Origin of the sequence: Nostoc sp. JL31 (genome assembly GCF_017114965.1) — a bacterium.
In the GTDB taxonomy this organism is placed as follows: Bacteria; Cyanobacteriota; Cyanobacteriia; order Cyanobacteriales; family Nostocaceae; genus Nostoc; species Nostoc punctiforme_A.
This window is the reverse complement of record NZ_JABXKO010000047.1, coordinates 115,096-230,438: the sequence shown is the minus strand read 5'-3', so window position 1 is coordinate 230,438 and position 115,343 is coordinate 115,096. Positions and strand designations below refer to the sequence as shown.

General features: G+C 40.5%; 91 protein-coding genes and 3 pseudogenes (2 of these 94 only partly in view). 45 read left to right on the top strand and 49 right to left on the bottom strand.

Annotation, left to right across the window (positions count from 1 at the left end):
* The 5 genes from HWQ43_RS12220 to HWQ43_RS12200 form a co-directional block, all read right to left on the bottom strand.
* Positions 1-52, bottom strand: partial view of a filamentous hemagglutinin N-terminal domain-containing protein gene (locus tag HWQ43_RS12220; protein WP_292733498.1) — the beginning only. It extends 2,324 nt beyond the left edge of the window; the window shows 52 of its 2,376 coding nt (coding positions 1-52); its start codon is at positions 50-52; its stop codon lies beyond the left edge, outside the window.
* Positions 53-540: 488 nt separating this feature from the next.
* Positions 541-813 (bottom strand): hypothetical protein, encoded by a 273-nt coding sequence (locus HWQ43_RS12215; RefSeq protein WP_292733495.1) that lies wholly within the window; start codon positions 811-813, stop codon positions 541-543.
* A 528-nt stretch (positions 814-1,341) separates the two neighbouring features.
* A complete protein-coding gene (locus HWQ43_RS12210) occupies positions 1,342-3,804 on the bottom strand; it encodes a filamentous hemagglutinin N-terminal domain-containing protein (RefSeq protein WP_292733492.1) in 2,463 nt (820 codons plus the stop codon).
* 168 nt (positions 3,805-3,972) lie between these two features.
* On the bottom strand, positions 3,973-4,299 hold the full coding sequence (locus HWQ43_RS12205; RefSeq protein WP_292733489.1) for a hypothetical protein: 327 nt from the start codon (positions 4,297-4,299) through the stop codon (positions 3,973-3,975).
* Positions 4,300-4,503: 204 nt separating this feature from the next.
* The gene (locus tag HWQ43_RS12200; RefSeq protein ID WP_292733486.1) at positions 4,504-5,331 is read right to left on the bottom strand and encodes a carbohydrate ABC transporter permease; all 828 of its coding nucleotides are present in this window, start codon (positions 5,329-5,331) and stop codon (positions 4,504-4,506) included.
* Between the two features lie 180 nt (positions 5,332-5,511).
* On the opposite strand from HWQ43_RS12200, the gene HWQ43_RS12195 reads away from it, so the two are divergent.
* From HWQ43_RS12195 to folE, 5 genes are all read left to right on the top strand, one after another.
* The gene (locus HWQ43_RS12195; protein WP_292733483.1) at positions 5,512-6,210 is read left to right on the top strand and encodes an aldehyde oxygenase (deformylating); all 699 of its coding nucleotides are present in this window, start codon (positions 5,512-5,514) and stop codon (positions 6,208-6,210) included.
* Positions 6,211-6,365: 155 nt separating this feature from the next.
* Positions 6,366-7,385, top strand: a complete 1,020-nt coding sequence (locus HWQ43_RS12190; protein ID WP_292733480.1) for a long-chain acyl-[acyl-carrier-protein] reductase — start codon at positions 6,366-6,368, stop codon at positions 7,383-7,385.
* A gap of 112 nt (positions 7,386-7,497) precedes the next feature.
* Positions 7,498-8,478, top strand: a complete 981-nt coding sequence (locus HWQ43_RS12185) for an acetyl-CoA carboxylase carboxyltransferase subunit alpha (RefSeq protein WP_104907940.1) — start codon at positions 7,498-7,500, stop codon at positions 8,476-8,478.
* A 355-nt stretch (positions 8,479-8,833) separates the two neighbouring features.
* Positions 8,834-9,559, top strand: a complete 726-nt coding sequence (locus HWQ43_RS12180) for an SDR family oxidoreductase (RefSeq protein WP_292733645.1) — start codon at positions 8,834-8,836, stop codon at positions 9,557-9,559.
* Positions 9,560-9,652: 93 nt separating this feature from the next.
* Positions 9,653-10,360 carry a GTP cyclohydrolase I FolE gene (gene folE, locus HWQ43_RS12175; RefSeq protein WP_292733475.1) on the top strand — a complete coding sequence of 236 codons (708 nt, stop codon included), beginning with the start codon at positions 9,653-9,655 and terminating at the stop codon, positions 10,358-10,360.
* Positions 10,361-10,403: 43 nt separating this feature from the next.
* On the opposite strand, the gene HWQ43_RS12170 is transcribed toward folE, so the two are convergent.
* Positions 10,404-11,048 (bottom strand): phosphoribosylanthranilate isomerase, encoded by a 645-nt coding sequence (locus tag HWQ43_RS12170; RefSeq protein ID WP_292733472.1) that lies wholly within the window; start codon positions 11,046-11,048, stop codon positions 10,404-10,406.
* Between the two features lie 114 nt (positions 11,049-11,162).
* Between HWQ43_RS12170 and psaK the strand changes: the two genes are divergently transcribed.
* The 4 genes from psaK (at position 11,163) to HWQ43_RS12150 (ending at position 15,689) form a co-directional block, all read left to right on the top strand.
* Complete coding sequence (gene psaK, locus HWQ43_RS12165; protein WP_292733470.1) at positions 11,163-11,417, top strand: photosystem I reaction center subunit PsaK; 255 nt, start codon at positions 11,163-11,165, stop codon at positions 11,415-11,417.
* Positions 11,418-11,693: 276 nt separating this feature from the next.
* Positions 11,694-12,890 carry a site-2 protease family protein gene (locus HWQ43_RS12160; RefSeq protein ID WP_292733467.1) on the top strand — a complete coding sequence of 399 codons (1,197 nt, stop codon included), beginning with the start codon at positions 11,694-11,696 and terminating at the stop codon, positions 12,888-12,890.
* Between the two features lie 324 nt (positions 12,891-13,214).
* The gene (der, locus tag HWQ43_RS12155) at positions 13,215-14,585 is read left to right on the top strand and encodes a ribosome biogenesis GTPase Der (RefSeq protein WP_292733464.1); all 1,371 of its coding nucleotides are present in this window, start codon (positions 13,215-13,217) and stop codon (positions 14,583-14,585) included.
* Positions 14,586-14,771: 186 nt separating this feature from the next.
* On the top strand, positions 14,772-15,689 hold the full coding sequence (locus tag HWQ43_RS12150) for an energy-coupling factor transporter transmembrane protein EcfT (protein ID WP_292733461.1): 918 nt from the start codon (positions 14,772-14,774) through the stop codon (positions 15,687-15,689).
* Between the two features lie 414 nt (positions 15,690-16,103).
* Here the strand turns inward: HWQ43_RS12150 and HWQ43_RS12145 are convergent, their stop codons facing one another.
* Complete coding sequence (locus HWQ43_RS12145) at positions 16,104-16,283, bottom strand: hypothetical protein (RefSeq protein WP_292733458.1); 180 nt, start codon at positions 16,281-16,283, stop codon at positions 16,104-16,106.
* Between the two features lie 225 nt (positions 16,284-16,508).
* On the opposite strand from HWQ43_RS12145, the gene pipX reads away from it, so the two are divergent.
* From pipX to HWQ43_RS12120, 5 genes are all read left to right on the top strand, one after another.
* Complete coding sequence (pipX, locus tag HWQ43_RS12140) at positions 16,509-16,787, top strand: transcriptional coactivator PipX (RefSeq protein ID WP_069068710.1); 279 nt, start codon at positions 16,509-16,511, stop codon at positions 16,785-16,787.
* Entirely contained in the window at positions 16,784-17,452 is a 669-nt protein-coding gene (locus tag HWQ43_RS12135; RefSeq protein WP_292733454.1) for a YggS family pyridoxal phosphate-dependent enzyme, read from the top strand. Before pipX ends, HWQ43_RS12135 begins: the two co-directional genes overlap by 4 nt.
* A gap of 385 nt (positions 17,453-17,837) precedes the next feature.
* Positions 17,838-18,437, top strand: a complete 600-nt coding sequence (locus HWQ43_RS12130; RefSeq protein WP_292733451.1) for a cell division protein SepF — start codon at positions 17,838-17,840, stop codon at positions 18,435-18,437.
* Positions 18,438-18,550: 113 nt separating this feature from the next.
* Positions 18,551-19,369: a pyrroline-5-carboxylate reductase gene (proC, locus tag HWQ43_RS12125; RefSeq protein WP_292733448.1), complete on the top strand. Its 819-nt coding sequence runs from the start codon at positions 18,551-18,553 to the stop codon at positions 19,367-19,369.
* Positions 19,370-19,504: 135 nt separating this feature from the next.
* Positions 19,505-22,180 carry an RNA helicase gene (locus tag HWQ43_RS12120; protein ID WP_292733445.1) on the top strand — a complete coding sequence of 892 codons (2,676 nt, stop codon included), beginning with the start codon at positions 19,505-19,507 and terminating at the stop codon, positions 22,178-22,180.
* A gap of 234 nt (positions 22,181-22,414) precedes the next feature.
* On the opposite strand, the gene HWQ43_RS12115 is transcribed toward HWQ43_RS12120, so the two are convergent.
* The gene (locus HWQ43_RS12115; RefSeq protein WP_292733442.1) at positions 22,415-22,795 is read right to left on the bottom strand and encodes a hypothetical protein; all 381 of its coding nucleotides are present in this window, start codon (positions 22,793-22,795) and stop codon (positions 22,415-22,417) included.
* Between the two features lie 574 nt (positions 22,796-23,369).
* Here HWQ43_RS12115 and HWQ43_RS12110 point away from each other — a divergent pair.
* Both HWQ43_RS12110 and HWQ43_RS12105 read left to right on the top strand, forming a co-directional pair.
* Positions 23,370-25,364 (top strand): heavy metal translocating P-type ATPase, encoded by a 1,995-nt coding sequence (locus tag HWQ43_RS12110; protein WP_292733440.1) that lies wholly within the window; start codon positions 23,370-23,372, stop codon positions 25,362-25,364.
* A 95-nt stretch (positions 25,365-25,459) separates the two neighbouring features.
* Complete coding sequence (locus tag HWQ43_RS12105) at positions 25,460-26,137, top strand: hypothetical protein (protein ID WP_292733437.1); 678 nt, start codon at positions 25,460-25,462, stop codon at positions 26,135-26,137.
* A gap of 787 nt (positions 26,138-26,924) precedes the next feature.
* Here HWQ43_RS12105 and HWQ43_RS12100 read toward each other — a convergent pair.
* Positions 26,925-28,013, bottom strand: a complete 1,089-nt coding sequence (locus tag HWQ43_RS12100) for an aromatic ring-hydroxylating dioxygenase subunit alpha (RefSeq protein ID WP_292733435.1) — start codon at positions 28,011-28,013, stop codon at positions 26,925-26,927.
* 345 nt (positions 28,014-28,358) lie between these two features.
* Between HWQ43_RS12100 and HWQ43_RS12095 the strand changes: the two genes are divergently transcribed.
* On the top strand, positions 28,359-28,784 hold the full coding sequence (locus HWQ43_RS12095; RefSeq protein ID WP_292733432.1) for a heavy metal-responsive transcriptional regulator: 426 nt from the start codon (positions 28,359-28,361) through the stop codon (positions 28,782-28,784).
* Positions 28,785-28,790: 6 nt separating this feature from the next.
* Here the strand turns inward: HWQ43_RS12095 and HWQ43_RS12090 are convergent, their stop codons facing one another.
* The 4 genes from HWQ43_RS12090 to HWQ43_RS12075 form a co-directional block, all read right to left on the bottom strand.
* Complete coding sequence (locus tag HWQ43_RS12090; RefSeq protein ID WP_292733430.1) at positions 28,791-29,015, bottom strand: hypothetical protein; 225 nt, start codon at positions 29,013-29,015, stop codon at positions 28,791-28,793.
* A gap of 19 nt (positions 29,016-29,034) precedes the next feature.
* Positions 29,035-31,332: a heavy metal translocating P-type ATPase gene (locus tag HWQ43_RS12085; protein WP_292733427.1), complete on the bottom strand. Its 2,298-nt coding sequence runs from the start codon at positions 31,330-31,332 to the stop codon at positions 29,035-29,037.
* A gap of 99 nt (positions 31,333-31,431) precedes the next feature.
* Positions 31,432-31,626 carry a heavy-metal-associated domain-containing protein gene (locus HWQ43_RS12080; RefSeq protein ID WP_292733424.1) on the bottom strand — a complete coding sequence of 65 codons (195 nt, stop codon included), beginning with the start codon at positions 31,624-31,626 and terminating at the stop codon, positions 31,432-31,434.
* Positions 31,627-32,121: 495 nt separating this feature from the next.
* A complete protein-coding gene (locus HWQ43_RS12075; protein ID WP_292733421.1) occupies positions 32,122-33,438 on the bottom strand; it encodes a hypothetical protein in 1,317 nt (438 codons plus the stop codon).
* A gap of 375 nt (positions 33,439-33,813) precedes the next feature.
* Between HWQ43_RS12075 and HWQ43_RS12070 the strand changes: the two genes are divergently transcribed.
* Positions 33,814-34,101 carry a hypothetical protein gene (locus HWQ43_RS12070; RefSeq protein ID WP_292733418.1) on the top strand — a complete coding sequence of 96 codons (288 nt, stop codon included), beginning with the start codon at positions 33,814-33,816 and terminating at the stop codon, positions 34,099-34,101.
* A gap of 577 nt (positions 34,102-34,678) precedes the next feature.
* Positions 34,679-35,926 carry a PDDEXK nuclease domain-containing protein gene (locus HWQ43_RS12065; protein ID WP_292733415.1) on the top strand — a complete coding sequence of 416 codons (1,248 nt, stop codon included), beginning with the start codon at positions 34,679-34,681 and terminating at the stop codon, positions 35,924-35,926.
* A gap of 113 nt (positions 35,927-36,039) precedes the next feature.
* Here HWQ43_RS12065 and HWQ43_RS12060 read toward each other — a convergent pair whose 3' ends face one another.
* Entirely contained in the window at positions 36,040-36,369 is a 330-nt protein-coding gene (locus HWQ43_RS12060; protein ID WP_292733412.1) for a hypothetical protein, read from the bottom strand.
* A 327-nt stretch (positions 36,370-36,696) separates the two neighbouring features.
* Between HWQ43_RS12060 and HWQ43_RS12055 the strand changes: the two genes are divergently transcribed.
* The 4 genes from HWQ43_RS12055 (at position 36,697) to HWQ43_RS12040 (ending at position 42,645) form a co-directional block, all read left to right on the top strand.
* A complete protein-coding gene (locus tag HWQ43_RS12055; protein ID WP_292733409.1) occupies positions 36,697-37,263 on the top strand; it encodes a Rieske 2Fe-2S domain-containing protein in 567 nt (188 codons plus the stop codon).
* 138 nt (positions 37,264-37,401) lie between these two features.
* Positions 37,402-38,187, top strand: a complete 786-nt coding sequence (locus HWQ43_RS12050) for an HAD family hydrolase (RefSeq protein ID WP_292733406.1) — start codon at positions 37,402-37,404, stop codon at positions 38,185-38,187.
* A 170-nt stretch (positions 38,188-38,357) separates the two neighbouring features.
* On the top strand, positions 38,358-39,536 hold the full coding sequence (locus HWQ43_RS12045; RefSeq protein WP_292733403.1) for a DNA double-strand break repair nuclease NurA: 1,179 nt from the start codon (positions 38,358-38,360) through the stop codon (positions 39,534-39,536).
* 415 nt (positions 39,537-39,951) lie between these two features.
* Positions 39,952-42,645 (top strand): PAS domain S-box protein, encoded by a 2,694-nt coding sequence (locus HWQ43_RS12040; RefSeq protein WP_292733401.1) that lies wholly within the window; start codon positions 39,952-39,954, stop codon positions 42,643-42,645.
* 150 nt (positions 42,646-42,795) lie between these two features.
* Here the strand turns inward: HWQ43_RS12040 and HWQ43_RS12035 are convergent, their stop codons facing one another.
* Entirely contained in the window at positions 42,796-44,970 is a 2,175-nt protein-coding gene (locus HWQ43_RS12035) for a DEAD/DEAH box helicase (protein ID WP_292733398.1), read from the bottom strand.
* Positions 44,971-45,159: 189 nt separating this feature from the next.
* Here HWQ43_RS12035 and HWQ43_RS12030 point away from each other — a divergent pair, with 189 nt between their 5' ends.
* Positions 45,160-45,516 (top strand): Spx/MgsR family RNA polymerase-binding regulatory protein, encoded by a 357-nt coding sequence (locus HWQ43_RS12030; RefSeq protein WP_292733395.1) that lies wholly within the window; start codon positions 45,160-45,162, stop codon positions 45,514-45,516.
* A 187-nt stretch (positions 45,517-45,703) separates the two neighbouring features.
* Here HWQ43_RS12030 and HWQ43_RS12025 read toward each other — a convergent pair whose 3' ends face one another.
* Entirely contained in the window at positions 45,704-46,534 is an 831-nt protein-coding gene (locus HWQ43_RS12025; protein ID WP_292733392.1) for a lectin ESA-2, read from the bottom strand.
* 267 nt (positions 46,535-46,801) lie between these two features.
* Here HWQ43_RS12025 and HWQ43_RS12020 point away from each other — a divergent pair, with 267 nt between their 5' ends.
* From HWQ43_RS12020 to HWQ43_RS12010, 3 genes are all read left to right on the top strand, one after another.
* Entirely contained in the window at positions 46,802-47,023 is a 222-nt protein-coding gene (locus tag HWQ43_RS12020) for a hypothetical protein (RefSeq protein WP_292733389.1), read from the top strand.
* A gap of 179 nt (positions 47,024-47,202) precedes the next feature.
* Positions 47,203-47,640 (top strand): DoxX family protein, encoded by a 438-nt coding sequence (locus HWQ43_RS12015; protein ID WP_292733386.1) that lies wholly within the window; start codon positions 47,203-47,205, stop codon positions 47,638-47,640.
* Between the two features lie 23 nt (positions 47,641-47,663).
* Positions 47,664-48,230 carry a DUF2808 domain-containing protein gene (locus tag HWQ43_RS12010; RefSeq protein ID WP_292733383.1) on the top strand — a complete coding sequence of 189 codons (567 nt, stop codon included), beginning with the start codon at positions 47,664-47,666 and terminating at the stop codon, positions 48,228-48,230.
* 142 nt (positions 48,231-48,372) lie between these two features.
* On the opposite strand, the gene HWQ43_RS12005 is transcribed toward HWQ43_RS12010, so the two are convergent.
* From HWQ43_RS12005 to HWQ43_RS11990, 4 genes are all read right to left on the bottom strand, one after another.
* Entirely contained in the window at positions 48,373-48,816 is a 444-nt protein-coding gene (locus tag HWQ43_RS12005; RefSeq protein WP_292733380.1) for a type II toxin-antitoxin system VapC family toxin, read from the bottom strand.
* 2 nt (positions 48,817-48,818) lie between these two features.
* Positions 48,819-49,091: a DUF2281 domain-containing protein gene (locus HWQ43_RS12000; protein WP_292733377.1), complete on the bottom strand. Its 273-nt coding sequence runs from the start codon at positions 49,089-49,091 to the stop codon at positions 48,819-48,821.
* A gap of 222 nt (positions 49,092-49,313) precedes the next feature.
* Entirely contained in the window at positions 49,314-50,708 is a 1,395-nt protein-coding gene (locus HWQ43_RS11995; protein ID WP_292733375.1) for a serine/threonine-protein kinase, read from the bottom strand.
* Positions 50,709-51,179: 471 nt separating this feature from the next.
* Entirely contained in the window at positions 51,180-52,226 is a 1,047-nt protein-coding gene (locus HWQ43_RS11990; RefSeq protein WP_292733372.1) for a serine/threonine-protein kinase, read from the bottom strand.
* A gap of 322 nt (positions 52,227-52,548) precedes the next feature.
* On the opposite strand from HWQ43_RS11990, the gene HWQ43_RS11985 reads away from it, so the two are divergent.
* Both HWQ43_RS11985 and HWQ43_RS11980 read left to right on the top strand, forming a co-directional pair.
* Complete coding sequence (locus HWQ43_RS11985) at positions 52,549-53,868, top strand: acetyl ornithine aminotransferase family protein (RefSeq protein WP_292733369.1); 1,320 nt, start codon at positions 52,549-52,551, stop codon at positions 53,866-53,868.
* Between the two features lie 52 nt (positions 53,869-53,920).
* On the top strand, positions 53,921-54,835 hold the full coding sequence (locus HWQ43_RS11980) for a DUF1338 domain-containing protein (RefSeq protein ID WP_292733366.1): 915 nt from the start codon (positions 53,921-53,923) through the stop codon (positions 54,833-54,835).
* 61 nt (positions 54,836-54,896) lie between these two features.
* Here HWQ43_RS11980 and HWQ43_RS11975 read toward each other — a convergent pair whose 3' ends face one another.
* The 4 genes and pseudogenes from HWQ43_RS11975 to HWQ43_RS11960 form a co-directional block, all read right to left on the bottom strand.
* Positions 54,897-57,782 carry a hypothetical protein gene (locus tag HWQ43_RS11975; RefSeq protein ID WP_292733364.1) on the bottom strand — a complete coding sequence of 962 codons (2,886 nt, stop codon included), beginning with the start codon at positions 57,780-57,782 and terminating at the stop codon, positions 54,897-54,899.
* 121 nt (positions 57,783-57,903) lie between these two features.
* Positions 57,904-60,723, bottom strand: a complete 2,820-nt coding sequence (locus HWQ43_RS11970; RefSeq protein WP_292733361.1) for a hypothetical protein — start codon at positions 60,721-60,723, stop codon at positions 57,904-57,906.
* Positions 60,724-61,731: 1,008 nt separating this feature from the next.
* The gene (nifJ, locus tag HWQ43_RS11965) at positions 61,732-65,361 is read right to left on the bottom strand and encodes a pyruvate:ferredoxin (flavodoxin) oxidoreductase (protein ID WP_292733358.1); all 3,630 of its coding nucleotides are present in this window, start codon (positions 65,359-65,361) and stop codon (positions 61,732-61,734) included.
* Between the two features lie 790 nt (positions 65,362-66,151).
* Positions 66,152-66,271 (bottom strand): annotated as a pseudogene (locus tag HWQ43_RS11960) (ABC transporter); the annotation flags it as partial.
* Between the two features lie 291 nt (positions 66,272-66,562).
* On the opposite strand from HWQ43_RS11960, the gene HWQ43_RS11955 reads away from it, so the two are divergent.
* The gene (locus HWQ43_RS11955) at positions 66,563-67,651 is read left to right on the top strand and encodes an endo-1,4-beta-xylanase (RefSeq protein ID WP_292733355.1); all 1,089 of its coding nucleotides are present in this window, start codon (positions 66,563-66,565) and stop codon (positions 67,649-67,651) included.
* 284 nt (positions 67,652-67,935) lie between these two features.
* Here the strand turns inward: HWQ43_RS11955 and HWQ43_RS11950 are convergent, their stop codons facing one another.
* The 10 genes from HWQ43_RS11950 to HWQ43_RS11905 form a co-directional block, all read right to left on the bottom strand.
* Complete coding sequence (locus tag HWQ43_RS11950) at positions 67,936-68,760, bottom strand: WecB/TagA/CpsF family glycosyltransferase (RefSeq protein ID WP_292733352.1); 825 nt, start codon at positions 68,758-68,760, stop codon at positions 67,936-67,938.
* Between the two features lie 127 nt (positions 68,761-68,887).
* A complete protein-coding gene (locus HWQ43_RS11945) occupies positions 68,888-70,039 on the bottom strand; it encodes a glycosyltransferase family 4 protein (RefSeq protein WP_292733349.1) in 1,152 nt (383 codons plus the stop codon).
* A 108-nt stretch (positions 70,040-70,147) separates the two neighbouring features.
* Positions 70,148-71,041 (bottom strand): glycosyltransferase family 2 protein, encoded by an 894-nt coding sequence (locus HWQ43_RS11940; protein ID WP_292733346.1) that lies wholly within the window; start codon positions 71,039-71,041, stop codon positions 70,148-70,150.
* A 128-nt stretch (positions 71,042-71,169) separates the two neighbouring features.
* Positions 71,170-72,186, bottom strand: a complete 1,017-nt coding sequence (locus HWQ43_RS11935; RefSeq protein ID WP_292733343.1) for a hypothetical protein — start codon at positions 72,184-72,186, stop codon at positions 71,170-71,172.
* Positions 72,187-72,210: 24 nt separating this feature from the next.
* On the bottom strand, positions 72,211-73,482 hold the full coding sequence (locus HWQ43_RS11930; protein ID WP_292733338.1) for a glycosyltransferase family 4 protein: 1,272 nt from the start codon (positions 73,480-73,482) through the stop codon (positions 72,211-72,213).
* Between the two features lie 48 nt (positions 73,483-73,530).
* Positions 73,531-74,427 carry an O-antigen ligase family protein gene (locus HWQ43_RS11925; protein WP_292733335.1) on the bottom strand — a complete coding sequence of 299 codons (897 nt, stop codon included), beginning with the start codon at positions 74,425-74,427 and terminating at the stop codon, positions 73,531-73,533.
* Between the two features lie 351 nt (positions 74,428-74,778).
* Positions 74,779-75,705 carry a glycosyltransferase family 2 protein gene (locus tag HWQ43_RS11920; protein ID WP_292733642.1) on the bottom strand — a complete coding sequence of 309 codons (927 nt, stop codon included), beginning with the start codon at positions 75,703-75,705 and terminating at the stop codon, positions 74,779-74,781.
* 24 nt (positions 75,706-75,729) lie between these two features.
* Positions 75,730-77,052 (bottom strand): flippase, encoded by a 1,323-nt coding sequence (locus HWQ43_RS11915; protein ID WP_292733332.1) that lies wholly within the window; start codon positions 77,050-77,052, stop codon positions 75,730-75,732.
* 120 nt (positions 77,053-77,172) lie between these two features.
* Entirely contained in the window at positions 77,173-78,126 is a 954-nt protein-coding gene (locus HWQ43_RS11910) for a glycosyltransferase family 2 protein (RefSeq protein ID WP_292733329.1), read from the bottom strand.
* Positions 78,127-78,196: 70 nt separating this feature from the next.
* Complete coding sequence (locus HWQ43_RS11905) at positions 78,197-80,404, bottom strand: polysaccharide biosynthesis tyrosine autokinase (RefSeq protein ID WP_292733326.1); 2,208 nt, start codon at positions 80,402-80,404, stop codon at positions 78,197-78,199.
* 1,152 nt (positions 80,405-81,556) lie between these two features.
* Here HWQ43_RS11905 and HWQ43_RS11900 point away from each other — a divergent pair.
* The 7 genes from HWQ43_RS11900 (at position 81,557) to HWQ43_RS11870 (ending at position 86,222) form a co-directional block, all read left to right on the top strand.
* Complete coding sequence (locus HWQ43_RS11900; RefSeq protein ID WP_292733322.1) at positions 81,557-81,940, top strand: hypothetical protein; 384 nt, start codon at positions 81,557-81,559, stop codon at positions 81,938-81,940.
* Between the two features lie 72 nt (positions 81,941-82,012).
* Positions 82,013-82,441 carry a deaminase gene (locus HWQ43_RS11895; protein WP_292733319.1) on the top strand — a complete coding sequence of 143 codons (429 nt, stop codon included), beginning with the start codon at positions 82,013-82,015 and terminating at the stop codon, positions 82,439-82,441.
* A gap of 210 nt (positions 82,442-82,651) precedes the next feature.
* Positions 82,652-82,927, top strand: coding sequence for a hypothetical protein (locus tag HWQ43_RS11890; RefSeq protein ID WP_292733316.1), 276 nt, complete (start codon positions 82,652-82,654; stop codon positions 82,925-82,927).
* 843 nt (positions 82,928-83,770) lie between these two features.
* Positions 83,771-84,790: an RNA polymerase sigma factor, RpoD/SigA family gene (locus tag HWQ43_RS11885; protein ID WP_292733313.1), complete on the top strand. Its 1,020-nt coding sequence runs from the start codon at positions 83,771-83,773 to the stop codon at positions 84,788-84,790.
* A gap of 115 nt (positions 84,791-84,905) precedes the next feature.
* Positions 84,906-85,400, top strand: a complete 495-nt coding sequence (locus HWQ43_RS11880; protein ID WP_292733309.1) for an ureidoglycolate lyase — start codon at positions 84,906-84,908, stop codon at positions 85,398-85,400.
* 174 nt (positions 85,401-85,574) lie between these two features.
* The gene (locus HWQ43_RS11875; protein ID WP_292733306.1) at positions 85,575-85,922 is read left to right on the top strand and encodes a translation initiation factor; all 348 of its coding nucleotides are present in this window, start codon (positions 85,575-85,577) and stop codon (positions 85,920-85,922) included.
* Positions 85,923-86,063: 141 nt separating this feature from the next.
* A complete protein-coding gene (locus HWQ43_RS11870) occupies positions 86,064-86,222 on the top strand; it encodes a YqaE/Pmp3 family membrane protein (protein WP_292733303.1) in 159 nt (52 codons plus the stop codon).
* 271 nt (positions 86,223-86,493) lie between these two features.
* Here HWQ43_RS11870 and HWQ43_RS11865 read toward each other — a convergent pair whose 3' ends face one another.
* From HWQ43_RS11865 to lpdA, 4 genes are all read right to left on the bottom strand, one after another.
* Positions 86,494-87,156, bottom strand: coding sequence for a carbonic anhydrase (locus HWQ43_RS11865; protein ID WP_292733300.1), 663 nt, complete (start codon positions 87,154-87,156; stop codon positions 86,494-86,496).
* 585 nt (positions 87,157-87,741) lie between these two features.
* On the bottom strand, positions 87,742-87,993 hold the full coding sequence (locus tag HWQ43_RS11860; RefSeq protein WP_069072137.1) for a DUF5340 domain-containing protein: 252 nt from the start codon (positions 87,991-87,993) through the stop codon (positions 87,742-87,744).
* Between the two features lie 243 nt (positions 87,994-88,236).
* The gene (gene trpC, locus HWQ43_RS11855; RefSeq protein ID WP_292733297.1) at positions 88,237-89,127 is read right to left on the bottom strand and encodes an indole-3-glycerol phosphate synthase TrpC; all 891 of its coding nucleotides are present in this window, start codon (positions 89,125-89,127) and stop codon (positions 88,237-88,239) included.
* Between the two features lie 90 nt (positions 89,128-89,217).
* Positions 89,218-90,642, bottom strand: a complete 1,425-nt coding sequence (gene lpdA, locus HWQ43_RS11850) for a dihydrolipoyl dehydrogenase (RefSeq protein WP_292733294.1) — start codon at positions 90,640-90,642, stop codon at positions 89,218-89,220.
* Positions 90,643-91,071: 429 nt separating this feature from the next.
* Between lpdA and HWQ43_RS11845 the strand changes: the two genes are divergently transcribed.
* Together HWQ43_RS11845 and HWQ43_RS11840 are read left to right on the top strand one after the other, a co-directional pair.
* Positions 91,072-92,844, top strand: coding sequence for an SWIM zinc finger family protein (locus HWQ43_RS11845; protein WP_292733639.1), 1,773 nt, complete (start codon positions 91,072-91,074; stop codon positions 92,842-92,844).
* A gap of 417 nt (positions 92,845-93,261) precedes the next feature.
* Positions 93,262-95,055, top strand: coding sequence for a ShlB/FhaC/HecB family hemolysin secretion/activation protein (locus tag HWQ43_RS11840; RefSeq protein ID WP_292733291.1), 1,794 nt, complete (start codon positions 93,262-93,264; stop codon positions 95,053-95,055).
* A gap of 447 nt (positions 95,056-95,502) precedes the next feature.
* Here HWQ43_RS11840 and HWQ43_RS11835 read toward each other — a convergent pair whose 3' ends face one another.
* From HWQ43_RS11835 to HWQ43_RS11825, 3 genes are all read right to left on the bottom strand, one after another.
* A complete protein-coding gene (locus HWQ43_RS11835) occupies positions 95,503-96,627 on the bottom strand; it encodes a hybrid sensor histidine kinase/response regulator (protein WP_292733288.1) in 1,125 nt (374 codons plus the stop codon).
* A gap of 44 nt (positions 96,628-96,671) precedes the next feature.
* Complete coding sequence (locus tag HWQ43_RS11830) at positions 96,672-97,991, bottom strand: hybrid sensor histidine kinase/response regulator (protein WP_292733285.1); 1,320 nt, start codon at positions 97,989-97,991, stop codon at positions 96,672-96,674.
* Between the two features lie 743 nt (positions 97,992-98,734).
* Positions 98,735-98,929, bottom strand: a complete 195-nt coding sequence (locus HWQ43_RS11825; RefSeq protein WP_292733283.1) for a hypothetical protein — start codon at positions 98,927-98,929, stop codon at positions 98,735-98,737.
* 319 nt (positions 98,930-99,248) lie between these two features.
* On the opposite strand from HWQ43_RS11825, the gene HWQ43_RS11820 reads away from it, so the two are divergent.
* A complete protein-coding gene (locus HWQ43_RS11820; RefSeq protein ID WP_094349814.1) occupies positions 99,249-99,974 on the top strand; it encodes a response regulator transcription factor in 726 nt (241 codons plus the stop codon).
* A 79-nt stretch (positions 99,975-100,053) separates the two neighbouring features.
* On the opposite strand, the gene HWQ43_RS11815 is transcribed toward HWQ43_RS11820, so the two are convergent.
* On the bottom strand, positions 100,054-101,418 hold the full coding sequence (locus HWQ43_RS11815; protein ID WP_292733278.1) for a lipid-A-disaccharide synthase-related protein: 1,365 nt from the start codon (positions 101,416-101,418) through the stop codon (positions 100,054-100,056).
* A gap of 235 nt (positions 101,419-101,653) precedes the next feature.
* Between HWQ43_RS11815 and HWQ43_RS11810 the strand changes: the two genes are divergently transcribed.
* The 3 genes from HWQ43_RS11810 (at position 101,654) to HWQ43_RS11800 (ending at position 108,575) form a co-directional block, all read left to right on the top strand.
* Complete coding sequence (locus tag HWQ43_RS11810) at positions 101,654-103,729, top strand: outer membrane protein assembly factor (RefSeq protein WP_292733275.1); 2,076 nt, start codon at positions 101,654-101,656, stop codon at positions 103,727-103,729.
* Positions 103,730-104,020: 291 nt separating this feature from the next.
* Positions 104,021-106,267, top strand: coding sequence for a hypothetical protein (locus HWQ43_RS11805; RefSeq protein WP_292733272.1), 2,247 nt, complete (start codon positions 104,021-104,023; stop codon positions 106,265-106,267).
* Between the two features lies 1 nt (position 106,268).
* A complete protein-coding gene (locus HWQ43_RS11800) occupies positions 106,269-108,575 on the top strand; it encodes a hypothetical protein (RefSeq protein WP_292733269.1) in 2,307 nt (768 codons plus the stop codon).
* A 20-nt stretch (positions 108,576-108,595) separates the two neighbouring features.
* Here the strand turns inward: HWQ43_RS11800 and HWQ43_RS11795 are convergent, their stop codons facing one another.
* The 4 genes and pseudogenes from HWQ43_RS11795 to HWQ43_RS11780 form a co-directional block, all read right to left on the bottom strand.
* Positions 108,596-109,798: an FtsW/RodA/SpoVE family cell cycle protein gene (locus HWQ43_RS11795; protein WP_292733266.1), complete on the bottom strand. Its 1,203-nt coding sequence runs from the start codon at positions 109,796-109,798 to the stop codon at positions 108,596-108,598.
* 241 nt (positions 109,799-110,039) lie between these two features.
* Positions 110,040-111,480: pseudogene (locus HWQ43_RS11790) on the bottom strand (ATP-binding protein).
* 10 nt (positions 111,481-111,490) lie between these two features.
* A pseudogene (locus tag HWQ43_RS11785) lies at positions 111,491-112,041 on the bottom strand (heme NO-binding domain-containing protein).
* A 325-nt stretch (positions 112,042-112,366) separates the two neighbouring features.
* The gene (locus tag HWQ43_RS11780) at positions 112,367-112,564 is read right to left on the bottom strand and encodes a hypothetical protein (protein WP_292733263.1); all 198 of its coding nucleotides are present in this window, start codon (positions 112,562-112,564) and stop codon (positions 112,367-112,369) included.
* 569 nt (positions 112,565-113,133) lie between these two features.
* On the opposite strand from HWQ43_RS11780, the gene HWQ43_RS11775 reads away from it, so the two are divergent.
* Positions 113,134-113,751 carry a hypothetical protein gene (locus tag HWQ43_RS11775; RefSeq protein WP_292733260.1) on the top strand — a complete coding sequence of 206 codons (618 nt, stop codon included), beginning with the start codon at positions 113,134-113,136 and terminating at the stop codon, positions 113,749-113,751.
* A gap of 69 nt (positions 113,752-113,820) precedes the next feature.
* Positions 113,821-114,168, top strand: coding sequence for a hypothetical protein (locus tag HWQ43_RS11770; RefSeq protein ID WP_292733257.1), 348 nt, complete (start codon positions 113,821-113,823; stop codon positions 114,166-114,168).
* 80 nt (positions 114,169-114,248) lie between these two features.
* Here HWQ43_RS11770 and HWQ43_RS11765 read toward each other — a convergent pair whose 3' ends face one another.
* From HWQ43_RS11765 to apcA, 3 genes are all read right to left on the bottom strand, one after another.
* Positions 114,249-114,455, bottom strand: coding sequence for a phycobilisome linker polypeptide (locus tag HWQ43_RS11765; RefSeq protein ID WP_094349821.1), 207 nt, complete (start codon positions 114,453-114,455; stop codon positions 114,249-114,251).
* Between the two features lie 222 nt (positions 114,456-114,677).
* On the bottom strand, positions 114,678-115,166 hold the full coding sequence (gene apcB / locus HWQ43_RS11760) for an allophycocyanin subunit beta (protein WP_069068902.1): 489 nt from the start codon (positions 115,164-115,166) through the stop codon (positions 114,678-114,680).
* A 57-nt stretch (positions 115,167-115,223) separates the two neighbouring features.
* A protein-coding gene (gene apcA / locus HWQ43_RS11755) for an allophycocyanin subunit alpha (protein WP_094349823.1) crosses the window boundary here: on the bottom strand, positions 115,224-115,343 show its end. The gene runs 369 nt beyond the window's last position; only the last 120 of its 489 coding nucleotides appear in the window; its start codon lies off the right edge, out of view — the gene reads right to left on this strand; it ends in the stop codon at positions 115,224-115,226.

The following is a 115,343-nucleotide window of genomic DNA, read 5'->3' as shown; positions in this document are numbered from 1 at the left end:
AACCACTCACTAATCCTAACTTATAGTACCAAATGCTTCGTCTTTGAGCCATTACATAATTCGCACAAAAAAAATAATTTTTTAATGATTTACTGGTCATTGCTAATTAGGATAATTAGGTTATCTATAATTCAAATTAGTAATCTATGTTTCACCCTTGGCAAAAGTTTATAGAATTCTATATATGCAAACAATACATATAGTTGACACAACAATTTTGTGCCGTAAATTCTAAACAGATTACATTGAAATTGCTAATAATATATAACAAACTTAGCCCTAATTTCAACCTAACCACTGCTAAACTTTTCTATTGAAAACAAGGATACAATTATCTAAAATTACTACTACAAATTACTCATAAAAATGTACTTAATTATTCCTTTTGTCTTGGTATACTTGGCAGAGGATTTAATAATTAAGTACATTTCCCTCATTAATTGATATAACAAAACAATTAATCTTGAATGAAAAACTATTACTTTTATTCTCAATAAAATGAAAATAAAGATAGTCATTACGTTGAGAATAGTATAACTATTACGGACAACGAACCCAATCTTGTAGCTGCACCGACCAACAAGTTCCTTCCAAGTTACGCTTACCTAGCATTACTTGTGACAAATCTTTAGCTTGCTGGTCTTTACCAGCATTATCTTTACCAGCATTATTAGATTGAATTTGATTGGGATCGATACTACTGTGCAAGTCCAGGGAATTGTCTTCTGCAACACCCACTTCAGAGTTCTTCAGGTCTTCACTCAATTCTTTTTGAATCTCATTTGTAGACTGTTGTTTGTTTTGAGAATTCATAATTTTTGCTCTCCTTGCAGACTGGTAAATATGAACTTATTTTGTGATGTACTAAATTAACGTGAGTTTTATTAGTACAGTTTGGCAACGAAGTAATCAATAATACAAAGTCTAGAGTGGTACGAAACCATTAGGTTTCTAACGCTCTTGTGAACTCCGATAATTATGACTTCAGCTTGGCTAGTTATAATTACGTATTGTGTTATAAAACTTCATATATTTCTGCCGGATTTCTTTAAAGGATTGATGAATCTGGCTACTGACCGTTGATTGCTCAAGAGAATTGAGTAATTGATACCTCCTCAAGTCTCCCACTCTGCTTACGGTTTGGATAACCTCACAGGCTTTATTAAGGCGATACCCTTGTATAAAGTTCATTGCAAAGCAGCGATGTCTACGAAGGCTACGCCAACGCACTGATTTAGTGGAAAAAGCGATCCGATCGCTCATATAAAGTTCATTGCAAAGCAGCGATGTCCACAACGGGCTACGCCAACGCACCAACAAAAGTTATGAGAATCTCAATTTTTAATTAGAAGTGCAAGATGTCGCGACGAGCGAAGAGTTATGGGGCGAAGCAGTGGGTACTTGAGCAACCAGAACCACGTTCCCATTGGCATCGATTACCCATCCTTGGGCTTCTACAATTTGAGTAGGTTCATTAACAGAATTAACCTTCTGTGATTTTTCTTCTGTGTTTCCCTGCGCCTGAACAACTGCTCTTTTCTGAATACCACCAGCACGATTCTGACTCTCTGGAGGGAGCGCAATCCAATCTGCTAGCACTGCATCATCAGCTATCAATGGCTCTGTAGGATCGGCTTGTATTCCTCCACGCCCAGTAGTAACAAATGAACTTCTTCCTATTTCTCCACCAGAACTACAACCAGCAGCAATTTGCTGCGAAGCATCAACCAGATTTACAGGTAGTTCCACTAATCCTTTACTGGGGTCAGCATCTGGCGAGTTGATTTGTACAGTGCCACTTAATGAAGGGTTTTGCTGAGAAAATGCAGTGATGTCACTTGTTGGTATATTATTCGGGTTTATACTTTTTGGATCGAGCCTCTCCACCTCTGCACGGGTGCGTGGCACAAACCCAAAGATATTCTTAGCGGCGATCGCGATTTTACCACCAGAACCAAAGTTGGCGTTGGCGGTAATATCGCTATTTCCGAAAGGAGTGGCGACGAGAAAGCCATTAGGTAGATTGATGGTGATATTACCGCCAGTTTTATCACCTCCGGCATTAGTAGAGATTTGACTGTTGCGACGCATCAGTAATAAGTCCCCCACCTGTACCGCAATGTTACCGCCCTTACCTGACTCACTATTAGATGTGAGTTTTCCTTTATCCAGCAGGATGGAACGAGCGTTTATATTGAGTTCGCCTGCTAGACCGAAATTGGGTACACCCCCTTGATAGTTAACATTTTTTCGAGCTTCACTGCTCACAGTTATTGCCGCGCCATCTTTGATAATCAATCGCCCTGTAGTTAGGGTCACGTTACCGCCATTTCCAGGCCCTTGAGTCCCAGCAAACAAGCTACTGAGCCTAGAACCATTTGCTGAGGTTCCAATTAATTCTACGGACTCAGAGGCGTTCACGATCAAATCTCCTCCATTTCCTGTAGCTGGTATTAATTGGTTAGAAAACCGCCCAAGTATACCCTCAGAACTTGTTGATATTGCTGCCCCTCCCTCAATACGTAACTTTCCAGTATTAATTATTATGTTGCCAGCATTTTGAGCGCCATAAGTTGCACTAAATAATCCACTAGATATTAAATCACTACCATCTGGCAAAGGAGAAATGGGGATGCCTGCCATTAGTTCTACGGAATCTGAGGCGTTGATGGTCAATTGCCCCGCCAATCCCGACCCCAGATTGAACATTACAACTTGCGCTCCATCTTTGACAATCAAATTCCTGGTAGTGATATTTATATCTCCAGAGTTTCCAGTGTCGAGAGTTCCACTAGACAAGAACGCATTTAGTCCAAGTTTTACAGACTCGGAAGCGTTCACTGTCAAATTTCCTCCTGGTTGCGTTCCCAGGCCAAGAGCCAAAATTTGTGAACCGTCAGTTACCAGTACTCGTTGTCCTTGCAGGTGGATATTACCACCACTTTTGCCACTGGTATCTACAGTAGATGGAATATCACTTTGCTGGGTGAGTTTGATGTTCTGAAAATTTTGAACACCTTCATATCCTAATGCCCAACCCTGATTTGTTGAACTCAGACCAACTAAACTATTGCCAGCAACGCTTCCTAACTCAATTCTTCCCCCACTTGCCGTTAAATTTCCACCCTCTAGCGTTATATCACCGCCTATAAGTGCTAGGGTTTTGCCTTGCTGCACCTGTAGACCAACACCTTTTCCGAAGGTATTAATTGCATTGTTGGGACTTGCTTGGGATTGATTGCGGATAGGTCGAGCATTTGTTCCGAATTGTAAACCTATAGGAACACTTTCTGTGAGTAGAGGTGCAGTTTGACCAGATATAGCACTAAAGTTTGTACCATCAGCAAAGTTCAAACTACTCGCCGTACTAGCCACAAATGAACCGCCGATATTTAAAGAAGCATTGGGCCCAAAAACAATGCCGTTAGGATTAATCAAAAATATGTTGGCTGTACCGTTAGCTTTGAGAATGCCATCTATATTAGAAACAGAATTGCCTGTCACCCGACTGATGATGTTCTGAATATTGATTGCATTGTTAAAATGGGCTGTCCTTCCCGCAGAGATAGAAAATTTTTCAAAGCTGTGGAACAAGCTTGTACCACGAACTGCTCCACCATCAATCTGGTCTATAGGCTGACCATCGATGAGCTTTGGTGTAATGATTGAACTTTCAGATCCAAGTGTGGCATCTTTTTGAATTTGAGCTAAGGCAAAACTCTCAGCAAAAGTGAGCACTCTAGCAATTACTAAAGTACTCACTATTCCTAATTTCCAGTGGTAACTGCTTCGATTTTGAGACATGAAAAACTGGCGCTCAAAACATCAGAGTTTATTAAAATACAGCTTTTTGCTAAGTAGTGATGTTAGTAAGTTGATGTTATCTCTGTAACCTAAATACTACACAAAAGCAAAGTTTAGTATTTTTACATTCACTAGAATAAACTCTTTGCAGTCCGAAGATTAAATTATTTAGCAGTTACAGCCTAAAGGGCTGCCAGTTGATGGGCAAGGGATACACAATGATTTTTTCACTAACACAATTTCTGGTATTGAAGGTCTTGCAGTTTCTGCCAATAATGCATTGGGTTGCTGTTCATCAACTGCATCATCAGATTTGAGTTGATTGGGATCGAGATTACACTGCCAATGAATTCTCAAGACTCTATATTCTAATAAGCCGTACTTTTCAAGCACTGAGTGTAAGTCAGCGTTTTCTAGGCTTTCATCCATTTTCTGCTGAATCTCTTCTTGTAACTGCTGTAATATTTGAGGATCTATGACTTGTTGAGAACTCATGAGTGTTTTCGTTCCTGACGGGATGTGTATAATTATTGCTTCAGTTTAGTTAGCAATGATTACGCTTAGTGTCATAAAAGTTCATAATTTTCCTGTGGGATTTTCTTTACAGCTATTTTTTAGTAATACCAATTCAAATTATTTATTGTCGAGTGGGCGTCTCGTCTAGTAACTAAATCGGGCTTCCACTTACCGCCTTCCCCACTAATTCTTAATCCCCGTCGCCGCAATACCCTGAAGAAATTGACGCTGACCGATGAGGAATAATACCATCACTGGAACTGTGGCTATTGTCACTGCCGCCATCATCAAGGGCCAATTATTCGTAAATTGCTCCTGAAACTCAGCCAATGCTAGTTGCACCGTCCTTAATTCTGGTCTTGTCGTAAATACCAGAGGCTTAAACAAATCATTCCACTCACCGATGAAGGTGAACAAAAACAGCGTCACCAGTGCTGGACGGGCTAAAGGTAACATCACCCGCCACAAAATTTGCAGTCGGTTTGCTCCATCTATAGCTGCGGCTTCCTCTAATTCCACGGGAATTGTCTGGAAATACTGACGTAATAAGAAAATCCCAAATCCGCTAACCGCAGTGGGTAAAATCAGCGCCCAGTATGTATTTATCAGGTGTCCCCACTTCAATACCAAAAAGATGGGAATCACCAATAACTGAAAGGGAATCACTAAAGTTGCTAAAACGACTAATAGCAGTGCTTGGCGTCCTCGAAACTTCAATCGTGCTAGGGCGTAACCAGCCAAAGCAGAAGTGACAATCTGAAACGCCGTCACAGCGATCGCTACCAAGGTAGAATTAGCAAACGCCAGCAAAAATTTTCCCTGTTGCCACGCAACGCGGTAATTTGCTAAAGACCAGTTATTTTTGGACAAATTTTCTGGGCTGGCGACCGACGGTGCAAAGGAGGTGAGAAAGACCACAAACAGCGGTATTAGAACTATAAATGCCCCTAGCAGTAAGATTACTAGGCTCAAAAAATCCCCAGATTTCAGATTCCAGTTTGGTTTGAACATAACTTAGACTGCAAAGCATTTATTTCGCTAGTACTAGAGCATTGCCCCCAGCAACAATTAATCTATAAACATAGTCTACTTGTTAAGTTAAATTAAACCACAGTAATTGTTACCCTCAGTTCATAGGGGAAATTCAATCCTGGTGTCAAATAATTCAGGTTTACAGGAGTAAAGATAACCATGCAGCAGTTGACAGACCAATCTAATTCTTTAGATTTCAAGAGCGAAACATACAAAGATGCTTATAGCCGGATTAATGCGATCGTGATTGAAGGGGAACAAGAAGCCCATGAAAATTACATCACATTAGCCGAACTGCTGCCAGAATCTCATGATGAGTTGATTCGCCTCTCCAAGATGGAAAGCCGACACAAGAAAGGATTTGAAGCTTGTGGGCGCAACTTGGAAGTCACCCCAGATTTGCAATTTGCCAAGGAATTTTTCTCTGGACTACACCAGAATTTCCAAACAGCAGCGGCGGAAGGGAAAGTCGTCACTTGTCTGTTGATTCAGTCTTTGATTATCGAATGTTTTGCGATCGCAGCATATAACATTTACATCCCCGTCGCCGACGCCTTTGCCCGCAAAATAACGGAAGGAGTAGTAAAAGATGAGTATAGCCACCTCAACTTTGGAGAAGTTTGGTTGAAAGAACACTTCACAGAATCCAAAGCCGAACTTGAACTTGCAAATCGCCAGAACCTACCTATAGTCTGGAGAATGCTCAACCAAGTAGAGGGTGATGCCCACACAATGGCAATGGAAAAAGATGCTTTAGTAGAAGACTTTATGATTCAATACGGTGAAGCATTAAGTAACATAGGCTTCACGACTCGCGACATCATGCGCTTGTCAGCCTACGGACTCATCGCCGCTTAAAAGAGTGCTGAGTAGAGACGCGATTAATCGCGTCTGTACAAGAGTGCTGAGTGCTGAATAGTTCAAATTTATCAGAACTTCAGAACTCAGGACTGCTGAAATACTTAACATAATATTCCACGCCCTCAAGACAGCATAAGCATAATAATCACTACATGTTTGGTCTAATTGGACATCTGACTAGTTTAGAACACGCTCAATCGGTTGCTAAAGAATTGGGATACCCAGAATATGCCGATCAAGGGCTAGACTTTTGGTGCAGCGCCCCACCGCAAATTGTCGATACCATTATTGTCACCAGTATAACTGGGCAAAAAATTGAAGGACGGTATGTAGAATCTTGCTTTTTGCCAGAGATGCTGGCTAGTAGGCGCATCAAAGCCGCAACACGCAAAGTCCTCAACGCTATGGCTCATGCACAAAAGCACGGCATTAACATTACAGCTTTAGGCGGATTTTCGTCGATTATTTTTGAAAACTTTAAGTTAGACCAGTTTAACCAAGTCCGCAACATTAAACTAGAGTTTGAACGCTTCACCACAGGAAACACACATACTGCCTACATTATTTGTAAGCAGGTGGAAGAAGCCTCCAAACAATTGGGAATCGATCTGTCAAAAGCGACTGTTGCTATATGTGGGGCAACTGGAGATATTGGTAGTGCAGTTACCCGCTGGTTAGATGCGAAAACAGATGTCAAAGAACTTTTGTTGATCGCCCGCGACCAAGAACGCCTCAAAGAACTGCAAGGCGAACTGGGGCGAGGAAAAATCATGGGTTTGACAGAAGCACTGCCTGAAGCTGACATTGTAGTTTGGGTTGCGAGTATGCCCAGAGGCGTGGAAATTGACCCGACCACTTTGAAACAACCCTGTTTATTGATTGATGGTGGCTATCCTAAAAACTTAGCAACAAAAGTACAGCATCCTGGTGTATTTGTGTTAAATGGTGGGATTGTAGAGCATTCCCTAGATATTGACTGGAAAATTATGAAAATCGTCAATATGGACGTGCCAGCCCGCCAGCTGTTTGCTTGTTTTGCCGAATCAATGCTGCTGGAATTTGAGAAGTTATACACGAACTTTTCGTGGGGACGGAATCAGATTACCGTAGACAAAATGGAGCAGATTGGTAAGGTATCAGTGAAACATGGATTTAGACCGCTGCTGGTTTAGTCATTGGTCATTTGTCATTAGTCATTTGTCATTTGCAAAGGACAAAGGACAACTGACAACTGACAAAGGACAAAGGATAGATAACTTATAACTCGTACTTATAACCCCTACGATGGCAACTACCGAGCGTAAACCGCTACTGTTAGATTTTGAAAAGCCCCTAGCAGAACTCGCAACCCGAATCGATCAAATTCGGCAACTTGCAGAAGAAAATGGCGTCGATGTTTCTGGTCAAATTCGTCAACTAGAAGCACGCGCCATGCAACTACGTGAGGAAATTTTCACTAGTCTATCCCCGTCCCAGCGATTACAAGTCGCTCGTCATCCGCGTCGCCCCAGTACTCTCGATTACATCCAGGCAATTAGTGATGAATGGATGGAATTGCATGGCGATCGCTGTGGTGGTGACGATCCGGCTTTAGTTGGTGGTGTTGGTCGTCTGAGTGGGCAACCTGTGGTGATGTTGGGTCATCAAAAAGGACGCGATACTAAAGACAATATTGCCCGTAACTTTGGAATGCCTTATCCTGGCGGCTATCGCAAAGCTATGCGGTTGATGGAACACGCCAACAAGTTTAGTATGCCGATACTAACCTTTATCGATACACCAGGAGCTTGGTCTGGGGTAGAAGCAGAACACCAAGGTCAAGGAGAAGCGATCGCTTACAACTTGCGAGAAATGTTTTGCTTAGATGTGCCAATTATCTGCACAGTTATCGGTGAAGGTGGTTCCGGTGGCGCCCTTGGTATTGGTGTAGGCGATCGCTTACTCATGTTTGAACACTCCGTTTATACCGTCGCCACTCCCGAAGCCTGCGCTGCAATTTTGTGGAAAGATGCTGGTAAGGCTCCCCAAGCCGCCGTGGCGCTAAAAATTATTTCCCATGACTTGAAAAAGTTGGGAATTATTGATCAAATACTGCCTGAACCCACTGGTGGCGCTCATTCTGACCCCTTAAAAGCCGCTACCACTCTCAAGCAAGTGCTGATGGAAAACTTAGACGAACTCAACCGTTTAACCGCTCCAGAACGCCGCCAAATGCGCTATGAAAAATTCCGCAAAATTGGTGTTTTTACAGAAGTTGCCCACTAAAGGCACTGCATAATCATTTATTAGTAAAGCAGAAATGCTATAATTGCCTATGTGCTTAAAGATTTTTAACAATCTAGCCATAGGCATTTGCATGTTTGGCGAATCTACTCAATTTGATTGAGTGGGTTTTGTCTTATGTAAATAATCTAATTTGAATGTACGGCGTGGTTTTCCAGGCAACAAGTTGTTGTCTTCACTCTTAAAACCCACAAGATGGGGACTATTGTGCTGCATCATAGCATTTGCTTAATGGAAATCATCAGATTTTTAGATTCCTTTAATCTATCCAAACCGAGAAGTGTGAATAATTGGATGGTAATAGGTTTTGCGAACTGCCAAAAAATTGGGAGACACCATGAGTGTTGAGCAAAAACAACGCGCCCTGATTACTGGGGCAAGTAGTGGAATTGGGAAAGCAACGGCTTTAGCCTTTGCGAAAGCGGGAATAGATGTCGCCTTAGTCAGCCGTTCTTTGGATAAATTGGAGGCGGTAAGAGAAGCCGTAGAGCATACTGGGGTGGAAGCGAAAGCTTATGCTGTAGATTTAGCGCGGATCTCCGAAGTCAAAGAAAAGATCCAAGCGATCGCTCTTGACTTTGGTGATATAAACATTCTGGTAAACAATGCTGGCATCGCCTATACAGGCGCTTTGAGCGAAATCCCCCTAGAGGGCTGGCAGCAGGTAATTGACTTGAATCTCACCAGTGTGTTTCAGTGCATTGTGGGGATTTTACCTTCAATGCGCGATCGAGGCATAGGCACAATTATTAACGTCGTCTCAATTGCCGCCAAGCAACCCTTTGCCGGTTGGGGGGCATACAGCGTCAGTAAAGCTGGTTTGATAGCCCTCTCTCAAACCCTGGCACAAGAAGAACGCACTCACGGCATTCGTGTCACAGCTATCTGTCCTGGCGCAGTCAATACCGAACTTTGGGATACAGAAACAGTCCATGTCAACTTAGACCGTTCCAAGATGTTAACTCCGGAAATTGTGGCTGAGTCAATTCTCTACACAGTTCTGTTACCACAACAGGCAGTTATTGATGAATTGACCCTGATGCCCAGCGCTGGCGCCCTCTAATTGCGAAGTTAGAAGTTAGAAGTTACGAGTTAGGAGTTAGAATTTTTAACTCATAACTCATAACTAAATTAAAACCATAACCAAGACTGAATCATGACTATTGCTAGTTCCAACGGTTCCAATTGCTCTCAATCACCTCTGATTCCCGACTTGGCAGAAGCCATAACTCCTAGACCCGATCGCAATACTCATAACGGGCGACAACCGGATGTGTTCCCGCCAAAAGAGGAACAGATGGAGGAAATGAAGGATGCCGTGCGAACACTAATATTGGGCGTTGGCGAAGATCCTGAACGCGAAGGACTCCTGAAAACACCCAAACGAGTAGCCGAGGCAATGCGGTTTCTTACCAGTGGCTACAACCAATCCCTTGAAGAACTCGTTAACGATGCCATCTTTGATGAAGGGCATAGCGAGATGGTACTTGTTAGAGATATTAACTTCTTTAGTCTGTGCGAACACCACATGCTGCCATTTATGGGTAGAGCGCACGTTGCTTATATTCCCAACCAAAAAGTTGTCGGACTGAGTAAGCTGGCCCGGATTGTTGAGATGTATTCCCGTCGCTTACAAGTACAAGAGAGGTTAACCCGCCAAATTGCCGAAGCAATCCAGACCATTCTAGAACCTCAAGGTGTAGCTGTAGTGATGGAAGCTAGCCACATGTGCATGGTAATGCGTGGCGTTCAGAAACCAGGTTCTTGGACTGTCACTAGCGCAATGGTTGGTGTGTTCCAAGAGGAGCATAAAACCCGCGAAGAATTTTTTAACTTGATTCGCCACCAACCAGCATTCTTTTAAGTGCTGAGTTAGGAGTTAAGAGTACATTTACAACTTATCACTCTTAACTTCTAAGTAAATCAATGTTTTTTAGGCTTTGAAATAGAAGCGCTACTTTATCTAAATCTTTATCTCCAGGTGCGCGTTCTACACCGCTAGATAAATCAACGCCGCTAGGACTTACCTGACTTAGGGCTTCGACAATATTATCTGCTGTTAATCCCCCAGCTAAAAACCAAGGGCAATTGGGGCTAAATTGCTCTAGCATTGTCCAATCTAAGGTTTTGCCTGTACCACCAAGTTGTTCAGGATGGTAGGCATCGAGTAGTAAAGTATCTACGTGTTTTGTGTAATCAGCCGCTGTGTCAAGATGCTCAAGACTCTGAATTCTGAGTGCTTTAAGAATTTCAACATTGGGTAAAGCTTGACGTAGTTGGTAGCAAAAATCTGGTAATTCATCTCCGTGTAACTGCACACCAGTCAATCCAGAATCAGCAACTATCTGACTGATTTCAGGGATACTAGCGTTGGCAAAAACCCCAATTGTGTCAATATTTGCGGGGAGTTCTGCCACTGCTGCCCGAATTTGGGATGTAGTCACGTAACGAGGTGAGTTTGGCACACAAATAAATCCTAGTGCCGTTGCGCCTAGAGAGGCGAGCGCTATAGACTGCTGTGGTTGAGTAATGCCGCAAATCTTAACGCGCATAAAAAATTTAACAACAAATTTAAAATAATATCAAGAAAGTCTAAACTATCCGAAAAACTTTTGTGCCTTGGTAATTTTATAATCTTGTAGGTCTAGATTTTAGGAGACAAAAGCTTGATTTCATCTATTTTACTAGCAGCAGCTGAAACTGTTCCCGCAACACCTGCGTGGAATCCTACAGTAGGCATTATCATCAGCATTAGTAGCTTAGTAGTCCTTTTGCTAAGTACTAGGATTGAAAAACCCTTAGTTGGCCCCAAGTTCCCCATCCTGCCCGTTAGTATTCCAACATTCGTTGCAGCGATGGCTTTCGGTCATATTATTGGCATTGGCATCGTTTTAGGATTGACTAACATCGGTCGTCTATAGTTTTGTGATGACAGAGGTGTTACTTGTAACCCCGCTATCAATGCAAAACTCCTAGAAATGATTTTGGGCAGGGGGAGTAGGAAAGAAATAACTTATGACCCATGCCCAATTCCCAATTCCAGAGTTTTGCTCACAGGCATTAATTGTCTATTCTAGAAATAAGAGCATTTCGTCCCTTGTTACTACCAAATTGATGCTCAATATAAATGTGTATACGAATATGCATAGTATCTAGGTATAAAAAGTACTGGCGATATCTAGTTTTAGGGCAGTGTAATGCAAACAAATTGGAGAATTGGGTCATTATTTGGAATTCCCCTGTTTTTAGACCCGTTATGGTTTGTGATTTTGGGGTTGGCAACCCTTAACTTTGGGGTAGCTTATCAGGAATGGGGGCCTGTTATAGCTTGGAGTGCTGGCATAGTTATGGCACTGCTGCTATTTGGTTCGGTGTTGTTACATGAGTTGGGTCATAGCTTAGTAGCCCGATCGCAAGGCATTAGAGTTAATTCAATTACCCTATTTATGTTTGGCGGGATTGCTGCCATTGAAGAAGAATCTAAAACTCCTTTCAAAGCCTTTCAAGTAGCGATCGCTGGCCCTTTGGTAAGTATCATATTATTTGTCCTGCTCCGTCTGGCAGCTTTTGTAATACCTGATACTAATCCTCTCAGTGTTATGGTCGGAGATTTGGCGAGAATTAACTTGGTGGTGGCTCTATTTAATCTGATTCCCGGCTTACCTCTAGATGGAGGGCAAGTGTTAAAAGCAGCACTATGGCAAATCACAGGTAATCGTTTTCAAGCCGTACACTGGGCTGCAAGGGCTGGGCAAATATTGGGTTATAGTGCGATCGCTTTAGGATTTGTTGTAGATTTTGTCACCAGGGAGTTAGTAGTTGGTTTGTGGATTGCGCTGTTAGGTTGGTTTGCTGTCCGCAACGCTAACACCTATGACAATATGACTACATTGCAAGAAAGCCTACTCAAGGTGGTGGCGGCCGATGCAATGACCCGTGACTTTCGGGTAATTGATGCTGACCAGACATTGCGTTCCTTTGCCGATTTATACCTGTTGGAAAGCACTCCCTCACAGGTTTATTTTGCTGCTTCTGATGGACGTTATCGGGGTCTAGTTTCCATTGACGATTTCCGTTTAACCCAAAGGGGTCAATGGGAAACCGAAACTTTACACAGCATAGTGCATCCACTGACAGAAATACCTACTGTTGCAGAATCAACATCGATCGCTGAGGTAATTAACAAGCTAGAAAATGAGCAGTTACCGAGAATTACCGTCCTTTCTCCTGCTGGTGCTGTAGCTGGTGTAATTGACCGGGGAGATATTGTGCGATCGCTAGCACAAAAGTTAAATTTGCAGATCACCGATGCTGAAATTAAGCGCATCAAGGAAGAAGGTAGCTATCCGCCTGGGTTGCAGCTGGGAGTAATCGCAAAATCGGCTACAAATTAAACGTCACATCCTCGTCATAGGTTTGCAATAGATACGTCAAAAGCGTGTGTGATATTGAATTTGGTATTTGGTTACAAAATGCTTTTTTTGGGTAAAAGGTAGGAGAACCTACCTTTTTTATTTTTCAAAGTATGGCATCACTGAATAAATGGGGATTGAGCATTGGGCATTGGGCATTGGAACCCAACCAAATCTTACTCATCCTTTCTTTCCTAGTCCCCAGTCCCCAATCCCTAATCCCCAAAAATTAAATTAAAACTTCAAGTTTAAAGTGAGTAAAATGTAGGAACGTGATATACTACACCTCTCACTTACCCTGGTTTTATGGCACTGCCAATTGTTGCAATTATCGGACGCCCAAATGTGGGCAAATCCACCCTGGTTAATCGACTCGCCGGGGAACAAACGGCGATTGTCCATGATGAACCGGGAGTGACACGCGATCGCACTTATCTTCCAGCTTTCTGGAATGGTCGTGAATTTTTAGTGGTAGACACTGGTGGTTTAGTTTTTAATGATGATACCGAATTTTTGCCACTGATTCGCCAACAGGCAATGACAGCCCTTGCAGAAGCGTGTGGCGCTATTTTTGTAGTCGATGGTCAAACAGGCCCCACATCGGCAGATTTAGAAATCGCCGAATGGATGCGCCTACAACCCGTACCTGTGCTACTAGCTGTAAATAAATGTGAATCGCCAGAACAAGGCTTGATGCAAGCTGCCGAATTTTGGGAATTGGGATTGGGCGAACCTTACCCCATCTCCGCGATTCATGGCAGTGGTACAGGAGAATTACTCGACGAGTTAGTTAATCACATCCCTGCTATTGAAGACATTCCAGATACGAATGAAATCAAAGTAGCAATTGTAGGACGCCCGAATGTCGGTAAATCGAGCTTACTCAATTCTTTTGTCGGGGAAGAAAGGGCAATTGTCAGCCCCATTTCCGGCACTACCCGCGATGCTATTGATACCGTCATTGAACGGGAAGGACAAACCTACCGCTTGATTGATACTGCCGGCATTCGTAAAAAGAAACACATCGAATACGGCACAGAATTTTTTAGTATTAACCGTGCTTTCAAAGCTATTCGCCGCGCTGACGTGGTTTTATTAGTAATAGATGCCGTAGATGGAGTCACGGAGCAAGACCAAAAATTAGCTGGGCGGATTATCGAGGAAGGTCGAGCTTGCATCATCGTCGTTAATAAGTGGGATGCTGTCGAAAAAGACTCTTACACAATCTACGACTACGAAAAAACTCTGCAATCACGGTTACATTTTACCGAATGGGCAGAAACAATTTTTGTGAGTGCCTTGTCAGGACAACGGGTAGAAAAAATTCTCGAATTGGTGAAAACTGCGGCGGAATCACACAAACGCCGTGTCAGCACATCAGTTATTAATGAAGTATTAACAGATGCCGTTAGCTGGCATTCACCACCAGCATCTCGTGGTGGGCGTCAAGGGAAGATTTATTATGGTACACAAGTAAGTAGCCAACCACCAACGATCGCACTATTTGTCAACGACTCCAAACGCTTCAATGACAACTACCGCCGCTACATCGAACGGCAATTTCGTCAACAGCTAGGATTTAAAGGCACGCCAATTATTTTACTGTGGCGGAGCAAGAAAGTCCGTGATGCCGAAAGTGGTAATGTTAATAGAGCAACTCGCGTCAAAATAAGTTAAGAGACGCGATTCATCGCGTCTGTACAAGAGAGATGCAATTAATCGCGTTTGTACAAGAGTTATGAGTTAAAGCCAAACTTGCTAATTATAGAACCCTATCAAACTCAAGTTGATAGCGGCATAAGGTAAAAGTTATGAGTTAAAGTCAAAACTCCTAACTCTTCATTTCTCACTCGTAACTCTAAAATGGATTTATTGCGATCGCTGCCACTTGGACTTTATTTAGAACAACCCCAAACTTGGCTGCATAAAATCGATCCGCGAGTCAAGTTCGCCTGGTTGATGAGCTTTTTAACAAGTTATGTTTTAGCCAACAACAATTGGCGGGTGTTGCTGGTGGTAGTATTGATTCTTGCCACCTTGATTGCCAGAATTCCCCGACGTGTATGGCAGCAGCAAATGGGTTGGCTATTAATGCTATCCTTTTTTGTCTTAGCGATCGCAGCCATCAGTCCTGATGGTCTGGGTGTAGATTATCAGTCACGTCTGCCAGCTAATGAACAAATCTTAACCCAGCAAGCAAACTCTAATAATATTAAAGAGCCAGCAGCTGAAAAAAAAGCATACAGCTACGTGCTATTTCACAAAGGCCCGGTTAAAGTGACTCGCTACTCCTTGAGTTTGGCAGTACGCCTGAGTACACTTATCTTTACCGTCATTTACAGCACCAATCTATATCTGCTGACAACTGCACCAGAAGAAATCACATCTGGCATAGAAAGCCTAATGCAACCCTTGCGCCGCTTCAAGTTGCCCGTCACAGAAATTGCTTTGACTTTAACCTTGTCTTTGCGCTTTATCCCCTTGGTTTTAGAAGAAGTGCAAAACTTATTTCGCTCCGTGATGACAAGGGCAATTAATTGGAAAAAGCTGGGATTAAAAGGAGCATTCAAGGTTTGGATGACAGTTGCAGAGAGACTTTTGGAAAATCTCCTCTTACGAGCCGATCAAATGGCGAATGCCATGATGGTGCGGGGTTTTACCAGTCCCAATGAGCATCGAGTGCAGTGGCACGACTTACGATTAAAAGGACGTGACTGGCTGGCGATCGCAACTTTAATCTTATTCTGGGGAATACGACTAGCTATAGGAACTCAGGCGTAATTTTGCACTGAGAAAATGGTAAGAGGTAATACAGCAGAATTCAGGAGTCAGAAGTAAAACATTAAATTGCCGTCTCTACCAAAGACTGATTATTGTAGAGACGGCGATTCATCGCGTCTCTTGCCTTAACCGAAAAGTATTGAGCTATAGGTAACAATATGGTAGGGTAATTTGAGTAGCTACCCAGCCATAAAATTGATCCCCTAGCATTTCCTGTAGATTTTAGGTATTAACCAGCGTTGCGCGAACACTAAAAACTAATCTTAAGATTTTTGACCGAGTATCCTTATGAATCTCTGCACAATGCTCAGGTACAAATTCCACCACTGAAAATACTGGATAATCAATAGACCTTTTGCATAAATGATAGTTTTCTTTCCAGTACCCACTCCCTACTCCCCAATTTTGTGCCATTCAGCGACAGTTGTGGCAGTATGGAAAGAAGTTGAAAAATTCGTCGTTGCCGTTGGGAATTTCAAAGGGTGTTTTTCCTTCCCACGTCGAACTTTCAACCAGAGGATCGGGAATATTTTGTGCCTTGTCCCTACAAATTAGTAAATTGAAGTCACCAAAGCAGATGGTGATATTTGTCAAACAGCCTCTACTCTTTGAATCTACGCTTCGCGGCTTCTGTTGTACCATTGCGCTTCACTACCACTAGCTTCATCTGCCCATTAGGAACTAGATCAAGGTCTTCGTAACCGCAGCTTCGCATTTTAACCAAATATTCTGACGAATGTTGGTATTATCGTCTGAATGTTTGGAATTCACTGCGAAAAGATATATATACTTCCACCTTGACTACACCTTGACTCTTAAATGAATCCAGAAAACGCAGAAACTTACATAAACCATCCAACTTGGGGTTTACTCTACAAAATCTGTATGGTTGATGAGAACCAGGATTTGTTCACCACACTTTATGCCCAACGCTTATTTTTTTTGGTGGCAAATGACGTTAAAGGTGTTAAATTCCAGTCTCTAGGACGTACTGAGGCGAGAATGATGTTGGAAAATCGCTTACGTACCCTGCGGCGCAGTGGGCATTCTCAGGAGTACGATCAGCTTCAGAGTGTTTTCCAGCGCACCTTCCAATGAACAGTTCGATTTCCGAACGTATTCTTTCCATTCGTTCCTCACTGCCAACTTCAGTCAAATTGATTGCTGTTAGCAAGCAAGTTTCTGCCCAGGCCATTCGGTCTGCATACAACGCAGGAATTCGTGATTTTGGGGAAAGTCGTATCCAAGAAGCTGCCAGCAAACAAGCCGAGTTGCAAGACTTACCGGATATTACCTGGCACTTTATTGGACATTTGCAAAGCAATAAAGCCAAAAAAGCCATCGAGCATTTCCTTTGGATTCACTCTGTGGATAATTTGAAGCTGGCACAGCGCTTAGACCAATTGGCGCAACAGCTAGGAGTGAGTCCCCAGGTTTGCCTGCAAGTGAAAATTCTCCCCGACCCCAACAAGTCTGGTTGGAGTGTGCCAGAACTTTTGGCTGATTTACCCACACTCAATCAATACAAAAGTTTACAAATTCAAGGTTTGATGACAATCCCGCCATCAGGATTAAATGATTCCGAAATTCTAAATGTGTTTAATCTCAATCGTGAGTTGGCAAAAGAAATCCAGGAGCAAAATTGGTCGCATATTAAAATGCAGCACCTATCTATGGGTATGTCAGGCGACTACGAACTAGCAGTGCAAGCAGGCGCAACGATGGTACGATTAGGAACAATCTTGTTTGGCGATCGCTCTTAGCCAATTAATCATCAGTCTTGCAGGCCAGTATTAATAGAAGCTAAGGATTTGTTGACAAGAATTTTGTAACAGACTGGTGCAATCCGAAACAAAGGATATAGTATTGACAAAAGCAATCGCTAAGAGAAAATGGGGTATAAAGAAGTTTCCTTCGGTTAAACCTTAGGATATAATTTTGACTCATTATTATGTTTAGGCGATGCACAGACCTTTCCAATAAGTGTCAGTTCATCGCCAAAATCCGTAGTATGAGCTACAAATAGCAATACACTTGCTGAAGTATCCACCGATGTAGCGTAGTTTACCGCCTTATGCATCGCTCTTAGCTCAACTAATCCTCAGCCAAGTCAATACAGGCTATTCGCACCAGGAGAGTACACACACAATGAACAACATTTTTTCCAAACTCAGAGACTTTGTGGGTCTAAATGAGCAAGTAGAATACGAGTATTACGAAGAAGAACCAGAAACAGATAATAATTATCAAAATCTGTATCAGCAAGAAAATCCCCAGCCAGCGCCACAAGAGAGTCCAGCCGCTCAAAATCGACGCTGGCGGGAACCAGTGCCTACAATGGGAGATGATATGACAGCAGGTTCAAAGCCAATGGGGAATGTGATTGGTATGCCAGGAGCAATTAACGGAATTTCGGAAGTTTTAGTACTCGAACCACGCACCTTTGAAGAAATGCCCCAGGCAATTCAAGCGTTGCGCGAACGCAAGTCAGTGGTATTAAATCTGACAATCATGGATCCCGATCAAGCTCAACGAGCAGTAGATTTTGTTGCAGGTGGTACTTACGCATTAGATGGACATCAAGAGCGCATCGGAGAAAGCATCTTTTTGTTTACACCAAGTTGCGTCCAAGTTAGTACCCAAGGTGGGGTTCTTCATGAAGTACCACAACCACCAGTACGTCCCTCTCGTCCTACAGGTACTCCAAATCAAACCTGGGGCAACGAAACTAACCGGATGGCACAATAAAGTTAAATTAGTATTTAGTCCTTTGTCCTTTGTCATTTGTCCTGGGTTTTGCTCATGGTGACAAATGACAAACGACTAATGACTAATGACCAATGACTAATGACTCATGACTAATGACTATAAAATTTGGCTTAATTGGTGGTGGGGTAATGGGAGAAGCGCTCTTATCCCGCCTTATTGTGCGTGGAATTTATCAATCATCAGAAGTCATAGTTAGCGAACCGCTATCTTCACGCCTAGATTTTTTAAAACAGCAATACGGTGTTGCTGTGACGACAGATAATAGCCAGGTTTTCACTGAAGCAAAAGAAGTTCTATTTTTGGCAGTGAAACCACAGGTGTTTAGTGCGATCGCTCAAGAATTAGCAGATATTGATATTCTTAATAGAGAACATACACCTCTAATCATTTCTATTTTGGCAGGTGTGCCCTTAAGTCAGCTAGAAGCTGCATTTGTGCAATTGCCAGTGATTAGAGCAATGCCCAACACCCCAGCAACAGTGGGAGCAGGAGTTACCGCGATTTGTTTAGGTGCATATACCAATGCCAAGCATTACCAAATAGCACAGCAAGTTTTTTCTGCTGTGGGTGAAGTTGTAGAAGTGTCAGAAGCGCTGATGGATGCAGTTACAGGGCTATCTGGGAGTGGCCCCGCTTACGTGGCACTGTTAGTAGAAGCACTTGCAGATGGCGGAGTCGCCGCAGGTTTACCTAGAGCGATTGCCAATCAACTAGCTTTGCAAACCGTACTGGGAACAGCAAAACTGTTACATGAAACCAAAATGCACCCAGCAGAACTCAAAGATCGCGTTACCAGTCCCGGTGGTACAACCATTGCGGGGATTGCCAAGCTAGAACAGGCAGGATTTCGTTCCGCTTTAATTGAAGCAGTCAAAGCTGCCACAGAGCGATCGCAAGAGCTGGGAAAATAATTTAAGAGTCCTTTGTCATTTGTCCTTTATCCTTTGTAAAAAACTTATGACTAATGACAAATGACAAATGACTAATGACGAAGTTGACAAAAGACTCGTTAGTATAGTAAAAAATCTGGTTGCAAATGTGATTGAGTGAATTATCCTGCACCGTCTCCAGAACTTGACTTAGGGTTTATATTTCCCTTTGATCTGGATCAGTTTCAAAAAGAAGCGATCGCGTCCCTGAACGCTGGACGCTCCGTAGTCGTATGTGCCCCCACAGGTTCGGGCAAAACATTAGTTGGGGAATACGCCATTTATCGCGCCCTAGCGCGAGGAAAACGTGTATTTTACACTACTCCCCTGAAGGCGCTGTCGAATCAAAAATTACGTGACTTTCGAGAAAAATTCGGGTTTGATCGAGTCGGGCTATTAACTGGAGATGCTTCCATTCACAGGGATGCACCGATTTTGGTGATGACCACAGAAATTTTCCGAAATATGCTCTATGGTACACCCATTGGGCAAATCGGCATCTCATTAGTAGACGTTGAAGCGGTGATACTTGATGAATGCCACTACATGAACGATCGCCAGCGCGGTACTGTTTGGGAAGAATCAATCATCTATTGTCCCCGTGAAGTGCAACTGGCAGCCCTCTCAGCAACGGTTGCCAATAGCGATCAACTCACCGATTGGCTAAATCGCGTTCACGGGCCAACAGACCTGATTTACTCCGATTTTCGCCCAGTTCCCTTAGAATTTCACTTTTGCAATCCCAAAGGGTTATTTCCCCTGCTAAATGATAGCAAAACCAAAATTAACCCCCGACTTCAGAAGAAGAAGGGAAAAGGGGGAGAAAGGGACAGAGGGAGAAATGGCAGACCGGAGGCTCCCGGTATAATTTATACCTTGAGCCAGTTAGAGCAACGGGATATGCTACCAGCGATTTACTTCATCTTCAGCCGCCGGGGATGTGATAAAGCGGTGGCGGAAGTGGGAGATTTATGGCTGGTAAATAGTGAAGAGTCCCAAATTTTACGCGAACAGATTGATGACTTTTTAGCTCGCAATCCCGAAGCAGGGCGTTCGGGACAAATTGCCCCCCTGTACCGAGGAATTGCTGCCCACCACGCGGGGATTTTACCTGCTTGGAAAGCATTGGTAGAAGAACTATTTCAGCAAGGGCTGATTAAAGTAGTATTTGCCACTGAAACACTAGCAGCGGGAATTAATATGCCCGCCCGGACAACGGTAATCTCTACCCTTTCTAAGCGGACTGACACCGGACACCGCCTATTGAACGCTTCCGAATTCTTGCAAATGGCGGGACGAGCAGGCCGCCGGGGGATGGATAAACAAGGTCATGTGGTGACAGTCCAAACTCCCTTTGAAGGAGCCAAAGAAGCGGCGTATTTGGGAACATCCAAGCCAGACCCTCTAGTAAGCCAGTTTACGCCCAGTTATGGCATGGTACTCAACTTGCTGCAAACCCATACCCTAGAGCAAACCAGGGAACTGATAGAGCGCAGTTTTGGGCAGTACATGGCGACCTTGCATTTACGGCCAGAATACGATGAGATTGCCGAATTGCAAACCCAATTAGCTCAACTTCATGAACAAATCGCCGCAGTTAATGAAAATGAACTGGCTGTTTATGAAAAATTGCGGCAACGCCTGAAGGTGGAACGCCAGATATTGAAAACCTTGCAAGAGCAAGCACAGGAAAACCGCCAAGAGGAATTGGTGATGATGTTGGGCTTTGCAGTGTCAGGAACTCTGTTGAGTCTCAAGGGCAAAAATATCACAGTGTCTTCCCCGGTAACGGCAGTTTTAGTAGGAAAATCGCCTGGTTCTGGTCAAGCTCCTTACTTGGTATGCTTGGGGCACGATAACCGCTGGTATGTGGCAAATACAGGGGATGTAGTCGATTTGTATGCCGAACTACCGCGAATAGAGGTGCCGCCTAATGTACTACCACCGCCAGAAATGCCTTTGAAGCCAGGACAATCGCGCCGTGGTAACGAAGAAAGCTTTGCGATCGCTGTGTGTATTCCTAATCCGATAGAATCTTTGCATCTAGCACCAGAAGTAGCAGAACAACTCAGTCACGTTACCGCCATCCAAGAGCAATTAGAAGCTCATCCCCTACATCAATCAGGCAATGCCGCAACGCTTTTCAAGCGTCGGGCCCGCTATGTCGAATTAGAAGCCGAACTCGAACAGTTGCAAGGGCAAGTAGAGCAACAATCACAACGTCATTGGGAAGAATTTCTCAATTTAATCGCCATTCTGCAACATTTTGACGCTTTGGATAACTTAGTCCCCACACAATTAGGGCGAATCGCTGCCGCCATTCGAGGGGAAAATGAATTGTGGCTGGGTTTAGTATTCGCTAGTGGTGAATTGGACAACTTAGACCCGCATCATTTAGCAGCAGCAGCAGCGGCTTTAGTGATGGAAACCCCCCGTCCAGATAGCAAGGTTAACTTTGACCTTAGTAATGAAGTGGCAGAAGCCTTGAAAAAATTGCGGGGAATTCGCCACCAAATGTTCCAACGACAACGGCGGTATAATGTAGCGCTGCCGATATGGTTGGAATTTGAGTTAATTGCCATAGTCGAACAATGGGCGCTGGGAATGGAGTGGATTGAACTCTGCGAGAATACTACCTTGGATGAAGGCGATGTAGTGAGAATTTTACGCCGAACTTTGGATTTATTGTCGCAGATACCCCACATTCCCCATTTGCCAGACTCTTTCCAGCGTAATGCCTATCGGGCTATGCAGTTGATTGATAGATTCCCTGTGAATGAGGTGGTTGAATAAATAGGACGTGGCAATTTCTGTGTGTCTTTTTCTCTCAGCCTTACACAAAAAAAGGCGCTGTAGAGGCAATTCATGAATTGCCCCTACAAATCGCCCTAACAATCAATTTGCATGTGGCCAAATAATAGTAATGGTACGTAGTTAAAAATGCTTCTTTGGTTTCGTATATCTTTTATACGTGATTAATCACGTGTATCTAACAAAAGTTATAGTCGCTATCAGCGCTATTCAATCTTAGTACACCAAGTTTCCAGTACCCTGCAACTGACGCAAAGAATTTATACATAATGGACAGTCGCAACCAAATACTCTAATTGCAGCATCGCTTTCCTCTTCAGTAAAGTTCAACATCGCAATATTCTTATCTGATACTGATGTGACAATTGTTGAGGAACTTTTAGAGGTATATGGACGTTTTCTCTCTGAATCTCGAATGCACACAAAATCTTGCCCACCATGTGGGTTAGTGATACAGGTACGACCGTCTTGTGTGTGTAGTAATCGCTGTGTAATGCTACCACTAGCATGGGCAGGATGAAATGCCACCAGCGTAGACATCATCGACACAAAAATTGAGGAAGTGGAGAGCAAATTCAGGAGAATTTTTTTGTTCATAGATTTCCTTGAAAAAATTGTCTACTAGATTAGGGTATTCGATTAACTTTCAAACTTCAAGTAAATTTTCCCTGAGAATAGCTAGATAGACACTTGTTACCCAAGAAAGTTCCATCTCTACACCAGTTGGATTGTAAATTATTTACTACATCATAATTCAGCAATCAAAAAGACTTGATGTCTAGCTTTGAGACGCAAGTTATGTAATTGAGCAAACTTAAATCCGCTGTATATTCGCAAGATGGTGATTGTTGGCTTGATGCAAGTATAAGAGCTTAACTAAATTAAAGCTCGTAATTAGCGGCTGTAACCCTCTAAGTTTTTATATAGAGCGATAAATCGCTTACTACGAACAAAAGTTACATCTGAGATTATTCTATACAATTCAGAACCATTAGCGCTATCTTTAGAAGATTATAAATCTTAATTTTAACCAAAAGATAACACATATATTTAGCAATAATTTTGAGATAGATTCTCGTTCTTAAAATATCAACTTGTAAAAATTTATTTTTTTGATTACATTTGGAAAAAGGCTAATATATCAAGTAATTTACTAGGATGCATAGAAAAAATGAAGCGAAAAGTACATTCAGAATCTTCAGATTGTTGCAGCAGTGAACATGACCATCACGAGAATCATAACCATGTTCATAATCACAATCATGATGAGAATCATAACCATGACCACAATCACGAACACGGTGGAGAATTCAATCTGAAAAATGAGATATTACCTTTGGTAGCAATTTTAAGTTTATATGCGCCTGGTGTAATTTTTGAAAATCAATTACACAATACATTCTACTCAATAGGTGAATATCTGCTTTTTATTCCTGCTTATTTATTAAGTGGATGGAGTGTTTTAAAAACTGCTGGGCGCAATATAGTCAGAGGTAGAGTATTTGATGAAACGTTTTTGATGACAGTAGCAACATTAGGAGCGATCGCAATTCATAAATTACCCGAAGCTGTCGGAGTCATGTTATTTTACAAAATTGGAGAATTGTTCCAAGATATTGCCATCAGTCGCTCCCGTAATTCGATCAAATCATTATTGGAAATCCGCCCGGACTATGCAAATATCCAAATAGAGGGAGAACTCAAGAAAGTATCGCCAGAAACAGTAAATATTGGAGATATTATAGTTGTCAAGCCAGGAGAAAAGATTCCCTTAGATGGCGAAATTCTAGATGGTAACTCGCAAGTTGATACATCTGCATTAACTGGAGAATCTGTACCGCGAACGGTAAGAATTGGAGAAACTGTTTTTGCTGGAACGATCAATAAAATAGGTGCGCTCGTCATTAGAGTCACAAAACTATTTGATGAATCTTCTATTGCCAAAATTTTAGACTTGGTGCAAAATGCCAAAAGCAAAAAAGCAGCAACAGAAAAATTTATTACTAAATTTGCTCGATATTATACACCAATCGTAGTTTTTACATCTCTAGTAGTTGCAATATTACCTCCTTTATTCATTTCGGGTGCAACTTCTTCTGAATGGGTTTATCGCGCTCTAATTTTACTAGTTATCTCCTGTCCGTGTGGACTCGTTATCAGTATTCCATTAGGTTACTTTGGAGGTGTGGGAGGTGCAGCTAAACGTGGTATTTTGGTTAAAGGCTCTACTTTTTTAGATACTTTAAATGCAGTTAATACAGTTGTTTTTGATAAAACTGGAACGTTAACCAAAGGGGTATTCAAAGTAGTAGAAATAGTCCCCTTAAATGGCTGGGATGAACAAGAACTGCTGCTATTAGCTGCCAAAGTAGAATCGCACTCAAATCATCCCATCGCACAATCTATCTGCAAAGCTTATGGTAGAAAAATCGATGAATTTGAGATCGGAGATTATGAAGAAATAGCAGGCTATGGAATTCGAGCCAAGATTGAAAATAGGGTAGTAATAGCGGGAAGCGATCGCCTATTGCATAGAGAGAAGATTTCTCACGATAATTGCCAGTTAGAGGGAACAGTGATTCACCTAGCAGTAGATGATATTTACGCTGGATATATTGTGATTGCTGATGAACTCAAAGAAGATGCAAGACTTGCTATTCAAGCACTCAAACGAATGGGTGTAGAGAGAACAGTAATGTTGACAGGAGATAATCACGCGATCGCTTCTCGCATTGCTCAACAGCTTGGCATAGATACCTACGAAGCAGAGTTATTACCTGAAGAAAAAGTTAATGCCATTGAGAAGTTACTCAGTACCGCTGGCAAGCATGGTAAAGTTGCCTTTGTTGGGGATGGAATTAATGATGCCCCAGTGATTGCTAGAGCAGATGTTGGTATGGCAATGGGCGGATTAGGCTCAGATGCAGCGATCGAAACTGCCGATATTGTAATCGTGACAGATGCACCATCTAAAGTAGCAGAAGCAATCCAAATCGCCAGAAAAACTCGCAAAATTGTTTGGCAAAATATTGGGTTTGCGTTAGCAATTAAAGGTGTATTTATTGGGTTGGGTATTTTAGGGATAGCGACAATGTGGGAAGCTGTATTTGCTGACGTGGGAGTAGCAATGCTGGCAATTTTAAATGCAACTAGAGCGATGAAATAAAATTTTGGGAAAATTGGGAATCTATAATTGGGAAATTGTAGTAGTTAAACTATGAGCGCTTTTCACTCATATTCTGCTACCCAATAATAAAACCGATGAATTCATCAATCAAAGTTATTACTACAGCTACTTTAGCTTTACTGCTAAACTATTTAGCCAACCCAGCCTTTGCAATACCGCAGAAAATCAATCATCCAGTTACTATTGCTAAATCACAACCCTCAAAAGACACCTTGATTGTTCCTGGGGAAAGAGTCGGCCCGATAACACGCACAACCACCAAGCAGGATTTAGTCAAACTGTTTGGTGCATCCCATCTCGTTGATAAAACTATCTCTGGTGCTGAAGGAATAGGTAGTTTTGCAGCTACTCAGTTAAATCTAAATCAGGGACGCTCTCTACTAGTGGTTTGGAGTGATAATACTCGTACCAAACCTCTAGATGTGCGTAACCTGGGTTCAGCTTGGAAAACCCGCGAAGGTATCGGTATTGGAACCCCATTGAGCGAATTACGTAAAAAATTAGGTAATTTTAAACTTTATGGATTGGCGTGGGACTACGGCGGTACTATTTTGTTGGATAGTAGTAAATTATCCCGTTGTCAAGGCAAACTCATTTTACGAGTAGATACAGCTCCCAATGCTTCTGAAAAATTCCCCAATGATTACCAATCAGTGTCTGGGGATGGTACTTTTTCCTCCAGCAATTCCCACTGGAAACCTTTGGGAATTAGGCTTGCAGAAATTATCGTTGTATTGAACCCAAGTGAGTAGTGGTATGCTAAATATCTAGTTTGCTTGCTAGAGCGTAGAGTAACTATGAAGACAACGTTCTCATACTGAGTCTTTGAGGCTGATAAAGCAGTCAAGTTTCAATTAGAACAGCAACTTCTTGATGAAGAGACAAAACTGGCACATCTTAACGATGAACTGGAGAAACTTGAGTCTGCATTACAATCATGAGACTTATGTAAATATACAGTTATTTCGTCCATATAAATCAGGATTTACTCACCTAGAAACAAGGAAAATAGAGATATTCAGTTAATTGGTGTTTGTTTATACTATTTCAATTTTTTGTAATCGTTATACTCATAACTTAGGTTCTACCTGGGAATTAGGAAGTGGCTTTGCCACTTCTTTTTATTTATCTATTAGTCCAATAAAAAATCGATTAAAAGTTAAAAGTAACTTTGTTGAACTTTTAACCTTTATTAATTGTTATACTATTTCACAAAATATCTGCTAGACATACATTGGTAGAGGCGTACATCTATCATTGGTGTCAACTTAACGTTAAATGGGCGGTTAGAAACCGCATCTACACAGACAAAACTCACCTGCGTGGGTTTCAAACACTCAATTTTTTTAGTCCGCGCAGGCGGACTTTGTTTGTGTAGCCGCGAATTCCATTCGCTAGGGCTTAAGTTGACACCAATGTACATCTATACGCCCCTACAAACACTTCATTTCTTGCAAAGATTGTTGACAATAGTTATGATACCGTGTGCGTTTAATTGGCCAAGCAGTCTGAAGGAATTTTGGTCATATAGGCATGATGTTAGTCATTACTCATTGTATCTTCCCATCTCTCACGCCTGGGCTTGCTTTCCACATCGCGCGATCGCATTTCTTGCCAAGTCCCCCACATTAGGGATTGTTGTTTTTCAACATGGTTAATAAACTGCATAATTGAGTGATCTGCTTTGATGGGAGTTTTCAAATCAAACTGAATTGTTTGAAGAATCTTGATGTCACCCATGAGAAAGTACTTAGCTGTAATCTTAGTCAGCCATAGCACAACTCGATTGCATAACCAACCAAAAATTCCTTTACGTTTTTTAGTCATCAACAGAACTTGACCTTCAGTTTTTCCCCCTTCATGGAGGCGAACTGCAACCATCATGTGGATATGAAAGAAATCAGGACCAATTGTCACAATGCCAATGCTACCGTACCAATAGCAAATACTATAAGTTATGACATTTTTGTAGAAAAGACGGATGAGCTTAATCAACAAGAAATTGTCTTTAATGGGTGTAGTATTACTGAAAATAATCGCATTCTCGTTCAGTTCGTGTCTTTCAAAAATAATTTCTAGTGGCAATTTGTGAACTGTATTGAGGTGTTGAGCATCAATTGCATTAATCATCACCACATTGGGGTGACAGTTCAGCAAGAAGTGGGAATGGATGGCGACATCACACTCTTTTTGCTCTAACTCTGGAACAAAAGGTAGAGGTTGTTGCGGTATTTCTCCAGTCCAAACCCAAATCATCCCATATTTTTCAGCAGTAGGCCAAGTTTGTAATTTTAGGGAAGGTGGTATATCTAAACATGGGATATCAATACACATCCCCTCAGCATCAAACTTCCAGTGGTGGAAAAAACAACGTAGTGCATTACCCTCAACTTTGCCTTCAGCAAGGTGAGCGCCCATGTGTGGACAGTAGGCATCTAAGGTAACTACTCTTTTATCTTTCCCACGGTAAATTACTAATTCTCTACCCAAAATCGTGACAGGTTTTACTTCACCCACCCGCAGATTTTGAGAAGGTATTACCCAATACCATCCCTCAATAAAACGCTCTGGATTATTGAAAATTTTAGGTTTACGGATTGAGCTAGAAGTCTGCGAGTTGAGATTCATTTTTATGGTTTCACTTGAAGTGAAGCAGTTGATCTAGAAGTAACATGGGAACTCTAAAAAAACAGTTACTTTCAGTACCATGAGAAACAGCTACCCAATAAATAGATAAAAATCATCAGGTAAAATCTTGAATAAATATTATTAAAAATGTCAAAATTATGCCAATTTAATATCAGCTAAATTCCAACTATCCATTTATAATAGATGATTGAAAATTTACAACTTAGTAAAATCTCTAATTAGATAAAAAGTTCCAATACTGATGCTAAGATTTGCCTAAACTCTCAACCCCCTTGAATTTAGCAAAATATGTAATAATAATTACAAAACTTGGGAAAATCTACCATGCTAACTCAAGATAAAAAACTACTTTTAATTGGTCAGGTAACAGATTTAACTGGAATACCCATCAGGACAATTCGTTATTATGAGAGTTTAGGTTTAATCAATTCATTAAGACGAACAGAGGGAGGCTTTCGCCAGTTTTCATTGGATGTGCTAACTCGTCTAGCATTCATTAAAAGGGCACAAAATCTTGGTCTTAGCCTAGAAGAGATTGGTAATATTCTTCATGTTTATGACCAAGGGCAAACTCCTTGTGGTGAAATCAAAGAAAAACTTGAAGAGAAGGTCTTGCAGATCGATCGCCAAATCGATCAACTGTTAACTTTACGCTCTGAAATCAAGGGATTACTTTCAGGCTGGAAGAATATCAGCGACCATCATGAGAAGACAATTTGTCCGATTATTCAAAACACCTCTCAGGACTGACACTAATCAGGAATCAGGACTTTTATAGAGAAGAAACCACCACAACTCTAGTCCAATTAAGGCTAAACCTGCGATCGCAACACCAACTTTCAATCCCAAAGCTTGCTCAATGCGTTGAAATTGGCTAGTTTGCTCTGATGAATGGGCTGGCATTTCTGCTACTGTTACACCTGATGTTCCAGTGAGCAGCACTAAAGCTATCAGGCTTCCGCAAAGCGTTTTTTTGAACATTTGCTAAATTCCCCTGCAATTATGAGCTAATTTTTGGTTGAAAGTTACGCAATCTCAGGGCATTGCTAACAACAGACAGCGAAGAAAGAGCCATCGCCGCCCCGGCGATAATAGGATTGAGTAACCAACCAAAGATAGGGAACAGAATTCCCGCCGCAATGGGAATACCAATGACGTTGTAAATAAAGGCAAAGAAGAGATTTTGCCTGATATTGTTGATGGTAGCGCGACTAAGTTGAATAGCCGTGACAATTCCTTGCAAATCTCCAGAAATTAGGGTGATATCGCTAGCTGCGATCGCTACATCTGTTCCCGTACCAATAGCAATTCCCACATCAGCCTGTGCTAACGCTGGCGCATCATTAATGCCATCACCTACCATTGCGACAATTTTAGATTTTGGGTTTTGGATTTTGGATTTGGGAAATTTCTCTATCTCCCCTTGCAATGATTGGATAATCGCTGCCTTCTGATCTGGACGGACTTCGGCAAAGATTCGCTGGATGCCAACTTGTCTTGCGATCGCATCAGCAGTTTTACGATTGTCTCCGGTGAGCATTACTACTTCTAAGCCTAGCTTCTGTAAAGCTTTCACCACTGCTGCTGACGAAGGTTTTAGGGCATCAGCAATACCCATTATTCCTTGTAGTTCGCCATCTACAGCAATCAAAATAACTGTTTTACCAGCCGCTTCCCATACATCTTTATATTGCTGGAGAGTTATGGTGTTAATTCCAAGTTCTGTTAACCAGCGTTGTGTACCAATTTGCACAAGCTGATTTGCAACAACTGCTTGGACACCACTACCTGCATTAGCTACGAAGTTCTTTGCATCTATTAAACTCACTTCTTGAGACTGGGCGTATTTTACAACCGCTTCAGCTAAAGGATGCTCAGAATTACGTTCTACCGTTGCTGCTAATTGTAAAAGTTGGAGTTCATTACCATTAGCTGTGCCGTTGATAGTTACAAAGTCTGTAACCGTCGGTTTCCCTTGAGTCAAAGTGCCAGTTTTATCTAAAACGATGGTTTGAATTTTGTGTGCTATTTCTAAGCTGTCAGCACCCTTAATTAAAATGCCATTTTCTGCACCTTTGCCCGTCCCCACCATTACAGAAGTGGGAGTAGCTAAACCCAAAGCACAAGGACAGGCGATAATTAGTACACCCACCGTTGTCATTGTGGCTAGGGTGAGGTTGCCAGTGAAATTAAACCAAATGACGAAAGTGGCGATCGCAACGGCAATCACAGCTGGTACAAACCATCCTGTAACTCGATCTGCCAAGCGCTGAATTGGTGCTTTAGAACCTTGCGCTTGTTGCACCAATTTAACTATTTGAGCCAAAAACGTATCATTTCCAACTCGTGTCACCCGAAACTGAAATGCACCTGCACCGTTAATCGTCGCCCCAATCACCTCATCTCCTGGCTGCTTTTTAACTGGCAAACTTTCACCCGTCACCATCGCTTCATCTACCGTCGAAGCGCCTGCAATCACCTCACCATCTACCGGAATCTTTTCACCAGGACGCACTAAAATCACATCGTTGATTCTGACTTCGGCGATGGGAACATCAATTTCTTTACCATCACGGATAACTCTGGCATCTCTAGCTTGCAATCCGATGAGTTTGCGGATGGCTTCAGAAGTTTGTCCCCTAGCGCGATTTTCTAATAACCGCCCCAGCAAAATTAAGGTAATGACAATGGCGGCAACTTCGTAATAAATATGAGGAATCAAGCCTTGAGCAATAAAAAATTTCGGGAAAATGGTGACAAACAAAGAATATAGATAGGCTGCACTTGTACCCAAAGCAATCAGCGTGTCCATCGTCGCCGTATGGCGCTTGAGGGATTTCCAGCCATTCCGGTAAAAAGATCCACCACACCAGAAAACAACAGGTGTTGTCAGCACTAACTGCACCCAAGAATTTTGCAGGAAGTTTGGAATTAAAGGTAAGTTCAGCCCAGTCATCATGGGCAACGACCCCAAAAGTAGGAAAATGCTGATTACACCTCCCACCACTACCTTGAGAGAGAGTTGGCGTTGTAATGCTTGCCTACTTGCTTTTTCAGCATCATCTTCTTCAGAGAGCAATTCTTCCTGGAGTGAGTCAGAAGAGTATCCCGCAGATGCGATCGCACTTTGGATTTTCTGTAAATTCGCTAGAGAGCGATCGTATTTGATGGTAGCTTGCTCTGCTCCAAAGTTAACGTTACAGTCAATTACCCCAGAAACAGAGCGAATTGCCTTTTCGATATTGTTGGCGCAAGCGGCACAACTCATGCCTCGAAGTTTGAGTGTGAGAGTATCCATAACTAGATGAACCCCTGTGATTAGTGTGAGAGGAGCGTGAAGAAGGCAGGAGGCTCTAGAGCATTATTCCTTCTCCCTCCTGCCTGTCGTTGCTAAAAATTAAGCAACTGGATAACCCGCAGCAGCCAACGCTTCTTTAATTGCTGTTTCTGATGCTTGAGTTTCTACACTGACAAGCTTGGTTGTTGGATCAGCCTGAACCCTAGCATTGGCATCGACTGCCTGAAGTGTTTTGGTGATGGTGCTTGCACAAGCAGAACAAGCCATGTTGGGAACTGTAAGTTGGAGAGTCATAGATTTACGGGATAAAATGAACAACTTAGCCAGATTGAGCTGGATGACTGAGACGTATCCCTCACACATCAGAAATAACTGGAAAGAGAGTCGCCTTGAATTCATCCTAGACTCTCTAGCCGGCTGGAGAGTCTAGAGATTTTTAAAAGTTTTTCGTTAAACTTCAAATTTCTTTACAACTTTGGTTTGGGGCAGGGCTGTTTCATTCCCTAAATGGCTTGAAAAATCAAGGGTTATAGCGATTAAAGATTGATTATTTTTTTACCAATGTGCCGATAAAATCAACAATTTTACTGTTATTTAAGTGCTTAAAAGTTCATCTCATCGTCACCCTCACCTTTGAAAGGGGAGGGTTAGGGTGGGGTAAAACCTTGGTTAATCAGCTATTTTAGACTTGTGTGTACACCGTAGCCTTAATCAGGGAAGGTTGAGAGGGGTCAAAATAATGTGCAGCTTCACAGAGAATTGGTATTAGTTGTTGACAGTTGAGAAATCTCACTGGAGTTGCTTGAATTTATTATTTGCCGATAGCAATAACTCTTGAGCTTTTAAATAAATAGTTGTACCTTTTTCTACCTTTTCTAATTGGTTAATAATCCCGTGTAACTGACTAATTATACGATTGCGATCTAAATTTTTGGGGTCAGTGGGAATTGAAGCCATTAAGCTTTCTATTTCTCGTTGTGCCATGAAGAAAGCCTGTACAGAATCTGCCTCAGCTTGTCGTCTTACTTTGACTTGACCCAAATTACTCTCATAAGTTGCTAATAACTTTTGTGCTTCTGCATAACCTACCAAATCTTCAGAAGAAATCTGTTTTAACCGATTAATCGCTTCTGACCATAAATTTTCTATTTGTTCCCATTCGGTAACTGTGTGTGGTGGATTTTGACCAGCTTTAGCAGCTTGCCAAGAAAATTGCTGTGCTGCGGTAATTAAAGCACTGACGCGTTCATTTCCCGCTGCTAATCCCACAACTTCTTTAAAATCACGCTTGTAGGCATCTAGTTGATTTTGAGCAGTTCTTCCGGCTAAGGTTTGTCCGGGAATTTCTTCTAACTTATCCAGTGCTGAACGCCAATCTGCGATCGCCGACTTTTTATCGGTTACTGTTGTAGCAATTTGATACTGCTGTTTTGCATTCAATAATGCCTGGCTATTATCAGTGAGCAAGGTTTGAGCATTTTTTTCCTGAAAAACCTTGGCTTCTAGTTGCCCTACTTGACGACGCGCTGCATTCAGACCGTAAATGCTGAACCGCCAGTCGTACCACCAATATTTGTATTCCGGCCAATCGTTAACCAACCCAACTGGCAAGTTATCCAAATGTGTTTTTGTCTGTTGCAGTTGTTGTTCACCCAACGCCAAATCTGCCGCACTAGTGGGTTTTTCAATCAAGTATTCAGCTTGCTCAATTGATGCCAACGCCTGTCGATAGTGCTGTTCCATGCTCATGTAACTGGGTAGCAATAAAAAAGGCGCATTTTGCACCACAGTCCGGCGAATTATTGGGTAAGGTAGATTCGCCAGCCAAACCACACCTGCGGGAATACCGATAAGTATTGCTATCCATATCAACTTAGTACCTATACCTCTGTTGGCTTTGCTAGGTCTTTTTTGATGGGATATACTGCTAACCTGCCCCTGTGCTGCTATTTCCTGTTCTAATTCAGCTAGAGTTTTTGGTTGTGATGGTTTTGCTGGTTGCTTGAGTCCTATAGGTTGTTGGCTGATTACAGATGGATTTATCCCAGAAACATTTTGAGAGTTATTACGGGAAAATTTTTTAGTAATTTTGTGTAAAAAGGTCATAAATAGATTCAGTGCTTAGTTTAGTATTCCACAACTAAGCTCGAAATAAAAACAATACGTGGCTTTTTACAAAAGCTCCAAGGGTGCGATCGCTATTTTGTAGTATTTTTGTACCATAAAAAAGGGGTATCCACAGGTCATATTGATGTGCAGGTTAAGGCAGAAATGGTAGACGTTGTGGCGCGATTGAGTCCGGTATTGACGTTTAGGCGTAACTGCTAAATAAAAAGCCCCTGGTCAACGCCAGGGGTATCCATCTTTATTCCCTCATTTAGAATGGCATCTGTGAAGCTATTGTAAATCCGTACTAATGCGATAAACGCATATTAATGATGATTATTTTGCAATCAGCTAGATAGGAAGTTACTCAGTTGCATGGATAAGAGCGATGTCTACGACGGGCTGCGCCTACATTTTTTTGCAATCTCCATTCAAAACATGGGATTGTGTTCATTATCCCAACACTTGCGATCGCTCCAATGTCTGCCAGTATGTTCGCATTCAGATGCATTATCTATCCAAGGAATCGATGTAGAGTGGTACGAGTTTCCAATGGAAGCGAATAAGCTAGCACTGAATAAGGGTAATAATAAGGATAAAACTATCAATGTACAAATTGGTAGAGTGATTAAATATCCAGTAAGCAGTACAATTTTGCTATGAGTCAAAAGGAATGTACCTATTTTATTGTTTTTTTGACGAGTTTTTAAGCTAGTTCTTGAATTCGATAAATGCATAATACAACCCTATTAATGCCAGCTTATATAACAATCACATTTGATTTTTAAAAGCCAAGCTAACTGAGAACAAACCGATCGGGTTTTGCTCTCAGTCTATTTAGCAAAAATCAAATATGAGTCTTATATAAGTATGGATTTTTACGTAAGAACATTATTCAGGCTATACACTCTGATGTCAAAGGTATAAGTAATGACTTCTTAGAACTTTTAATCTTTGGGCGCAAAAAAATATTTTACATAAAAATATCTTGAAGTTTTGGCACTCGCTTTTGTGTAAATACTGACAAATTTCACTCACAGCCTTCTTTCGCCGATACAGCAAAAATACTTGTAGTTTGCTGGATATTTGTATACAGCAGTTTTTAAGTTGGTGAGGTACATAAGCTAAGTCTATTACCCAGACAGAAAGAGTGTTTTACTTCTGAATTCTGCTGTATCTGTATCTGATACCAAAATTTGGTGTAATCCTGGCAGAATAGAAGTAGCACTAATTCTTTTTTATGCCTAGAGACGATAAATCTGAAACTTCACAAAAGAGTGCATCTGCGATCATTGGTTATGAAGATTTTTTAACTGAACTAAAAACACGAATTTCTAGCGCTCAGTTACGGGCCGCAGTTGCAGTCAATAAAGAATTACTATTACTCTACTGGCAAATTGGGCGAGATATTCTGAATCGCCAACAGCAGCAGGGTTGGGGCGCAAAAGTTATCAATCGTCTGGCGGCTGACTTGCAGAAAGCTTTTCCAGAAATGAAAGGCTTTTCGCTTCGCAACCTCAAGTATATGCGGGCATTTGCCGAAGCTTATCCAGATGAGCAATTAGTGCAACAAGTTGTTGCACTAATTGCCTGGGGTCATAATGTTCGGATTTTGGATACTGTTAAAGACCAAACAGAACGCTTGTGGTATGTACAACAAACTATTCAGCATGGATGGAGTCGGAATGTTTTAGTTCACCAGATTGAAAGCAAGTTGTATTACCGTCAGGGTAAAGCAACCACTAACTTTAACCGAACTCTGCCTCAACCACAATCACAATTAGCACAGCAATTGTTGAAAGACCCCTACACTTTTGATTTTCTCAATTTAGGGGAAGATTTTTTAGAACGTGATTTGGAACGTGCTTTAATCAATCACATCCGCGATTTTTTACTAGAGTTAGGGGTTGGTTTTGGTTATTTAGGTAGTCAATACCATCTTGAAGTTGGTGGTGAAGACTTTTATATTGATTTGTTGTTTTATCACGCACGTTTACACTGCTATATAGTGATTGACCTAAAAATTGAAGAGTTCAAACCAGAGTATTCCGGTAAGATGAATTTCTATGTTAGTGCGGTGGATGATTTATTGAGGCAACCAGATGATCGGCCTACAATTGGAATGATTTTGTGCAAAAGCAAAAATAAGGTAATTGCTGAATATTCTCTGCGAGATATGCATAAGCCAATTGGTGTTTCCGTGTATCAGCTAAAAAATACTTTACCGGAAGCGTTGCAAGGAAATTTGCCAACGATTGAGCAGTTAGAAGCTGAGTTGGAAACAGTGTCAATTATTGAGAAAGTCAATGGACTCAGTGGTTCAGAAGGAAAAATGGAAGTAACCCATTATCCATTAGATGAAGCATATAAAAGGCTTAGACTACAGACAAAAAGAACTGAGTTCTCACCAGAAGAAATAAGAAACGAAGTTGCAAAAATCCGGAGCGAAATAAATGCTAATACAACTAAAGATTCTGATTTAATTTAGAGTGTATTCCAATGCAGAGGAAAATATCTTCAATCTGCTGTCAGCGCGAGACGCAAAGAAGCAGAGAGTATTTGATAACTTCTCTGTGTCTTTGCGTCTTCCATAAACAACTACTACCAAATTCGATTTCCATTTTCGTCAAGTCGTGCCTGCCGAATTACGTCGGAGATTTCTTCAGCGTCTTTAACGTGGTGAAGTGCCTTCTTTTCGCCGTTGGGTTCATCCACAACGAAGTAAGTCGGGACTGTGATTCTGTCGCCTGTAATGTCTGGTACATCATCAACAGCTGCCTGTTTAGCCTTCTCTTCAATTGATTGAGGTTTATCAGAAATTCTGTCTCCTGGATTCGCGGTTAAATTTTCTTTGTTTACGTCTAGCTCACGAGAATCCCGGTCTTCAGTTACTGGTTGATTAATTTGATTTTCTTGATTCTTATCACTCATGGCGCTTTCAGTTATTAAAATATGGAACTCGACTAACAACAGCTTAAAAAATCAAAGGCATAAAGAGTTCTTTCTCTGGAGAGAGTTTGAGAATATCTTTTGAAGAGATTTTGTGAGGAACATATCTTAGGTTATAGCCTAGCTCTGAGGCTTATAAATAACCTCATACTCCAGGAATAAATAATAATTAAAAACTACAGTTGAGGTGCAACTCTTAAAAAAGCAATTTTAATGAAAATCAACCCACAGTAAACACAAATGTACATTAATATTAATGCGATCGCACCGTAGTATATTAGTAGACCTTTGTAGGTAAATCGAATCATCATGGAAAATTCTTCTACTAATGGCAAAGTTCCAGCGAGGATAAAAACGCGCCGGGATTTTTTAACCTATATGCTAGGTACTACAGTTGCATCAGTAGCTATCGGATATCTATTTCCCAAAGTCAGCCAAAGTCGTGAGATAGACCTAGAAACCCTTTGCTCACTTTATCCAAAGAATTCACGCTGTCAAAATTATCTTCCAGGATCGGTGGCCCTGGCTGAAGACGGCAAACAAATTGAAGCTAATACACTATTAGCAACCTCAAAGCCAGGAATTCCGATTCTGGTAAAAGGTTTGCCAGATCGTAGCGTTGATTATCTGATTATTCAAGACGGGCCACAGATTGCTGAGTACGCTATCAATCCAATCTGCACCCATTTAGGATGTACAGTCAAGTGGGATCTTGAGAAGAATCACTTTATTTGTCCTTGTCACGGATCTCAATACGATTCTCAGGGTCGAGTTGTTCATGGCCCAGCTAAACGCTCGTTACCACTAATCACCGTAGTAGTCAAGCAAAACCAAATTCGTTTAGTCGATCGCAAACCTGCTCTAGATCCTCGTTAACCTAGCATTAACAAATCCAATTTAACAATGCCACCAGACTTTTTCGGCAAATTTATGAATTATAAAAGACTAACAAAAATTACTGCATGATTTAAATTTGTCGGGTAAGCTGACAACAGCAGTTTCATTCTCAAACCAATGACCACAAGTAGTCCCAAAATTTTAGCCCTGGACTTTGATGGAGTGATTTGCGACGGATTAATTGAATACTTTGAGGTAGCATGGCGTACCTACTGTGAAATTTGGTCTTCTGCTAACGACACACCGCCAGATGATTTAGCTTTGAGATTCTATCGACTAAGGCCTGTTATTGAAACGGGTTGGGAAATGCCCATTTTAATTAAAGCCTTGGTAGATGGAATTTCTGACGAAAATATTCTTCATGAATGGGTGAGCATTGCCCCACAAATTTTGTTAAATGATAAGCTCCAAGCAAGAGAAATTGGTGCAAAACTAGATAATCAACGAGATGAATGCATTACTACTGATTTAAGTGGTTGGCTGAGTCTGCATAGATTTTATCCGTCTGTAATAGAAAAAATCAAATTAACTATTGACAGTGGAGTTAAGTTATACATTGTGACAACGAAAGAAGGGCGTTTTGTACAGCAGTTGTTGCAACAGGAAGGAGTAAATTTACCACCAGAATCAATCTTTGGGAAAGAAGTTAAGCGTCCAAAATATGAAATTTTGCGAGACTTAATTCAGTCAGTAGAAGACAAGCCAGTTAGTCTCTGGTTTGTGGAAGATAGACTCAAGACATTACAGTTAGTCCAACAGCAAGCAGACCTTGAAAATGTAAAACTTTTCCTTGCAGATTGGGGCTATAATACCCAAGCCGAACGGGAAACTGCTCAAAACGATCCGCGAATTCAGTTGTTATCACTTTCTCAGTTTGCCAAAGATTTCTCAGCTTGGCTTTAATATATTAAATATCGAGTCAAAAAGAGACGTAGCAGCGTTACGTCTCTACAAGGATTCTGAATAACGCATATTTAATTTCTGACGTATTTATATAAATCAAATATGTATTTTGTCAATTTAGGTGAAATAATAACTCACAAGTATTCACTCCTCACTTTGCACTTACTTTTATGCTTGACCTAACAAAACTGGCGCGACAAATGCAGGGTTTAAGTCAGCATCTTACCTTAGAAGCTGCTGCCAGTCGTCAGCGTTTAGAACTCGCACAACAACATTTAAAAAATGCTTACCAGTCTCAACAAGATTTAATCGATCGCCAGGAAAAATGGCGCGATCGCATTCTCTTTGCTAATGCTACCCCAATTGAACCGCTAGAAACTTGCATTGATATTCCAGTTCCGCCAAAAATTCATACTGTCATCGCTACCGATGGCTCCCAAATTGCCCCCAACCATCATGAAATTGCTTACTGTTATCTGCTAAATATTGGCAGAGTCGTCTTACACTACGGACAAAATCGCCACCCACTGCTCGATAGTTTGCCAGAAGTATTTTACCGCCCAGAAGATTTATATATGTCTCGACAGTGGGGAATTAGAACTGAGGAATGGATGAGTTTTCGCCGCACTGCTTCAGAAACAACTGTGTTAGCAGAACTGGCGTGTGATGCAGCGCAAAAGGAAACGCCAGCGCTAGCGATGGTAGATGGTTCGCTAATTTACTGGTTTTTAGAACAATTGCCGATGGATGCACGCGATCGCATTTTACCCCCCATCCTAGAAGCTTGGCAGCAAATGCGTGATGCTCGAATTCCTTTAATGGGCTATCTTAGCGCCTCTCGCAGCATCGAAACAATGAACTTTTTACGGTTATCAGCTTGTCCTCATCCAGCGCCAGACTGTAAAAGCCATTGCCCAAATCAGTTAGAAAAAGTACCTTGTAAAATTTTTGAACAGTTGCGCGATACGTCTGTTTGGGCAACCAGACTCAAACCAGGACAACGTAGTACTTTATGGCGCAGCAATTCCCCCATTCTGGAACTTTACGGCGATCAAACAATTTACTTTTGCTACGTCCACGTTGGCACCGAAATCGCTCGAATCGAAGTTCCGGCATGGGTAGCGGAGAATGCAACCATGTTAGACCAAGCACTGGGACTGATGTTAGCACAAGTGCAAAAAGGATATGGCTACCCTGTAGCGATCGCTGAAGCGCATAATCAAGCAGTAGTAAAAGGTGGCGATAAAGCGCGTTTCTTTGCTCTACTTGAACAACAAATGATTAAAGCTGGTTTAAAAAATGTGGGAACTTCCTACAAAGAAGCCAGAAAACGGGGGAGTATTGCTTAAAATAATTTGTAATTCGTAATTGAATTCTTAGCTACGAATTACGCTTTGTGGTACTAATGCCTTAGCTACTTTAAGGACAATTACAGATAAAAGTTCTGATGAATTCAGTTTACGTAACACTTCTTATCTTAAATTTAAAATCTAAATGTTTACTTTACAGTTTTTTAGGGAAAACTTTATTTAGTAGAGAAATAAGCAATAACTAGCTAGTTCGCTCACTATAAAGTAGTGGATACTTATTGGATCTACATCGAGTTAACTACGTTTTTATACATAAGCGAAATAGCCTTCGCCAGAACTGATATTAGGTGAGTCTCTAGGTTGATATATCCTATCAAAATGGTTAGCCAAATTCAGTAAAAAACGCACTAACTTATTTAAACTTTTTCCAAAAATATTTATACCTAAAAAGCTGATGAAACTATTTAAATCTGAGGACAAAAAATCTGAAGAGAAATACTCTCGATTTTTCTCCCTTTCTATAGATTTATTATGTATTGCTAACTTTGATGGTTATTTTAAGTATTTAAATCCAGTATGGACAAAAACACTAGGTTGGTCAATTCAGGAACTCGTTGCTAAACCTTTTATCGAATTTATTCACCCTGAAGATCGTGAATCCACTATTGCAGCAGCTCAAAACATTACACACTCGGTAGATGCAATCAGTTTTGAAAATCGCTATCTTTGTCAGGATGGTTCTTACAAATGGCTATCGTGGAATGCGACTGGTTTTAGCGAAGAAAAGTTGATTTATGCAGTAGCTCGTGACATAACTATTAACAAAGAGAATGAAATAGCCCTAGAAAATTCTATCCAAGAATTAAAAGCTTTTAAATTTGCCTTAAATGCCCATTCACTGGTAGCTATTACTGATAGAACTGGAAGAATAACCTATGTCAATGACCTATTTTGCGAAGTTTCTAAATATTCTTCAGAAGAACTTCTAGGGCAAGATCATCGAATTATCAATTCTGGACACCACACAAAAGAATTTTTTGCAAACTTATGGAAAACTATTGCCCAAGGAAAAATATGGAAAGGAGAAATTAAAAATAAGGCTAAAGATGGAACTTTTTATTGGGTGGATACTTTGATCGCCCCAATGTTGGGACAAGATAGAAAGCCCTATCAATATGTATCGATTCGTACAGATATTACACAGCGTAAGCTTTCAGAGTTAGCTTTATTGGAGCGATCGCGCTTGTCAGTTTTGAGTGCAGAAGTCAGTTTAGCCTTATCTCAAAGTGGCACACTTCCAGAAATTTTGCAAAATTGTACAAATACTATTTCCCAATACCTTGATATCGGCTTTGTTTGTATCTGGACATTTGAACGACAGACAAACCAGCTACAATTGCAAGCTGGCGTTCATTGCACAGATATTACTTGTAGTACTTTGAGCGATACCCAAGATTTCCCAGAACATATCGCTTTAGTCAATAATATTATTGGCTTAATGATTCAAAACCATAAAGCTATTTTTAACAAAGAATTATCAATTAATAATTCAGAAAAGCTTGTCGAGTCTACATTTTCAATTTCTCGATTTTCAGCTTATCCTCTGATAGTAGAGCAGCAATTAATCGGTATAATTGCTTTATTCAGCAAGCAATTATTTACTGAACCAACTCATAACCTATTAAATTGGATTGCTAATAATATTGCTGTAGCTATTGACCGAATCTGGGCGCGAGAAGAACTCCTCAGCCGTCGGGAAGCCTTATTACTGCGTTTAGCTAGCCAAATCCGCAGTTCTCTCAACCTAGATATGATCTTAGAAACTGCTGTGAATGAAATTCGCAGCTTATTACAAATTGACCGTTGCTACTTTCTTTCTTATTTACCGCACCCATCCCAAGCAAGCTTAACTATTACCTATGAAGCACGAAATCCTAACTTAGCAAGTATGTTAGGTAGTATTCCACTGCAAAAAAGCACTTTTTTGACTAAAAATCTTCTCTCTCAAGAGCTAATTTGCATCGAAAATATTAATAGTAAATCACAAGTTGATTATGATATGCAAGAACTTTTAACTGAGTTTGGGATCACATCTCAACTAATGCTACCAGTTAAAAGTAATTCCGGGGAGATTGGGGCAATTGTTTGTAGTCATTGTAGTGGCGATCGCATTTGGAATAATAGTGAAATTAGTCTGCTACAAGCTGTTTGCGATCAACTAGCGATCGCCATCGATCATGCACAACTTTATACCCAAAGTCGCGCTGCTACTTTAGAAGCTCAAACTCAAGCTGAAAAACTCACCGAAACCTTACATAAATTGCAACAAACTCAATCTCAACTGATCCAAAATGAAAAAATGTCTAGCTTAGGACAATTAGTCGCTGGGGTTGCCCATGAAATAAACAATCCAGTTAGTTTTATTCATGGGAACTTAACCTATGCTAACGAATACTTTCAAGAGATGTTAACTCTCTTGCACCTTTATCAGCAACATTATCCCCAACCAGAAGTAGAAATAGAAAATTTCGCTGCAAAAATTGATTTAGAATTTATTACTAATGACCTTTCTAAACTCCTATCATCGATGAATATGGGGACTAATCGTATTCGTGAAATTGTTTTGGGATTGCGAAATTTTTCTCGTCATGATGAAGCGGGAAAAAAACTAGTTAACATTCATGAAGGAATTGAAAATACGTTATTAATTTTGCATCATCGCTGGAAATATAATGGAATTAGATCGGATATATGTATAGTTAAAGAATATGGTGATTTGCCCTTGGTTGATTGCTATCCTGGGCAGCTTAATCAAGTATTTATGAATATTTTAACTAATGCGATCGATGCTTTAGAAGAATCAATGGCCAGGATAAAAACAAATTATAAACCGCAAATTATAATTCATACTGAAATTTTAGAGAGTAAATTTGTTGTCATCCGAATTGCTGACAACGGATTAGGAATGGTAGAAGAGATTCAAAAGCGGTTATTTGATCCATTTTTCACGACAAAAGAGGTAGGAAAGGGAACAGGTCTCGGACTGTCAATTAGCTACCAAATTGTAGTAGAAAAACATGGTGGGATTTTGAATTGTCTATCAGAACCAGGAAAAGGCACAGAATTCTGGATTCAAATTCCAATTTAAAATATTCTACGTTTAAAAACACCACGATTTTACGCAAAGTTGTAATTTTACATTTATTTAAGAAAAAATATGTAAATAGCCCGCTGATTTGCAAGAGTCAAAAGTGTAGAGAAATTATTGACTAAAAACTATGCAAAATTTAAGGACTTTTTATTCTTTCCACAATGCCACTTGCTCTTTCAGTTCCGTCATATCCAAATAATCGTGAGCAAAAGCTTTCCATAAAAGTGGATGAGGAATAAAACTATCATATTTTTGAATTTCTGGTGCTTCTGAGGTACTTACTAAATCTTCTGAGGTAATTCTTTGTTCACACAATGAAGCAATTTCACGATAAAGATATTTAAATTTCTCCTTACCTAATTTGATTGTCAAATAATAGGGATTTACTCCACCAATACTTGTAATTTCCAATGATTCCCGAGAGTATGAGTTGAGTAATCTTTCTAAAGTGCGATAAGCAACCGTACCCATCCAAGGAAAAATACAGCATTGACCTTTTTCCAATTGCAAAATATTCTGCTTATCTAATCCAAATTGATGCGCCAATTGGCGAACTTGACATAACCGTTGCAAAGCATTTTTTTGTAAGTAACTATACTCGACATTCTCAAATAAGACTTGCTGCATTCGTTGCAAAACTTTGGTATGAATAGTCCCACCACCACCACGCCAATAAATACTAGATTTACCCTCAGCTTGTTTAACAAAAATAGCTTTTTTCTTAAAGTCAACTTCTACGACTTCCCAACTTCTGCCAGCTAAAGCAAATTGATTGCCAACAGGAAGCGGTGTGACAATACTGCCAATTTCTGTTGCACCTTGCTTAACAATATATTCTTGCTGTTCAGCGAATATAGCATAAAACTGAAATTTTCTCACCACCTTTTCTCCTGACAAACCCAGGATTAATTTACCTTGTTCAGTCTGCTGAATATGACCAATATCAATTAAATAGCGTAGTAATAGTTGTAAATCTTCTTTGTAAATCGCAGCAAAGGGTGGCAGACTAAAAATTTGTTTAGCTAGAGCATTAGCTGAAATTTCCCCTGTTGCTGTTAAAATACTCATTGTTTGGTGATAAAGCAAACTCAAAGGATATTTAATTGGTCTAATTGGTTCAATCCATTGTTCCTCTAAATAAAGTTGAATTATCGCAATACACTGTAAAAGTTGCCAGGGGATTTGTTCTGGCAGAGAAGCTTCTGATAATAGCTTCTCTTCAGCGCAGACAAAACGCATATCAGCAGCTTCACCTCTTCTACCACTGCGTCCTAAACGCTGTAAAAAGCTAGCTACAGACAAGGGTGATTCTAACTGAATCACTCGCTCTAAATGACCGATATCTATGCCTAATTCTAGAGTCAGAGTGGCGGCAGTAACAGCTGGATTGTTAGGTTCACGCATCGCATCTTCAGCAGCTTGCCGTAAACTAGCAGATATACTCCCATGATGCACATGATATATATCTGGTAATCCTTGTTCTGTGGCAATTTGTCGCAAAGATGCAATTATAGATTCGGTACGTGTGCGATTATTAGCAAATATCAGGCATTTGCGAAACTTGCTGAGGTTGAAAATATATTGTTCATCAGCTGTTGCCTCTGATTCATCTACTTCATCAGTAATATAAAAATGTTCTACAGCTAGTTTTATCTGGCGTTTTATACTATCAATTTTTGGTGTAATTACTGGCTTATCTGTTCCCGATCGCAGCCAATTTTCTGCTATTGAGTAATCACCAAGAGTTGCCGACAAACCAATACGACGCGGTTGTTTTTGCATCAACTTTGCTAAACGTTGTAATTGGCAAATAATTTGACAACCGCGTTCTGAACCCATAAAGGCGTGAATTTCATCAATGATGACAAACCTTAAATCACCAAATAAGTGAGGTAGGTCTTGATTTTTGTTAATTAGCAAACTTTCTAGAGATTCTGGGGTAATTTGGAGAATGCCTTGAGGATTTTTTAAAAGCTTGTTTTTTCGAGTTTGCGAAACATCACCGTGCCAGTGCCAAACTGGAATATCTGCTTCTTTTAGTAAGTCGTTGAGACGCTCAAATTGATCGTTAATTAAAGCTTTGATTGGACTAATATATAATGCGCCAATTGTGGCAGCAGGGTTTTCATGTAATAGAGTCAAAACTGGTAAAAAAGCTGCTTCTGTTTTACCCGCAGCAGTTGCAGCTGTAACTAGTAAGTGAGCATCAGTATCAAATATAACCTGACAAGCAGCAATTTGAACTGGTCGTAATTCAGTCCACTGGTGATGATAAATATATTCTTGGATGAAGGGTGCAAGTCGGTTAAAGGCATCGCTCATATTTTTTATGGATAAAATTTTTAGTAAAACTACTCCCTGGTATTTCATAGAGTTCCATGCTTGGAATTACCGATCGCTAAAAGCAATCGCTACTCTTAAATTTCTGCCATAGAGATTCTACGACAAGAGCATTGGTAGCAGAAGTTCCACCTGCTATGTCATATATGGAGATTGTTGCTTAATTATTTTATGTCTATTCAAGTCTACGGAATTCCCAATTGCAACACTTGCAAAAAAGCCATGATGTGGCTCCAACACAACAACATTGACCATGAATTTATCAACACCAAAGATACTCCGCCGACTCGTGAGATGATTCAAAACTGGGTAAAGTCTTTGGGTTTTGCTCCTATGCGAAACACCTCCGGTCAATCCTACCGTGCTTTAGGAGATGAAAAGAAGACTTGGGCTGATGAACAGTGGGTTGATGCATTCACTCACGATGCAATGCTGCTCAAACGTCCACTTTTCGTCAAAAATGGAACAGCTGTGCTGGTTGGCTTTAGAGATGAGGGAATAGTTCGAGAAAAATTAGATTCAGCTTAAAGAGTTCTAAGCGTTGAGTTTCCCGATAGTTAAAACTAGGGAAACTATATTATCATTGGCGACTATTATAGCGTTTCCTAATAAAATAAGTTACATCATAGCCCCCTGCCACGAAACAGCGGGCAGGGGGTTGGGGGTTGGTTTCAGTACCTACTTAACCGAGAGTCGGTATAGCGCGATCGCCTTTTTAGATTTGGTGCGATCGGAAGCCGATAGGGCCTTCACCATAATATGTTGTAGTTCCAGTTAGGGTCTTCCCACCATCACTAGATGTGACCTTGAGCGCCACTACATTCTGTCCCACACGACCGCCAATTAGCCAAATTCCACCAGGATTCCACGGCGCTGTATTACCACCCCACTGGTTTTCTACTGTGTAGTTGTTGTTGCCGACAATGTTACCTTTAAAGCCAATGGGGCCTTCACCAGAATATGTGATAGTTCCAGTAAGGGTTTTACCGCCGTCGTTCGATGTAATATCGATCGCAACAACATTTTGATTTCCGCGAGAGCCAAGTACCCAAGTTCCACCAGGATTCCACGGAGCAGATGAGCCTCCCCATTGGTTTTCCACATTATAGACACGGCCATCAACAGCAACACTCTTAAAACCGATGGGGCCTTCACCAGCATAAGTGATAGTTCCAGTCAGAGTTTTACCACCGTCGCTGGATGTAATATCGATCGCAACAACATTTTGATTTCCGCGAGAGCCAAGTACCCACGTCCCGCCGGGATTCCACGGAGCAGATGAGCCTCCCCACTGGTTTTCTACGTTGTAGTTGTCGCTCCCAGTTAAGGTAGCCTTAAAACCGATGGGGCCTTCACCAGAATATGTCGTGGTTCCAGTAAGTGTCTTGCCGTTGTCATTGGATGAAACTTTGAGTTCGACAATGCGCTGATCTGCTCTAGCTCCAATTATCCATACTCCACCAGGATTCCACGGAGCAGAGGCACCACCCCACTGATTTTGTACATTGTATAGATTATTAGCATTAATTGTTGTTGTAGTTGTCATTTTTTTTCTCCAAATTTTGATCGTTGAGTCAAAATGAATCTGTAGCAATCCGATTTGATCGCGGAAAAAACTACGCACAATTAACACTACCTTTGCCAATTTACAAGGCTTGACGTAGAACAAACCCAGATACCAAACCTTGGCAAAAGTATTGTTAAGCAGCAAGTATTAGCCTTTTATCCTGCCGTCGTTATACTAATACAAACGTAGTTAAAATTACAAGCAGATTTAATAAATTTTTAATATAAATGTATTTTGGTTTACCAAGTGAGCCATGACATAGTTAGGGATTTCCAAGAAATAAATTATCCAAATAAACGTAGACGCATTCGCAAAGCGTCTGTCTGCGACACGCTGCGCGAACGCAGAGAATCGGCTACTCTACGAGACACGCCAAAGGCGAAGCCGCAGGCTACCACAGAGGCGCAGAGAACACAGAGAGAATTTTTGCGTCAGTTTTGGGATATTTTTTATTTGGAAGTCTTTTAGTAAATCAATCTTTGAGTACAGTCCGGTGCATCAGTTATATTTATACTTGCGATCGCTTTTGTAAGTACTTTGGAAAATTTTGTCGATTTTTACTCCTATTGACTCAATGCAGATTAACATCCGTCAGTCAAACTGAAGTAATAGGGCAAGTATATCAAGTATATAAAGAGGCAAAAACCATGAATAAGCATAAGGAAACATTACGTGTCATCCTTGCTATATCTATTATTGTGGTTGGAGTAACACACTTTGTGATTCCAGAACCTTATGTCAAAATTATGCCACCGCAACTTCCTTACCCTTTAGGATTAGTTTATCTCAGTGGCTTTTATGAAATTTTGGGTGGTATTGGGTTATTAGTTCCGCCTGTAAGTCAAGCTGCTGCTTGGGGACTTATTGCGCTTTTTATTGCGGTTTTCCCTGCCAATATCAATATGGCGGTTAATCACATTCAGCTAGAACATATACCAAACTCACCTTGGGTACACGTAGTTAGACTTCCCCTTCAAGCTGTTTTAATTGCTTGGGCTTGGTGGTACACAAAATCTTCGTTTGGGGAAAAACAAGCTTCTATTATTCCTAAGTCACTGATTCCCAAGGAACTAGAATTAAAATAAGTGCGTTTTTTTATATCTGAATCATGCGCCTTACAACTTTGTTTGGAATAACACTCTCGTTAGCAATAGGCATTGGAGAAGTTACGCTGCCGGTGACTCAAGCTGTGCAGCTTAGAGATGGACTAGTCTATTTCGTCCAACCGCCAACACTTGTTGAAGCGACAACTACTTACAAAGAGGTGGATGTTTTAAGCGCAACTTACTATTTCACTATCAATGTGCCGGAAAATGCTGGAGAATCTCTCCAGAAGGTAATGATCGCCCAAAAAGAGGGGTCGGAAAACATCCGCTACCGTCTTGATGATACCCGTGCATTTATCGGAACACGCGATCGCAAAGAAACGCAACTGAAACTAGGCTCAGTCACAAACGACCGCAAGACACGCACGGTTTCTGTAAACTTTGACCCACCTGTGACTCCAGGACAGACAATTACCATCGCTCTCCGCCCTGTAAGTAATCCAAGCTTTTCTGGTGTTTACTTATTGGGTGTTACAGCATTCCCTGTGGGTGAAAAATCTCACGGTCAATTTCTTGGCTTTGGACGGTTTCAGTTTTACAGCAATAGAGGAAGTTGGTGGTTCCGATAGAGGGAATAGGGGATAGGGAATGGGGAATATTTTCTACAAGTACGGCGTTGGGAATGGGTGTGGAAATATTTGTCAGATGTGTGGAGAAGTTTTTGCATTCATTGAGTAGGTGTAAATTAGCTGTTTTTTTACCCTGTTTAATTTACACCCAACTTTCCCAAGAAATTTCTCTGACTTGTCGCATTCGCTCAAAGTCACTATCAGATGAAACAAGAGTCAATGAATGACGTAAAACTGTAGCAGCTATCCAGAGGTCATTTTCACTAATGCCTATGGTATTTAGTTTGGTTGTTTTACGTTTATTTTTTTCTTTTGGGCCGAATTGTTTGATAATTTCTGATTTAAAATCACCGTAGATTTCTGTTGTTTCTTTGTCGATTCCGTATAGGTTAATTCGGTTGAGAAATGCATTAATTTTTATTAAATTAGCAGCTTTTTGATGTGAGTTTTGTGCCATAAAGTGCAACTCCCCAGCAACAATAACACTGGTTGCTAATTGTACCTGACCAAGCGATCGCAAGTGATTTACAACGCTAGGCACACCTTCCATCAAGAAAGAACAGTGATTAGTATCTAGTAGATACATAATTAAAATTCTAGAGGTATCCGGCTGTCATGAACTAGTTGCAGGCATTCTCTAATATCTGAACCTTCCCAACTGCCCACAAATTCTAATAAATCTTCAGCAGTAGAACCTGTTAAAGTATGCTCTGTTGTAAGCGTTTGAGCAGGTTGACTATCTGAAGATATACTATTTTTTTCATGTTTGGCTTGCAAAGATTGCACAAAATCTAAAATTTCCTGTAACAAGGGTTCAGGTAATTTTTCTAGTTCTTGATTAATTTGTTCCTTAGTAGTCATTATTGTCCCTGTGTTTACAAGGTTGAGAAACTGGGTATTGATTTATATATTATCTAATATTGAAATATTGATTTCGGCTTTTTGTGTTTGCGAAGCGTGCGCCTTAATGCCTTGCCTATTTAAACAGTGCCAGGTAACGAAAAGCTAGAACCCGCAAGGCTTCGTGGAATATATCTTGTTCACAAAGTTTTACAAATCTCGAAAACCTTTATAGATTACAATTTACAAGTCTGGACGCAAGAGAAGAAAGCACCAAAGGGAAAGAAAATTGCCTTCAATCTTCCGAATCCTCATATCTCGCCCATGCGTGGGGAGATGCCCCTGCGCTGAGTCTCGCGAATAGTTGTATTCGTTTATCTCTAGCCAGCGACTTTTATTGCGCCATCCTAAGCGATCGCCCAAAAGACACTCCGCTTCATAATCTACTTTGCCACCGCATTCTAGCCAAATGCGTTTTTGTACGCTAAAGCCAAAATGACCATTGCTGTATTTTACCCACAATTGGTCAATTGTGCGTAAGTCTGTGCAGGGAAAATTTTCAATTGATTCATAATCAAGCCAGCCTTGCTGTTCTTTTTTGGCTGCTTTCAGCATGACTCTGGTAGTTTCTTCGTCTGCTGCTTTCCATTGACCCGCTTTGAGTAAATTCTCTAGGTTTTGGTAATTTACCCCCACATCTGAAGCTAATATCAATACTTCTACTTCTATACTCTTAATTTCTACAAAATACTTCCCCTGTTGCAAGGAGGAGAGTAAATTCAACCACTCTTCCATTGTCTGGGGTCGATCTTTTGCCTCTAATGCCATGCCTTGCAGAATTGCTTGATTTACCGCATAGCTAAGACTGGAGACAAGTTGCTTTGGTGGTACTAATTTCTCTTGTTCATACTTGCGGTCAAAGGAATTGGTGGGGCGTTGTCCAGTGATGGCATAGTACAAAGATCCAGCCAAGCAGTAGATATCAACTGTTGGGTGACGAATTCCTTTCCGTGTTAACTCATAAGGTGCGAATGCTTTGTTCCCAAAAGACCTAGACAGGGTACTCGGTGGGGACATATCGCCTGCAATACCAAAGTCTATCAACACGGCTTTGCCTGAGTTAGGAATCCCTGAATTAAAATTGAGCATAATATTGGGAGGAGTGACATCAAGATGAAAAACTCCTTTTTTATGTACATCTACCAAAGCTAAACCCATTTGGTGGATGTATTTTACAGCTTCAGTTTCAGGTAATTTCCCTTGGCGTTGCACATATTCCCATAAACTCTCACCTGCTATATATTGCATTTCTAAGCAGTAGCGACCATCTTCTTCAACAAAAAAGTCGAATACTTGCACAATATGCGGATGTGAGTCTCTACAACACATTGCTAGCATCTGTGCTTCTTTTTTGAAGCGTTCAACATACTTGGGATAGTCTGGATCTCGTTGAACGCTAATGTTAGGGGTTTTGATCACGACTCGGCGGTTTAGCTTGGTATGCATTGCTTGGTAGGTAAGTGCAAAACCACCACCACCCAAGTATTTTTCTATTTTGTATTTGCCGTTGTATATTAGCTGTCCGTCTTGCCAGAACATACGCCCAGATTTATTAATGGCTAATGTTGATTGTGACACGCTTTTTCTGAGTTCTCGTGGTTGGCGTTGCTGAATAAGCTCACGCAGAGGCGCAGAGAGGCTGACTTTTCACGGCATCCGGAAAACCTCTCTCTAAATCTCTCTCCTAAAAGGAGAGAGACTTTGAATTTCCCGCTTCCTGCATCGGGAAGGGGGTTAGGTTTTTCGTGGACTTTTCCACATAACGTGAAAAATCAGGCAGAGAGGAAGGTTGAGGTTTTCTGGCTACTGCTGAACTAACTTTTGGAGTCGCAAAAGCTACTAATGCGACTTGAAAACTAACTTTTGGAGTCGCAAAAGCTACTAATGTGACTTGAAAACTAACTTTTGGAGTCGCAAAAGCTACTAATGCGACTTGAAAACCAACTTTTGGAGTCGCAAAAGCTACTAATGCGACTTGAAAACTAACTTTTGGAGTCGCAAAAGCTACTAATGCGACTCTAAAACTAACTTTTGCGTAAGTCTAGCCTATTACCTATTTTGTGGTTTAGCGGAAGATGATGGCGTTTGTTGTGTTGGGGGATTGATAGGTGCTGATTTGTCTGGGAACCAATCTTTGAATAAATCTGTGCCGTCTTTGACTCCTGATATCAAGGCTGCAAATAATGCTAATACACCCATAATCTCTAATATCCACGCCCACAAGGGTTGTGTCCAAGGAAGTTTGGGAAGAGAAAAACCTGCTGTTTTGAAACCCAATTCCATTAACCAGTCTTCTACTGTTTCGGGACGGTTGTCGGGTTGTAGTTCCATTGCGTGGAGAATTGCTTGATTGACGCGATCGCTAATTTTATCATTCAATTCTTTCGGCGGAATTAAACGCTTATTGTTATCTTGGCGCTCAATTGCACTTTCTGGCAGTTTTCCTGTTAATAAAAGATATAAAGTTGCCGCAAGAGAATAAATATCAGTCCAAGGTTTACGCCGCGCCTGTTGTCTAGGAGAGTTGGAATACAGTTCAATTGGTGTAAATTTGTCAACCAAGTTACCGCGACTTGACACTGGGTTATCAACAAATCTTCGTGCTAAGTCGAAGTTTATCAAAACAACCTGATGCGTACCCGACCGCAAAATGATATTTTCTGGTTTCACATTTCGATGTAAAAATCCTTGTTCATGAACTACTATGAGTGCTTTTCCAATGTGCTGGATATAGTTTAGGGCTTCTTTTTCAGGGAGAAATCCTCGCGGTTGAACAATCTTGGCTAAATTATCTCCTGGAATATGCTCCATGACCATGCATTTTAAATTACCTTCCTCGAAGGTATCAATGACTTGGACAATATTCGGATGTTTGCATATTGCTAGTTTACGGGATTCATCTGCAAAACCTGATTTTAAGCGATCGCGGTCTTCGTTACTTAATTGATTGAGCAAATTGGAATCCAATGTTTTAATTACAACATTCTTGCCATCCCGATCCTCAGCAAGATAAGTAATAGCGAAGTTCCCCTGTCCTAACTGTTGTTTAATTTCATACCGATCGCGGTGTAACTTTTGTCCAGATACCCAAGTCATTAGTTGATTATCTCAGAGACTTGTATTAATTTTTGCATATAGCAATTCTCCTGTGGATGTAATACAGCTTCTCTCAACAAACGTTCTGTAGCTTGTACCCTGACATCTAATAGTGAAGCTGTTATGCTTCAAAAAATATAATATGACGCGATCGCAGAAGTTGTGTTATAAAAACGGGCAAAGTCTTACAAAATACGAAAATCTTTACTGTGAAGCTTTTGCGGTAAATGCGTAATTTTTACACCAATGGAATCAAATGCTACTGTAAGCAATCAAGCTTTAGCGTTTAATCATCAGTAATCTTTAAAAAATTGCAAAAATAATGTTAAGTATACCTATTAACTTAAATTTACCTCGTACACCCCATTTAATAACTTCCTTACCTGGGCCTCGCGCTCAAGCAATTGTACAACGCGATCGCGCCGTAACTTCTCCTTCTTATACCCGCGATTACCCGTTAGTTGTATCTCGCGGTCAGGGCTGTATGGTGGAAGATGTGGATGGCAATGTATTTCTGGATATGACCGCAGGTATTGCCGTCACCGCCACCGGACACGCCCACCCGGAAGTCGTCAAAGCAATTCAAGAACAGTCGGCGCGTCTGTTGCACATGTCAGGGACAGATTTTTATTATGAGCCGATGGTGGAACTAGCGGAACAATTAGCAATTCGCGCTCCCTTTCCCCAGCCACAGAGTAATGCTGTGTTTCCCGCAAAGATATTTTTCACCAATTCCGGGGCAGAATCCAACGAAGGAGCAATCAAACTAGCTCGATATTACACCAAGCGATCGCTAATTGTGGCATTCTTAGGTGCATTTCACGGACGCACTTATGGGGCAATGTCTCTGACTGGTTCCAAAGCAGTGCAACGAGCTAATTTTGGGCCTTTAGTTCCTGGCGTTACTCATATCCCCTACGGCACTCACGCCAGCTTAGATTATCTGGAACAACAGTTATTTTGCACAATTTTACCACCGCAAGAAGTAGCGGCGATTGTAGTCGAAGCGATTCAAGGAGAGGGTGGATATATCGTACCTGAAGATGGTTTTTTGAAACGGATTCGGGAGATATGCGATCGCCACGGTATTCTGATGGTAGTGGATGAAGTGCAAGCGGGGATGGGGCGGACTGGTCGCTTATTTGCGATCGAGCATTGGGGTGTGATGCCTGATATCATTACTACTGCTAAAGGTATCGCCAGTGGTTTGCCATTAGGAGCGATACTAGCTAGACCAGAGTTAATGACTTGGCCTCCTGGTTCTCACGCTACTACATTTGGCGGTAATCCTGTAGCTTGTGCTGCTGGTATTGCCACACTGCGATTGCTAGAAAGTGGTTTGATGGCAAACGCTACCCAAATGGGAGAATTATTACAAGCTAGTCTTACCCAGTTGCATCAAAGATTTCCGAGAGTATCGCCGCCACGAGGTAAGGGATTGATGGTAGCGGTAGATTTATTGGATGAACAGGGTAATCTTGATTATAAATTGCGCGATCGCATTATCCAAGAAGCTTTTTTACGCGGTTTATTATTGCTAGGTTGCGGTAAAGCCGCAATTCGTTTCTGTCCCCCTCTAGTTATCGACAGTGACCAAATTCAGATAGCCCTTCAGATTATCAGCGAGATTTTAAGTTCTTAAAAGATGACAAATGACCAATGACCAATGACCAATGACAAATAATAAATGACAAATGACAAATAAAATAGCCCTTAATTTATGGAAATTACTTTGGCAAGAATATAGCACCAGGGTAAATCATGCTCGTATCTACCAGGAAATGATTACTACTGCGGGTGGCACTGTCGCCAATGACCACATCGCTTTTCGCTCATTGCGTTTATTAGTAGATACTCCACAGGGTCAACTTAACTTAGGAATTGATTACCTCGCACAACTTGCAGAAGCTTTGGGTTACGTGGCGGCTGGAGAGTATACTTTTGCTCAAACTCATTTGTACGCTCGTCATTATCGTCATCCGCAGCAAGAGGAATTTAACTTACCCAAGCTGTTTATCAGTGAGTTGATTGTCGATGAATTGCCTCCTAATATTGCCCAACTCATCTCTAAAACAGTATCTTCAATCCCAAAGGAACTGACCTCACCCCTTATTCTTCTACAAAAAGACGCGAATATTGAAACCATCGCCGAACAACTCCAACAAGTTTTTACCCGTCCTTGGCAACCTCCGCAGCATTCTGTTGTCGAAGAGGTGAATAAGGTTACTCAATATGGGGCTTGGGTGTTGCTGCACGGTTATGCTGTCAACCACTTTACAGGCTACGTTAATGGACAGAATACTCCAGAATATCCAGACATTGATACTACCGCTAGTGCTTTGGCTAACCTGGGTGTACCAATGAAAGCAGAGATAGAGGGTAATGTTGCTTGTGGTTTGCGGCAAACTGCAACTCAAGCAGTAACGGAAATGGTGACGGTGTTAGATGATAACAGTGGTGCGGAAATTCAAATCCCTTGGACTTACGCCTATTATGAAATTGCCCAGCGCTATCTAATAGATGTGGAACCTGGAAAGCAGGTACTTTTTGATGCTTTTTTAGGAAGTAATGCCCAGCAATTGTTTGAAATGACTCGTCTTTCTAAGTAGCCGAGAGTTGTTACTAAAGGATTCAATTTCAAAATTTCGAACTAGTAGTTTCGTGTTGGAACTACGCTTGCAAGATAAAATCTAATGTCGTGAGAGTTGGCGCACCAGTTAGAGTCGCAAATAGACCACCATTGCCAAAACCCGCCGCGCTGCCATTTTGGTTGTAAAACAACTGTCCACTCACAGGATCGTACACAATTTTCGCCGTGCTAGTGCCTGCTAAATTAGTGAGTTGAAAATCATTGGCGTTACTAAAACCATTTCCCGCAACAGAGGTAATGGCACTAAAGGAAGTTATATCCAGTACAATCTTGTCACCTTCAGAACTATTAAAGTCACTAATGGTATTTACTAGAAGAGTAGAAAGTCTGTAAGAATCGTTTTTGTACACAAATATATCAGCACCTGCACCGCCAACGAGAGTATCATAGTCTTCACCACCAATGAGGGTATCATTACCAGCGCCGCCTCGTAGCAAATCGTTGCCACTCTTGCCGTCGATGATGTCATCACCTCCCTGACCATTAATCACATCATTGGAATTGTAAAAACCTGTGATGTTATTGTTAAGGTCATTGAGGAATGTTACCGTGTTCTTATTAAACAAGTTAGTTTGAGTGGAGTTGGCATCGAAGACATCAAAACTGTCAGTGATATTAGTCTGTCCATCAAACAGGATATTGCCGATCGCAGCTCTGCTACCTAATACTGGTAAATTATCCAAGTATTCTAATTTGAAGTCTTGCAGGATGGCTTTGGTGTTGGCGATATCTTCAAAAGTGACTTCTAGATTGTTACCATTTTGAGTTAATTGCAGATTTCTAGCAGTCAATCCCAATCCTGTAAAGTTCAGGGTGTCAACTTGAGAAATCACCCCCGATGAAGGATTTGTGCCTTTGCCAATGCCACCAAAGTCGGTGATGGTGTCGATACCATCGCCAGGGAGAAAGATAAATTTATCTTCACCACCTTTGCCTGTGAGGATATCGTTACTAGCTTTCCCATCGATAATGTTGTTGTTGAGTGTGCCGATGAAGATATCTGCACTCTTAGTTCCCGTGATGAATTTTTGGACAAAACCCAATGTGGTAGTTGCTACTGCACTGGTATTACTAAAACCTTGCCCGTCATTAACGACAAACTCAATTGTAGTGTTAGCAGTAGCGGCAGCAGTATTGTTGTAGGTAAGGCTGTTAAGAACTTGTCGGTAATTGGCAATGGTATCTGTGCCGCTCAGGGTGAGAGTACCCGTGGTGGAGTTGTAGGTAGAAGTGATGTTACCAATGGCAGTGGCATTAAGACTTTCGGCTGCGCCATTAAAAAGATTAGTAATGGTAATGGTGACACCAGCTAAGGTAGTATTGTTGTCACTTAGGGTGAAATTGCGATCGAGGATGGAGACGGGAGTACCGCTAAAGGTAGTGCTAAAATCAATTCCCTCTGAATTGCCGTTGAGGTCGAGTACGGGAGCGCAGTTGCCAAACACCACGTAGCTATTCTTGTCTGAGCCATAATTTCCGCTGAAGTCGCCATCTAGTGAGCTGAGAATTAGGTCGTCGATGCCGTCACTGTTGATATCTCCCGCACGGCTGCTGACAGAGGAGCTAAATAAGCTACCTCCGGCGCCTTTGATGGTAAAGCCATTAGTGCCGTTGAGTGTAGAGAGATTAAATTGGGCACGAAAACCGTCCTTGCTACCAAACACCACGTAGCTCTCCCCTAAACCCCCTCCCCCGATAATCAGGTCATCCATGCCGTCGCCGTTGATATCTCCGGCACTGCTGACAGACCTACCTGAGTAGTCAACTATATTAGTGCCGTTGATGACAAAGCCATTAGTGCCGTTGAGAGTAGAGAGATTGAATTGAGCATCAAAACCGCCCTTGCTGCCAAACACCACGTAGCTCTGCCCTGAGAAGTCGCCGTTGGGGCTGGCACTTGGTGCCCCGATAATCAAGTCGTCGATGCCGTCGCCGTTGATGTCTCCGGCACTAGTGACAGACCAGCCTAGACGGTCTTCTTGATTGATGCCGTTGATAATAAAGCCATTAGTGCCGTTGAGGGTGGAGAGATTGAATTGGGCATCAAAATTGCCCTTACTGCCAAACACCACGTAGCTCTGCCCTGAATTGTATAAGCCGTTGGAGTCGGCAAGTAATGCCCCGATAATCAGGTCGTCGATGCCGTCACCGTTGATGTCTCCCGTACTGCTGACAGACCAGCCTGAGAAGTCACCTTCATTGATGCCGTTGATGGCAAAGCCATTAGTGCCGTTGAGAGTGGAGAGATTGAATTGGGTATCAAAACTGTCCTTGCTGCCAAACACCACGTAGCTCTGCCCTGAGAAGTCGCCGTTAGGGTCAGCAAAGCGTGCCCCGATAATTAAGTCGTCGATGCCGTCACCGTTGATGTCTCCCGCACTGCTGAGAGACCAGCCTAAACCGTCACCTTCATTGATGCCGTTGATAGTAAAGCCATTAGTGCCATTGAGGGTTGAGAGATTGAATTGGGCATCAAAATCGTTCTTGCTGCCAAACACCACGTAGCTCTGCCCTGAATCGGAGCCGTTGGGCGAGGCACTAAATGCCCCAATAATCACATCGTCGATGCCGTCGCCGTTGATGTCTCCCGCATTGCTGACAGAGCCTAAGAAGTCACCTTCATTGATGCCGTTGATAGTAAAGCCATTAGTGCCGTTGAGAGTAGAGAGGTTAAATTGGGCACCAAAATCGTTCTTGCTGCCAAACACCACGTAGCTCTGCCCTGAATTGTATAAGCCGTTGGGGGAAGCAAGGAATGCCCCGATAATCACATCGTCGATGCCGTCGCTGTTGATGTCTCCCGCATTGCTGACAGAACTGCGCGCACTGTCACTTATATTGATTTCGTTAATAGCAAAGCCCTGAGTGGCGTTGAGATTTGAAAGGTTAAAAGTTGAATTTGCCATGAGTTCGTCCCTTTGTTTGTACAATTAAAAATTTCAACAATCAACAGGGGTTGCCACAGTGGTACAAATCTGAACTCGCCGTTTGCTGTTCCAAGCTTGGAACACCTATGTTTTAGGCAAACTATGCTTGCAAGACAAAATCAGATTCGGTGAGAGTTGGCGCATCAGTTAGAGTTGCAAATAAACCACCACTGCCAAAACCAGCCGCGCTGCCATTTTGGTTGTAGAACAACTGCCCACTCACAGCGTCATACACAATTTTTGCTGTGCTAGTCCCGGCTGAAGTTGTGATTTTAAAATCACTCTTGTTACTAAAACCTGTTCCGGCAGTAGAAGCGATCGCACCAAAGGTAGTCTTATCCAGTAAAATCTTGTCACCTTGGGATCTGTTAAAGTCACTAATGGTATCTACACCAATTGCAGAGCCGTTAAAAGCAGCATTAGTGCTGTAAAGGAATATATCAGCACCAGCACAGCCAACGAGAGTATCATTACCTGCACTACCAATGAGGGTATCATTGCCAGCGCCACCACGTAGATAATCGTTGCCACTCTTACCATCGATGATGTCATCACCTCCCTGACCATTAATCACATCATCGGAGTTGTCAAAACCTGTGATGTCATTGTTAAGGTCATTGAGGAAAGTCACTGTGTTTTTGTTAAATAAGTTAGTTTGAGTGGAGTTAGCATCGAAGACATCGAAACTGTCAGCTATGTTAGTCTGTCCATCAAACAGGATATTGCCTATAGCAGTTCTGCTATTTGACGCTGGTAAATTATCCAGCTTTTCTAATTGAAAGTTTTCCAGGATGACTTTGGTATTGATTGTATCTTCAAAAGTGACTTCTAGATTGTTACTATTTTGAGTTAATTGCAGATTCTTAGCAGTCAATCCACTACCTGTAAATTCCAACGTGTCCACTTGAGGAATTACTGCTGGTAAAGCTTTTGAACCTTTGCCTACACCGCTAAAGTCGGTGATAATGTCGATGCCATCGCCAGGGTTAAAGATAAATCTATCTTGACCATCCAATCCCTCAATGATGTTATTGTTGGGTGTACCGATGAGAATATCTGCACCAGGAGTTCCGGTGATGAATTTCTGGCCACCCAAGCTAGTTATTGCCACTGCACTGGTGTTACTGAAACCTTGCCCGTCATCAATGACAAACTCAATTATGGTGTTAACAGTAGTGGCAGCAGTATTGTTGTAAGTAAGGCTGTTGAGAACTTGTCGGTAATTGGCAATGGTATCATTGCCGTTCAGGGTAAGAGTACCTGTGGTGATGTTGTAGGTAGAGGTGATGTTACCAATGGCAGTGGCATTGAGACTTTCGGCTGCGCCATTTAAGAGATTGGTAATGGTGATGGTAGCACCAGCTAGGGTAGTGTTGTTATCGCTCAGGGTGAAGTTAGGATCGACAATGGAGACCGGAGTGCCGCTAAAAGTGGTGCTAAAATTAATTCCTGAAGAGTTGCCGTTCAGGTCGAGGACAGGAGCGCTGTTGCCAAACACCGTATAACCGTAACCTCCTCGCCCCCCGATAATCAGATCGTCAAGACCATCGCCGTTGATGTCTCCCGCACCGCTGACAGACCTGCTTGGTGAGTAGAAATCTTGATTAATGCTTTTAATGACAAAGCCGTTAGTGCCGTTGAGGCTGGAAAGATCAAAACTGGCAGCAAAACCAGACTTACTGCCAAATACCACGTAGCTCTGACCTGCACTATTTGACCCGATAATCACGTCGTCGATACCGTCGCCATTAACGTCTCCGGCACTGCTGACAGAGATGCCTAATTGATCGCCCTCATTGACGCCGTTGATGGTAAAACCATTAGTACCATTCAGGTCAGAGAAGTTGAGTTGGGTATCAAAACCAGACTTACTGCCAAACACCACGTAGCTCTGCCCTGAGAAGGTGTTGGAGGAGGATATATCATACGCCCCGATAATCAGGTCGTCGATGCCGTCACCATTAATGTCTCCCGCACTGCTAACAGAGATACCTGAGTCGATGCCGTTAATCACAAAGCCGTTAGTACCGTTGAGGGTGGAGAGGTCAAGGCTGCCACTAAAATCTTTTTTGCTGCCAAATACTACGTAGCTCGTCCCTAAGAAGCGGCCGTTGGCGTCGCTACCTCTTGACGTCATAATTAGGTCGTCAATGCCATCGCCGTTGATGTCTCCCGCACCGCTGACAGAGTAGCCTAAATCGATGCCGTTGATGATAAAGCCGTTAGTACCGTTGAGGTTGGAAAGGTCAAAGCTGGCACTAAAATCTTTTTTGCTGCCAAACACCACGTAACTCTGCCCTGAAAAGTAGCCATTGGGAGAAGAAGCTGGCGGTGGTGCCCCAATAATCAGGTCGTCAAGACCATCGCCGTTAATGTCTCCTGCACTGCTGACGGACTTGCCTGATGATGACAAAAAACCTGGATTGATACCATTGATGGTAAAGCCGTTAAGACCGTTGAGGGTGGAGAGATCAAAGCTGGCACTAAAATCTTCCTTGCTGCCAAAAACTACGTAGCTTTGCCCTGAGTTCGGCCCGTTGGGGGAGGCACCCTTTGCCATTATAATCAGGTCGTCAAGACCGTCACCGTTGATGTCTCCCGCACTGCTGACAGGATTGCCTAAGAAATCATGTGGATTGATACCGTTGATGGCAAAGCCATTAGTGCCGTTAAGGGTGGAGACGTTTAGTTGAGCATCAAAACCCCCCTGTCTGCCAAACACTACGTAGCTCTTTCCCGAATAGTTGCCGTTGGGTGAGGCGTCTGGTGCCCCAATAATCAGATCGTCAAAACCGTCGCCGTTGATGTCTCCCGCACTGCTGACAGAGAAGCCTAAGTCGTCACCTTCATTGATGCCGCTGATGGCAAAGCCGTTAGTGCCGTTGAGATCCGAAAAGTTAAAAGTTGAATTTGCCATCATTTCTTCAGTGTTAGTTTTTATGAGTTATTTTTTGTTAGTCACGATCGAAGACACTAGTGCCGCAAAGCGGAAGTCAAAAGTATTATGGAATGGGTTTTTTAGGGATTTTAAATAATTGCTCTATTTACGCCGTGGCGTACTAGAAGGCTGAGTAACAAGCTGCTCTAAATTCTTGTAAAAAATCCTAATACAATTTGCTTTCTTCACCTCTCCCCCACTGGCATTACATTGCCAATTTGTGACTGCATTATAGATTGTGCGATGTCTACGACGGGCTACGTCTACGCACCAGATATTTTCTAATTGGCTACAACTCTATTAATATCCCCCTGTTTATCCTCTGTGATACTCTTTTCCTGCCACATCCAACCAATAGGGGGAATTGAATAATTCGTAATTCATAATTAGGAAGTTTAATCACGAATTACAAGCTTACAGTTATAAATTCTATTGATAGCGGTCTTTTGATATCAGCTAGTCAAACGATTTAATTTTGTAAGCAAAAATTACTTTAATACTTTAATAACTGTTAAATCACTTAAATACTCTAATGAATATATAAGCATTGTCAATAGGCTAAGTGTAATTTTGATAAAGTTAGAATGAATTTTAGGAAGTGGTATATAAAGTTTTTACTTAGGCGTAGCCTGTAGTCGATATTGCAATCTTCTTACAGATTATCTTGAGGAAGCAAATTCAACATTTGCGCGTTTATTGGCTAAAACTTGGGTTCAACACAACTTAAATTACAGCGTTAGTAAGGAAAATAATGATTTTACTAGCCAAAATGGTAATTTTGTAACGAAAATTTTGATGTTAGTAACAAAAATAATGATTTTACTAACTAAAATGGTAATTTTATGATGAAAATTATAATGTTTGTTACAAAAAGAATTACTTTACTAACCAAAATGATTATTTTGTAACTAAATTTCTATTTTTAGTTACAAAAATTGCAACTTGAGTTACCAAAGTCGCAATTTTTATAACTAAAACTAGGGCTGATGTTCAGAAAGTATCGCGCTTTGCCAGATATTGGTACATCTGCCAACGGGCATCTACCTCAGTTTGCGCTTGTTCTAACAAGTGCTTGGCTACGTCGGGTTTGCTCTTGGTGAGCATTTTGAAGCGATTTTCTTGATACATCGAATGTTCTACAGATTGCGTAGGCGATCGCATATCTAATTGCAAAGGATTTTTACCCTGGTTAAGCAACTCTGGATTATGCCGATACAGCAACCAACGACCTGATTCTACCAGAGTTTTTTGATGATTCATCCCTGTGGTCATGTTGATGCCGTGGGCGATGCAATGACTATAAGCAATAATCAGTGACGGGCCATCATAAGCTTCTGCTTCCAAAAATGCTTTCAGGGTATGTTCATCTCTAGCACCAAGGGCTACACTCGCTACGTAGACATTTCCGTAGGTCATGGCAATCATCCCTAAGTCTTTCTTTGGTGCTGGCTTACCACTGGCGGCATATTTGGCAACTGCGGCTCGTGGCGTAGCTTTGGAAGATTGACCGCCTGTATTAGAATACACTTCTGTATCCATCACCAAGATGTTGACATTGCGACCACTAGCAATTACATGATCGATACCGCCAAAGTCAATATCATAAGCCCAACCGTCACCGCCAACAATCCAGACGCTTTTTCTCACCAAGTAATCGGCAAGGGATTTGAGAGTTTGGATTTTAGATTTTAGATTAGGATCGAAAGTTACGATTTGATCTAACTTCTGCTGCAACAGTTCTATTCTTTCACGCTGTTCCCAAATGTCAGCTTCGGATTTTTGTTCAGCTTTGAGAATGGAGTAAACAAGGTTTTCATCTATTTCACTCCCCAACTGTTGCAACAATTCCGCCGCAAACTCGGCTTGTTTATCAAGGGAGAGGCGGAAGCCAAAACCGAATTCGGCGTTATCTTCAAATAGATTATTAGACCATGCGGGGCCGCGTCCTTGGGCGTTGGTTGTCCAAGGAGTGGTGGGAAGATTGCCACCATAAATTGAGGAACAACCTGTAGCATTGGCGATGACGGCGCGATCGCCAAACAATTGTGTTAATAGTTTTAAATAAGGTGTTTCACCACAACCTGCACAAGCACCAGAGAATTCAAATAAAGGTTCTTGCAGTTGTTGTTGGCGAATCTGGTTTAATTTTAGCGATCGCCTGTCAGGATTAGGTAAACTCAAAAAGAAATCCCAGTTTTTTCGCTCTTGCTCTTGCAATGGCAACTGCTGTGCCATGTTAATCGCTTTCAGCGATGGCTCAGATTTATTTTTAGCAGGGCAAATATTTACACAAATAGTGCATCCCGTGCAATCTTCTGGGGCAACTTGAATGGTAAATTTTTGATTGGCAAAGTCTTTATCTTTTGCACCCGTTGACTTAAAGGTTTCTGGTGCATTAACTAACTCATCCACTTGATAAGCCTTGGCACGGATGGCACTGTGGGGACAAACCATGACGCACTTGCCACACTGAACGCAGACATCTGGTTCCCACACAGGTATCTCTTCGGCAACGTTACGTTTTTCCCACTTGGCAGTACCTACGGGAAAGGTGCCATCAACTGGTAGTGTGCTAACAGGTAAGTCATCACCTTCCCAAATCATGATTTTGCCTAGAACTTCTCGCACAAATTCGGGAGCGGAGTTAAGAGGAGAGTTAGGTGTTAGGAGTGAGGAGTTAGGAATGTGGATTGTTTGGGGGACATCTACTTTATGCAAGTTGGCTAGAGTGTTGTCTACAGCTTGCAGGTTCATGCGGACAACTTCTACGCCTTTTTTACCATAAGTCTTTTCAATCGCTTGTTTGATTTTAGCGATCGCTTCTTCTTGCGGCAAGACACCCGCTAAGGCAAAGAAGCATACCTGCATAATGGTGTTAATTCTGCCACCCATGCCACTTTCACGGGCAACCTGGCTAGCGTTAATTACGTATAACTTCAAATGCTTGTCGATAATTTGCTGCTGCACCTTCAGCGGCAGATATTCCCAGACGGTATCTGCATTGTATGGGCTGTTAAGCAGCAAAGTCGCTCCAGGAATAGCAGCCTTCAAAATATCTATGCGTTCCAGAAATCCCCAGTGATGACAACCAATAAAGTTGGCTTGGTCAATTAGGTAGGTGGAGCGAATTGGCTCTTTACCGAAGCGTAGGTGAGAGACGGTCATTGAGCCAGATTTTTTGGAGTCAAAAACAAAGTAGCCTTGGGCATAATTGTCGGTTTCTTCACCAATAATCTTGATGGAGTTTTTGTTAGCGCCAACAGTGCCATCAGCGCCTAATCCATAGAACATTGCCCTGACAACGTTATCCGATTCTGTAGAGAAACTAGGGTCAAAGCTCAAGGAAGTATGACTAACGTCGTCATTAATCCCAATCGTAAAGTGATTTTTTGGTTTAGCTTGGGCAAGATTATCAAAGATGCCCTTCACCATCGCCGGGGTAAATTCTTTAGAAGAAAGACCGTAACGACCACCGATGATTTTAGGCAGAGGGGCAGGGGGCAGGGGGCGGGGGAGAAGATCCTCCCCTCTGCTCCCTGCTCCCTGCTCCCCTGCATCTTCTCCCCACGCTTCATGAATAGCAGCTACGACATCTAGATACAAAGGCTCACCGGCGCTACCTGCTTCTTTGGTGCGATCGAGAACTGCGATCGCTTTTACACTAGTTGGTAATACTGCAACAAACCTTTGGACATCAAAGGGGCGGTAAAGTCGCACTTTCACCACGCCAAGTTTTTCACCACGGGCGTTCAGGTAATCTACTGTTTCATGGACGGTTTCACAGCCTGAACCCATCAGAACGATAACGCGATCGGCATCGTTAGCACCGTAATATTCATAGATTTTATAATGCCTTCCCGTGCGTTCTCCAAATTCATCCATGATCCGCTGGACAATTTCTGGACAGGCGTTGTAATAAGGGTTCGCCCCTTCACGTCCTTGGAAGTAGACATCGGGGTTTTGGGCAGTACCGCGCAAAACTGGACGGTCTGGGGTGAGGGCGCGGCTGCGGTGGGCGAGTATTAGATTATTGTGGATTAGCGATCGCAAATCATCATCTGAAAGCAGTTTGACTTTCTGCACTTCATGAGAGGTGCGGAAACCGTCAAAGAAATGCATAAACGAGACTCGCGTCTCTAGGGTAGCAGCATGAGCGATAAGAGCAAAATCTTGACTTTCCTGCACCGAAGCCGAACACAACAGTGCGAAACCAGTAGCACGGGCTGCCATCACATCGCTATGGTCGCCAAAAATTGATAAAGCATGGGTAGCTAGGGAACGGGCGGCAACGTGAACTACAGCGCTAGTCAACTCACCAGCAATTTTGTAGAAATTGGGTATCATCAACAATAATCCCTGAGATGCCGTAAAGGTGGTACTCAGGGAACCTGTTTGCAAAGCCCCATGCACAGCACCAGCCGCTCCCCCTTCACTCTGCATTTGCACGACGCTGGGAATAGTACCCCAGAGGTTAGGACGACCTTCTGCTGACCAAGCATCTGCCCATTCACCCATCGCTGAAGAGGGGGTGATAGGATAAATGGCAATCACTTCATTTAATTTGTAAGCAACACGGGCGACAGCTTCATTCCCATCGATAGTTGCAAAGGTTTTGTTCATAACTTGATTTTTGTCCCCGCCTCTAAACTGCATTATCAGAACACGTGAATATAAGAATCAGAAATAGCCAGAATTAGAAAGTGATAATTAAAGTTTGTAGTAAGGACTTTAGTCCTGATAATCTTTGCTCTGAGCGATAAATCGCTCACTACAAACTAAGAATTTTTTTATATTTAATTATGTCTACCTACTTATTCTCTGCATTGAAGATTTAATAGTAGGATTTACTCCGCATTTCAAGAATAGTTATTGATGGACTTGTAGCTCCTAAGTTAACTTTCAACCAATACTGCATCTATTAATATCTCATCTGTAATCCTGCATCTATTAATATGTATTAATAATGTACTCAACAATCAAAATCTGTATTTGATAGGACTTTAAGGGAATTTATTATTTTTTGTGGGGTATAGGGTCGGGAATCTCTGATATATTTTACTTAACCGTCAGAGGTGATTTCTAAAGTTAAAATAAAATTATTGTAGGACAAAGAGAATGAGAGGTAGCTTATTCTGCCTCTCCTACTTAAGATTGACTAACAAAACTCAAAACAAATTTGCTATTCAAGTATGATCTCTTTTTTACTTTCTCTGGCAGCCATCTCAGTATTTGGTAGTATTAATTCTAATTAAATAGTTTTTGTTGCAGCATAATTTATTTCACTTTTTTGCATCGATAGCATAAATTTTAACCAAAAGTAAACCTTTATTGGGAATACTACTAAGAAAAAGTTGCTTGATATCGTTACATTTAGATGATAAAAAATAACTCAAGGCTGCAATGACGCTTGATAAACCTGTATCGCCCGTTCCATTTTCATGAAAATAGGAAGCATCGTCGCCGCGTAGGTAACTTGATACAATCCAAAAGAAAGGATGAATCCAGGAAGAAAACCTAAGATAGCTAATAATCGTGTTTAAGTGTAGCGATCGCATTTTCAACTTCTATCTTAGCTGCGGCTACATCTACAGGCCGGACTTCTGCAACCTAGTTTTGCGCTAGATGTAATACTCATCAACGAAAATCGGCGTGAATCCCAAAACACAGTATATTCTAGGTTAACTAGGGCACAATAATAACCAGTATGATTTTTATACAGTAAAATAATAATAAATGTATTTTTTATTAAGTGTAATTTATGCCTGATCGGAGAAAATTTTTAACAAGAGCAGGATATACTACCCTTTCTGCTTTATTCACTATGGGGTTTTTACAAAAGGATAACCAAAAAGAAGACCATAGCAGGAATTCTCTTGCAGCAAATTATACAAATGCAAATTCTCCCCTTCGGCAATTAGCTGCCGCCAAAGGGAAGCGTTATGGCGCAGCAATTGCTAGTGATATTCTGCTAAAAGAGAAGGATTATGCTAATCTGATTGCTCGTGAATGTTCGATTGTGACACCGAATGGTGAATTAAAATGGAACGCTACTGAACCACAACCAGGAAAATTTACCTTTGAATCAGCAGATGCGATCGCCAATTTCTGCCAAAAACATAAGATAGACTTGCACGGGCATACCCTTTTCTGGCACATGGGAAGACCAGACTGGGCAACATACCCCCCTACACTTAAGATGATCGAACGCCATGTTAAAGGAGTCATGGGGCATTATCGCAATAGTCCCGTTTTAAAATCTTGGGATATTGCCAATGAAATCATCGCTGATAGTGAAAATGAAACCGACAATGCTACCTACGGTTTGCGTAAAGGGGTAAAACCAGAATTAATTCGAGACTTGTTTTTAATTGCTGCATCAGTTGATAACAGCAAGAAATTTTACCTAAACGATTTCGGCATCGAAGGCGCTACATGGAAATCAGAGCGTTTCTTAAAAATGGTCGAATATCTGAAGAATAGTGGCGTTAAAATTGACGGGGCAGGTATCCAATCGCATCTATGGTTTTCTACTGCCTATGGTTTTGACGAGAAAGGATTTAATTCCGTCTTAAAACGGCTTAACGATCTTGAAGTTAAACCAATAATCACAGAATTAGATATTATTATTGATACGCCATTGCCCGATAGTATTAAAAAGCTAGACCAAATGGTAGCCGATAGTTACAAGCGATATCTTGATCTGTGCTTTGCGGCTAAAGTCGATACTGTCATTACATGGGGACTTAGCGATCGTCATACCTGGATACGTCATCCCGAGTGGATGCCAAAAAAAACTTTTAGAAACAATCCAAGTCTCTGGAAATTTCTGCGTCCGCTTCCCTTCGATGAGAACCTACAATCTAAACCAGCCCGCAATGCTATAGCCCAGGCTTTTCAGGAATCAACTTAATAACTCCACCCAGATATAAATATAGCATTTCCTCAGCAACTGAGGTACACCCAAATCTTGTTTACCAAGCTTAGTAGCTTTGAAAATGTACCTCACTATGCCGGGAACTACTACATCATTTTTAAATATTATTTTAAGCAAAATAGATGGAGATATTTTTAGTTATTCACTATTATGAAAGTTGAATAAGACTTACTGACTAATTAATTATTAAATCTTAGGACAACATTTCATAAATTCGTGACGAATTGAGCAACCTGCTGGTAAGAGTATGAGAGACTCGATCAAGCTACGAACTTTTGAAATTTCGTACTTAGAAATACCAGCAGGTTATTTTTTTTTCGTTTACTTGAGATACTCCAAATTTCTCGTAAAAATAATGTGCCAACAAACCAAGGCTCAAGTAAGTAACGTTTCCAAAGTCTTTTCGGTTCAGATAACAAGCGATACAACCATTCCAACCCCACTTTTCCCATCCAGCGAGGAGGAGTAGGTATTGCTCCTGCTATATAGTCCATACAGGCTCCACTAGTCAAAATAGTGTTGGTATGAAGATGTTCAAGATTTTCGTAAATCCAATACTCTTGGCGTGGCATACCCATTCCCACCATTAATACATGGGGTTTGTAAGCATTAATTGCAGCCACAGTGGCGAGATTTTCTTGACTATCTTTATCTATATCAATATAGCCATGAGCGCAAGCAATCTGTAAACCAGGAAATTTCTGGCATAAAATATTTGCTGCTTTTTCAGCAACTCCTGGCTTTGAACCTAAATAAAATACACGCCAGCCTTTAGTAGCAGCTTCTGCCATCAGAGGCCATACCCAGTCAGCATAGGTTACTCTTTGTTCGCGTTTAATTGGAAAACCCAACAACTTTCCAATAAACACTAAAGGCATACTATCAATATGGGTATATTCTGCCTTGGAATAAAAAGCTTGCATTTTTAGATCGTTATGGAAGAGATAAAGACTATGTAAGTTGTGATTAGCAATAATCCATTTTTCATCCTGCTTAATAGATTCTTCAATCAATAAATTTAAGTCAACGATGGAGAGTGCATCCACTTGAGCACCAATAATTTTATAAGAAAATCGCTTTTTCATATCTTGTTTTTTTTGATAAATATGAGATGTTATTTAAAAGTCAAGGTGAGTATTGGAAAATTAGTTAGTAATAGTTCACTACTGAAATGCCTAAGTTTTTTAGTTAAAAATTATTATTTAAATATAACTAAAAAGCACTTATTTTCATGAGGATTTCTGCAATATTCTGTGATCTTGCATTCCAGGAATACTTTTCCGTAATTAAAGTATATGCTGTATCTACAAGTGATTGATATTTATCAGTATTTGAAGCAGCATCAAGTATTGTATTAGCGACTTCCTCGCTAGAGTATCCTGTTACTAACAGATGTTCTAAATTGCGAAATTCTTCTAAACCTCGCAAGCCTTCTGGTGTTGATACAACTAATTTCCTACTAGCGAAATAATCTAATGCTTTATTGCGAGCGCCACCTGCTACTGCTTGTTTTGAAAATGGCAACAAAGCAATATCTGCATATTTCAGATGGGCGATAAAGTCTTCTCTTTTAGGTAAAAATCCTAAAAAAGAAATGTTAGAGGGTATTGGTTCTGAAATATCACTACTATCCCTACCAATGACAACAAAATGTACTTTTTGTTGATGACTTTCAAGGCATTTAGCGACCTCAATAGCCATTGATACAGACATATCATTAGTTGGAAATTGAAATGTTTTGGGAGCAATAATAACCACTATTTTAGCTGGTCTCAATGCTTGATAAGGATCTTTATCTGGAAAAACTTCAGTATTGAGTAAGTCTTCAGTAACTCCATTCCCGATAGAATATATTTGCTGTGGAATTTTTCCATACCATTGGGAAATTAGTTTAGGAATTGATTCACCTGCTGCAATAATTGGACTACCAGAGAATATTAAAATTCCCTGAGCAATATATGTCTTAATACATTGTGCAAACTCTTTAAAAGGATTGGCAACTGAAAACAAGCGCATCCAGTATTCATAAGGCGAAAATGTATGAAAATCCAACACAAGAGAGGAACTACTGTATTTTCTAAGCTTTAGTGAAATTAAAGCAGCCAATCCAGGTAGTGTTTCTTGAGCATACACAATGTCTGGACAAAACTCGTCGATGCATTTTTCTATGGATTGAATATATGACTTCAAGCTTCTTGATCCAATAGAAAGAGAAGGTGCATAATCCACAGATGAACAATCTAAACCTAGCTGAAAAACATCAAAATGTTTAGTAAGATATTGTCCTAGATAAAAAGGTCTAGTAAATGCACCAAATGGCTGACTAGAATCGAGAGTTGAGACAATTAGTAAGCGTTTACCCATAAAATGATTGCTGATTATTATTTTATAAATTGAAATTACATTTGTCAAATTATTAAGATAAGTTATAACTTATCCAAATATCATCTACCAATGACTCTTGTGCAAGTATTAAACTTCTGAGCCAGTTTGATTAATATCCTCAGAAAAGGTAGGAGAGGTAGCCAAATCTTTGTAACCAATAATTGCTCTGATATAAGGTAAGAACCAGTAAAATATCCAAAATGGCCCAGAGTGTCTGCTACAAAATATAGTCCATGATTTCAACGGAAATGCTTTAATTTGTAGTACTTTTTTCAAGCGTTCTAATAGATTTAAATTAGTATCTGCCCAACTATTACGGATAGAATTTTTAGTACAAGTACCAATATACCCAGGAGCTACCCATATTTGAAAACCCAATTTATGCGCTCTCAGGGCATAATCTAAATCTCCTAAACTATGAACAAAAGCTGTATCAATATTGCCAACTTTGGCGGCAACACTTTTAGGAATTAGCACGCAGTTACCATACATAGCATCGCATTTTTGGATAACAGAACTTGGTTCTAAAAATTCAAACTTATTAGAGTACCACTTTTTAGATTTTACCGCTCCTCCATAAGTTGCTTTTCCTGTAATTGAGTCTTTAGTTGAACCAACTACAATTGAGTCTGGATAAGCAAGTTCCGTCAAATTTTGATGAACCTGTAATAGTTTACTCACAGCATTGCCTTCCAAAAATGTGTCATCATTCAACCACAGATAATAATCATATTGATATTTTATTGCTTCACCAAAAGCGAGATGCATTCCTCCCACCCAAAATAAATTGCCATTACCTTGAAGAATTTGTACTTCTGGATATTCTGCTTTAACAGCCTCTGTAGTCCCATCAGAACTACCATCATCGGTTAAATAAACATCACAATAATTTTTTTGCTGATATAAAGCACTTAGACAGGCAAGAGTTGTATCCCGTCTGTTATAACATGTCATAATTACAGCTAGATCCGCTTTTTTCATCCCATTTATCTCCTAATAATATGTACAAAAATAGTTAATGCAAATAATAAATTTAGATACCTTTTTGATGGATTTTATTCATAATCTAAATTATCAAATTTTTACCTTTTATCTATCGTGATGTCAGTTTAAAACTTAACCCTGCTTTCTATCCAGCCACTGAAATTAATATCTAAATTAAAGCTTTTTAGCTTTTGTTCCATTCTTCTGACTCTCAACAGATATCGATGCCAAACTGATACACGAGGCATATTAAGTCTGATAACCTCTTCACATAACCATTGATATTTATCTGAATTGACATTAAACTTTTTCAATCTTTTTATTTGCCCATACCAATCGTTATAAAAAAATAAGTTGAAATAATGAATGGATATAATATCATCCCAATGTTTAATTTGTATTTCTTTTGATAAACGGTTATGTAAAGGTAATGGGTAACTATAATTAGGAGGAAGATGTTCAACGTTTTCTTCCAAGGCACATAAAGTTACAGACAGAACAGACTGCTCAACAAAATAAATACCTTGAGGAGGAGTAATATCCAAGCGCATTACTTTTTCAAAGTTCTCTTTCCAAGTTGTAAATATACCTGCACTCCTTCTTACAGCAACCAAACCAGAATTCCAGTAGGCTCTGATTCTTTTATTACCAATTGGTGTGTCAACAAATACCTCACGCTTTACTCCCAGTATTTCATATAGTTTTTGCCAATACCATTCTTGAGGATCTTGCAGACCTGTAGAACCAATTCCTTGACCATACTCAGGACGCATCCGTACATTACAATCTACGGGCAATAAAAATTCTTTTGGTTCAGAAAAAAAGCATTTGTCACTGTCTAAAAAAACCAATATTTCTGCATCGATATTTTGTTCGGCATAGGCACAAACTAGGGGCTTATTGGCTAAATAATATTCATGAAATTCTCGATTTATTGGAATTTGTTGATGAGTCACCTGCAATGCTTCAAAGGCTTGTTGGGTTTGTTTTAATATCGGTTCACCTACTCTAGGATGGAAACTATATATAGGTGTATTTTTCAATTCGCCGCAGAACTTACGAATACTTTCTGCAAGCATCAAAGATTGACCTTCTAAACGGCCAGGTTCTGTACAAATTATAAAAGCTATAGGTATTGACATATTATGAAGTATTGATTTACTAAGTTAATTACTCAATGAAGATTTCTTGGCTATCATCAATATTTCCTGAAACAAGGCTGAATAACGACCTGCTTGAAGTTCTAGAGTGAATTCTTTCTCTGCTTTATCACGAGCATAAAATGATAGTTTTTGCAACCTCTGTTCATTTTCAAGTACCCAGGTGATTCCTTTGGCAAAATCCTCAACTTCATAAGGTTTAGCCAAATAGCCATTCTGCTGATGATCGACAATATCTTTTAAGCCAGTAGCATTAAACGCCACAACTGGAGTACCACAAGCGAATGATTCCGAAGCTGTCTGTCCAAAAGATTCTTGAAGAGATGGTACAAGCATTACATCAGCAGCTGAGTAAACAGTCGCTAAAGATATATCATCATGTAAGTGTCCCAAATAGTGGGTTTTGAAGCCTAAATCAGGTGGATTTTCGGGTTGAGATGCTCCAAAAATCACAACTTCCAAGTCATCCTTCCAGCCAGATTTACTCAATTCTTGTAAAGCTGGTTGCAATAAATGAAATCCTTTATTTCTATCGCTTGTTGCTTCTATCGCTCCAAAAAGTATCAGCTTCTTATCCTGGGGTAGATTGAGTGCTTCGCGGGCAAAATGTTGATTAATCGGTCGATATTTTTGAGTATCCAGTCCGTGGGGAATTACCTCGATTCGCAAATTCTGAAACAAAGAACTGGAACGAGCGCACTGCGCTAACCAAGAACTTGGTGAAACCAGAGTTAAATTTAAATTTTTCCAGGCTTTTACTTTGCGCTGCCATACCCAACGAGATAGATCCCACTCATTACCACTGCTGAGTTGAGGACAAGCCCCACAGGATACTTTGTAGCGATCGCATTCTCCAGTAACGTGACACCCTCCAGTAAACCCCCACATATCATGGAGAGTCCAAACTAGAGGACGCTTCAGTTTAGCAAATGTTTCTATTTGCATAAAACCTCCGCTAATCCAATGAAGATTGATTATATCTGGATTAATCTGAGCAACTTTAGGAATAACTCTATCTGGCAACCATTGAGTAAAAAATGGAGTATTTTTCTTTTGACGATAAAGCTTTAATGGCAAACTTTCAACTGTCAACTTTGCCTTAGCAATGCCTTGAAACAGTCTAATTTTAGGTGCAATTACTGTTTTATCATTACTATATTTTTCCTGAACTAACATTTGTGACTGTAGTCCTATATCCTGTAAACCTGCGTGTAAGCGATATGCAGCCCTCGCTGCACCGCCATTAATATCATGGGTACTAATATGTAAAATTTTCATTTTTATTAACTTAATAATCACTAAAACTATTTCTGACTGGCATAAAAACTAATTGACTAAAATATTTTTACGATTTCGTTGATATTCAACAGTCAAAGATAATGACATGGTGATATACATTAACCAATTCCAGCTAGGAGTTAATAATCTGGCTTCTGAAAAATTAACTATGACTATAATAATTAGCATCTGCATTGGCCAATAATCTTCCGGCTTTTTAGCGACAGAAATAATTCGAGTCAATGCCATTACGAAAAACCGGATAAACCCTGCTGCAAAAGTCAAAAATCCTACAAATCCCAATTCTAACAATAATTCTAAAAAACCATTATGGGCGTTACTTGCCCAATCGTAAGTAGCTCTTAATTTGGATGCAGCATTACTAGTCCAAAATCCCGAAAATCCATAACCTAACCAAGGTCTTTCCAAAATCTTAGAAATTACTAGCTCCCAAAGATCAGAGCGTCCATTGAAGGTAAGGTCTTTACCAGAAGTACCAACTACAGTTTCGGCATTATTGAGAAGTAATATTGAAGAAATCATCAGTAACATCAAAGTTGAAGTGATCGTAATAACTTGTAATTTATAATTAGTTTTCTTCAGGGATCTATAGAAAGGTAAAAGTAATATCATTGTCAATAAAATCGTTAAAGACGTTGTTGAACGTGAAAGGATAATTAGACATATAGATATCCCACATAGTGTCCACATCAACCAGCGATATCGATGGACACTAAGAGCTAGGTGCAAAAAAACTCCTGCACTCCAAGCCATCATGTAACCTAATTCATTTTTATGACCATAAATTCCACTCCACATACCTAGTAATTCAGGTGATTCGTGAATATAACCTGGTACGAATGCAGAAAATAGCATAGATAATGATGCAGCTACCCCAAGTGCCCAAGCTATCAGCTTAATTTGTTCCTTAAGGGGATAACGCATTGCTAAATAGATGGCAAGAAAATATATTCGGATTAGACCTCTTAAATAAGTAAGACTAGAACTTAGGTCTTCTGACCATAAAAGAGAAAATATAACTATTGCTAGTAACAAAAACTGTAGTGGACTTCTAATAATTACATAAATAAAACCTTTCCAGTATAAAATTAGGAAATAAAATAGGATTAAATATGAAACTATATTGAAGATAGTATCTAGCTTATCACCTCCAAGTGTAGACATGGAAACTTCTTGTGCGGGGTGTATTGTTAATGCCCCTACAGCAATGAGTAATAGCAAGATAGTTAATATTTTTTCAGTTAATTTTACTTTCATTTGGGATATTTAATTAATCTATTTTTTTATCGCTGAGTAATTCAACCTTTTCTTCACTTCCTCTTTAAAAATGTCCAACGCAGTTGCTTTATAGACTGTTTTCTGTGTAAAATTATCTGCTTCTACATTCCTGACAATAAATGGTGGATGCTTTAAGGGAAATTCCATTGCTTGCATCGGCATATTGATGAAGGAAAATTCTTGATTTGAAGTGAAATGAGTTGCGTCTGCACCAACACCGACATTAGAGATTAAATTGACATTGGGAATAATACTTAAGCTTCTCTGCATCCAACAAGCAAATGTCCATTGGTAATCCCAGGTTATACCTGTAGGATTATCATAAACAGATTGAAATATTCGTTGCCAATAATTTACCGCTTTTTGATCTATAAGAATGTCATGTAAAAGGTTTTCTGCTTGCACCTCTTTCCAGAGTTTGATAGTCAAATCATAATGTTGCCAAGCACGTCTCCAACTTGCCCAACCCCAGCAGTGGTTGTAGTGAGAAAAATAGTAACTGTAATTTGTACGTTTTTGTTCAAGTTGAAGATTTTGAGCAGAGATTGTGGCGATTCTGGTATCATTTCTATATTTTTCTAGCAGTTCTTGGCTAAACCTGAAAAAACTTGGGTGAGGAATACAATCATCTTCTAAAATAATTGTTTCCTCAACATTATTAAACACCCAATCTAAACCACTTGATACCCGTTTTGCACAACCTAAGTTGATATCAGAATAATTTTTTATTACTTCACAATCCCAATCAACTCTCTCAATAATTTCCCTAGTCGATTCGCATTTTTCTGCCTCACCTTCGCGGTTAGTGCGGGGACCATCTGCAATTACAAAAAGTTTTGTTGGCTTGGCTTGGCGAATAGCCTCAAAAACTTTTTCTGTTATTTGGGGGCGTTTAAAAATGATAAAAGTTACTGGTGTTTGCATCATATAAAATTTAAATAATAACGATCAGTATTTGTAAAAATGAATAAGCGATCGCACCTGAATTTTAAATAGCTTTTGTGTTCTTGAATCAAATGCATTACATATAAAAGCAGCAGCAGCTTGAGATATTATTGTTGCGATCGCAGCCCCAAGTCCTGCATATTTAGGAATAAGTAATAAATTGAGAATAATGTTTAGTATCGCTCCAAATAAAGTCTTACCTAAAGAAACGTGGTTCAAACCTTCAGCAATAAACCAAGGTGATGTTGCAAGACCCATAAATACAAACAAAGAAGTCCAAATATGAACTGCTAATATTGGTCCTGCCTCTGCATATCCACTTCCAAACATCACCATAATTATCTTGTCAGATAAAAAGGACATTGGAAGAGCAATTGCTAAAGATATACATGTCATGAGACTGAGTAATTGTCCTATTCGCTGATAGTAAAGACTTTCTGATTTTTCCTTGGCGGCATAAATTGCTGGAGCAACAGAAGAAACAATAGCCCCCGGAATAAAATACCAAATTTCAGAAACACGTACAGCCGCAGAATAAATACCAACCTCACTATCTCCGATCATTTGACCTAACATCACCTGATCTATTCTCATAAAAATCATGATGGCGAACCCCGAAAAAATTAGAGGTAAACTCTCTTTCAGAAGAGTTTTGGCAGCCGCAATGCTCCAACGCCATAACCACAATGAAGACCCTTTGACTTGGTAAACAATTAGTAAGCCAATTGCACTCATTGCAAATTCTGCTAATGTTACCAAAGCAAAAGCTAGCAACGGTGCTTTTGTTAAAATCAGTACGATTTTGATGAGAGTATTTAGCAGAAACGCCGTGTTTTTAGCGATTACAGTATATTTTGACTGCACCTGTGATTGAAACCACAGTTCAATAGTATCAGATGCCCTAAAAACTCCTGCTATTCCTAAAATTGCAACTAGCCATATCTTTAGTGTTTCATGCTCACCTAAGAAAAACATCGTGCTAACTGCCAATAAAACAGAAGCAATTCCACCCAAAAATTTTAGCCAAAAAGTAGTTCCTAAAATTTCCTCTTTGTTTGATGATTGACGCACAAGATGGCGAACTACTACGTCGTCTAGTCCGAGAGTAAAAATTGGGCTGAATAAGGCAACAAAAGCTAAAGCATAGTTAAATAGACCATACTGTTTTACTCCTAAATAACGTGCTACCCATACTCCTACAACCAAGCTTGCACCCATACGTAGAATGCGATCGGCAAATAACCAACCTGTATTAGCAACAATTGCACGCAGTCCAGAACGAGATTTAAATTTCGAGAAGTTTCTAATTTTTAATTTGTTTAACATTATTTTTGTGAATTAATCACATACAATTATTTATATTTATCAATCTCGCTCATGCAACTTTTTCATTTTCTCAAATACAAAAGAAAGTGTATTTATTCAGTAACTCACATTATTGAGCGCTTACAAGGTTTTTAATTTGCCACTAATCAAAATTTTCAAAAAATAGCTAAGTAAGAAAATAATGCCCTTGATTTTCCAATACAAACTATGCTCAAATAAAAATATTATTTTCAAATAAGTAACAAAATCCTGATATTTTGGGCATGGTATTGTTTGTAACTCCTTGATAGATGTAAAAGCTAAGAGTAATGGGGAGCTAAAATTGTTTTTTTGCAGAATGTAATTAAACAAGGAATTGCGTTTCCAGAATCTTTTGTATTCATAGTTTTTGTCTACATCTAAAAAGTTCTTATTATGATACTGATTGTTTTCATGTATTCTATACATCACTAAAGGTTTAGACATATAAAACTTTTTAGCCCCCACCAAAGAAGCTCCCCATATCAAACAGTCATCAGCCCTTACACGCCAATCTTCTAAATTTGGAATAGGTAAAAATTTTCTGACTATTTCTCTACGTATTGATAATGTTGAAGTTATGGAACCAATCCATTCACCATTATATAAAGTTCTAATTACTGAATAACCCAAATTTAAATCAACTGCATCGTCTTGAAATGTCCCTTCTACTGCTCCAAATTTTTTATACGCACAAAATACAAAATCACATTCACTGCGTCTAGTGTAAAAGTTTAGGGCATTTTCTAAATACTGAGGTTCATAAATATCATCAGCGTCTAAAAAAAATATAATGTCACCAGTTGCAGCTAAAAAACCTTCATTAAAAGATGATAATTGTCCTTGATTTTGTTCTTTCAAGATAGATTTAACATTAGCTACTTGAGTAAAGTTATTGATAATTTCCGCCGAATTATCTGTGGATGCATCATCAACAATGATAATTTCATCAAATTTAACAGTCTGATTTAAAGCGCTATCAATTGCTTCAGAGAGAAATGGAGCATAATTGTAATTATTAATTAAGCAAGAAGTTTTGATTTTAGTTTTATCCATTATTCCTACAGTCACAAAATTGGGTTTAGATGGTTGTAGTGATGGTAGCTTTTACATTTTCTAAGAGAACTTAACGCTCTTTGCGAAATTTAGTTAAACTGCTAGAAGATACTAAATCTTGTTCAATTTGTCGTTTTTTATTGTCATAAAAATAATTATTAGGTTCATTTTTAGTATTCACACCATTGATGACTATCCCTAATACCTTCTGACCTGACTGAGTTAAAAACTCTTTAGCTGCATTTGCACTGTTCAAGTCAACCACTCCAGGACGAACGACTAATAAGATACCGTCAGTCAAGGTGCTTAAAACAGCAGCATCTGCTATTCCTGACAGTGGAGGAGTATCGAAGATTACAAGATCGTAATCTCTCCCAAAGCTACTAATTAATGTCACCATACGTTGAGAATCTAGCATTGCCACTGGATTGGGAGGCAAAGCTCCAGAAGTAAGAACTTCCAGATTAGGCATGACTTCCTGAATGACTGTATCTAAAGAAGCTTGATTCATTATGATATTACTTAGTCCCATTGTATTTGTTAGCCCCCAGATATGATGCTGTATGGGATGACGCATATCTGCATCCACCAACAACACCCTACGCCCCGCCTGAGCCATAGTCACAGCTAAATTTGCAGATACGTCAGACTTTCCTTCTTTGGCAACGGAACTTGTAATTACAATGCTTTTGAGCGGTTTATCAGAACAGAGGAACTTCAAGTTCACTTGTAGTATTTGATATGCATTACCAACAGGGAAGTAAGGAATATCTCTGCCAATAATTTTGGGAATAGGTCTATCAAGTCCTGGTATAGAAGAATGATCTTTACCATTTCTACCTTGTGTAGGAATCACTCCCAAAACACTGTATCTCAAGACTTCTTTGGCTTCTTTGACGGTCTTCACCGAGCGGTCTATCAAGTCTAAAGTAAAGGCGACAATGATACCTAAGAAAAAACCAATTCCTGCTCCACCAATAATAAACAGCATTTTTCGAGGACCTTCTGCTTTATCAGGGGTTAAAGCATAGGAAATAACACGAGCATTAGGAATCTTTTGATTCTGTGCAATATCAATCTCTTGGCGTTTCTTTAAGAGTGTTTCGTAAGTCGTTTGAGCTGCTTGCAGTTTCCGTTCTAGCTCTCGTTGACTTTGTTCTAGCCTTGGCAAATTATTTGCTCGTTTGATATAGGCATTTTGCTGTTGTTTGAGTGTGGCAATTTGTCTCTCCAGTCCAACACGTTCTGCCTGAGCACGAGTAATATCTGCAATTAGGCTTTGCCGCAGTTGTCCAACCTGTAAACTTCCCTGTGTTATCTGCGCTCCACCAGCTACTTGTCCTGTCCGCTCTTTTAACAAGTTCTTAAGAGCTAAGACTTTTTCTTCTAAGTTAGTAATTGTAGGGTGTTCAGGTGAAAAACGGGTACGCTCTAGTGCAAGTTGGCTTTCTGTTTCTTGAAGTTGGGCTAGCACTTTCTGAACTCCAGGTGCTTGACTCAATTCAGATTCGATTACACCTTGCCGTGAATCTACCTGAGCTTCACTGCTTAACTGTTCTAGACGACCTTTCACATCATCTAGTTGAGCTAAAGCTTGAGAAATTTGGTTTCCTAACTTAGAAATGGTATCGACTGCTGCGGCTGCTTCTTGTTCTAGGACAACAACCTTATTCGTTTCTTTAAATAGCCGCAGTTTTGATTCGGCTCTTCTGACAACTTCCTCAGCTTTAGGTACTTCCGTTACAAGAACTTGTTTGGCTGTCCGCGCTTCATTCTGATTAGCCTTTATATTTAGATCGATATAACTGTCAATAACTTCATTAACGATTTTGGCAGCTAGTTCTGGATCGCCACCTTTATAAGAAAGTTGTACAACATCAGTGCCTTTAATTCCTTCTATTTTTAGTTGTTTTGCCAAATCGGGAATCGAGAGCAGTTTGCCTTGACTATCTTTAAGATTGAGGGAATTAATCGTTTTCTCAATTACTGGATTTGATCCAATAACTCTCACCTGAGTTTCCAGGGGATTGTCGTTCACATTCAAAGCTTCTAGGCGTCCTATGTCATCCGGTAAGCCCGTGAGTGAGGAAGAGCGATTTGTTTTAATCATCAAACTTCCTTCTGCCTTGTATGAAGGTTTTAGTGAAAATGCATACAAGCATCCAAGGCTAACAGATATGGCAAAAATTCCAACTAGAGGTAGCCAACGCCGTTGAAAAACTTCTAAGTATTTCTGAATATTTACTTCTTCAAAATTTGGTAAAGATTCCATCGTCATAATATATGTAAACTTTTATAAAAAAAAAGACTATTTACTTACAGCAGATTGTTCTCACAATTTGGAATACAGTAACACTGTAGTCTACCTTGTGGTATTAATATTTGGGTTGATTATTAGCTAATACCTTATTGCTAAGGTTCTTCAATATCTGAAGTTAACTAATAGTTTAGATTGATATTCTACTGACAGCAAAGCCAGGATAACTCACAATTTTATCCCTGATTTAGTTGCTTTCCATTTTTGGGGCTTAATTTTTGTTAACTTAGTTTTGTGTTACTACTAACGCAAGTATTGATTAGTAACCTAACAATCACCATCATATTATGTAAGAACACTGATTTTAATAACTTTACAAAAAATTTATACAAAATACTAATATATTCACTCTCGGTTTGCTGATTTTGAAAAGACAAGAGGAGTCAATTCCTTCAGGTAAGGAATAGTTCAATTGTGCTAGTCTATAAGCAATGTAAGCACTTCGGAGATAGGCTTTGGACAGTGAAAAGAGATACCTAGAAAGACTAGATGGATATTTCCTTAAGCTACTTCAAAACTTTAACTAACAATGAATTCTTGCTCTGAACAATAGTCAATGGGAATAATACGGGACTGGCAATCATAAAATTGCATGATTTGAGTATTGAACCTATAAGGACTCACAATCAGTTTAATTTTTACTGCTCCCTCCTGTCTGATCGCTCGCTACGATAAGACAAATTTTTGCGCTGACCGACTTAGTACAGGTAATTAAGTCGGTACAAATGATTAGAAGACAAGTGGTAAGACAAAATTAATTTACACAAAATTTAATCTTCAACCCTATCCAGCTTGAATTTAACGTAGCCTAACAAAGGAGTATCAAATGACAGCGTGGTTAGAGCAATAAATTAGTTTACATCAGACTAGTACAAGACAGCAGAAATCCAGCTACTATCTCAATTAACCAGACAAATAGCTCAAGCAAATTGTTCAAGGTTGCCAAACTTCAGTCATATTTTACTAGATTTCACTATATTTTTAATGAAGTTTAGCTATATTTATTATTACCTGTGTTAAGCTGAAGTACTCAAGCTAGCCTCCTATTTCTTTGTTTTTGGATTTAGGCAATTGTAATTATTAAACTGACATAAAATGTTGAGAGATTGAATTATGAAATCCTCTTCTATTCTCTTAGCCGTTGTGATTAGCGCACTCACTCTCAGTCAGAGAGCCGATGCTAACCAAGAGAATGTTCCTATAACAATAGGCGATCACGATCGGGTTGGAGTTTTATTGACAGAACCAGCTACGATTAACGCTACATGGAGCAATTTTATAGGACAGAGTAATAATCCAAAACAAACTGCTGAATCAATTTCGCTAATGCAGGAGCGAGGATGCCAAAAAATTAACCCGCTTGAGTTCATCAATAACCCAAGCGCTTTTTTTAAGCAATGTCAGGAGCCAACCAAGACTCAAAGTACTGAACCAATTGAGTATCTCAAGGTTCCTAAACTGGATTCTGGTATTCGTGTGACAGTTACTAAATTTTGATATAGGAACTTTTTTAACAATAGATAGCTAATTCTTGGTAATGTGATTTATCTAGATAATTTACACTCAAATATGGATGAAATATTTATGCTGGCTGCTTTAGCTCAAAGCAGAAAAGCTTTGCCTGAATGTTTGCCGAACCCACCAGTAGGCTGTGCGATCGTAGATGGTCAAGAGATAGTAGCTAAAGGATACACGCAAGCACCAGGAAAACACCATGCTGAAGCTGACGCACTTAAACAGATTCAAGGCAAAGCTTTCAACTTGTTGAAAATGTATGTAACTCTTGAACCTTGTTCTTTTCATGGACGCACACCTGCATGTGCTTTAGCGATCGCTGAAGATTGTCGGATAGAGGAAATATATGTATCTATACTTGATCCCGACCCGCGCAATAATGGTAAAGGATTAGATATTCTCAGAAAAGCAGGAAAAATAGTTAATGTTGGATTATGCGCCAATGAGGTGAATGCTTTTCTTAACCGATATCTACTAAAGTGATGGTTGAAGAGTTAGATTAAAACTTCAATATAGTACCATTTTCCCAAAAATCTTTGCAATAAGCTAACCATCTATGTAGATGCATAACTGTACTTTTGTGTCAACTAAAAGTTGAAACTAGTAAGCGAGAAAGCTGTGAGATGTTCCTTCATTAGGAATTTTAGACTATTTTCGACTTCTCCAGAAAGTGGGAATGTTGTTGTTCAAGCTATGCTGCACAACAATCAACTAGATACCCTTACACAAAAATTTTTTTGCTTCAAGAGGATATTAGGGCGATCGCGGGTGTTGCTGTCTTGCCAAGTATCATCCTTGATGTTAGTCTTACCACTGTTAGTACTTTTATTCCATAAAATTTCTCTAGGAGTAATCAAGTTGATAATACCGCATCCAATGCAGATGTCTGCATACAATTATGACACAAGTGCAATTGTCACAGATATCTGCGTCTTCTTGATTATCCTAAATCCCAGGAAAGAGATATGAGTCAGAATGAATGTACAGATGTAGCACTGCTACGTCTATGCAAGTGTTCTCGATACTGCATAATTAATTTCACCAGATGGCTAATCACTAAGTATTTGACCAGATTCTTAAAGGAAGGCTGTTATTAAAGAGGGGGAGCAGAAGAAGTTCTTTATTTCATGTTTAACGATCGCCCACTATCTACCTGGCTTACTATGCTTAGATTGTATTACAAAAAAAATGAGGTAATAAAGGGATATTTTATATTTAATGAGTTTTCATTTAATGAGATTACATCTATTGATAAGCGACTATTAACACTTCAATAAATGAACTTTTTGTGATATTTCAAAACTTACTATTAATAATTTACTCTTAGATAATGGAATCGTTGTTTGGTATTTTTTACTTTTTCCAGTAACCGCATTGGATAACTAGACGAAATTTAATTGTTAATTGTATTTTAGAATATGCAAAAATCACTGATAAAGGAATGTAATTACTTCAAAGGATATGCTAATGATACTTTAGGTAATTGATTTGTGACTGGTGATGATGTTATTATTAAGGGGTGGGTTGATTTTGGGTTTATTATCTCCAACAATTAACTTGTAATGTATCATAGACCAGAATTCATCAGTGTTGCAAATTGATTAGACCTCTTGCATAAATTACAAATTAAGAACCCCACCCCGCCAAAGCGTAGCTTTGTCTCCCCTCCCCGAAAGCGGGAAGGAAATTAAGGGATGGGGTGTTAAGTACTTTTGCAAGATATCTATTGATTAGCAGTGTGAAATGGCTGTGGGTCTGAATATCTAGACTTGATACCAATAAATTGATGAGGTTACAGAGGAGCAAATAACCATGAGCAACTTAACATCTCCACATACCGAAGTTCAAAAAACGAAGAAAAAAAGTTTAGCCGCAGATAAAAAGCCTCGAGCTACAGATGATATTGTGCGTAGTTATCTGCAAGAGATCGGGCGTGTAGATTTGTTGACTCGCGAACAAGAGGTTATTTTTGCCCAACAAGTGCAGCAGATGATGAATTTATTAGCTGCTAAGGAAGAATTAGCTGTGAAATTAAACCACGAGCCCACACTGCAAGAATGGGCAGATCGGGTGGAGTTAAGTGTGGAGGTGCTAGAGCAACAGCTCAATTTAGGACATCAGTCCAAGCAGAAAATGATTCAGGCTAATCTGCGGTTAGTGGTAGCTGTGGCAAAGAAATACCAGCACCGCAACCTGGAATTTATGGATTTAATTCAAGAAGGTACTTTAGGTTTAGAACGAGGGGTAGATAAATTTGATCCTGCCCTTGGTTACAAGTTTTCTACTTATGCTTACTGGTGGATTCGTCAAGGAATTACACGGGCGATCGCTCAACAAGGACGTACAATTCGTTTACCGATCCACGTCTTTGAGAAACTGAACAAAATTAAACGGGTGCAGCGAGAATTATCTCAACAGTTGGGTCGCGTTCCCACTACTGCTGAAATTGCCACTGCTTTATCTTTGACACCTAGCCAAGTTCGAGAGTGTTTGTACTTAGCCCGTCAACCCTTCTCTCTAGAGGCGCGAGTTGGTGAACAGCAAGATACTGAATTACAAGACATATTGGAGGATGATGGTCCTTCTCCTGAAGATTATGCCGTTGAAGAATCTCTCCACCAAGACTTACAAGACTTATTGGCAAAGCTGTCGCCCCAGCAGCGAGAAATATTAACCCTGCGCTTTGGTCTAACTGATGGGTATGAACTTTCTTTAGCACAGATTGGCGATCGCATGGGTATTAGTCGAGAACGGGTGCGTCAGATAGAACAAAAAGCTCTCAGTCTCCTCCGCCGCCAAAAGGAACAAGTACGTAGTTATCTAGCTAGCTAAGGTTATTTTTTCATAATTGAAGGCATTGAAACTTAGGAAGTCACCATAATGGTTGTATAAAATTCAGTCATTTTGGGGGAAAATAAACGTAAGTAATCTCTCTTAAAGATTTGATATGAGTACATCAAAGACAGTGCAACAATTGCAGGTACAATGGGTGACTTCTGAAAACTTTCGGCGTTATGGACAGGTGATTTTTGCAAGTCTTGATGGGAAAACTTATGATGGGGAAGATGCCCAGTTAAACTTGCAAAACGGGATTCCAAAATTTTATATTATGCGATTGGAGAAGAGAGGGCGAAAGTTCCACAAAATTACTCGCCATGTGCAATGCACTCAATGTCTGGGTTCTTTGGAAGGAAAGGATTGGTTAATTGCAGTTTGTCCTCCTCATAATGATGAGAATGAACCAGCATTAGCAGAGATTACTGCTTTCCACATTCCGGGAAATTGTTTTATCAAGCTACATGAGGGAACTTGGCACGCTGGCCCCCATTTTGACCATGAAGCTGTAGATTTTTATAATTTGGAACTAGCTGATACAAATGTGGTGGATCATTTTACCCATGATTTTCTCAAGAGTCATCAATTAGAGTTTGAGATGGTTTAGGTAAGATTAGGTTTAATTATAGATATAGACAAGCCATTTTCCTGAATAGTTCAAGTATTACGTCAGTTTGGTTATGATGTATGGATGTGTAATGTTAGCCTAGAAATTGTATAGCAGCAGAATGGTTGCGTAGAAGTTTCCACTGCCTTTGAAATTTTTCTTAAACATTCATTTATGTCTTCTTCCAAGTCTCAATCTTCTGACAAAAGCTTTGTCTACCGCGAATTTGGCAACGACAACTCCGCCGCCATAGAAAGACCAATTCCAGAACTACCCCCACAACAACAAAATCTGAAAGTACAAGCTTCCCGCAAAGGACGCAAAGGCAAAACCGTCACAGTAATTAGTGGCTTTCAAGCCAAACCAGAAACCTTAGCAGATTTGTTGAAGCAGTTGAAAACTCAGTGTGGGACAGGTGGGACACTTAAAGATAACGAAATTGAAATTCAGGGCGAACACAAACAGAAAATTGTCGAGATTTTGACCAAGCTAGGTTACAAAGCCAAAATTAGCGGTGGCTAATCTTGAGTGCGGTTTAGCGTATCTTAACCGCGATCTAGATTAAGAGAGGAAATGTTATCTTTGAGAGGTACAAATAGACTTGAACAGTGGTAAATTAGTTTGCCAACAAGCTGTCTTTTCTGAGATTAACAGGAGGTTTAAATGGATTTAGTTCGGATTCTGTGTGCCATTTTCCTGCCGCCTTTGGGAGTTTTTTTACAAGTAGGTTTTGGTATAGACTTTTGGATTAATATACTTTTGACGCTGTTTGGTTACATTCCTGGGATTATTCATGCAGTATGGATAATTTCTAAGAAATAATTTTTTGTAGAAGTAGGTTAAACCTACCAATCTCTGTATTAGTGATTCTTATAGAGGCAATTCATGAATTGCCTCTATAAAAAAGTTTATAAACTTAACTACTTTGTATTCGGAAACTTAATTGAACGAAAATCTTTAAAAATACTACTTGATTTTTGAATTATACATAGACACTGCCCAATAAAACCCATATCTAAATAAAAGTTGTAAAAACAATATTTATCAAGTCTTAAATGTTGGCTTATATGTGGCGGAAAATACTGAATTAACTCTAATTTTTTAACATAGCATAGAGTCTAAACTCTAGAAGCAAGGGGCAGATGTGCAATTGCCATTGCACAGTTGAAACGTTTAAATCTTTGATTAACCCAGTGCGTATATCTAGTACCCAGCCGTGAACCATAGGTGCTTTTCGCTCATGGAGTACTTGACGCATGACGGAAGTTTGGTAAAGATTTTTCACTTGCGCCACAACATTGATTTCTGCCAAACGATTCAGACGTTCTTCTCTTGTTGGCAAAGCATCAATTTCTTCTTGTTTCTCTAAATACAATTCCCGAATCGGATTTACCCAGTTATCAAGAATTCCGATAGTTCTCCCCTCTAAAGCTGCCTTAATTCCTCCGCAATCGTAGTGACCACAAACAATAATGTGTTCCACTTTTAGGTGTAAAATTGCGTATTCTAAAACGGCTAAAAAGTTTATATCCGTTAGAGAAACTTGATTGGCAATATTACGATGTACAAATAACTCTCCTGGTTCAGTACGGGTAAACTTTGTTAATGCCAGACGACTATCAGAACACCCAATGTATAGAAAAGGTGGTGTTTGTCCATTAGATAATTCTTGAAAGTAAGTTGGATCTAGAGCTAGCTTTTCGGCAACCCAAGCCTGATTATTTCTGAGGAGTTGATCAATACTGTTGTATTTCATCTTTCGTCAAATTCGAGAGAGAATCTCATCAATATTTTAACTGATCTACAGTTTTGTCTAAATCAAGATGAACTTTTTCAGAGCTAAAATCTTATAAAGATGACAATTTTTATCTACAGCATCAATAGTATTTTTGTATAAATTGTCGAAGCCATAGCGATTCTCGCTTGAGTGAGTTGCAAGAACCCGAATCCCTCCCTGCAAGCAAAGAAGAGACTATGAATGTACCTGATATTATTAGGAAATGCTATAACCTAGTAGTTATCGAAAAAATAACTATGTATAACTTGAGGACAGTAGCTCAACAAATTAAGATTTATATTAATTAAAGTCTGAGCATTGAGACTGCCGATTTAAAATCTTCATCTACCATTTCTACATATTTTTGCAAAGTAGAGAAAGTTTTGTCAGCAGAATCTATGTAAATTCTTTGAAATCACACTCTAAACCGCGCATTTGAGTTAACTAAGTGCAGTGGGGTTTTTAAACACTGACCACTTGAATAAACAGAGACACTTTCTGATGATGGGAAGCTAACTTAACAAAGATGCCAAATTTGAGGTTGAGATATTTAGGTTATCAACTTCAATCGGGGGCAACAACTTTGCTATCGTTATGATGGTTGATTGACCAACGGTGATCGATAGTTACAGAGGAAAACTCGCAAATTTCTTCTAGTCGCTTTTGCTGTACAGCAGCTTTACGGAGAGTAATAATGAGCTGATTCACTTGATGCCGTAAATCTGGGTTATCATTGACCGCTAACATAGTTTGTCTTTCTAAGAGTTGAAGTATAAGTTCGTAGTGAATAGGTGAAGGTAGAGGAATTTGCTCCATGAAGTTAAATTTTGATTTCATATTTGGGATTTTGTATTAGTCACAGTTTGTTTCTTATTAATAAATTGTTACATAATAAATAACTAGTTGCTTATGGCTTTGATTTGATTAGCAATGAAGATTTGGCAAAGATATTGATGGTATTTGATGGCAAAGTGCTGCGTGTATACGCATAGTGTGCCCAATTGTTCAACTATTGTGTGCAGTCGTCCTGTTGTTTTTTGGGCAGGTGGGGTGTTTCTTTCAAAAATTCCTCGGTAATATACGAGCGATCGCAGCGCCGGGATCTGGTTGTTTTACCAAAGATTCTCCAATGAGTACAGCAGATGCACCTGCTGTCAGCACTAAACTCAAATCTTCTGGGTTGTGTAGTCCTGACTCGCTGACAACAAGGATATTTTTCTCTTGCAATTGTCTACCCCTTGCAGCCAAAAGTTCGCAAGTAGTTTGCAGATCAACAGAGAAATCTTCCAAATTGCGATTATTGATTCCTACTAAGGAGACACCATCTAAAGCTAACACACGGTCAAGTTCTGCCAAGCTATGGACTTCAACCAAGGTTGCCATTTTCAGGTTGTTAGCAATTTTCAAGAAGTATTTCAAATCTTGATCGCTCAAAATAGCCGCAATCAACAAAATAGCATCTGCACCCTGAACCCGCGCCAAGTATATCTGATAAGCATAAACGACAAACTCTTTGCACAGTAGGGGCAAATCTACGGCAGCCCGAACCTTGGCTAAGTTTTCAAAACTACCTTGAAAGAACTTGACATCTGTCAGCACAGAAAGACAACTAGCACCTCCTTGCTGATAAGACAGGGCGATCGCTACTGGGTCAAAATCTTCTCGTAAAGCACCTTTGCTAGGTGAAGCTTTTTTAACTTCGGCAATCAATGCTGGTTTAGTCTTACCTTGGCGCAAGGCGGCGACAAAATCACGCGTTGGCGGCGCAGTCAGTACCCGCTTCCGTAATTCTTGCAAAGGAACTTTTTCCCGCATTTGGTCATATTCTACTTCTTTCTGCCAGACAATTTCTTCCAAGATGTGGTTTGGCGCTGCATCAGGCACGACAGCCTGATAACGCAATATCGATACATCAATAGCTAGGTTAGGTGAACGGCGACGGATTTGCATAATTTGTCATTGGGCATTGGGCATTGGGCATTAGTCATTGGTCATTTGTCCTTGTTTATTGACAAAGGACAAATGACAGAGGACAAATGACTAAATGGCTCGTTTATAAGCTTCGTCTAGGACTTCCGAGAGTGTCGGGTGGGCGTGAACTAGATGTGCAAGATTGTGGACAGATTGACGGTTGGCGATCGCTGCTGACGCTTCATGAATTAAGTCTGAGGCGTGTAGTCCGAAAATGTGGACTCCTAAGACTTCTCCAGTGTCTTTGCGATATATCACCTTGGCAATACCGTCGGCTTCGTTTTCTGCCAACGCTTTGGAATTTCCTTTGAAGTAACTCCTACTTGTGGCGATTTCAAATCCTTCGGCTTGTCCCAACTCCTTAGCTGCTGTTTCAGTTAAGCCTACATAGCTGACTTCTGGGTGGGTAAATGCCGCTGCGGGGATGCTGCGATAGTCTACTATTCTTTCCCTCCCAACTATATTTTCTACCGCGATGATGCCTTGAGCAGAAGCCGCATGTGCTAACATCATCTTCCCATTAGCGTCGCCAATTGCCCACAAATGCGGCACGACTTCACCTGCTGATAGTACTGCCATGCGATCGTCTACTGGAATAAAATTCCGCCGATCGACTTCCACACCCACAGACTCTAAACCGAGATTTTTAGTCGCCGGGATGCGTCCCGTAGCCACCAAGCAAGCATCTACCTCGATGATATCTACATCTTCTTTGGTTTTGAAATCTGCTAACTCAATTACCACAGGTGAACCGGGAATAACTTTTTTGGCGTATATCCCGACTTTCGTTTCAATATCACGAGGAGTAATTAGCACTCGTTCGGCAAGTTTGGCAATATCGCGGTCAAATCCTGGCATTAACTGATCTAGGGCTTCAATCAAGGTGATTTCACAACCCAAAGCTGAGTAAATATCAGAAAATTCTAAACCGATGTAACCACTACCAATAATTGCCACCCAGTCTGGTAACGACTCTAATTTGACACCTTGATCGCTGGTAAAGACAGTTTTGCCGTCTACTTCAATCCCTGGAGGTACAAAAGGAATTGAACCGGGCGAAAGGATAATGTCTTTGGCTGTGATGGTTTTTTCACCACCGTCTCCGATGATCGAGACTTTTTGCGCCCCAGCGATTTTTCCCCAACCTCTGATGATATCGACTTTTAGACGTTTGAGGCTGTTGGTTAAGTCGCCTTGAATTTTCGAGACGAGATCGTTAGCATGATTAGCGATCGCTTGGCGATCGAATTCTACGCTACCAATTTGAATTCCCAGTGACTTGAGGTGGTGGGCATTGCGTAACTCCCGCACACGTCCAGATGCTGCCAGCAGCGCTTTAGAAGGAATACAGCCCCGATTAACACAGGTTCCTCCCATATCAGCAGCTTCAATAATTGCTGTTTTCAAACCACAACTTACGGCGTGTAAGGCTGCGCCATGTCCGCCTACACCAGCGCCGATAATTACTAAATCGTAATCATATCCTTGACTCACGTTAGTTTCCCCGTGTGCTTCGCCTATTTATTCTCAACTTGACCGACAATCAGCGCAACCCTTTTAATCAGTTATCAGTTATCAGTTTTATCGCTGAACTCTAAATCCCTTACCTTACATTACCCTGACTGTTTACTGTTGACTGTTCACTGATTTCAGGTTCGGGTATTGCTAACTCAAATTATGATTCACTCACTTCTGGCGAAAATATGGATATTTTCATTATATGGGTTGGTTTTCCCAGAAAAGCGACAAGAGATTAAGTGAGTATTTGCAGGGCAATGAAACTGATTTGCAGTTCTGAGCTAGTTAATGAATAGAAATTGCAGTCTTATTCAGAATCTCCACACCTTTTTCTTTACAGCGCGTTAGCGTAACACTAAGCTGGATTTAGGATTGATCCAGAAGATTTACGCAGGCGATCGCTCGATGTCTATTCCCCAAATTAGTGAATTTACTATCCGCCGTCATGCCAACGCAAAATCTTTCCAGCGGGGCGAGGCATATTACAACGCTGGTGCTGTTAATGCCGTTATCCAACGTGGTCATCTGCTTCAGGCTGTTGTAGGCACTGAAGCTAGACCTTATCATGTCAACCTGAATTTCGATAGCAGTGGGTTAACCTCAGTAAAATGCACCTGTGCCTACGACTATGAAGGGTGGTGCAAACACATTGTGGCGACGATGCTCGTTTGTGTGCGTAACTCAGAAAATATTGAGCAGCGCCCTACCCTTGAAGAACTACTAAATTGCCTGGATCGTATCGAAACTCAAAGGCTGCTGCAAGAGTTGGTAGCAGAATACCCCCCCCTAATTGAGGCAATTGACCGTCATGTAAGTTGGATGACAAATCCTGCTGACAACCAAACAACCATAAAATTCGTGCGCCGCAATACTCTTGATCCCGCTCCGTTTCGGCGGCAAGTACGCCAGATTCTCAAGGATACCGTGCGCTACTTTGAGGAGGGATACGAAGATGACCCAATTGGCGAAGATTTACTGAGTGTAGTGCAAACTGCGGTTGATTTTAGCGAACGTGGACAAGGTGAAAATGCGATCGCTATTTTGGAAGCGATTACCTCTACTTGTGCGGAAAATTGGGATGATGTTGCCGAATACGGCGCTGAAAATGATGAAGTTGTCGGGGAATTAAATAATGCTTGGTGTGAAGCAGTTCTGATTGCCGAACTTACTCCAGAAGAAAAAGTTGATATTCAAATAAATTTGGAAGCTTGGCAGGATGAGTGGAATGCTGATTTTGGTTTAGTCATGGAGGCTTTACGCCAAGGTTGGGATTATCCGCCGCTGGTACAAGTTCTCCAAGGTAACATTACTGAAAGGGGAGCATGGGAAGAAGACGTACCAGATTATGCCGATGATTTGGCATTAATTCGCCTGAAAATTCTCGAACGTCAAGAACGTTATCAAGAATACTTGTATTTAGCAGAAGCGGAAGGGCAAACTCAGCAATATCTGACAATGTTGGGGCGTTTAGGCAGGGTGGAAGAAGCAATTGATGCTGCTCAAACCCAGATGAACTCAATGGAAGAAGCCTTTGCCCTAGCGAAAACACTTAGCGTTCAGGGAGCGTTACAGCAAGCATTAGATATAGCCCAGAGTGGATTAAATTTACCGGGTAATTGTCAGTATGAATTGGGAATTTGGACAAGTGATTTAGCTATTGAGTTGGGTAATAGTGAAGCTGCCTTATTAGCAATCAAGGCAGCCTTTCAAATGAAGCCCTCTTTTGTGGATTACCAAAGGATGGCAGAATTGGCTGGGCAAAACTGGGAAAGTGTCAAAACAGACCTACTGAGAATTGTCCGTACTTATAGTGGTTGGGGAACAGAATCAGCCAAGGTGGATATATTCTTGCATGAGGGGCTAATTGATGATGCAATTGCGATCGCTAGTGAACTAAGTTCCGATCGTTCAGAGTTAATTCACCGAGTTATGGATGCTGCTATGTCTCATAATCCTGGTTGGGTGATTGCTAATGCTCGTCGCCGTGCCGAAAAGATTATGGATGCAGGTAAAGCCGAATACTACTATTACGCGGTTGAATGGTTGAAAAAGGCGCGTAATGCTTACCTGGAATCTGGGAAGAAAGCTGACTGGTTAAGCTATCGGGAAAACTTGATGCAAACCCACGCTCGTAAACGTAAATTGATGGGAATGTTTCAGCAAAGCGGTATGGAGTGAAGAAGGCAGGGCAATACGGTTCGGATAAGTTTTCATATCCGTTGTGGTTTGGGAAAAGGAGAAAGGGTAATACCAATTCAAAATTCAAAATTAAGAAAGCCAGACAGAACAAAGGTTTGGAAGTATGTATCTGTCGCATGATTTTTTCAAATTGGTATAAGGGGTAAAGATTTGAATTCACCTTTTTCACTTTTCCCTTTAACCGAACCGTATTATCCTGCCCCCTGTCTCAAAACCCGTAGCTTTGTACCTCATACAAAAGAAAACTGCTGTAAGTCTGCAATAACCAGATGATTTAGCTTTTAAATTGAGATTTGCTCAAGATATCAATTTTAGGACAAAAGATGAAGTAAGATTCACATCTGAAGCAGTCCCCGTATAATCCCATAGTTACTGCCAAAAAAATAGTCCGGTGCGATGATTGATAAATACCCTCAGAATCTTATAGTGTCGTGCTTACCGCTGAGTATGTTTCTATTACTTAGCAGTACATCTTTAAGTCCACTGAAAGCTCAGGTTGTTGATACTACAAAATTACCAACTAGTGATTTCACCCAATCACAGCAAATTCCCCCACCACAGGATATCCAACCACCCACACCTTCACCACTTCCCTCACCTGAAGTACCACAGCCACTCCCTCCACCAGCAGAACTACTTCCACCCTCTGCCCCAACTCCCACACCTGATGCACCACTCCCTGGTAACTTTCCTCAAACTATTGTTGTTGAACGCTTTGAAGTTGTTGGCAGCACAGTTTTCAGTGCCCAAGAATTAGCCAAAGCCACTGCTGAATTTACCAAACGACCGATCTCACTGACTGAAGTGTATCAAGCACGTTCTAAAATAACTGATCTATATGTCAAAAATGGTTATATTACTTCTGGTGCCTATATTCCACCTCAAACAATCCAATCTGGTGTTCTCAAAATTCAGGTGGTGGAAGGTAAATTAGAAGATATTCAGCTAACTGGGACTCGGCGGCTGAATCCGAATTATGTCCGTAGCCGATTAGCAATCGCGACATCACCGCCTCTGAATCGTCAGCGTCTATTAGAAGCACTGCAACTGCTGCAACTGAATCCTTTGATTCAAAACGTGACTGCTGAACTCTCGGCAGGATCGCGGACGGGTACGAGTCTTTTGGAAGTTAAAATCAGTGAGGCAAAAACCTTTAGTGGCCAAATAGTTCTTGATAATGGGCGATCGCCTAGCGTTGGCAGTTTCCGCCGTGGATTACGATTAAATGAAGCCAACTTACTCGGATTGGGAGATGGTCTGAGTGTAGGCTACACCAATACTGATGGTAGCAACTCCTTTGACGCTAGTTACACATTGCCTCTTAATCCCCGCAATGGAACGCTTACCTTGAACTATGGCACTACGTCGAGCAATGTCATTGAGCCTCCTTTCGACTTCCTAGATATCGAATCGGCTTCTCGTTACTACGAACTGACATTCCGCCAGCCAATAATCCAAACTCCTACACAAGAATTTGCTCTGGGGTTAACAACTTCCCGACGCGAAAGTGATATCTCGTCCTTTTTACAGAGAGAAGGGGTTCCCGCCTCTGAACTTTCGCCTGGTGCTGATGATGAGGGACGCACTAGGGTATCTGCGTTGCGATTTTTTCAAGAATGGACGAGTCGTAACAGTCGTGAAGTCATCGCCTTACGCTCTCAATTCAGTTTGGGCATAGATGTGTTGAATGCCACAGTTAATCAAGATGCTCCCGATAGCCGTTTTTTTGCTTGGCAAGGGCAAGCACAGTGGGCACGCCTTTTAGCTCCTCAAACCTTATTATTATTACGTTTAAATACGCAACTAGCATCTACAAAACTTCTGCCGATAGAGCAATTTGGCATAGGTGGGCAGGATAGTATTCGCGGCTACCGTCAAGATTACCTGCTCACAGATAATGGCACTTTTGTTTCTGCGGAAGTTCAAATACCGATTTTGCACTTACCCCAGATAGATAGCACCTTACAGGTTATCCCCTTTGTGGATTTTGGTGTTGGCTGGAATACTTCTGGTACAGACAATCCCGACCATAATACTTTAGCTGCTGTTGGCCTGGGGTTGCGTTGGGCACAGAGCGATCGCTTCACCGTTCGTCTTGACTGGGGTATTCCTTTGGTATCTGTTAACTCAAATGAAAGAACATTACAAGAAAACGGTCTGTATTTTAGTTTACTCTATAATCCTTTTTAACCGCTGTTCATGTCCACCCTCAACTCTGAATAGGGTGAATATGGACAGTAGTCAATGATGAAAAGTCAATGATGAAAATATAAACATTATTTCAGTTTTTATAAAAAAAACCCTGGGTTATGATTCCAGGGTGAATACACGTTTTTCAGGCATTAATAGATTGAATAATAACTTTGTAAAATAGTTATTTCTACTATCTATAGAATGATACAACAGTAGATTTAGTTATTTTAGTGTATGGATACATCTGCCATTGGGAGTATACAAATATTGGAAGAGGCAAGTTATCCGGCAATATTCTGATTGGATTAACCTTCAAATGGTGCTGTAATTAATCCGTATAATTTAAGCTAATTTAATTTTTTGGGGCGCATAAAAACACATCAAAAATTAAATGTAATTTCTTGGGAGAGATCCGCAAAATAATCTGTGGTCAAGGAAAATAACTTAAGTGTTTTTAGGTAGTTGCACGGTAAATAAACTCCCTTTCCCTAGTTCAGAAGCTACCTGGATAGTTCCTGCGTGCCCTTCTATAATGCGGTGGGATAAATGTAGTCCTAAACCACTACCTGAGCGTTTATTTCTGCCTTGGCGAAATCGCTCGAAAATTGTTGCCTGATCTTCTGGCGCAATCCCATATCCTGTATCTTGTACCTCAATTATTACCGAATCTGGATCTCCTGGATTCGATGATGTTTCATAAATGCGGATTGTTATGCCTCCTGTATCTGTAAATTTGATGGCATTTGCAATCAGGTTGTTTAACACTCGCCGTAATTCCAAACGATCGCCCATGATAATACCAGCGTTTTGACTCAGTGGATCTAATTCACGGGTATCGATTTCCAGAGTCAAGCCTTTTTCACTAGTTAGAGGACTTAGTTCGCTGACTACTTCTTGAGATATCTCACATAAATTGCATTCCTCCCAATTTAACGTTTTTTTACCTGCCTCGAAGCGATAGACTTCTAACAGAGTGTTTACCATTTCCATCAAATTTTGGTTACTGCGAATCATGACTGCGATCGCCTGTTTCATTTCCGGCGAAATTTTGCAGAATGTTTCCATTTCAAACAAATTCAACATCCGATCGGCGGCTACTAGCGGAGTTCGCAAATCATGAGTCAGACGGGAAACAAAATCTTCCCGTTGGCGGGCCATTTTTTGTTGTTCGTCCAGACTGTGCTTGAGACGTAGTAGTGATCGCACTCTTGCCAGTAGTTCATCAGTATCAAATGGTTTTCGAATAAAATCGTCAGCACCAGCATCCAAACCTTCGACAACGCTGGATTGATGAAAGGCAGTAATTAACAGAATTGGAATGTAAGAGATTGCAGGGTTCTTCCGAATCCGACGTGTGACTTCATAGCCATCTATCCCCGGCATCATTACATCTAACAGAATCAGATCGGGTGGAGATTGCTCAATTTTCCGTAAAGCCTTTATGCCATCTGAAGCCAAATCAATTTCATACCCCTCACTTTCTAAAATTGCTTGAACCAAAATGAGATTATCTTGAGTGTCGTCAACTGCTAAGATACGATAAATTTTATTATTTTCAACTACAGACATGATTTATAAATTTTTATCAGTTTTTTTGGAAGTAATTTTTAAATTTAGGATATTCTATTGGCTTTCCTGGATTGAGAAGATGACTGATGAGGATTTTGTACAGGGCAGAAAAAATCGTCGTTATCTAACTGTGAACTTGGAGCATTGCCTGCTCCAGTCCGTAATGTAATTTTGCGTGGCAATTCAATTTTAAACATTGAACCCACCCCCAATTTGCTCTCCAGAAAGATTTTACCGCCCATCATTCGTACTAGTGAATCTATAATTGCCAAACCCAGACCTGTACCTGGATATTTGCGAGTGATAGTTTGATCGACTTGCCGAAATGCTTCAAAAATATGCTTGAAATCTTTGGAGGCTATACCAATACCTGTATCTTGAACGATAATTACCACTCGATTTCCCGGCAGTTCCTTAACCTCAACCCAAATTTCACCAGACTCTGTGAATTTAATGGCGTTGGAAAGCAGGTTAATCAAAATCTGTTTGACACGAAGCGGATCGTTAAATACCAAAGGATTTTGCAAATCAGTTTGTACTAACAATAAAAGATTTTTCGCCTCAGCTAGGGAACGCATTTCACTGACAACGATATTAATTACTTTTGATACATCAAATCTTTCCGGCTTTAAATCTAATCCTCCTCCCTCCAGCTTGGAAAAGTCGAGAACTTCATTGAGTAGCATCAATAAATGCTTGCCATTATTCAAAATGCGCTCAACCATATCTGCTTGCTGGCGCGTTAGTTGACCGAACTTCGGACGCAGCAGGATTTGCGAAAAACCAATAATCGCATTCATCGGCGTTCTAAGCTCATGGGAAATGGTTGCCAAAAAAAGCGATTTTAGACGTGATGCCTCCAATAGCTTGAAGTTTTGCATTTGAATCTGTTGCTGTTGTCTCTCCAATTCTTGGTTCTTATAAATGAGTTGTTCATTACTTTCTCTGAGTTGCTGGTTTGCCAAATCTGCCTGTATTTCCGCCCGATAAATCCGAATCGCACTCCGCAAAACCTGCGACAAAGTTTCTGGGGATATTCTAGACTTAGAAAGATAGTCTGTAGCACCAGCTTTCAATAATTGCAGAGTAATTTGTTCATCTCCTTGACCAGTTAGGACTACTAAAGGAACTTTAATTTTTGAAGAACCTAGCTGTTGAATCAAGGTTAGTGCATCCTGGTCTGGTAAGCGATAGTCGAGGAAAACACAATCGTAAGTATTAATGCTTAAGAGAGAGAGCGCATCATTACCACAGCCTACTTCAGACAGTTCTATCTGAACACCTGCTATACTCAGGGCAGAACAGATTGCTATCCGGTCTACTTCGTCATCGTCTACAACCAAAATTTTCAGCGTCTCTTCCATCGGTTTTAATTTTCGCCGCCAAACATAGGTTGATGTATAATATTTCTCTTTTCAGATTATCCAACTAAAGAATATAAGATTTTCGGACATCTAAAACCTGTAATTTGATTGATTAAGATATTTTGCATAATATCTAGTTTAATACTTGCTTGATATTAATCACATCAACTTCGTTATCCTCCATTAGTAGTATGTTAATCACTCTTTCGGGCGTTTCCTTGGGTGGAATTGAGTCTGTTGTATCTTCAATCTGGTTAATTTCCCAGATGGTAACTAAACTCCTAGCAAATGACCAATGCCATGCAAAAAATTAGTAATTAACAAGCAGACACTGCTGATATAAAGTAAAATAAATTACTTTACCAAGCTTAAAACAATTCTAGATGAGTGAGCAAGCCACCGTCGTCAGTCATTGGTGAGAGTTGCATACTATTATCGTGTACCATAAGCTTGAACAGTTTTATCTATCAGGTTAGTTAGAGCAGATAAATAAAAAAGTACTATCTATACCTATTTGTGAATGTGAAGTAATCCTAGCTCCTGAAATTTCGACAATTTTCTTAGCGATCGCCATATTTGTGTTAGTATTTACCCAGAGATATCTATTTTTATAGATGTTCGAAAACTTACCAATCATTGCCGAAGAAAGGCTCCTGACAAAAGTTAGGCAAAAATTCAAAACCTAAAAGGGGAGAGATTCGCACAGAGGGTTTGTATTATATCGTGTTAAGAGTTCAGACAAATCAAGTTCGCCACCAAGAACTACGAATTACTTTGCTGTTGGTGATTACACCAAATTTTAACGCTACCTGATTCCCTTTCATGAGGATCTCTATTGGCTCTATCAATCGGATGAATCCAAAAGTTTGATTAAAAATCGCTCGAAACCATCGTTCACTTTCTCGTAAAGCAACCATCACCCGCTGTAATTTTTTCATTTTCGTAAGCTTTTTTTAAAGTTTGAGCCAAAATAATACTAATTAACGAATAGAACATGGTAATTAAAAGCTGAATTATCAGCAAAGAGCAGCAATTTGGCATTCGTTTCAATATTTCATACTTTTTGTGTAAGTATCTATATATCTCAAGCTAGATTTGTCCTCTATCTAAATATAAAATTTTTGAGTATTTGTTATTTCTATCGGTGGATGCAGACAGGTTCAAATATCATCTATCTTGAGTTTGGGAAAATAATAGATAATAGTTACAAAAGGCAAGACTTTGAAAGATGCAAACAGTGCAAGAGTGAGTGTAGCGATGAATGAAATTAGTATTATTTTAATTGAAGATCATGACTTAACGCGAATGGGGCTACGAGCAGCATTACAGTCTCATAGCGCATTGAAAGTAATTGGGGAAGCGGCAAATGCTACCCAAGGATTAAAACTTTTAGAAACGGCAAAGCCAGATGTAGCGGTAGTAGATATCGGTTTGCCTGATATGGATGGCATCGAACTCACTCGCAAATTCAAACGCTCCCAGGCTGAAAATGGTGGGCAATCTACTACGAAGATTCTCATCTTGACAATGGATCATACAGAGGATGCTGTACTTGCAGCCTTTGCAGCTGGTGCTGATTCTTATTATATGAAAGAAACCAGCATCAGTAAATTAACTGAGGCGATCCAAGCAACTCACGGCGGTAACTCTTGGATTGATCCGGCAATTGCCAACGTGGTATTGCGGAAGATGCGCCAAGGTATTCCTGGAGAAAGTCAAGGTTCTGACAAGCCGAAGACTGTAAAAATTGAGGCGCTGGCGACAGAATACGAGCAAGTTTTGGAAACATACCCTCTGACTCAACGGGAACTGGAAATCCTAGAGTTGATTGTAGCTGGGTGTAGCAATGGGCAAATTGCCGAGAAACTCTACATTACAGTTGGTACTGTCAAAACCCATGTTCGTAATATTCTAAATAAACTATGTGCTGATGACCGTACCCAAGCTGCTGTGAGGGCCTTACGTTCGGGGCTGGTGGCGTAAGGGATTAGGGACAAGGGAGATGAGGGGACAAGGGGACAAGGAGAATAACCTGCCACAATGCCCCATACCCACTGCCCCATTATCCCAATTTTTCCCGCAAGCAATTAGCAATACGTAGTGCTGCTCCCGGTTTGCCCATGCGTCGCTCACCATTTTCAGCAATAATTTGCAAATTATCAGGGTTTTTAAATAGGGATTGTACAACCTTCGCTACTTCTGCTGGTTGATGAATTAAAATCAAAGACGATCCCAGAAGGCGACTTTGAGATTCAGCAAAGCCAGGGTTGTATTGTGGCCCATTACCGGGAATTGCGATCGCAGGTTTGCCTAAACCGATAAACTGTTCTGTGGCTGTACCTGCCATTGCGATCGCTATATCTCCCAAATGCAAGCAATCATTATAGGCTTGTTGTGTCAATAGCAGATAAGCATTTCTCTGTTTAAATGTCAAGACATTTGGATCGCGAAGTTGGATAGGAGATGCTGATTCAGTGCGCCAGCCTTGAGATTGTACACTTTGGGATAAAATATTAGAGTCTAAACCAGGAGCGATCGCACCTAAAAACACTACTGTCTTAGAAGTATAGAAGATCGAATCTCGCTGTTGAAAACTTGCCATCAATGCAGATACGGCAATCATAATTGTTTCCCAGTTGGTGTATGCTTCTGGCGGATGAGAACCAGGAAGAAGAGTCACTACAAAAGGTCGAACAGTCTCTTGCTGTTGGATATTCTGACTATAAAATTGTTGGCGTGAAAACGTCGGTTCTAGACCATCCATCATGGGATTACCCAAATGAAAAGCTGGAATTGGCCATTGTTTTAATGTTTCCGTCGTCAGCGCATCTCTAAGGAACACAGCTTTACAACGGCGACGACTCATTAACCAACGTTCCCAAGGATGGTAAACTGAACCAGAAAAGTTTTCCCAACCTGCGTCTTTAGATTTCCGTGGTAATAATCCAGCTTCGTCGCGCACATAATATTCAGATTTTGCCGTACCAACAAAAGCATAATTAGCGCCACTGAATGTTGCAAACAACAGCGGCAAAATATCTCCCACTGCTAAAATCGCTCTTTTATTACCTAATTTTTTTTGAGAACTCACCCAACGGCGGATAGCTTTAATTTGGCTGAGGGTAAGTTTCAATAAACCACCGCGTACATCCCGCGCTAATTGGCGGCCATCCATATAAATAAAGCCGCCAGAAGGCATATTCAGGACTGAACCGATAAAGGGGATATCCAACTGTTCATAAGCACGTCCTTCACCCACCAGAGGCAAAGCAAATATCTCTGGTGGGTTTGGTTGTCGTCGGAGTTCTTGCAAAATCTGAACTGCAATCATATCTTCCCCATGACCATTACTTAATACAAGTAACCGCAAAGGAGAAGTTGCAGATTGGGAGTTAGAAGCTAGGGATGACCGAGATAGATTACTCATAGAAACAAAATATCAAAATTAACTGTCTGTTTGGGTAAGAGGTATAAATAGGGAAATCGACGAAGAAGCTGGAAGTTAGTATTATCCCTATTCCTTTACTTCCCTACAACTAATACCAATTTTGGATAGGAATGTAATTGTTTGAAATTTCTGGAACAGCCTTTTGGTCAATACTTTTAATCAAAAATCTAAAATCCAAAATTAGTATAACTCCCAGTTAATTAGGTTAAATATTATGCGAGTTTCTGCTACTGCAATTTTTACTTTAGCGACTTTAGCTACTGGCAATATTACTCAGCAAGCAACGGCTGCACCTGCTAAAAACGTTACTCCAACTGCAAAAGCTGGTAACTTGGTGGTGCCGATAATTGAAAACACTCCCGCACGGGTAGAGACAATTGCTTCCCCAGAAACTATAGTTGCACAACAATTTTCCCAAAATCCCGTCGCCGTGCAAACAGGTGCAAACAAAAATTCCCCAGTAGTCTTAAAATCAGCAGAAAAGGGAAATTCATCAGTAACACTCCCTCCCACTCCCTCTTTTTCACCTTCATCCCCCAAAACTCCTGCGACTGAAAACAATTTAGTTGTCACAGCTACAGATGTACAGGTGGTGGGAGCCAATCAAGAATTACAGCAAATCATTCGCCAGGTGATTAAAACTCAGGTGGGTGGAGAAACCAGTCAAAGCCAGCTACAAAGAGATGTAACAGCAATTTTAAATACAGGTTTATTTAGCAGTGTCAGTGTGAATAGCTTTAGCACACAGGCTGGATTGAATGTAGTATACCAAGTTCAACCAGTGATTGTGCGATCGCTGCAACTATCTGGTGCTAAAGTACTTACCTATCAAGTCGCCCAACAACGTTTGCAATCTCAAATTGGAACCACCATTAGTCCCAGTGGACTGCAACAAGCAGTAGCACAAATTAACAAGTGGTACGCCGACAATGGTTATAACTTAGCACGGGTGTTATCAATTAAACCTAGTTCTCAAGGCATTCTCACTGTGAATGTTGCTGAAGGTTTGGTAAGTGATATCAAGTTTCGCTTTGTCAACGATGAGGGTAAAACCGTTGATAGCAAGGGTAATTCTGTTGGAGGACGCACCAAATCAGATATCTTACAACAACAACTCAAGTTGAAACCCGGTCAAATTTTCCAAGAAAATATCGTTAAACAAGACATTCAACAGCTATATCGTACTGGTTTATTTGAAAGTGTGAATGTTGCCTTAGAAGGAGATGCGACAAAACTTGATTTAGTCTACCAACTCAAAGAGACTGGGGCGCGTGGTGTTAACTTGGGTGGTAGTTACAATGCCGATCAGGGGTTGGTAGGTACAATCAGCTATCAAGATCAGAATGTCGGCGGTGTTAATGATACTTTAGGTGTGAATGTTGGTGTAAGTAGCCGAGACTTGCAGTTTAATACCAAATTTACCAGTCCTTATCGAACAACTAACCCCGATCGCTTGGGCTACACTGTAAATGGTTTTCGTAGTCAGGAACTTTCGGAAACCTTTGATGACAAGATTAAGCTAGCTAACGGCGACAAAGTGCGAGAAGGGCAAATTGGCGGTGGTGTCAGCTTGCAGCGACCAATTGACGATTGGAATACCTCATTAGGATTAAACTATACCCGAACTAGTATTCGCGATCGCCAAGGTAATATTACCCCAACTGACGTTCAGGGCAATTCTTTGTCTGCGAGTGGAACTGGTATTGATGACCTAACTACCGTATCGTTCACCGCCACCAAAGACCAACGAGATAATCCCCTCAATCCAACTCAAGGTTCCGTTTTGAGTCTGAGTACAGAACAATCTGTACCCATCGGTGAAGGTAATATTTCCCTCAATCGCCTCAAAGCTAATTACAGCCAATATTTACCAGTACAGCTATTTAACAGTAAACAGCCACAAGTATTTGCGGTGAATGTCCAAGCCGGTACCGTCCTTGGGAATTTACCGCCCTACGAAAGTTTTAACTTGGGTGGTTCCAACTCAGTGCGCGGCTACGATTCTGGAGAAGTTGGCAGTGGTCGCAGTTATGTATTAGCTTCCGCAGAATATCGTTTTCCCGTCTTACCAATCGTCGGCGGTGTATTGTTTGCCGACTTCGCCTCAGATTTAGGTTCTGGTGATACTGTATTAGGAGATCCGGCAGGTGTACGAGATAAACCAGGTTATGGTTTTGGTTATGGGGCGGGAGTGCGACTAAATTCACCACTAGGCTTAATTCGGGCTGACTATGGCATTAACGACCAGGGAGAAAGCAAAGTGCATCTAGGAATTGGGCAGCGATTTTAATTTGAGTTCAGGCATTGCTGAGAAGGTCATATCCAGAAATTAAATATGCGTTATCCAGAACCCTTGTAGAGACATAGCAGTGCTATGTTTCTACATTTTTTTCACTCATATCTCTATTAGCGATCGCCTTTGAAAATGACTTTTATAAATTGGCCAATTTATTACACAATATTTAATAGTATATAAATTTCAATAATCAAAGGAAAAAAGCTATTGTCACGTTTTCACGAGACATTAATTTTTTAATAGCGCTAGTCATGCAGAATATAAAAAAATATTATAAGTAATAGCATGGAAAAAAGTGTTATTAATGCCAGCCTTTCTACTCAGAACCTAACCTTTCGTCCAGGTGATACTCCTGTATCATTTGAGGTAACTGTCAATAATGACAGCGATCGCTTCGTCAATTTTCAGATAGAAATTACCGCAGCCGGAGAAATCCGCAACACAGGATATCGCTGGTATAGACTTGAACCAGAGGTAGCGGCAGCCAAGCCACCAGGCAGTAGTACCATCTTCCAAGTTTTCGTCTTCAATACACCCATTCCGGGATTTGTTGGTACTGTCAACCTGATGGTAAATATTTTTTCACCGCAATTAGCACAACAGTCTAGACTTGTGCTACGCCTGAAAATCGAGCGAGACAACAGACCCACACATTTAAGTGTAGAACTACCTGTACGAGAGTTCCAAGTTTATCCCCGCAATTCTGTCGATATACCAGTACGGGTGCGGAACTTGGGACAACAACCAACTGAGGTAATGCTGCGTTTTACAGGCGTCGATTCGTCTTGGCTGGCTGGCAGTGCAGAACGCCGATTACCCTTAGATCCGGGTGGTTTAGCAGAAGCTACATTCCAATGCCAACCTCCTTCTGTAGTGCAAGCGCCCAGTCAAAATTATCCTTTTACTATTGAAGCTGTTAGCAATAATGGTTATCCAACTAATGCTGAAGGCAATATTGAAGTTTTGCCAGTGGGTTTTATAGACTTTACTACCACAGAAAAACACCTAAAAATTCCCAGTAAATCGGCATGGTTGCCTGACTGGAAATCTGATACAGCTTCCTTTGAATTACTATTTAAAAATGCTAGCAACCTCAATCAACAAATTAATGTGCAGGTGCAGGGTAGAGACTGGCGAAAATGTAGTTTTAAAAAGCTTCCCGAAACTGCCAATCTTCATCTAGGGGAGACAAGTAAAGTTATTCTCGATGTTAAAACAAAACGTCCTTGGGTGGGAATCGGTAAAACTTTGTTGCTGGAGGCTAAATCGGAATTATCCGACCAACGTTTAGGAAGTACAGATCCAGCCACGCAGACATTAGAAGTAAAAACTCTGCCAATTATACCTTTATGGCTACAATTAGCTGCGATCGCACTATTAGCCGCACTCCTCGCATTAATCTTGCAACCAAGAGGTGTAATGCATACACGTTCTGTCAACTCAGTGCGTTTTAGTGGCATTGGTTTATCTGTGGTCAGTGGCTCAGATGATTGCACCTTAAGGCTTTGGCGAATTGGTGCTGATAGCTTAAACCCTGATGATACGGTGACATACGCTGGACAGCCCCTTGCTTGCGATCAACCGCAACAGCCCAAAGGCTTGATGGCCATTACCGATGACGCTGTACAAGTCTTGCGCTTCATGCCGTTACAAAATAATCGTGTTGCTGTTGGTTTAGATAATGGTGTAATTGAACTTAGAGATGTCCCTTCAGGTGCCAAGATTAGCCAACTTCAAGACCTTAAAGATCCTAAAGCAAAAGGTGATCGCGTTTTTGACCTAGCTTTTACCTCAAACTCACTTAACTTATTCAGTGGGTATGGCAGTGGTAAAGTTAGGGTGTGGTCAAGACCAGCACCTAACAGCGATTTTTTGCCAGAACCACAAGTTATTGACGTACAAAGTAGATTGAAACTCTCAGGTTTCCAAGTCCGGGCATTAAATCTCAGCCCAGATGCAAAAACTCTAGTAATTGCTGGAAACTTTAAGCGTTTTATATTGTGGCAATGGAATCAAACTCAATCTGATAAACAATCGCCAAGTTTATCAGTACAAAATCTAGAAAAACTAGACCCATTAGTTGGACCTGAAGACTTTATTTGGGGATTAGCTTTTGTTCCTAACTCAACAGGAAGAATCCTCGCAACTTCTGATTCTGCGGGATTTATTACGATTTGGGATTTAAATCAGTGTCAAACTATCAAAAATCCGAATCCGCTAGAAAAAGTAAATGAACTTAATTGTTCACAACTAGACCGTTGGTCAGCATCAAAAACATCTGTGCGGACTCTAGCATTTAGTGACGATGGTAGTCTCTTAGTAAGTGGTGGCGATGATGGACGAGTCGTAGTTTGGTATTTAACTCCCGAACATAAGCTCGACAAAACAAAAGCAGCAGAAGGTAAAACAATTTACCAAAGCTCTAAAAAAATCAATAGTATCGACTTGAAAACTAATCAAGGAACCATGATTGTGAGTGGTGGTGAAGATTTTCAGGTTAAATTACACCGCATCAAAGAAGGGAATCAATGACATGCAAGCTAAATTCAATCCACTGCAAGTTATTATCAACCCACCTGGAATTCAATTTGGGATGCCAGGAGATACGATTGAACTCTATATTGTTGTAATCAATCAGGGAGATCAGAGTGCGGTTATTGACTTATATTTTGTTTTTGACGAAGTATTTCAAAATTTAACTGGCTGGTCTAGTTCTCCTAGAGAAAGTTTAGCATTAGCTCCAGGTCAAAATAGCGACGAAGTAAGATTTGAGTTTCAAATTGCTGCAAATGCTCTCCCAGGAACCTATGACTATACACTAGTCGTAGATTCCCCTCTACATTATCCCCAAGATACTCCCATAACTTTCGCAAACCAAATTAAGGTTCTGCTAAAAGAACAGACCGCAATTCGGGTGAACGACCCGACATTTTCCATTATACCTAATACCAACCCCAACAAACCGTTAATTTTCAATCCTAGTGAACCTCTGCAAGTGGAGGTAATAGTTGACAACCGCTCTTCTCTCGTAGACAGATTCCGCTTGAGTTGCCCAGATTTAGACGATGACTGGTTCACAATTAATTATCCTGCAACTGGATTTGAGGGGCCAGGATTAGTGTCTGACGTGACTGCACTAGAACTCAATCCTGGTACTCAAGGTCAAATATTATTGAAATTTCACCCACCTGGGGATACTCTTGCGGGAAGCTATTCGCCGACAATCCGCTTGTGTTCAGAAAACTCTCCAGACTTAGTACTGCTGGATTTGGTGTATATCCAAATTCCGACAAATTATCGCTTAGATATAGAACTTAATACCATCTTGGGACAAGTTAGCCGGAGTCTTGGCAAGTACGAATTATCACTAGCTAACCAGGGCAATATTGTCCGCGAACTGATATTAAACTTAAAAAGTCGAGACGAAGAAGAACTATATACTTACAAATTTGATCCCACTGAAGTAAGATTATTACCTAATAGAAGTGCTGTAGCCGATTTGACGCTCAAACCCAAACCTTGGTGGCGACGACCGTGGTTTGGTGCAGGGCTAGTGGTCAACTTTCAACTCGACATCAAAGATAAACAAAGTTTACCACTACCTAACACATTGCCTCAAGGAACTTTGGTATGGAAACCTCGTCCTTGGTGGCAATTTCTTCTATTAATTTTGGCAATGTTGGGGTTATTAGGAGGGATAGGATTTATCATTTGGCGAATTTTAAACCCCGATCCTTTAAGATTAGAAAGTTTTAGTGCAAATGACTCTCAAATAACTGAAGGTGATGAGGTCGCTTTAAACTGGGAAATTCACCACTATAAACAGTTAAAAAAGTTAGTTTTGACGGCTAAAGGTTCCCAGCCTATTCAGCCTATTATTTATGACTTTAGCAATGGCATTCCTGAAACACTGGGTAAAGCAAGCGCTAATCAAATACCTCCTTGTCAGGTGCAAGATAAACAAGAGCTAATTTGTAGCAACGTTAAAACTGGAGTGAAAACAAAAGGGAATTACACTTTTGAGTTACAAGCCTTTTATCGCAATGGTATACAAATATTTTCTCCTAATAACAAATTAGCTAGCCAAACCACCCAAGTAGAAATAGCTGAAAAACAAATTGCTGAAGTACTTAGTTTTCAACCAGATAAACCAGTGTATACAAAAGGTCAAAATATTCTTTTAAGCTGGGCAATTGCCCGTCCATTATTGTTAGCGCGAATTCAAATCGCTGGCAGCGCAGATGATGGTACATTATATAGTGAGCCAATTACTTATAAATTTAATCAAGGTAATATTACCGATCCGAAACTTCAAAAGCTATGTACACAACAGAATCAACAATTGCGATGTACAAATATTCCTCTTTTAGCAACTAAAGCCGGAAATTTTGTATTTGAAATCAAAGCCTTTCCTAACAATGGAAGTCAAAAAACTAGTTTTAAAAAGACTGAATCAAAAATTGGAATATTACCGAAACCATTTAAGATTGTCTCTTTTAGAATCAACGGTAGCGAACAACCAAATCTGGTTCTGAAGGAAGGTGAATCTGCTACCCTGAGTTGGAGAGTAGAGGGAGAAAATATTCAGGTTAAACTTCTACCATACGGCAATGACGTTCCAGCAGTTGGTTCAATGAAGCTTCCAGTCAATCAAGCCTTCCCCCCTCAAATCGGACTGCTAGTCAATGATATATCTGGCAAGCAACAACCCCAGCAAAGAGGATTTGCAATCACAGTCCTCAAAAAAGTAGAGCCTACTCCTATACCTGGCATTAACCCAATTCCACCTACTCTGCCACCAAGCAATAGCCCATTTAAGACTCCTTTACCTCTGAGGTAACTTTTTGGGCATTTGCTAGCTCAATTCCTGGTTTTATGAAAAGCTCGGCGTCTGCGCCCATTTTCAAGCTGAGGTTTTCGCAACGGTACTACCTCAGCTTCACTACTCTCACGTGCTACCCGAATCAACAACCCAGCAGCTATTAAGCTGGCAATCATAGAATTACCACCATAACTAAACATGGGCAAAGGTAAGCCAGTAGTTGGTAGAGAACCTGTAGCAACACCGATGTGGAGCAATGATTGTCCTACCATCAAACTCGTCACGCCGATCGCGACTAATCTATTTACTATATTTTTAGCCTTTAGTGCCACAACTAATCCGAGAGTAGCGAATGTAGCTAAAAGTACCAACAACACCATACTGCCAACAAAGCCAAACTCTTCAGCGAACACCGCAAAAATAAAATCGGTATCTTGAATTGGTAAATAAAACAGCTTTTGTTGAGAAAGCCCATATCCAGCTCCCCAAGTTTTACCAGAACCCACAGCTAGTAGACTTTGCACCAACTGGTAGCCATCTCCTGTAGCATCCGCCCAAGGATTGAGGAATGACATCACCCGCTTACGCTGATACTCTTTAATACTAATACTGAGTAGTGCCAACATTACTCCACCAATTGCTGTTCCTCCCAGGTACTTGTAAGGTAAGCCAGCTGCTAGAGCAATTAGCCAGATAGTCATGCCGCAAAGTGCGGTTGTACTCAAGTTAGGCTGGGCAAGAATTCCTAAAAGTACCAGACCAAAAACACCCAACCATGCGAAGCGAACCCGCCAACTAATTCGTTCCCACTGACCAAAAAGCCGCGCACTTTGCAACACCAAAAAGGGTTTAATTAGTTCTGAAGGTTGAATCGGAATTGGCCCGATCGCAATCCAACGCGCTGCATCAAAAGCTTTTCTTCCCAATCCTGGGATCAGTGTGACAAAAATTAACCCCAAAAACAGCAACAAAAACCAATGGGATAATCCCAAAATTTTCTGCAACGGCGAATTAACAATAATATTGAATCCGATTAAGGAAACTAAGACCCAAAGCAGTTGACGTTTAAAGTAGTACAAACCATCATTCTGACGGGCATCAGCGACAGGATAAGATGCTGAAAATAGCATGACCAAGCCGACGAACAGCCAAATCAACGTTAACCAGCGCAACAACCGCGCTTCTAATGCCCAGTTGGAGACTGAACTATCAAAAATTGGAATCAGGCGGCGTAGATTCACGATCGGTACAGGTAAAAAGTTAGAAATTAGGAGTTAAAAATAAAACTCATAAATCATAACTTATAACTCATAAGTAGGCTTTACAACCATAAATCTTAGAGTTGTTAACTTCAATACACCACTAGTTCAATATTTCTGAGAAATTTAAATCTCTACTCTGTAACAATAAAGTAGTATTTTATACTAAAAAATTATGATTGCTATAGTCAAGAGCGATCGCTCGAAAATTGACTTAAAGTATTTATTTTATTAAACTTAATGATTTGATGCAATTAAGTGATTGTTTGTTCATAGATAGGGGAATTTCAATCCAGAACTCAGTTCCTTGCCCAGGTTCTGATACGCATCGTAGTGTTCCCCCATGTTTTTCAACTACAATCTGATAGCTAATTGATAAACCTAATCCTGTACCCTTACCGACTGGCTTAGTTGTAAAAAATGGATCAAACAGTCGTTCCTTAACTGCTTCTGTTATTCCTGAACCATTATCGGCAATTCGGATTACACAGTTCGTTTCGATGATTTCCGTAGTAATTGTAATTATATTAGGATTAGCATGAATTTCTGCGATCGCGCGTCTACTATCATAATTATCGAGCGCATCGATTGCATTACTGATAATAATATTCATGAATACTTGATTGAGTTGGCCAGCGTAGCAATCTACTAAAGGTAAATCTCCATAATTTTTCACTACTTTGATCCCAGGATGATCGACACTATCTTTGAAACGACTTTGTAAAATCAGCAAAGTACTATCCAGTCCCTGATGAATATCAACTCTTTTCTTCTCCGCCTCATCGAGACGAGAGAAATTCCGCAGAGATAAGACAATTTCAGAGATCCGTTCGGCTCCTACTTCCATCGAATTTAGGATTTTGGGCAAATCATCTAGTAAAAAATCTAACTCAATTTCCTTAATGTATTTTTGAATATCTGACACAGGATTGTCATAAAATTGCTGGTAAAGATGCACAAGGTTCAGCAAACACTGTGTATAATCTTTTGCATATTTCAAATTACCATAAATAAAATTAACCGGGTTGTTAATTTCGTGAGCAACTCCTGCAACTAACTGCCCTAAACTGGACATTTTCTCAGCTTGGACTAATTGAGCTTGAGTTTGTTGTAGCTCCCGGAGGGATTTTTCCAATTTTTTAGACTGAGCCTCAGCAATTTCTGCCAAATTCTCCTTGATTTGTAGCGTACTCCGTAGTTGTGCCCTTTGCTGTTTCAGTTCACTTGTTAACTTTTTGGCATCAGCCAAAGCAGTATTCTGAGCTTGTAGGAGAAACAGGAAATCAACAATAGGATCGTGAATTGCAAAGTCTTTGAGTTTAATACCCAGAGGAGCGAGGCTAGTTGTATCTGTAATCCAGGGAGAACCTAAAAAAATATCACCTCCTCCTCTGGTTGATACATCATCTGTGCATTCCATTGTGGAGAAACTCTAATATAAACAGGGCACGAGACTGTTTACTGATAACATCAAAATCGACCAAAATTTTTGGACGATTGATTTGGAAATGCTGCTCAATCAATTTACCAACTAATGGTTCAGGACAAATGCGCCCGAAAACATCACCAGCTTGTACAATTTCCCGATTACAGTTAAAGGCAAAGTGGAAAGGAAAAGCTTTCGCCAGTGTTGCTGGCGAAAGTGTAAGGTGAGGAGGAGCCATGCTACTGCACTCAATTTGGTTTATAAATCACTAAAAATTCATCATCTTCAGCGCCTTCATCTCGACTTTGGCTTTGGGTAACATGAACTTCTGTATCAAACCTACTTCCCAATCCCTTGACTAATCCAAGAATCATTGGCGCTAGCCCTTCTCTATCAGAGCGATAATGTAAGCTCAGAGAATTTTCTTCTATATCAGTACACTCAAATGATGGGGGTTGAAGTTTAGGAAAACTAACTCCTAAACGAGCATGAAGATCATCAAGGTTTTCTAAAAACTTAGGGAGTTCATCTCCACTCATATCCATCAATTCACCATAGCCTTCTTGAGCAGTGTACTGAACCCAAAATTCCCCAAAGGCTTGCATAATCTCCGAGGAAGATAAACCGAGAATGACACTAGCAGCTTTTACCAGCTTGTGGGTGATGTCATCGGGATAGCCTTCCATACTGAGGAAAACATCTAATCCACCTCTGCTTTCTGCTTGATTGTTTTCCAATTATCTTCGCCAAAGCGACTGCACACCATGTCTTGAATCGCCTTGTTCACTAATCCGTACATGGAAGCCTCCTCTTGCTGCACCTGATTTTACTTTCTGAATTTGCGCAAAACTCGACAATTAATTCCTTAAAAGGCTTGTTTAAATGAGAAGATTTTCTACAATCAAACCTTAAAATTTTTTATTACAGCCTTAAAAACCGAAAAAATAGGGAAAACTGTTTGTATTTTAATGCTACAAATACTAATTGTTACAACCGCCTTTTCACTTATTCGTTTTACCAAGCAGGCTTTGAGGGTTTATAGTAAAGACTTTGTGCTTAAAAAATAAGGACCAAAGTCCTTACTACAAACTTACTCATCCATTAATTTAAGCTTGACAGATTAACTACAGGGATTCATCAAAAGGCAGCCATGAATCAGGATACAAGCTATATTTAGAGATTTGACGCTGAATACCGTTAAAAAATTGAAGGCGGGCATCCATAGCTTCGGAAATAGCTAGCTTTATCTTAATATCTTCTTCATTCATGGTAATCTGAGGTTCAATCACTGCCGCTAGCTTCGCTGCATGACTATCATCCACATCAATATGGACTTCAAAAAAGATCAGCGATTCTTTGGGTAAAGGAGTAGCGCCAACAATTCCTTTGCTGTGCGATTATATAAGTTTTTAGTTGAGTTTTTGTGATTCACCTTTGACATTTTTAATTATTTATTTATACTCAAGTTAGACTTGTCTTGATCGATTTAATCTGGCAAAACTGAAATATTTGATGTATATGTTTTAACAATTAATATGTTTATCTGAGAATGTTAATTTTACTGGCTTTATGTTTTTTTGTTTAAAAACTATTATTTTCCAAGGAAAAACTCTCCTCATCATTATTAGCTTGTTAGTTTCTTTAAATATAAGCAGCTAAATTAGATTTAACTTCATAAACTTGAATTATTACTTAGTTAATAGCAACTTCATATATATAGATTTATTTTTTTAACCTCTAACTTCATCTGGGCTTTACTAATAAAGTTAAAATTAATTCTTTTAATTAAGATAATTAATCAAAATAAAACAGTATATTTTACGAAGTATAAAGAGAATAAGATTGTTAATTTGTAATAGTCAGATTCGTTTTCAAAACGGAATGGCTTTGAATGTATGAGTTATTTAGCCGATTTAGAATAACGTTGGAAGAAATGATGTTAGAAGAACTGTTAGCAGAATTACCAGTGCGCGATCGCTTACAATATGAGCGTGCGATGTCTACGACGGGCTACGCCTACGCATTTTCTGAGCTTGGTGATCGGCTCTTTGATGAGCTTGCCGATAAAATTGCTACAAGGCGACAGTACCGACTACTATTTGAACACACATTAAAGCCTGAGTTATTCCAGCAAATCAGAATTGCTGCTGCGGGTTATATTTCAGCGTGTCTGAATAGTCCCATCATTCTTTCGGAAGCTGAAATGCTTGAACGACTACTGGAAGCAAGAAGTACTTTGCCTAACTACACCGGCACTGGTCTTTTGATGCCCAAGCGAGAACATACTCTGGCATTTAACCTCTTTCAAAAAAGCGTCGCAGAGGCTTTCTACCAACTAGGAGCGAATGACCTGATTGATGCAGTGGATTTACCAGTAAATCTCCGCATGGTCTATGGTAAGACTGACGCGAAGAAGTTGGGTTTGCCCTTTGCTAGCTCAAAATGCCACAGTGATGTCTGGGCAGGTGTTGCTGCTGATGCAACTGTCATTATTTGGCGACATCGATAATATCACTATCGAAGCAGGTGAAATGCCCCGCGAAATGGAACTACAGTCTATGCAAGTCGGGATATTCCGATGGTTGTCTCTTACACAGAAGCACAACTACAACACGGCACAATGTACTTTAATGATGCCCGTGGATTGCATCAAACAGTAAGAAGGAAAACTGAAGGTCTAAGAATTTCAGTAGATTTCCGGTTCCGCAGGAAATTCAATGAAGCTTACCGGGCAATGGTCGCACCTAATATTGGTGGTATTGAAGAAGATATGAGCGTGCCATATCAAGACTGGCTGAAGGTTGGGAAAGAAACGCTAATTGTGTTTGATGAAACTGTTGAACACACTAAGAATATACAGAATCCTGATGCTCCAGTTCCACTTTATACTCGCGGGTATCGCCTTTTAAATATGTTTAACTTTTGATTTGCAAAAATCTAAGCCATAAAAAAGAGGTCTTTCTCGACCTCTTACCAATTCCCTAAAATAATATTCTATTTACAGAATTAAGACAAGCCAGTATTAGCACCTTGCTTACCAGTTGCCAGTTCTACTTTGATGATTGTGCCACCTGCTTTTTGAATACGTTGCTGTTCGCGGAACCAGTTCTCATAAGGAACTAACTTAGTAAAGTAAGTATTTTGCAGTTCGCGTTGGGTACGAATTCGGGTTTGGCTTGGAACTAGAGCAGTAATTTTAAACAAACGGGACATATTTTGAAAATCTCCTTTATACCTTGTGAAAACTTTTTTATCTCAAAATCTTGAGTGCAAATCTTTTAATCATTCAAAGGCTGGAAATCAAACATCAATACTAGACCACCAACACTCATCACTGATAATTTACCAAGATAAGCAATATAACGTTCTAGCACTCACGGTTGATTTCCAGACCTTAATAAAGCCGCACCTAAATTCTTAAGCGCAAACTAGTTCTTAGCTTAAGCCAGAGGAGATATAGTCTAAGTAAACGCCCATTTCCTTACCAGCATCAGAACCTACCAAACTGGCGGTTACTTCTTTGATTGCTTGGATAGCTTGTACGGTAGCACCGACGGGAACGCCCAAGGAGTTATAGGTTTCCTTCAAGCCATTGAGCACACGCTCATCTAGGATGGAAGGATCGCCAGCCAACATAGCGTAGGTGGCATAGCGGAGGTAATAGTCCAAATCACGGATGCAAGCAGCATAGCGGCGGGTGGTGTACATGTTGCCGCCGGGACGGGTGATGTCAGAGTATAGCAAAGATTTTGCTACAGCTTCTTTGACGATCGCAGCAGCGTTAGCGCTGATGGTGCTAGCAGCACGTACCCGTAGTTCGCCAGTAGCGAAGTAGCCTTTTAGCTTTTCTAAAGCAGAAGAGTCAAGGTATTTACCTTGAACGTCTGCGGAGTTAATGACAGCGGTAATTGCGTCTTGAGCCATGTTGTTAATTCCTTATTTCCAACCGTATTGCAATATCAGTAGGTAAACAGCTTCACCCTATCCTAGAAGGGCGCCAACTAGGTAGTCGAAGTAGCCACTAGCTTCACTAGCGTCATCACCAGAGAGCAATGTCGAAGCTCCATTCTTCAGCCCACGGATACCTTCAGCAACACCATC

Coding starts and splice junctions, on each gene's coding strand:
- HWQ43_RS11885 (WP_292733313.1), top strand. CDS start 83,771: ATGAGCAACTTAACATCTCCACATACCGAAGTTCAAAAAACGAAGAAA.
- HWQ43_RS12060 (WP_292733412.1), bottom strand. CDS start 36,369: ATGAGTGATAAGAATCAAGAAAATCAAATTAATCAACCAGTAACTGAA.
- HWQ43_RS12115 (WP_292733442.1), bottom strand. CDS start 22,795: ATGAACAAAAAAATTCTCCTGAATTTGCTCTCCACTTCCTCAATTTTT.
- HWQ43_RS11765 (WP_094349821.1), bottom strand. CDS start 114,455: ATGTCCCGTTTGTTTAAAATTACTGCTCTAGTTCCAAGCCAAACCCGA.
- HWQ43_RS11950 (WP_292733352.1), bottom strand. CDS start 68,760: ATGAAAAAGCGATTTTCTTATAAAATTATTGGTGCTCAAGTGGATGCA.
- HWQ43_RS11915 (WP_292733332.1), bottom strand. CDS start 77,052: ATGTTAAACAAATTAAAAATTAGAAACTTCTCGAAATTTAAATCTCGT.
- HWQ43_RS11975 (WP_292733364.1), bottom strand. CDS start 57,782: ATGGCAAATTCAACTTTTAACCTTTCAAATCTCAACGCCACTCAGGGC.
- HWQ43_RS12030 (WP_292733395.1), top strand. CDS start 45,160: ATGTCTATTCAAGTCTACGGAATTCCCAATTGCAACACTTGCAAAAAA.
- HWQ43_RS11895 (WP_292733319.1), top strand. CDS start 82,013: ATGGATGAAATATTTATGCTGGCTGCTTTAGCTCAAAGCAGAAAAGCT.
- HWQ43_RS12025 (WP_292733392.1), bottom strand. CDS start 46,534: ATGACAACTACAACAACAATTAATGCTAATAATCTATACAATGTACAA.
- HWQ43_RS11955 (WP_292733355.1), top strand. CDS start 66,563: ATGGGGTTTTTACAAAAGGATAACCAAAAAGAAGACCATAGCAGGAAT.
- trpC (WP_292733297.1), bottom strand. CDS start 89,127: ATGCAAATCCGTCGCCGTTCACCTAACCTAGCTATTGATGTATCGATA.
- HWQ43_RS11945 (WP_292733349.1), bottom strand. CDS start 70,039: ATGGGTAAACGCTTACTAATTGTCTCAACTCTCGATTCTAGTCAGCCA.
- HWQ43_RS12095 (WP_292733432.1), top strand. CDS start 28,359: ATGCTAACTCAAGATAAAAAACTACTTTTAATTGGTCAGGTAACAGAT.
- folE (WP_292733475.1), top strand. CDS start 9,653: ATGACTATTGCTAGTTCCAACGGTTCCAATTGCTCTCAATCACCTCTG.
- HWQ43_RS11770 (WP_292733257.1), top strand. CDS start 113,821: ATGGTTGTCTCTTACACAGAAGCACAACTACAACACGGCACAATGTAC.
- HWQ43_RS12195 (WP_292733483.1), top strand. CDS start 5,512: ATGCAGCAGTTGACAGACCAATCTAATTCTTTAGATTTCAAGAGCGAA.
- HWQ43_RS12090 (WP_292733430.1), bottom strand. CDS start 29,015: ATGTTCAAAAAAACGCTTTGCGGAAGCCTGATAGCTTTAGTGCTGCTC.
- HWQ43_RS11880 (WP_292733309.1), top strand. CDS start 84,906: ATGAGTACATCAAAGACAGTGCAACAATTGCAGGTACAATGGGTGACT.
- HWQ43_RS11890 (WP_292733316.1), top strand. CDS start 82,652: ATGCTGCACAACAATCAACTAGATACCCTTACACAAAAATTTTTTTGC.
- HWQ43_RS12180 (WP_292733645.1), top strand. CDS start 8,834: ATGAGTGTTGAGCAAAAACAACGCGCCCTGATTACTGGGGCAAGTAGT.
- HWQ43_RS12065 (WP_292733415.1), top strand. CDS start 34,679: ATGCCTAGAGACGATAAATCTGAAACTTCACAAAAGAGTGCATCTGCG.
- HWQ43_RS12075 (WP_292733421.1), bottom strand. CDS start 33,438: ATGACCTTTTTACACAAAATTACTAAAAAATTTTCCCGTAATAACTCT.
- HWQ43_RS11910 (WP_292733329.1), bottom strand. CDS start 78,126: ATGGATAAAACTAAAATCAAAACTTCTTGCTTAATTAATAATTACAAT.
- HWQ43_RS11825 (WP_292733283.1), bottom strand. CDS start 98,929: ATGAAAAAATTACAGCGGGTGATGGTTGCTTTACGAGAAAGTGAACGA.
- HWQ43_RS11835 (WP_292733288.1), bottom strand. CDS start 96,627: ATGTCTGTAGTTGAAAATAATAAAATTTATCGTATCTTAGCAGTTGAC.
- HWQ43_RS11800 (WP_292733269.1), top strand. CDS start 106,269: ATGCAAGCTAAATTCAATCCACTGCAAGTTATTATCAACCCACCTGGA.
- HWQ43_RS12000 (WP_292733377.1), bottom strand. CDS start 49,091: ATGACTACTAAGGAACAAATTAATCAAGAACTAGAAAAATTACCTGAA.
- HWQ43_RS11815 (WP_292733278.1), bottom strand. CDS start 101,418: ATGAGTAATCTATCTCGGTCATCCCTAGCTTCTAACTCCCAATCTGCA.
- HWQ43_RS12040 (WP_292733401.1), top strand. CDS start 39,952: ATGAAACTATTTAAATCTGAGGACAAAAAATCTGAAGAGAAATACTCT.
- HWQ43_RS11990 (WP_292733372.1), bottom strand. CDS start 52,226: ATGACTTGGGTATCTGGACAAAAGTTACACCGCGATCGGTATGAAATT.
- HWQ43_RS12045 (WP_292733403.1), top strand. CDS start 38,358: ATGCTTGACCTAACAAAACTGGCGCGACAAATGCAGGGTTTAAGTCAG.
- HWQ43_RS11875 (WP_292733306.1), top strand. CDS start 85,575: ATGTCTTCTTCCAAGTCTCAATCTTCTGACAAAAGCTTTGTCTACCGC.
- HWQ43_RS12015 (WP_292733386.1), top strand. CDS start 47,203: ATGAATAAGCATAAGGAAACATTACGTGTCATCCTTGCTATATCTATT.
- HWQ43_RS12010 (WP_292733383.1), top strand. CDS start 47,664: ATGCGCCTTACAACTTTGTTTGGAATAACACTCTCGTTAGCAATAGGC.
- HWQ43_RS12170 (WP_292733472.1), bottom strand. CDS start 11,048: ATGCGCGTTAAGATTTGCGGCATTACTCAACCACAGCAGTCTATAGCG.
- HWQ43_RS12110 (WP_292733440.1), top strand. CDS start 23,370: ATGAAGCGAAAAGTACATTCAGAATCTTCAGATTGTTGCAGCAGTGAA.
- HWQ43_RS12080 (WP_292733424.1), bottom strand. CDS start 31,626: ATGACTCTCCAACTTACAGTTCCCAACATGGCTTGTTCTGCTTGTGCA.
- HWQ43_RS11860 (WP_069072137.1), bottom strand. CDS start 87,993: ATGGAGCAAATTCCTCTACCTTCACCTATTCACTACGAACTTATACTT.
- HWQ43_RS11805 (WP_292733272.1), top strand. CDS start 104,021: ATGGAAAAAAGTGTTATTAATGCCAGCCTTTCTACTCAGAACCTAACC.
- HWQ43_RS11865 (WP_292733300.1), bottom strand. CDS start 87,156: ATGAAATACAACAGTATTGATCAACTCCTCAGAAATAATCAGGCTTGG.
- HWQ43_RS11820 (WP_094349814.1), top strand. CDS start 99,249: ATGAATGAAATTAGTATTATTTTAATTGAAGATCATGACTTAACGCGA.
- HWQ43_RS11870 (WP_292733303.1), top strand. CDS start 86,064: ATGGATTTAGTTCGGATTCTGTGTGCCATTTTCCTGCCGCCTTTGGGA.
- HWQ43_RS11830 (WP_292733285.1), bottom strand. CDS start 97,991: ATGGAAGAGACGCTGAAAATTTTGGTTGTAGACGATGACGAAGTAGAC.
- der (WP_292733464.1), top strand. CDS start 13,215: ATGGCACTGCCAATTGTTGCAATTATCGGACGCCCAAATGTGGGCAAA.
- HWQ43_RS11985 (WP_292733369.1), top strand. CDS start 52,549: ATGTTAAGTATACCTATTAACTTAAATTTACCTCGTACACCCCATTTA.
- HWQ43_RS12105 (WP_292733437.1), top strand. CDS start 25,460: ATGAATTCATCAATCAAAGTTATTACTACAGCTACTTTAGCTTTACTG.
- HWQ43_RS12205 (WP_292733489.1), bottom strand. CDS start 4,299: ATGAGTTCTCAACAAGTCATAGATCCTCAAATATTACAGCAGTTACAA.
- HWQ43_RS11925 (WP_292733335.1), bottom strand. CDS start 74,427: ATGCGTTATCCCCTTAAGGAACAAATTAAGCTGATAGCTTGGGCACTT.
- HWQ43_RS11840 (WP_292733291.1), top strand. CDS start 93,262: ATGATTGATAAATACCCTCAGAATCTTATAGTGTCGTGCTTACCGCTG.
- HWQ43_RS11810 (WP_292733275.1), top strand. CDS start 101,654: ATGCGAGTTTCTGCTACTGCAATTTTTACTTTAGCGACTTTAGCTACT.
- HWQ43_RS11920 (WP_292733642.1), bottom strand. CDS start 75,705: ATGCAAACACCAGTAACTTTTATCATTTTTAAACGCCCCCAAATAACA.
- HWQ43_RS12210 (WP_292733492.1), bottom strand. CDS start 3,804: ATGTCTCAAAATCGAAGCAGTTACCACTGGAAATTAGGAATAGTGAGT.
- HWQ43_RS11900 (WP_292733322.1), top strand. CDS start 81,557: ATGAAATCCTCTTCTATTCTCTTAGCCGTTGTGATTAGCGCACTCACT.
- HWQ43_RS12085 (WP_292733427.1), bottom strand. CDS start 31,332: ATGGATACTCTCACACTCAAACTTCGAGGCATGAGTTGTGCCGCTTGC.
- apcB (WP_069068902.1), bottom strand. CDS start 115,166: ATGGCTCAAGACGCAATTACCGCTGTCATTAACTCCGCAGACGTTCAA.
- HWQ43_RS12200 (WP_292733486.1), bottom strand. CDS start 5,331: ATGTTCAAACCAAACTGGAATCTGAAATCTGGGGATTTTTTGAGCCTA.
- HWQ43_RS12130 (WP_292733451.1), top strand. CDS start 17,838: ATGAACAACATTTTTTCCAAACTCAGAGACTTTGTGGGTCTAAATGAG.
- nifJ (WP_292733358.1), bottom strand. CDS start 65,361: ATGAACAAAACCTTTGCAACTATCGATGGGAATGAAGCTGTCGCCCGT.
- proC (WP_292733448.1), top strand. CDS start 18,551: ATGACTATAAAATTTGGCTTAATTGGTGGTGGGGTAATGGGAGAAGCG.
- HWQ43_RS12185 (WP_104907940.1), top strand. CDS start 7,498: ATGGCAACTACCGAGCGTAAACCGCTACTGTTAGATTTTGAAAAGCCC.
- HWQ43_RS11940 (WP_292733346.1), bottom strand. CDS start 71,041: ATGAAAAAAGCGGATCTAGCTGTAATTATGACATGTTATAACAGACGG.
- HWQ43_RS11970 (WP_292733361.1), bottom strand. CDS start 60,723: ATGATGGCAAATTCAACTTTTAACTTTTCGGATCTCAACGGCACTAAC.
- HWQ43_RS12135 (WP_292733454.1), top strand. CDS start 16,784: ATGAACAGTTCGATTTCCGAACGTATTCTTTCCATTCGTTCCTCACTG.
- HWQ43_RS12070 (WP_292733418.1), top strand. CDS start 33,814: ATGGATAAGAGCGATGTCTACGACGGGCTGCGCCTACATTTTTTTGCA.
- HWQ43_RS12035 (WP_292733398.1), bottom strand. CDS start 44,970: ATGAGCGATGCCTTTAACCGACTTGCACCCTTCATCCAAGAATATATT.
- HWQ43_RS11845 (WP_292733639.1), top strand. CDS start 91,072: ATGTCTATTCCCCAAATTAGTGAATTTACTATCCGCCGTCATGCCAAC.
- HWQ43_RS11775 (WP_292733260.1), top strand. CDS start 113,134: ATGTATGAGTTATTTAGCCGATTTAGAATAACGTTGGAAGAAATGATG.
- HWQ43_RS12005 (WP_292733380.1), bottom strand. CDS start 48,816: ATGTATCTACTAGATACTAATCACTGTTCTTTCTTGATGGAAGGTGTG.
- HWQ43_RS12050 (WP_292733406.1), top strand. CDS start 37,402: ATGACCACAAGTAGTCCCAAAATTTTAGCCCTGGACTTTGATGGAGTG.
- HWQ43_RS11930 (WP_292733338.1), bottom strand. CDS start 73,482: ATGAAAATTTTACATATTAGTACCCATGATATTAATGGCGGTGCAGCG.
- HWQ43_RS12160 (WP_292733467.1), top strand. CDS start 11,694: ATGCAAACAAATTGGAGAATTGGGTCATTATTTGGAATTCCCCTGTTT.
- HWQ43_RS12190 (WP_292733480.1), top strand. CDS start 6,366: ATGTTTGGTCTAATTGGACATCTGACTAGTTTAGAACACGCTCAATCG.
- HWQ43_RS12150 (WP_292733461.1), top strand. CDS start 14,772: ATGGATTTATTGCGATCGCTGCCACTTGGACTTTATTTAGAACAACCC.
- HWQ43_RS12055 (WP_292733409.1), top strand. CDS start 36,697: ATGGAAAATTCTTCTACTAATGGCAAAGTTCCAGCGAGGATAAAAACG.
- HWQ43_RS12215 (WP_292733495.1), bottom strand. CDS start 813: ATGAATTCTCAAAACAAACAACAGTCTACAAATGAGATTCAAAAAGAA.
- HWQ43_RS12100 (WP_292733435.1), bottom strand. CDS start 28,013: ATGAATCTCAACTCGCAGACTTCTAGCTCAATCCGTAAACCTAAAATT.
- pipX (WP_069068710.1), top strand. CDS start 16,509: ATGAATCCAGAAAACGCAGAAACTTACATAAACCATCCAACTTGGGGT.
- HWQ43_RS11935 (WP_292733343.1), bottom strand. CDS start 72,186: ATGTCAATACCTATAGCTTTTATAATTTGTACAGAACCTGGCCGTTTA.
- HWQ43_RS11980 (WP_292733366.1), top strand. CDS start 53,921: ATGACAAATAAAATAGCCCTTAATTTATGGAAATTACTTTGGCAAGAA.
- HWQ43_RS11905 (WP_292733326.1), bottom strand. CDS start 80,404: ATGACGATGGAATCTTTACCAAATTTTGAAGAAGTAAATATTCAGAAA.